This window comes from Faecalispora sporosphaeroides DSM 1294, assembly GCA_000383295.1.
GTDB lineage: Bacteria > Bacillota > Clostridia > Oscillospirales > Acutalibacteraceae > Faecalispora > Faecalispora sporosphaeroides.
Window position 1 is genome coordinate 402,800 of sequence record KB911067.1, and the last position, 113,633, is coordinate 516,432.

The window sequence follows — 113,633 nt, forward strand, 5'->3', positions numbered from 1 at the left end:
GCCTCCTGCAAGGCCATAGCGGCCTGCACCTTTTCCGCCGCCGTTGCCTGTCGAAGCGCCTCGGCTTCCTTTTCACGCCGGTTTGCATCCGACTGCGCTACCTCTATTTTTGCGTCGTTTTCACCCTGAATGGCAGTGGCGTCCGCCGCGGCCACCTGAATACGCTGATCCTTGAGGGCGTTCGCGTGGCCGATCTCACCGTCGCGGTTCTTTTCCGCCACGCTCTTTTTCGCGTCGTTGATGGCCTTGGCCGCCGCTTCCTTGCCCAGCGCGTCAATATAGCCGGATTCATCGTTGATATCCGTCACGTTCACGTTGATGAGCCGCAGCCCGATTTTCTTCAGCTCAATCTCTACGTTATTCGACACCGCAAGTAAAAACTTGTCGCGGTCGGTATTGATTTCTTCTATGTCCATTGTCGCGATGACCAGACGCAGCTGACCGAAAATGATATCCTTTGCCAGCTCCTGAATCTCCGCCAGCTTCAGCCCCAAAAGCCGTTCCGCCGCGTTCTGCATGATCCCCGGCTCTGTGGAAATGCCAACGGTAAAGCGCGAAGGCACATCCACCCGGATATTCTGCTTGGACAGGGCATTTTTCAGATCGACATTGATGGAAATCGGCGTCAAATCCATATACTGATACGCCTGAATGATGGGGATGATGAAAGCCGCGCCGCCGTGAATGCATTTCGCGGACCGCATCTGCCCCGATGTGTCGTTCCCAACCTTTCCGTAAATGACCAGAACCTTGTCGGACGGGCATTTGCGGTAGCGCGAGAGCACGCCGATCAAAGCGGCGAAAAGCACAACCACAATGATCGTAATCGCTACAATAATTTCAATTCCCATGAAAAGACCTCCCGATTTTTATTTTATGATGATGTTCCGTCATTGGGGGGGGCAGAGGATTCTCCCTCCTCCAGCTCCACAACAAGAACATTGTCCGCGCGAATATCCACCACCCGCACAAGCGCTCCGTTCGGCAAACCCACCGGCCCATCTGTAATGGCGGAGGCTTCGATAAACCGCTCCTGCACCGTCAGATTCACCTTGCCCTGCCCGGTTCCCCTCGCCGGAATCATCAGATATACCGTCGCCGTCTGCCCCAGGGCGTTGCGCATTTGCAGCGTTCCGTTCGAGGCCAGGCGCGCCGTCAGCTGAATGATCTTGCCCACACCGTACATGGCCAGCGCACCCAGAGCGGTGCCGATCAGCACGGCGAGCGTTCCCGGGGTGCCGGATTGATATGCGAGAATTGCCGTCCAGCTGAAAACCGCGAGAAACGCCACGATTCCTTCCAGCGTAAACAGGTGCAGCGCGCCCAGGTCGCCGGGGCTTCCCCCGTCTCCCGCGCCGCCGGAGTCCACCCCCGCGTCCGGGGGCACATCCAGATCGAAATCGACCGAATCCCCAAGGCCGTCAAAGCCGGAGAGGTCATCCGGGTTGATTCCCGGGCCGCTCTGGCCGAAGCCGACAGTCGTCATCACAATCTGAATCAGCAAAATCAGGCTCGACGGCACAGCAATGCAGTATAGCACCTGCGAAAACAAATCCAGAGTTCCCCACCACTCCAGCATATCCTTCACCTCAATGTAAATATAATTTACTTCGAGTATACCACTCCTCTGGAGATGTGTCAATCAGTTTTACCTTTATTCACCGGAGAATTCTTCAGATTTTTTGAGCGATTCAGTTGAAAATATTAAAATAAGTTGCTATACTGATGTAAATAAAATTTACGCACGCAGCATAGAGGTGACTGAGATGGATGCACAGAAACTCGGCCGAAAAATACGGGAGGCCCGCCTTGCCAAGCGCTTGACGCAGAGCGAGGTGGTCGGAGACTTTATTACACGCAATATGCTCAGCCAAATCGAAAGCGGCGCGGCAACTCCCTCCATGAAAACGCTGGAGTATTTATCTAACGTTCTGTCTGTTCCGATGAGCCAGCTTGTGCCGGGGGACGACCCCATTGAAACGCTGACCCAGGCGAAAACCGCCCTGATGCAGGGGCAGGCGGAACGCGCCCTTTCCCTTGCGGGGGATCTGATTCACGATCTGCACGACGAAAGCGACGCAATTGCCGCCCGCGCCCACCTGATGCTGGCGCGGCAGTTTGCACAGCACCACGAATATGTGTCCGCCGCTACGCACGCGCGTCTGGCGGCGGAGCGCGCCCAGCGGGGCATTTACGCCTGTGCCGACGTTCGCGCCGGCGCGCTTTCTCTGTTGGATGAAATCGGACAATCCTGAAAAACTGCCCCGCGCTGCCGTGCGCAAGCCGTGCCGTCCGCACCTGCAAAGTGCGGTTCGCGGCAGACGCGGCCCGGCCTCCAAATTTCATTGCCGCCGGTTCCATTTTGCTTTTTTATATGTTATAATAACCTCACGCCGCATGCCGAAGCAGAGCTTCGGGCGGCTGAGTGAGCATTGAAACATCCGCCCCCGGAGAGAATTATTTTCTCTCGCTCTCAATAAAGAAAAAGCAGGCACGGGATGTTATAATCACCTCACGCCGGATCGTTTTCGCCATCACTTGACTGACATTGATCCCCAATACCGTTTTCACGTCAGGTTCGCCATTCACCCCGCCGTGGGGTGTTTTGCATATTAAAAGGAGAGTTAGCATGAATCAACCAGCAACCGGCTTCCCCGCCGATTACGGCCGGTACGCCGCCGGGCAGGAAAAAAAGGCGCTCCGCTGGGAGGCGAACCGCCTTTGCATTGTTTTAATCGTGATTCAGGCCCTTGTGTCGGTTTTATCACTGCTGTCACGAATTTATCTGCGTGAGCTGGGGCTCTTGGGTTACCCGCTCGACGCGTTTCAGGGCGTCCCTCCCATCTTATATTTTTTGTCCTATGCGTCTTTCTATCTCGTCGGCCTCACGCTGCCGGTGCTCCTGTATTGGGGCATCCGCCATATTTCGCCCGCACAGGCTCTGCCGTTTGAGCCGGTTCGCCCCGCGTCCGCCTTTTGGATGATCCTGTTCGGCGTGGGGGTCTGCACCACCGCGAATATCCCCTCCAGCATGGTGGTATCCTTCTTCAAATCCATGGGGTACAGCGGCAACGTACCCGATCTTCCCCTGAACGAGGATCCTTTTGTGCAGGTGCTGTTTTTCCTGACGCTGGCGGTGGTTCCCCCCCTTACGGAGGAGCTGATCTTCCGTGGTGCGATTTTAAACGGGCTGCGTCCGTTCGGCGATACGGCGGCAATTTTCGGGTCCGCATTTCTGTTTGCGCTCTACCACGGCAATTTTGCCCAGATGGTGTTCGCGTTCCCGTGCGGCCTGGTGCTGGCGTTTGCCGTCGTCAAAACCGGCAACCTGTGGGTGGCGGTTTTGATCCATTTCATCAACAACGGAACCTCCGTTCTGTTTCAGCTTTCTCAGTTTTATACCGATCAGGCGACCGCCTCGACCGCCTACATGATTTACTTTATCGGTTCGGCCCTTGCGGGTGTTGGGGCGCTGATTTTTCTCTCGCGCCGCAACAAAAGCCTGTTCCAGCTGAATAACCGCGGCTCCCTGCTGTCCACCTCTCAGAAATTCGTCACCACGCTGTGGAACCCGGGCGCTGTCGCCCTGATTCTGCTTTCGCTGGTCAGCGCGGTCTATGTTCTGGAGACCTATTGACATGACGAATCCGGGACGCGATGAAAAAATGATGCGCCGCGCGCTCGAGCTGGCGCGGCTGGCCGCGCTGGAGGGAGAAGTCCCCGTCGGCGCAGTCGTCGCACGGGGGGACGAAATCATTGCGGAGGGCCGAAACCGCCGCGAAGCCCGCAAAAACGCCCTCTGCCACGCGGAGATTGAGGCGATCGACGCCGCGTGCCGCGCACTTCACGGCTGGCGGCTGTGGGAGTGCGATCTTTATGTCACCTTAGAGCCCTGCCCCATGTGCACGGGCGCGATTCTGAACGCTCGAATCGCACGGGTGGTTTTCGGCGCGGGCGACCCAAAAGCCGGTTCCTGCGGCTCGATTGTGAATCTGTTCGATCTGCCGTATAACCATCATCCCCAACTGGTATCCGGCGTTTTGCGCGAGGAGTGCAGCGAAGTGCTCACCGAATTTTTTCAGCGCCTGCGCGACAAGCGGGCTGTGAAAAAGCCGCAGCAGCCCCCGGCGGAGGGCCGGGCAGAATAATCGCCCGGGCGCCAATGCCGGTGGGCGGCGCTTCACATAAATTCCGCCGGCGGATTATAATAACATCAGGGAGCCCACAGTGAATAAAAGCCGCTAAACAGCAGCCTGCCCTTTGCAGGCTGTGATTTTTATCTGATTGACGAAAGGACGGAAAGCCGATATGTGTACATCGATTACTCTGCTGAACGCGCAGGGAGAAAATTTTTTTGGTCGAACCATGGATTTTTCTTACGATATTGAACCGGAGCTGTATGTGCTGCCGCGCAATTACGTGTGGAACGGCGCCTATGGCAGCCAGAGGATGCACAATCTATATGCCATTCTTGGCGTGGGGCAGGAAGACGGCCCCTTATTCGCCTTTTATGACGGCGTGAACGAAAAGGGCTTCGCCGCAGCGTCTCTGTATTTTGCCGGGTATGCGGCATACGAAGCAAAGCCGATGCCGGGAAAAATACCCGTGGCCTCGATGGACTTTCTTCATTACCTGCTGGCAAACTGCGCGTCTGTCGAAGATCTGGAAAAACTGGTCGCGCAGGTTTCGATCATCGGCGTGCCGGACCCGATAACCAACACGGCAGCGCCCCTGCACTGGATCGCCACAGACCGCAGCGGGAAAAGCGTTGTCGTCGAGCGCACAGAGCAGGGCACACGGGTATACCCAAACCCTATCGGCGTGATGGCAAACAGCCCGGAATTCCCGTGGCACATGACAAATTTAAGAACCTACGCGCAGGTATCGCCCCGGCAGGCGGCGGAGAATCAATGGGGGAACCTTACGTTAAAGCCGTTCGGACAGGGGGCGGGAACCTCGCTTTTACCCGGCGGATACACCTCCCCCGAGCGCTTTGCGCGCGCGGCCTACCTGAAAACACACCTGCCCGTCCCACAGACCAAGGAAGAAACGGTAATGTCCTGCTTCCATGTGATGGAGAGCGTATCCATCCCGAAGGGCGCGGTGATCAGCAACCGCGAGACATTTGATTACACGCGGTACACGGTATTTTTGAACACCAAAACCTGCGAGTATTATTTTAAAACGTATGAGAATTCGCAGATTCACACGGCCAGCATGTGGGAGAATTACCGTGACGGAGAATCCCGAATCCGACTGGGGCGTTTGAGTCGTCCTGTTCAGTTTGGAAAGGTTACTGTGGTTTAAACCGAATGCTCCTGGAGCTCATCCTCTAAATACACAATCCAAACATCTACAATCAGTAAAAAGGGAAGTGTTTTCAACCGCTCGTTAACAAATGGTTGAAAACACTTCCCTTTTCGCAGAATCCTGCTTCCCTTTTGGCAGAGGGCAGTCTTTTAAAATCACTATCGTTCCCTGGCAAACGCCGTTACCAGCCTTTCGAAGGTCCCCATCGCCCGGTGCAGGCCAATCACTATCAGCAACATCGCAACCACGCCCAGTACACAGAAAAGAAAAATTTCCATTCCGGTGAACGGAAAAAGCGTGCTCGACACATACAGCAAATAAACGCAAATCGGGAAAAACGGTATTGATGTCACAATGCCGGGTACATAATGCCGAAAACGCAGGCATAAAACGCCATGCACAAGTAAATGCACAGTAAAGCCGAAAAACAGACCATACCACAGCAGGTACCAGTTCATCAGGACAGACAGCAAAGAAATTGCGCAAATCACGATGGACTCGATTGCAACGGCAATCGAAAACGATGCGGTGCTCCTTAAATCCTCAAAGGGCGGCTTTTTCATTTTTGTCGCTATCCGCTGTGCCTGATAGCGATTTTTCCAGGCCTCTACAACAATAATTTCCTCAAAATCGTGCAGCATAAACAGGACCGGAAACAACCAGACGATCGCATTTATGGTAAACAAGTTATCGTCCCCTTTCTTAACTGTCACACTTGCGACACTTGTTTGTTTTCAGTATAATGATTTTAAGCAACAACGTCAATCATTTCGGCACAAGTGCTACATGTTCCAAAAAGTGTGACAAGGAAAGGGAAGAAAGACATGAAATCACTGAAAAATCCCATTGCTGAGCAATCCCGGCAGTGGCTGATTCAATCTTTATTAGACTTAATGAGCAAAAAGGAATACAGCGAAATCACCGTAACCGAAATCGCCGAACACGCGCAATTATCCAGAAGGACATTTTACCGTATTTTCAATTCAAAGGAAGAATTGCTGGAGCAATACTTTTTGACTATCTCCAACGAATATGTCTCTTGTTTCAACAAGAGCACCTTTTATTCGCTGAAAGAGATCATCGAAATCTTTTTTACCTTTTGCAAGAAGCATATTGATTTTTTAAGACTGCTGCAAAAAAATCATCTTCTTTATTATCTGCTGGAGCAATTCAACCTGATCCTGCCTGTCATTCATGACATGGTGCGCGGTGATCAGGGCATTTATCAAACTCCGCTGGAAAAGAAAATTGCTCTGCTGGCCAGCGCGGGCGCGCTTTGGAATATCCTGTCCGAATGGCTCCAGATGGAAGAGCGGCCTGCCCCGGAAGAAATATCTGAAATCATCCTTACGGCAATCGAACGAAACAAAAAAGGCCGTTCTTCGCCGTGAACAAATCACTTTGAATAACAGCCTTTTTGTTATGCTCTATAAATCGGCTAACTCAGCTCCTCAACCGCAATTCGCGCCAGGGCCAGGGATTCATTATAAATACAGTCGCCGTCAATCCAACCGCTCTCAAAAAAGCAAAATATCATTTGCTGATCCACAGATACCGCCAGATCGGAATAGCCCGCCTGCTGTTCGATCAGCACGCCGCCAGACCAGGTTGCGCCGTCGTCCGCGCTGAATCGGAGGGTCAGATTCTGCCGAGCGTCGCGGCTCCATTGGATGGTATCCCCTGATTTTTCCAGTTCAACGGCCGGAGCATCCCCATAAGCGCAGTTGGAAAACAGCAGTCTGCCATCCTCCAGGCGCGCCAGCGCCCCGGCGCAGACCGGGTCGGGAAGGCCGGGGTTCAGCTGCGCTTTTTGCCAGCAGTGTGCTGTACCGCGTACAAACGCGCGCTGCCGCACACCGAGGGTTCCATGGCGCATTGTCGCCAGCAGGGTCCCGTCAGAACATTCTGTCACACTGGCCTCCGTGGGGTCGGTGATCTCCGGTGAGCCGTCTACTATGTCTCCCCTTTGCCAGATAAGACCGTTATTATCGCTGTACAGGCAGGCAAAGCATGCGGGGCGGTGCGCGTTGACCCCCCGGCTCATCCACAGAGGTACCACAAGCTGCCCGTTTTGGGTACAAATTGCATGGCCAGGCGCCACCGCAAATACATTCCACGGGTACTCCGGCTTCCACTGCTCCACCAGGCAAGTGAGTTCCCGGCAAGATCCAAAGCTTTTTCCATCATCAAAGCTTTCCTGAACAAAAAGACGCTTATAATCCTCCATCCAGAAGAATAAGATTCTTCCATCCGGAGCGGTCAGCATCAGCGGATTATGTACCATTCGGCTATTCTCGCTGTCCTTTAAAATCTGCTGAGGGGCAAACGTTTTTCCGCCATCCTCACTTCTTCTGCACAACAGGGTTCGCCGCTGCAAATCCTCCTGCCGTCCCTCGTAATAGACAAGCAGCGTGCCTCTTTTCGTCACAATCAGCCCGGGAACCCGATACATTGCGTACCCACCCTCCCCATGCTGAACCATTTTTTGAATCTGCGGCATTTTTCCACCTCTTTCTTGAATCATAAAAAAGGAAGACTGTTTCCTCTGCGCGGGGAAACGATCTTCCTTTTATTTTATCTTTTATTTCTCAAACACCGCGCCTCGCGAACCGGAGGTCACGTGCTGCGCATAGCGCTTAATGTACCCGGAAAGCTCCTTCTCGGGCGCCTTCCACTGCCTGCGGCGTCTTTCCAGCTCCGCAGCCTCCACATGCAGGTTCAGCACGCGGTTTGTAATATCCACATCGATAATATCTCCCTCGCGGATCAGCGCGATGGGGCCGCCCACAGCGGCTTCCGGCGAAACATGGCCAACCGCCGCGCCGCGCGTTGCGCCGGAGAAGCGCCCGTCGGTGATGAGCGCCACGCTGGAGCCAAGGCCCATTCCCGTCAGAGCAGAGGTTGGGGTCAGCATCTCGCGCATGCCGGGGCCGCCCTTCGGGCCCTCATAGCGGATCACGACGACGTCACCCGCGTTGATTCTGCCGGAGAGAATCGCTTCCGAGGCATCCTCCTCGCAGTCAAAGCAGCGGGCCGGGCCGGTGTGCTGCATCATTTCGGGGGCAACCGCGCCCTGCTTGACCACCGCGCCGTCGGGGGCGATGTTGCCCTGCAGTACGGCGATGCCGCCGTCTTTGCGGAAGGGGTCTTCCAGCCTGCGGATGATCTCGCCGTCCGCGTCGGGCGCGGCGCCGATCCGGTCGGCCACGGTGCCGAGAACGGTCTTGCAGTCGGTATTGAGCTTACCGCCGCGCGCCAGCTCCTTCATCACAGCGGGAATGCCGCCTACCTGATTCAGGTCGGTGATAAACACCTGGCTGGCCGGGTTCAGCTTGCACAGCTGCGGCGTGTCGCGGCTGATGCGGTCAATATCGGTAATATCGAGCTTTACGCCGCGCTCATAGGCGATGGCGGTCAGGTGCAGCACCGAGTTGGTGGAGCAGCCGAGCGCCATTTCGGAGCGGAGGGCGTTCTCAAAGGATTTTTCCGTCAGAATGTCGCTCGGGCGCAGATCCTCGCGGTACAGCTCCAAAATTCGCTCACCGGCGGTTTTCGCCAGCTGAATGCGGTCGGACATCACGGCCGGGATGCTGCCGTTGCCGGGCAGGGCCAGGCCGATCGCCTCGGTAAGACAGTTCATGGAATTTGCCGTGTACATGCCCGAGCACGAGCCGCAGGTGGGGCAAGCGGATTTTTCCAGCGCGGTCAGCTCAGCCCCGTCGATTTTGCCGGCGGCGAAGCTGCCCACAGCCTCGAACATCTCAGAAAGGCCGAAGCGCACGCCGTTGTGCAGGCCCGGCAGCATGGGGCCGCCGCTGACAAAGATGCTGGGCAGGTTCAGGCGGCAGGCGGCCAGCAGCATACCGGGCACCACCTTGTCGCAATTAGGGATAAACACGACGGCATCCAGCGGATGCGCGGTGAGCATCACTTCAATAGAGTCGGCGATCAGCTCGCGGGAGCACAGGGAATACTTCATGCCCTTGTGGTTCATGGAAAGCCCGTCGCAGACGCCGATGGTATTGAACTCAAACGGAACACCGCCCGCGTTGCGAATTCCAGCCTTGACCGCCTCACTGATGTCCTTGAGATGACGATGGCCCGGAATGTAATCGCTGGCGGAATTGACCACCGCGATAAAGGGGCGTTTCATCTCATTTTCCGTCAGTCCCAGCGCGTACAGCAAAGAGCGGTGCGGGGCACGTGCGGCGCCTTCTTTCATTAAATCGCTTCTCATCGTGTTTTCCCTCCTAAAAGTGCCTGATGATGAATGTTCCGTCAAATCGGCAAATCACCGTCTTTCCGCCCGTGGCGGAGAAACAAAACGGTTCTTTTCCGAAAGAAACTCTGCATTTATGTTCCATACGCCAGCCGGTCGAACAAAGCGCGGCTGGCATTGTAATAGGACTCCTTCTCCGGGTTCTGCTCCAGAGGAGTTCCGCTGAAGACCCGCAGGGAAACGCCCAGCCCGCCGAGCTGCCGCATCACCTTCTGGCGGCCGTCCGCGTCCAGCATACGCAAATCCGCCTCGGTCACAAGGGAGGACAGCGGCTTTGCGTCCTTCCATGGCAGCCGCATGGCGGCCTCGTTCTCTTTCCCGGCCTCCGGCACAGTGCCGTCCAGATTCGAGAACATCTCCCGGGTTTTCTGGTGCGCCCGAAAGCTCGTCTCGTCCGTCAAAAAAATGATGCTGTCGCCCATTTCCAAATCGGACAGAAATTTGGCTACACTCGCCATCTGCAGCGAGGGGTCGCCGACTTCCTTCCCCTCCTCCATGACAATGAAATAGGGGTTCACACGCACAATCACGCGGCCATCCCCGTTCAAATCCTCCCCGTACCGGGCAATCTTCTGCTCCAGCACGGCGGCGGCTTCGTCCGAAAACCTGGTTTCGGTCAGAACACCGATCTGGTAGTCCGGCTCTTCCTTTGTGGTCAGCTCATACACAAAGCCGAAAATCAGAGCGGCGGCGACCAGCCCGATCAGCAGGTGAAATTTATGGTAGTACCAAAAATTCTCCCATTTCCCTTTTGGGGTCTGGGGATGTGCCGTCTCACCGTTTGGGTGGATGGTCTCCTCCCCCGCATTCCACAGATACCGGTCCCTTGCCAAGTGAATCTCACTCCCTCGGTTTCATCGTCGGGAACAAAAGCACGTCGCGGATCGACGCGCTGTCGGTCAGCAGCATCACCAGGCGGTCGATGCCCATGCCCATGCCGCCCGTGGGGGGCATGCCGTATTCCAGTGCGGTGAGGAAATCCTCGTCGATCATATTCGCCTCTTCGTCGCCGGCCTCTCTGAGCTGCATCTGGCGCATAAAGCGCTCGCGCTGATCCACCGGGTCGTTCAGCTCGGAATACGCGTTTGCAAACTCGCGGCGGGTGGCGAACAGCTCAAAGCGCTCCACCAGCTCCGGCACACCCTTCTTGCGCTTGGTCAGCGGAGAAACCTCCACCGGGTAATCGTAAATAAAGGTCGGCTGCACCAGCTCGCCCTCCACCTTCTCCTCAAAGAACAGATTCATAATGTCACCCCAGGAGTCGGTGGCCTTTGTTTCAAAGTGGAACTTTTTCGCCTCTTCCAGCGCGCGGGCTGTATCGCCCTTGAACGACAGAAAATCCACGCCGGTGTACTGCTTGATCGCGTCGTTCATCGTCATGCGGCAAAACGGCAGCTTCAGGCTGACCGCTTCCCCCTGGTAGGTGATCTCCTCCGTGCCGCACACCTCTTTGGCGCAGGCGTTGATGAGCTGCTCCGTCAAATCCATCATGCCGTGGTAATCGGTATACGCCTCATACAGCTCGATGGTGGTAAATTCGGGGTTGTGCTTTACGTCCATTCCTTCGTTGCGGAACAGACGGCCAATCTCGTACACCTTTTCCATGCCGCCAACGATCAGGCGCTTCAAATACAGCTCCGGCGCAATGCGCAGGTACAAATCGAGGTCGAGCGTGTTGTGGTGGGTGACGAACGGGCGGGCCGCCGCGCCGCCGGGGATCAGGTTCAGAACGGGGGTCTCCACCTCCACATAGCCGCGTTCGTCCAGAATGCGGCGGATGGTCGCGATCACACGGCTGCGCTTTTCAAAGGTGCTTTTCACCTCGGGATTCACGATCAAATCCACATAGCGCTGGCGGTACCGCAGGTCGGTATCCTTCAGGCCGTGAAATTTGTCCGGCAGCGGCAAAAGGGATTTCCCCAGGAGCGTAATGCTCTTTGCATGTACAGAAATTTCGCCCCGGCGGGTACGGAATACAAAGCCGGAAATGCTCGCAAGGTCGCCGATGTCCCAGTTCTGCAGGCCGTGGTAGGCCTCCTCGCCAATGTCGTCAATTTTCAGGTAAACCTGAATTCTGCCCGTGCGGTCCTGAAGATCCATAAAGCTGGCCTTGCCCATGTCGCGCCAGCTCATGATGCGGCCGGCGATCACAACGTCCCGGCCCTCCAGCTCCTCAAAGCGGTCGCGAATGTCCTGCGCGAACGCGTTGCGGTCGCAGACCGTAATCTCAAACGGGTCCTTGCCCGCCTGCTGCAATGCCGTCAGCTTGTCCCGGCGAATCTGAAGCAACTCGCTGATGTCCTGCTGCTCCTGCTCCGCAGGCTCCTTTGTCTTATCGCTCATCACTATTCTACTCTCCCTGTTTCTGTATTCCTGTGCCGCACGGCGGCTCTCCGGCATCCGCCGTCATAAAGCGGCAAAGCCGGGCTCGTGTTTCTCCGCCCACGGCGGGAGGACACAGCGGCTTTTCACTTTGTGACCGCAGATTGATTCGTCTTCTTGTGCCAAAACGGGGCAGGGTGAAAATTTTCACTCCCGCCCCGCGCCGTTTCGTTCTTTTCGGAATCTGTTATTTTGAAATCGCAAGAATCTCGTAATGGATGATTCCGGCCGGAACCTCCACCTCGACCTTGTCGCCCACGCGGTGGCCCAAAAGAGCCTTGCCGACCGCGGATTCATCCGAAATTTTGCCCTGTAAGGGATTCGCTTCGTTGGAACCGACAATTTTATATTCCTTGATCGATGAATCTCTTCCCTCGGGAGTGACGCGAACCTCCACCTTGGAGCCAATGTGAATATTTTCGTTGCCCAGCTCGTCTTCATCGATCACGACCACGTTTTTAAGCATTACCTCAATGTCGGCAATGCGCGCCTCCATGATCGCCTGATCATTTTTCGCTTCATCATATTCGCTGTTTTCGGACAAATCGCCAAAAGACAAAGCTACCTTGATCTTTTCGGCAACTTCTTTTCGTTTTACCGATTTTAAATATTCCAACTCCTGCTCGAGGGCTTCAAGTCCCTCCTGGGTTAAAATGACCTGCTTTGCCATCAGCTGTTTACCACCTTTTTCAGAGTGAATGCATCGCCGCACAGCGGGAAAAAGAGATCGATTCTCCCCCCTCCCAAGGCGGAAAAAGAATCGCCGCGCCCTGTTCGGCTACACTTCGCAATACATCTATTATAGTGAACAAGTATGCGTCTGTCAACGCTTATTTGGAGGCCGCCGGGGACGATGCGCCGGGCGCCGCGCCCGAATCGCCATCCTCCAGATTGCCGCTGTCGGTGCCCGGAATCTGCTGCACGTCCGCCCCCTGCGCCACCAGCGAGGTAACGGCCGCCTGAATCTGCGGGTCCTCCAGCGTGGTGAGCGAGCGGCGCAGCAGCAGATCCTTTTGCTCCTGTGTCAGCTCAATCGCCATGTCGACATCCACGCCCACGCCGTTGAAGGTCTTTCCGTCAATTCGGGTGTAATTGCCGACGGAGAGCTGAATCGCCGAGCCGTCCGACAAGGGGATGATCTCCTCCTTGGTGCCGTGGCCCGCAGTTTTTTCACCAATCAGTTTTCCCTTTTTATAGTCCTTGATATCCGCAGCAAAAATTTCCGCCGCGCCATATGTGCTGGAGTCCGCCACCACGCTGATCGGCAGGTTGATCTCGCCGGATTTTGAGCTGTACTCCACCGTGATCTTACCGTTTCTGTCCGCGTAGCTCACCAGACTCACCGCCGGCAGGAACTCGTCGAGCACGGAGGCCATCACCTCTTCGCTGCCGCCGGAGTTATTGCGCAGGTCGATCACAAGGCCCGCCACCTTTTTCTCGGTGAGGGTATTGATCGCCGAAACGAACTGATCCTTTGTGCCGTTCTGGAATTCCGAGATCGAAATGTAGCCGACGTTGCCGTTGATGACGGACGAAAAAACCGTTACGCGCTGGTATTCGGCGCGGGTGACGGTCACATCCAGCTTATTGGTGGCGGTTTTTCCGTCCGCCGTCGTTTTGCGCAGCAGGCCGAGCTTTACCGCAGTGCCCACGGTGCCGTCGAGCTTGTTCACGGCCTCGCCGTAGCTCAGGCGGATTACCTCTTTGCCGTCGAGCGAAAGAATCACGTCGCCCTTCTGCAGGCCGGCCTTGCTGGCCGGCGAGTTGGGCAGCACCTCAATCACTTCCATATTGCCGTCGGCGTCCTGAATGGTGCGAATGCCGACGCCCACCGCTTTTTTAGAGGTGGAGGCAAGGTAGTTCTTGTATTTCTCCGCGGAAAGATACTTCGCACCGGCGTCACCCAGCCCCGCCATATAGCCGGCGGCAATGCCGTCGTTCAGCTCGGTCTCCCCGATTTTCCCAATATAATCCTGCCGCACCTTCTGATCGATTTCACTCAGCTTTGTATACATGGCCTGGCGCTCGTTCACATCGGCCACTTTTTCATTAAAGCGCCCCATCGCAAAGGTATACGTCAGAGAAACCGTAATGGCGGCCGCCACCAAAGACATCGCCGCCGCCGCGCCGAGCGACACTTTTTTGCTCATATGCTTCCCTCTATCTTTTTGTTATCGTCCAACCGCTTTCAAAGCGCCCTTCCTTAAAAAACAACAAGCCCTTCCCCGCCTTTGGGAAGAAATCGACGTTTCCCCCAAAGGCGGGGAAGAAACCGACCGCCTGTTTTCGTTTAGCCGAACCACTTCATCGGGTTCTGTGCAACACCGTTCACGCGGATCTCAAAATGCAGGTGCGGGCCGCTGGAATCGCCGGTGCTGCCCACATAGCCAATCACCTGGCCTTTTTTGACCACGTCGCCGGTGCTGACGATAATTTTGCTTGCATGGCCATAGCGGGTGGAATATCCGCCGCCGTGGTCTATGTAAGCGCAAAGGCCGTAGCCGCCGCCCCAGCCGCTGTGATTTGCAAGAATCACCCTGCCGTTGTCCGCCGCGACGATTGGCTTGCCGTAAATGCCGGAGCCGGCGATGTCGATGCCCTTGTGCCCGCGGCCGTCTCCCCAATAGGAGGTGATCTTCGTATAACCGGGAACCGGCCAGGCAAACTGCCCCTTGCTGACATAGCCGCCGCTGGCCTGATTGTTCTTATTATTGTCCTTGATGCTGGCGTAATACTCCTTGTACCACCGATCAATCTCGGCATCCACCTTTTTGCGTTCGGCAGCCAGGCGATTATTTTCCGAATTGGTGCTGACCACATTGGCCGAAAGCTCCGTCAGAACGCGCGAGCTTTCCGCCAGCAGGCCCGAAAGCTCCGTGTTTTTGGAGTCCAGCTCCTTTTTGGCCTGCGCCACGTTCTGCCGGTTCTGCTCGATCTGCTCCTTCTGTGTTTTAATCGAGGCCATATCGGTTTTCAGCGTCTGAATCACCTGCTGGTCATGCTGCGAAATCGAGCGCACCAGCTCCGTTTTATCGAGAAAATCCACCATATCCTGCGCCCCAAGAATCATTTCAAGCTGAGAGGATTCTCCCAGCAGATAAATGGCGCGCACGCGCTGCTTGAGCTGCTCAATGTTTGCTTCGATGCTCTTCTGCTTTTCCGCAATCTGCGATTCCTTCTCTTTGATGTCCGCATCCAGCGCGGCCACCTGATCGTTCAGCGTGTCGATCTGGCTCTGCACGGTCTGCACCTGCGTATCCAGCGTGTTCTTATACTCCTGCTGCTTGGCTTTGTCCGCCTTCAGCTGCTTGAGCTTGGCCGCGGTGGCCTCCTGCTGCTTTTTCAGCTGGCTCTGCTTTTGCTGCAGCTGATTGATCGTGGAGCTGGCCTGCGCCCCCGGCGGGACCAACGAAAAAGCGACAATCACCGCCAGCGCAAGTGCCAGAATCGAACGCCTGCCTTTACCAGCCAATGGAATTTCCTCCCTTCAGATATTTACCGATGGAAATGCCGCCGCCCAGCGCGCCGAACAGGGCGCCCGCGGCAATAAACAACAATACGATCTGTCCCATCACATTTCCGAGCGGCAGCGGCTGGAAGAAGGGGACAATGCCCGTAATGGTTTTCAGGGTTTTATCGTAGATCAGCGCCAGCAGGCCGCTGGCCAAAAGGCCCGAAAACAGGCCGATCAGAATTCCCTCCACCACAAACGGCACGCGAACGAAGCTGTTCGTCGCACCCACGGATTTCATCACGCTGATCTCCAGCCGGCGCGAGAACATCGTAATCCGAATGGTGTTGGAAAGGATGAACACCGAAACCAGGCTGAGGATCAGCACGATCCAGAAGCCGGCCGTCGTCACCAGGTGGTCGAGACTGGTCAGCTTTGCGGCCACATCGGAATAATCGCGAACCTTGTAGACCCCCTCCAGCGAGCTGATCTTCTTTGCGGTTTCCTTATATTGGGAAAGGTCTTTCATTTTTACCTTGAACACGTCGTTCAGGGGGTTATCGTCGCCCAAAAGGCTGCTGAACACGCTGCCGTCGTCGCCCATGGACTTCATCAGCGCCTCCAGTGCCTCGCCCTTTGGAACAAACTCGCAGCTTTCCACATTGTCCAGCTTTTTGATCTCCTCGCCCACCTGCACCGATTTGAGTGTGGGCAGATCGTTCGCCATATAAACGGTAACGGAGTTGTCGCTTTCCAGCGTGTGCATGGCCATGTTCAGGTTCATCGAAAACAGCGTGGCCGCTCCCGTCATCAGAAGGCACGCCACCAGAACGCCAATGGAGGCAAAGGCCATCATGCGGTTGACCCATACGTTCCTGACGCCCTCCTTGAGCAAATACTTGACACTGCTAATTCTCATCGGGTACCTCCAAAGCAAGATTGCAGCTGTCGGCCACCACCAGCCCGTCGTGAATTTCCACCACGCGGCGGCGAAAATGCTTCACGAGCCGGTGCTCGTGCGTGACCATCAGCACGGTGGTACCCCTGCGGTTGATTTCACTCAAAAGGCCCACGATTTCAAACGAAAGGGCCGGGTCAATGTTGCCGGTAGGCTCGTCCGCAATAATCATGCTGGGGTTGTTCACCAGCGCGCGCGCAAGCCCCACCCGCTGCTGCTCTCCGCCGGAGAGCTCCTTCGGGCGGCAATTGATTTTTTCCTTCAGCCCCACCAAATTCAATATGTACGGCACGCGCTTTTTGATCTCCCGCTGAGAAGCCCCCACCACGTGCATGGCAAACGCCACATTGTCGAACACCGTCATTTTGTCAATCAGACGAAAATCCTGAAACACCATTCCCATTGTGCGCCGCACGTAGGGGATGTCCCTTTTCTTCACGGTAGAAAGCTTTCGGCCGTTGACGATGATCTCGCCGCTGTTCGGTGCTTCCTCACAGGTAATCAGCTTTAAAAAGGTGCTTTTGCCCGCCCCGGAAGAGCCCACGATAAAGACGAATTCGCCCTTTTCCACCTTCAGATTCACGCCCCGGAGCGCTTCTGTGCCATTGCCGTAGGTTTTAAAAACATCTATAAATTCTATCAATGTTATCGCTCCAAAAAATAAATTTCCCCGTGCGAATGCCGCCGGGCGCGCCAAAACGCCCCGCAAAACGGCACCATTCTCCCTAAAAATCAACACCCATTGGTATGTTTACATAATACCAATGGGCGAAAGATTTATTGTTCCGGAAAAGAATAAATTTGTAATTTTTCTGTAATATTTTAATTCTTTTCCGTCAGAATTTTACCGGATTCGAGGAGAGATATTTCTTGACCATCAGAGCTACCTTAAACACAATCGCGTCCTCGAACTCGCGCAGATCCAGCCCGGTGATTTTTTTGATTTTTTCCAAACGGTAAACGAGCGTGTTGCGGTGAACGAACAGCTTACGCGACGTTTCGGAAACGTTCAGGTTGTTTTCAAAAAAGCGCTGAATCGTGAACAGCGTTTCATGGTCGAGCGATTCGATCGAGCCGCGCTTGAATACCTCCTTCAGGAACATTTCGCACAGGGTGGTGGGCAGCTGGTAAATCAAACGGGCAATGCCCAGATTGTCGTAGCTGACAATGGATTTTTCGGTGTCGAACACCTTGCCGACCTCGAGCGCGACCTGCGCTTCCTTAAAGGAGCGCGCCAGATCCTTAATGCCCACAACAATGGTGCCGATGCCCACAACGCAGTGAGTGTAGAATTCGCTCGAGAGCGTGTCTACAATCGAGCTGGCCAGCTTGTCAAGATCCTTCGGCTCAATGCCGGTGCGAATCTCCTTGATCAGCGCGATATCGGTTTCGTTGATATTGATGATGAAATCCTTGTTCTTGTCGGGGAACAGATTCTGAATCACATCGTAGGCCGAAATATCGGATTTGTTTGAAATCTTGATCAGCATACACACGCGGCTCACGTCCGAATTGAAGTGCAGCTCACGGGCCTTCAGGTAAATATCGCCGGGCAGTATGTTGTCGAGAATCACGTTCTTGATGAAATTGCTGCGGTCATATTTCTCGTCGTAATACTGCTTGATGCTGCTCAGAGAAATCGAGAGCAGGTTTACATACTTCATCGCTTCGCTGTCGCTGCCCGAAACGAACACAGCATATTCCGGGCGGGGGCGGCTGCCAAAAGACTTGTAGGTATATCCTCCTACCACAAAGGGATTGGGCGAAGCAATGGTGTCCGGAGTAATGCTTTCGTTCACTTCACCGATACGACCCAGCTCGCTGCAGGCAATAATAACCGAGGTCTCGTCAATGACGCCGATCGTTCTGTCAATCGCGTCGCGCATTTGGTGAATAACTCCCTGAAACAGTCTATTTGACATGATGCTCCCTCACTTTATCAGTTTTCCAGATAATTCTGGATCAATACAAGCATACCGATTTGATATTGTCCAATATATTTTACACAAATTTTGATGAAATTTCAAGCTTGGAGCGGATTATTTGTTAAAAAACTTTCTGAAATCGACAGAGCAGCGTTCTAAATAAAAAAACAGCGCGGCCTTTCAAAAGCCACGCCATGGAATTCGTTTGATTGACTGCCCTCCGCTTTCACAATTCTGCGGTAGACCTCGGGGTCTGTGTCGCCCTCGGTGCTGAACAGCAGAACGGTCGCGTCTTCATCCAGACCCATGCGCTGCCGCTCGGCGCGCATTTCCGGCGCAAGGCATAAATGCACGAGCAAACTGAGCCCCACGGCGCCCGATTCGCCGGAAATCACCTTCCGGTCCCCATCGCGCGCAAACGCCAGCGTGCGCATGCCGAGCTCGGTCACCCAGTCTGGGCAGGCGGCATAGCACGACGCGAAATCGCGCAGTACCGGCCAGGTAAGCGGATTCGGCTCGCCGCAATTCAGGCCGGCCATGATTGTTTCCGGGTTCCAAATGCAAGGTAAGAAGCGGCTATTCCGCCTTGGCCGGCTCCGGCTCTTCAATCAGCCGTCCGCACAATCGGTGGAGCGCGGCGCAGCCGGCCCCGCCGACCACATTGCCGAGCGTGATCACCACCAGACTGAGAAGCGCATCCTCCAGCACGCCGGCCATCCAGAAATAGAACATGTCGGCGACGCAGTGCTCAAAGCCGCTCAGAATAAAGACCATCACGCTGAATACGATCCCCAGGTATTTTCCCACGGGGTGCGGATTGCTGCGGTAGCCCTCCACCGCCACATACATCAAAAGGCCGCAGAAGATTCCCAGAATAAACAGGCTGGGCAGACTGTCCCCCAGCTTGATCTCCGCCAGATGCACCGCCTTTTCGTGCAGCTTTGCCCCCTGACGCGTGGCGGACATGACCGCACTCATCAAAAAGGTTCCCAACAGGTTGCCCAGCCAGATCAAAAGCAGCCAGAGCACCTTCTGCGGGTCGCGGTACGAAATATACGCCATTTTCCCCGTGAACAGATTCCACCGGAATACCAAAATCGTCATCAGTCCAACCGAAAACAGAAAGGCTCCTGTCACGGCATTTTCCTGCGTCATGTAAATCACGCAGCCGATGCCGATGCTGATCCCCGCCAATATGGCCAGCAGGAACGTTCCCGTCCAGGATCTGAATTTATCCATAAAAACTCCCCTTTTTCCCAGCGGGCCGTGCCCGCGACGGATGTTACTAACACCCGCCTATTTTAGCATAGAAGCTTTTTTATTCCAATCTCGGCGCGTCTCATATTCGTCTATCCCTTTATCATCAACAAAAATTGATTATTATTGTATTCTTGATAAATCAGGGGGCTCGCTCCACTTTCTTGCCAAATTTCTTTCGTTTTAGTGTTTTAGAAACATATAATCCGGCTTTTTATTCTTTTATGTGGATTCAGGCACATTCTCAAATCTGACGCTCTTTAATCTATAAACAATTATGATGTATTTTCTGCTAAAAATCCCATCTGCGCAGGACAGACTGCGCCCGGCGATTTGAATCTGCGCCGGCAAAAGCAGGATAAAAAGAACCTGCGCCGAAGAAACACTTCGCCGCAGGTCACCTGAACTATTCTGTTTTAGGGCAGAAGCTTATTTTACATCTCCGCCCTCAACCACCAGGTTCTCGGGGGCGACCGCGTTACCGTAAACGGGCTTCAGCGTCTCTTCAAAGTCCTTGTGGAAGAAGTTCTCTTTGCCCAGCGTCTTAATTTCCTCATTCAGCCAGTCGAGCAGCTCCTTGTTGCCCTTCTGCACCGCGGGAGCAATGGTATCGACGTCGCCCAGGCTTTCAATGCCCACCTTAAAGCCGGGATTCTGCAGCGCCCAGGCCAGAACCTCCGTGTTGTCGGTGGAGAACGCATCGCCGCGCCCGTCGAGCAGAGCGTTATAGGTTTCGGTATACTGGTCAAACTTCACCAGATTGATCTCGGGGTGGTTCGCAGTAAAATAAGTCTCTGCGGTCGTGCCCTTCGCAACGATCAGCTTTTTGCCGGCGAGCTGCTTCACATCGGTAATCAGGTTCTTTTCGGGGCTGACGACGCCCAGAGCGACCTTCATGTAGGGCAGTGCAAAATCGACCGCCTCGGCACGCTCTTTGGTTACGGTAAAGTTGGCGAGCACAATGTCAACCTTGCCTGTTTTCAGGTATTCCACACGGCTGGCGGGCTCCAGAGAAACGTATTCCGGCTCAACGCCCAAATCCTTTGCGATGCGCTCCGCAAAGTAAACGTCGTAGCCCTGATACTTGCCGTTTGCATCCACATAGCCGAAGGGGTTTTTGTCGCTGAATACGCCGATGATGACCTTGCCGCTTTTCTTGATTTCGTCCACGGAGCGGGCGGTGCTGCCACCGGTGCCCTGCGCGGCGGAAGAAGCATCCGTGCCGGCAGCGGAGGAAGCCGCTTTGTTTGACGAGCAGCCCGCGAGCAGGCCAACGGACAGTGTCAGTGCGAGTGCGAGCGATAAGGCTTTGATTCTGTTTTTCATCAATAATCCCTCTTTCCGGTTACTCAAAAGTAAAGATATTCAAAAAGCGCTGAAGCCGTTCTGTTTTCGGCTTTGTAAAGAACTCTTCCGGCTCCCCGGATTCCACGATCTCACCGCCGTCCATAAAGATCACGCGGTCGGCGATCGCTCTGGCAAACTGCATCTCGTGCGTGACGATCACCATGGTCATCCCGCCCTTTGCAAGCTCCAGCATCACGTCGAGCACCTCGCGCACCATTTCGGGGTCGAGAGCCGCCGTCACCTCGTCAAACAGCATGATTTCCGGCTGCATCATCAGAGCGCGCACAATCGCGGCTCTCTGCTTCTGCCCGCCCGAAAGCTGGCGGGGAAAGGAACTCTTCTTTTCCAGAAGGCCCACGCGTTCCAACAGGGTTTCCGCCATTTTTTCGGCTTCTTCTCTCTTACGACCCTGCACCTTGAGCGGGCCGAGCAAAACATTTTCCATCACCGTCATATGGGGAAACAGCTCGTAGCTCTGAAATACCATGCCGATTTTCTGCCGAACCTGGCTCCACTTGGCGGTGCCGTCCGTCAGCACCTGCCCGTCGAGCAAAATTTCACCGGACTGGATGGGCTCCAGCCCGTTAATACATCGCAGCAGGGTGCTTTTGCCGCAGCCGGAGGGCCCGATCACCACAACCACCTCGCCGCGGCTGACCGTCAGCGAAACATCCCGCAGCACATCGGCGGAACCGTAATCCTTTTTGAGATGCCGGATTTCCAGCAAAGCATCTGTTTTCTCCATCTGTTGCACTCCTCTTAGTCCTGCCATCTTTTTTCCAGTTTTCCCGCCAAACGCGAAATGGGGAAGCACACCAGAAAATACAGGAAGAAAATCGCGGCGTAAATCCACAAGGCCGCGCTGGGCGCCGTGTATCGGTTCGCCTCTATGATCTGCTGGCCCACCTTGAGCACCTCCACCACGCCGATCAGCACGATCAGGGAGGTGGTTTTGACCATACGGGTGGCCAGGTTAATTGCAAGCGGCAGCAGGCGCCGGATCGTCTGCGGAATGATGATGTAGCGGTAAATCTGCACGCCGGTCAGGCCGAGCGCCCGGCCGCTCTCGTACTGGTGCTTCGGGATCGAAATCAGCGCGCCGCGCACCAGGTCGCCCATCTCCGCCGTTCCCCAGAACACGAACACAATGATCGCGGAGACCTCGCCCGAAAGATGGACGCCAAACGTTTTCGTCACGCCGAAATACACCAGAAACAGCAGCACCAGCTGCGGCATAATGCGCACCGTTTCAAGGTACACGCGCGAAAGCGCCTTCGTAACCGGATTTTTCAGCGTCATCACCATGCCGAGCAGAACGCCGAGCACCATCGAGACCGCCACGGAAAGCAGCGCAATTCGCACCGTGACCCAAAGGCCCTCGAGCAGCCGGACGAGATTGCGCCCGTCGAGCAGAATGTTAATTCCCAAATCCTGCATAGCGCAGCCTCCTTTCCAAAAGCGAAGAAGCAATCGAAATCGGCAGCAAAATGACGAGATACGAGGTCACAAGCAAAAACAGCGCCTCATCCGTCTTGTAGTACAGGCCAATCAAATCCTTGGCGACATACATCAAATCCGCCAGAGCCACCACGCTGAACACCGATGTCTCCTTGATCAAAAAAATCACGTTCGCGCACAGCGCGGGAACCGAAACGGAAAGCGCCTGCGGCAGCACCACATAGCGAATGATCTGCGAATGCCCCAGCCCAATGCTGAGCCCGGCCTCCAGCTGGCCCTTCTCCACAGATTCGAGCCCGCTGCGGAACGCCTCTGCCATATAGCTGCCGCCCAGAAACGCCAGCCCGATCACGGCGCAGCTTTCGGAGCTGATGACGACGCCCAGCTTCGGCAGGCCGAAATACAGAAAAAACAGCTGCACCAGCAACGGCGTATTGCGGGAAAGCTCAATGTAAACGCCAATGATCCGGCGCAGCACAGGAACCTTATAATATTGAATCAGGCTGCAGAACAGCCCGAGCAAAAACGAAAACAAAACGCCCCACAGCGCGATTCGCAGTGTCAGCAGCGCCGCAGTCTGATACATGGGCACATTTTGTCTGATAAACTCAAAGTCCAAAATCCGATTCCTTCCTCATATATCGTATCAAATTTTACTTTGAAAAATATGTTGAGATACTTTTTCTATGATACGGCGTTCCCGGAAAAGAGTTCCATTTATACCGTAGTAATCATATATGAATTGTTAAGCCCTATATTACTACATCCTTACCGCCGTGTCAACCGCCAGCCGTCATTTTTCTATAGTCATTAAAAAATCGTCTGGTTTCAAGCTGGGATCCTCTCGGCGCCCCTTCCCGGCACTCATTGACGATCGGCGGCGGTTTGCCGTGCGCTTCAGAACGATTCCATCGCTTGTTTCAAAGCAGAATGGCCGCAAAATGCCGCGCGAAAGAGTACCCGAAACAATTCAGGCGGCAGCAAGCGCTCCTCTTTCACGCAGCATCTGGTGTGCTCCGGCTACAGCTTGAACACCATGGGGGTATAGTGTGATTCTGACCTTTCAAACCCAAGGTATTCATATAATTTCTTTCCCTGCACCGTTGCATGAAGATCGACATGGCACAGTTCTTTTCGCCGCGCATCCTCCAGCGCCATGGTGACCAACTTTGCACCCAGACCCAGCTTACGGTACTCAGGGCGAACATAAACGTTCATCAGCGTTCCGGTTTTGCCGTTGATCGCAGACGGCCCCGCGAGCTTTTCCACAACCATCATCAGCACCGTCCCGGCCAAACGTCCGTTTTCCTCGGCCACATAGGCGGTCAGATTTCCTCCCAGATGACGTTCCAGATAGTCCGGCAGTTGATTTCTGATCGCCGTTTCCTGTTCCTCCGTCAGAGCTCCCCAATCCTCTTTCAGGTATTCCACGCGCATTTCGATCAGCTCTGCCTTGTCGGAACGCTCTCCGTTTCGGAATATCATCTTTCCATACCCCTTTCCCGTCCTTGCTGCGGCAAGCGGCGCAGTTCAGGAAGCGCATGATTGCCACTACAGGTTTTTGGTTTTTCTCCATCGATAAAAGCCAGTATATCATAGAACGCGGCGAAATAAAAGAATCGTTTTCTTGTTTTGGCTTTTTAGACAGATTGCGCCGGGGTAGGATTTGATTTTTGTTTTGTGCCATAATAGTAGTCTGGGCGTGTGGCTTTTGAACCGCTGATGGGTTTTGTTAAAAAACAGCATGGCTCAAATATTTTAAAAATATAACAAGATAAATGGACTAAAACCAGTTCAACGTGGAGGGCATAATGATGAGCAATCAAAAGATCAAGCAGGATGAAATTCATATCGGCCGAAACATCAGAGAGATCAGACTGAAAAAGAAGATCGGTCAAACAGAATTGGTTCGCCAGCTTCAGCTTTCCAACGTAGAGATGACGCGGGAAACTCTCGTAAAAATCGAGCGGGGGATACAACATATCTACGCAACACAGCTTCGCGGAATTCGTGATGTGCTTGGAACATCATACGACGAATTACTCAAATAGAAGGCTCACATACACACCGGAAAAACGAAAGAGCGTCGGCAAAAACCGACACCCCTTTCAGTGGAGTAACTTCCTGCTTTGCATATAAACCTGTTACCGGGCACAAAACAAAACGCACCCACAAAACGTGAGTGCGCAACTTGTGTCCAGCTTTTGGCTGGTGGCTGGGCTGGATGGATTCGAACCATCGCGATGACGGAGTCAAAGTCCGTTGCCTTACCGCTTGGCTACAGCCCATTACAGATTAAAAATGGTAATAAGAACGAGGCAAAAATTTTCATCTTTGCCTCGCCTCATCAAGTGGGGTGGAAGATGGGATTCGAACCCACGATCTCCAGTGCCACAAACTGGCGCTTTAACCAGCTAAGCTACATCCACCATATATGGCGCGCCAAAAGGGATTCGAACCCCTGGCCTACTGCTTAGAAGGCAGTTGCTCTATCCTGCTGAGCTATTGGCGCGAATGTCTTGGAGCGGGTGATGGGAATCGAACCCACACGACCAGCTTGGAAGGCTGGAGTTCTACCACTGAACTACACCCGCAATCAAAGCGACGTCATAGATTATAACACGCTCCAAGACAAATTGTCAAGATAAGCATCAAATTATTTGCAACTTTATTTCGTCGTTTTCTTCTGTTACGGCAATTCCCGACAAAGACGAATCGCTATGCTCCACGATCTCGGCCGTGATGCGGTCCTCCACCTTGCGGCGGATCAGATTGCGCAGATCACGCGCACCGCTCTTGCCGCCAACGGCGTGCTCCGCCAGCCATTTCACGGCCTTTTCGTCGTAAGCAAAGCGAATCCCGCGCTCGGTGAGGGCCGCGGTGCATTCGTCGAGCATCAGCGCGGCGATCTTTTTGTAATCCTCCGCGTTCAGCGCGCGGAATACGATCACCTCATCCACACGGCTTAAAAACTCGGGCCGCAGGAATTCGGAAAGCGCCTTCATCGTTTTTTCACGGCTCACGTCGGCGTCCGTCTTGGCAAAACCGAGCGCGCCCTCGCGTTTTTCGCTGCCCGCATTCGAGGTCATCACAATGATCGTGTTCTCAAAATTCACGGTGCGTCCCTGCGCGTCGGTGATCCGGCCTTCGTCCAGAATCTGGAGCAGAATATTCATTACGTCGGGATGCGCCTTTTCAATCTCGTCGAACAGCAGCACGGAATACGGCCGGCGGCGCACCTTTTCGGTCACCTGACCCGCCTCGTCGTAGCCCACATAGCCGGGCGGCGAACCGATGATGCGCGAGACGGAGTGCTTCTCCATAAACTCAGACATATCGAGCCGGATCAGCGTTTCGGGCGTATCGAACAGCTCCTTCGAGATCACCTTTGCCAGCTCGGTCTTTCCCACGCCGGTTGGGCCGACGAAGATGAACGAGGCCGGGCGGCGGCGGGGACTGATCTGCACCCTGCTGCGGCGGATGGCCGCGGCAACGGCGGAGACGGCTTCCTCCTGCCCGATCACCTTTTTATTGAGGAGCTCCTCGAGCCCGGCAAGCTTTTTCAGTTCGCTTTCCTGCACGCGGCTGGCGGGAATTCCCGTCCACAGCTCGATCACGCGGGCCAAATCCTCAAGCCCGACATCCGCGCCGAGCGCCTCGGGCATCAGCTGGCGGGTTTTTTCCTCCAGGCTGGCGATTTCGTAGCGCACCTGCGCCAGCTTCTCGTAGTCCGGGTCCACCCCGTCGGCGGTCAGGTCGGTTTCCTTCTGGCGCAGGGAATCCAAACGGAACACGGCGGCGTCGTAGTCCGCCATCTTCTGGTTGCGCAGCGCGGCGCTCGCGCACGCCTCATCCAGCAGGTCGATCGCCTTGTCGGGCAGAAAGCGGTCGTTGATATACCGCTCAGAGAGCACCACCGCACGGCGGATGACATCATCCGGCACATGCACGCGGTGAAAATCCTCGTAATAGCTCTTAATGCCCAACAGCACCTGCGTCGTCTGCTCTACGGACGGCTCGCCGATCTTCACGGGCTGAAACCGCCTTTCGAGCGCGCTGTCTTTTTCAATGTACTTGCGGTACTCGGTAAAGGTGGTCGCGCCGATCACCTGAATTTCGCCGCGGGAAAGAGCGGGCTTCAAAATATTGGCGGCGTTCATGGAGCCCTCGGCGTCGCCGGTACCAACCAGATTATGCACCTCGTCCACGAACAGAATCACGTCGCCGTCGGCCTTGACCTCGTCCACCAGCCCCTTGATGCGGCTTTCAAACTGGCCGCGGAACTGCGTGCCGGCCACCAGCGCGGTGAGGTCGAGCAGGTGGATTTCTTTTTTGCGCAGGCGGGCGGGCACATTGCCCTGCGCAATGCGAATGGCAAGACCCTCCGCAATCGCGGTTTTGCCCACGCCGGGCTCACCGATCAGACAGGGATTGTTCTTTGTTCTGCGGCACAGAATCTGAATCACGCGGGCAATCTCCTGGTCGCGGCCAACAATGCGGTCGATCTCGTGGTTTCTGGCCCGCTTTGTCAGATCAGTGCAGTACGTGTCAATATTGCGGCGCTTTTTTTTGTTTTCGGGTTTTTTGTGCTCCGCGGTCTGGGTCGTTTCCCCGGCGGATTCCGGGGCGGGCTTATTGCCGCCGAACATGCTCTGAATGAGCGGGAACGTAGCCGCGCCGCCGGGCACAAAGCCGTCGCCTTCGCTGTCGCTGGAGGTCTCCGACAGTCCGCCCATCATCTCGTCGAGCTGATCCTCCATTGTCTCCAGCTGATCCTCCGTAATGCCCATCTGGTTCATCATGTCCTTTACGGGCTGAATCCCCATCTCTCTGGCACACTTGAGGCAGTATCCTCTGGCGTCCTTTGCGTCTGCACTGGAGGCAACAAACACAACGGCCGGGCGTTTTTTGCATCTTGAACAAATCATCTTGTGAATTCTTTCCTCCGCTGCCGCTACGGGTGATTTTGGAGGTGCTGCCCTGCGGCGAAATTGGGGCAAACCCACACCATCATCCCTGCTTGCGGGAAATGGTGCGTCTGGCCTTCAGCTCCAGGTCAACGGTATCCCTGGGGTCCTTTGAGTGAAGCGTCGTCCAGAAAATCTTTAAATATCGAAGAAAGGCATAAACCATCATTCCGACGGTAGCCGATAACAGCGTAATGGTAAGGTAAAAGTTTTCGTATTCAAAAAAGCCCTTCAGCACGTAAATAACCGCAAACGAAACGTAAAACATCGTTGTGGCCACTTTGCCGTACCACTTTGCGGCCGTGGGACGCTTTTTTCGCTTGAGCAGCACGCAGGCCGCTATGATCATCAGCGTCTCCTTGATGACGAACACCGCCAGAAACGGCACCAGAACCGGCTCCACAACGGCCATGCAAATCGCCACGGCAGCCTGCGTCAGCTTATCCGCCAGTGGGTCGAGCAGCTTGCCCAGCTCAGTGATCTGATGAAATCGGCGAGCAATATAGCCGTCCACCAAATCCGTCAGACCGGATACCACCAGCACAACGCCGGCGGCGCGCCACTGCTGCGCCAAAAAATACAGTACAAACGGCGGAATCAGCAAAATCCGAAAAACCGAAAGCGCATTCGGAACCGTGATATTCTTATTGATGTCCCTCATTTCTCCACTCCCATCTGCCTCTGGGCTATCTCCCATTATTCCTCAGGGAACAGGAAATTAACCGGACTTTTTTCATAAAGTGTCTGGTAAACCCAAGAGGACTTGAGCCCTTCCTGCGTAACGCCGAACAATCCGTCCTTCATCATGGGCAGGGCGAGCTGCAGCAGCATGCAGAGCAGCAGCGCAATTGCGCAGCCGCTGAGAAAGCCGACCACGCCGCCGGCCATCATGTCAATCTGGCGAAGAATCGGCAGGCGGAACGCCGAACCGATCACGCGCATCAGAATACGCACGACAAAATAGAGGGCGGAAAACAAAACCACCGTAATCACCAGCCGCGTAAAGCCGATAACCGAGGGGGACAGCAAATTGGCGATCTGCGGCGCGGCCTTTTCGATCGAGCTGTCAAGCGCCGACAAAAAGCCGTCGCCGGAAAGGCCGGTGCGAAGAAAAGCCGGCAGCGAATCCTGAAGAGCCTGTACCTTTTGCTCGGCTCCCTGGCCCGCCGTGCTCTGCAGGGTCTCCGTAATTTTCCCCACCAGATTGTCGTAAATAAAATTTTGGTACAAAGCGCCCGCCGCCATGCGGCCGATCACAGCCGCCGCAACAGAGGCGGCCAAATAGCCGACAAACCCGGCAAGAGAACGGATCAGCCCTTTTTCACAGCCCACAATCGTAAACCAGGTGAGGATCGCAATCAGTATTAAATCAATGAAGCTCACAGGCAACCTCCCAAATTTGAAAACCCGCCGAGCAGGCCTTCTTTTCAACGATCCCGCTTTCCAAAAAGCGGCTTTGTTCTTCCTGCGCACCCGGGGGAAGATTTTTCATTTATTGACGCAGAACCCCTTTTGGAGTGAGATTACTCTCTAATAATATATCACAAAGCAAATAGTACGGCAAGGTGAGAAAAAAAACAAAGTGTAAATATTCCTCCTGCCGATAAAGGCAAAAAACAGCGTTTTCCCCCTGCCAAAGGCCAAGGGAAAGCGCCGTTCGTTTACGAACCGGAGGCTGCGCCGCCGGCGGCGTTTTGTGCCGTATTCTGCCCCTCCTGCGAGGTAAAATGCTCCAGGCGTATTTCGCTGAAGCCGAGTATATACACAGAGCTTTCGTCCCGCAGCGTGAGCGCGCGGGCATCCTTCCCCGCGCCGCAGGTACCCTTCAGCGCGCCGCCGGACGCGGTGTAGGCGCGAATTGTTTCATCGGCAAGCAGCACCGCGGCGGTATCGCCGTACAGCGACACTCCCCCCGCGTTCTGCCCCAGCGGCACCGAAGACACCTGCCTGCCCTTCGCATCGAGCAGCACCAGACTGGCGGAATCCGCATTGGCGTAGGGAGAAAGCAGAAGCGCCGTGCGGCCGTTGTCGACCGCACCGGCAAGATAGCTTTGCGAGCCGTAGCTGTAATCCGTTTTTTCACCGCTTTCCGAAATAACGCTCGTGAGCCGGTCGCCCACCGCAACAATGACTCCGTTTTGTCCGTAGTCGAGTGAAAGCATCAGATTATCCTGATACACAAGCTGCGACACCGGCTTGGGGCTGCCGAAATCGAACAGATACACCACGGAGACCATCGCGCCGTTTTTCGCGGCCACCCCGGCCACGGCGGCGCGGGTGCCGCTTCGGTTCAAGGCGATATGGGTAATGTAATATTCCGAAAAATCGTAAGTATAAAACGCCTTGCCGTTTTCCCCGTACACCGTCATGCGGGAGTAGTACCCCTGGCTTTCGGTCGCCAGGGCCACGCGCCCGTTGCCGGCAATCGCGCCGGCGAGAATCTCCGCGTCGGCAATGCGGCGCTCTCCCGCCCTGGAGATGCTCTCCACCTGATAGCCCGTGCCGCCCAGATTATACACCAGCACGCGCTGGCCCCAGACCTTTGCCACGGGGTTGGAAAAGCTGTGCTGGCGGCGCACCAGCTCCTTGGCGGTGGAATTGAGCAAGGTAACCGAGGTATCGCTGACCACTGCCACATTTTTGTCCGCGGCAAAAAAATTGCCGGGCGCCACGTTGCGGCCGTTGTCGAGCACGGCGGGGTAACCGTCGCCCATGCCCATGCCCACCACCTTCGACTGAATCCACCCGCCGATGTTCTGCGGCGACAGGTTGTCGCGGTTGAACCACACGAGCAGGCCCGCCACCGAAATCAGCAGAATCAGAATCACGCGGTACAGCCAGCGGGGCATCTGCGGAAACACGACCCTCTCCCGGCGTTCCCGGGCATTCGGATTCCCCTCGCGGCCCAGCTCCTCCAAATCGCTCTCGTCGTCCGCAAAGCGCTTTCCTCTGGTTTTTGGGGTCATCCCATCACTTCCTCATCGTAAAAAACGCGGTTCAGGTACAGCCCGCAGGGCGGAGCCGTTGGCCCCGCTATGTGGCGGTTGCGCTGCTCCAGAATCCGCGGAATCCGCTCCGGCTCAAATTTTCCCTGGGCCACGCGCAGCAGCGTGCCCGCCATAATGCGCACCATGTGGTACAAAAAGCCGTTCGCCGCCACGGTAAAGCGCACCATGTTCCCCTCGCGGCTCACCTCGGCCTTGGTAACGGTGCGAACCATATTGCCGGCGTCGCGCGCGTCGATCGTGCAGAACGAGGTAAAATCGTGCGTGCCAATATAATGCGCGGCCGCGCGGTTGAGCTTCTCCAAATCCATGGGGTACCAGTAGTGCAGGGCGTAACCATACAAAAACGGGTCGCGTACCGGGGCATTCCAGATCTGGTAGACATATTCCTTGCCCCGGCAGGAATAGCGGGCGTGAAAATCCATCGGCACCTCCCGGCAGGAAAGCACCGCCACATCCGGCGGCAGAAAATGATTCATCGCGGGCGTAAGCCGCTCGCACGGAATGTCGCGTTCGATCTTCGCGCTGATGCAGAACTGCCGGGCATGCACGCCCGTATCGGTTCGGCTGCAGGCCTTTATGTCCGGCACACAGCCCACCACCTGGAGCATCGCCTGCTGAAAGACCTCCTGCACCGAAACGGCGTTGTTCTGCACCTGCCACCCGTGGTAGGCAGACCCGTCGTAGCTGATGTTAAAAAGAATGTTCCGCATACCGCTCCCTCCCGTTAAAACAGGCTGGGCAGCAGCGCAACGCACAGTGCCACACCGACGCACGCAGCGGAAGAAATCGCAACCGCCCATCCGTCCAGAGCCGTCATATGCAGGCTCTTCATTTTCGTGCGGCCCTCGCCGCCGCGGTAGCAGCGGCACTCCATCGCCATCGCCAGCTCATAAGCCCGGCGGAACGACGACACAAACAGCGGAATCAGAATCGGGATCAGCGCCTTGGCCCGCTGAATGGCCCCGCCGCTCTCCATATCGGCCCCGCGCGCCTTCTGCGCGCTCATAATTTTATCGGTTTCCTCCAGCAGCGTCGGCACAAAGCGAAGCGCGATCGTCATCATCATCGCAATCTCGTGCACCTTCACGTGAAAGACCTTCAGCGGCTTCATAATGCGCTCGAGCGCGTCGGTCAAATCGGTCGGGGACGTGGTGAACGTCAGCACCGAGCTGAACAGAATCAAACTGATAATGCGCACCGCGATAAATATGCAGTTGATCACACCGCCGGTACGAATGGTTAAAAAGCCCCACTGCACCAGAATATCGCCGCTGCCATAAAAGAGGTTCAGCACCGACGTAAGCGCCACCACAATGATGACGGCCTTGAGGCTTTTGAGATACTGGCGCACCGAAATGCCCGAAAGCAGCATAGCGCACAGCACCATTCCCACCATCAGCAGCATGGCGGGCAGATTATTCGCAATAAAAATGAAAATGATAAAGACAAAGGTCAGTACGATTTTGACGCGGGCATCCATGCGGTGAACAAGGGATTTCCCCGGAAAATACTGGCCGAGCGTAATGTCCCGGATCATCGCACGCACCCCCTTTTCCGCAGCAGCGGCAGCAAGTCGCGCAGCGCCTCGTCCACCGTGAGTGCGCCCTCGCTCACAGGGTAGCCCTTGGCGCGCAGCAGACTCATGATTTTTGTGATCTGCGGCACGCGCAGGCCCATGTGTTCAAGCTCGCTGCGGCGCGAAAACACCTGCTGCACGGTGTCGAGCATCGCGGCCTTTCCGCGATTCATCACCAGCGCGCGGTCCGCCACGCGGGCAATGTCCTCCATGCTGTGCGATACCAAAAGCACCGTGTTGCCGCGCTTTTGGTGATAGCTGCGGATCTGGTCGAGCAGTTGGTCTCGTCCCTGCGGATCCAGCCCCGCGGCGGGCTCATCCAGAATCAGCACCTCGGGGTCCATGGCGACCACACCGGCAATCGCCGCGCGGCGCTTCTCGCCGCCCGAAAGCTCAAACGGCGATTTTTCCAGCAGCTCCGGTCTCAGGCCGACGAACTCCGCCGCGCCGAGCGCGCGCTCCTTGATCTCTTCCTCCGAAAGCCCCATGTTGCGCGGGCCAAAGCAAATGTCGCGAAACACGGTTTCTTCAAACAGCTGGTATTCGGGGTACTGGAACACCAGCCCCACCTGAAAACGCACCGCGCGGATTTTCTTGGGCTCTGCCCAGATGTCGTTCCCGTTTAACAACACCTGTCCCGAGGTCGGCCGCATCAGACCGTTGAGCTGCTGAATCAGCGTGGATTTTCCCGAGCCGGTGTGGCCGATCACGCCCAAAAATTCGCCCCGACGGATCGAAATGCTCACGTTGTCCACCGCAACCTGCTCCAGTGGGGTGCCCACACCGTACCGGTATGTTAACTCTTTTGTCTCCAATATGACCATGAAATATTGTTCCTCCGTTTCGCGGATCAACGAATCTTCTGCATCACTCTGCGGGTGCAGAAAGTTTATTCGTTCAGCAGCAGCTCCAGAGCGGCCACACATTCCTCTTCGTTCAAAACGCCCTCGGGCACGGTACAGCCGGCCTTGCCCAGCCGGTACAGCAATTCCGTGGCCTGCGGTACATCCAGGCTGTGCTGCCGCAGCAGCTCCACATGAGAGAACACCTCGCGGGGCGCGCCCTCCAGCAGAATTTCGCCGCTGTCCATCACGATCACCCGGTCGGCCTGAACGGCCTCGTCCATATAGTGGGTAATAAGCACTACCGTGATGCCGTGTTCGCGGTTTAACCGGCGGATGGTCTCCATGACCTCCGTGCGGCCGCGGGGGTCGAGCATGGCGGTCGGCTCATCGAGCACGATGCAGTCCGGCTCCATGGCGATGATGCCCGCGATGGCGACGCGCTGCTTCTGCCCGCCGGAAAGCTTGTGCGCGGAGTGCGAAGCATATTCCGACATTCCCACAGTCTCAAGCGCCGCATCCACCCGCCGGCGGATTTCCGCCGGCGGAACGCCCAGATTTTCCGGTCCAAACGCCACATCCTCCTCCACAATGCTGGCCACCAGCTGATTGTCGGGATTTTGCAGCACCAGCCCCACGCGCCGGCGGATTTCGTATTTCAGGTTTTCGTCCATCGTGTCCATTTTATCCACATACACCCGTCCGCCGCTGGGCAGCAGCATGGCGTTAAAGTGCTTGGCCATGGTGGATTTTCCCGAACCGTTATGCCCCAAAAGAGCGACGAACTCGCCCTTCCCGATTTCCATCGAAACGTCGCGCAGCACCTGCTGCGCCTGTTCCCCTTCTTCCGCCGCATCGTAAAAAAACGATACATGTTCCGCCTTGAGATATTCCATAGTCGCTCCATTTTCAAGAAGGATATGCCTTCTTTTCTTGCATCTCGCAATAGATTTCTTAGCTTGCCCCCCGTAACAGGGAAGATAGCTTCTTGTTCTGCCATGTGCAAAAGGTTTTTTTGCGGCCAACCGCAGGATTTCCGCTTGCGCGGGCTTGCCCCTCAGGCCGGGGCCGGCCCTTCCTTTCTTGCGAAAAGAAAGGAAGCAAAGATTCGCCAAAGGACACCTTTGGAATCCGCTTGTCTAACAGCCACTAACATTGCAAACGACAGCCTCCGGAAAGGCGCTCCATTGAAAATGCCCACTCGTCCAATCAGTGCAGAAAAGCAACTCTCCGCTTCCGTGCGGCAGCGATCATTTTCAGAGCGCTCTCGTTGGTTCGCAGAGGTGCGTTCGGCAGCTTGTCACAAGGTTGTTTCCGCGTGAGAACAGATAGTTTTCTCTGCTTGCCGTTCCGCGACGCATATGCAGGTTTAACCTGCCCAGATTGCGGTATTGCCGCAGGGCAGCACCAGACCGCTCTGCGTAACCGGAAGGCCGATTTCATCCGCCGAAACGGAGCCGCCGAGCCTCGTCTGGAGCAGGGTTCCCAGCAAATAGGCCATCACCGAAGGGGACAGCCCCGTAGTGTACGAATTCAGTACGAAAAACAACGCGCCTTTTGAAAGCAGCGGCACACAGAGCTGCACCAGCGGATACAGCTGCTCCTCGAGCTTCCACACCTCGCCGCCCGGCCCGCGCCCGTAGGAGGGCGGATCCATAATAATGCCGTCGTAGGTGTTGCCTCGGCGCTGCTCGCGCTGCACAAATTTAACGCAGTCGTCCACCAGCCAGCGGACGGGCCTGTCCGAAAGGCCCGAAGCCGCCGCGTTCTCCCTGGCCCACGCCACCATGCCCTTAGAGGCGTCCACGTGGCACACCTCCGCCCCGGCCGAGGCGCATGCCAGCGTGGCCGCGCCCGTGTAGCCGAACAGATTCAGCACCTTCACCGGCCGGTTGGCCTCCCGGATTTTCTTCATGACAAAATCCCAGTTGACCGCCTGCTCGGGAAAAATGCCGGTGTGCTTAAAGCCCATGGTCTTGAGCTGAAACGTCAGCTCGCGGTATTTGATTTTCCACATGCCCGGCACCGTGCGGTATTCCTCCCAACGCCCGCCGCCCGTGTTCGAGCGCACGTAGCGCGCGTGGGCACGCTTCCACATCGGGTGCTCGCGCGGGGTCTTCCAAATGATCTGGGGGTCGGGGCGAATCAGAATCACCTCGCCCCAGCGCTCGAGCCGCTCCCCATCGGAAGCGTCGAGCAGTTCGTAATCGTTCCAGTCTGCAGCTCTCAAATGAATCCTCCGTTATGCCAGGCGCTTGCGCACCACATCGGCTACCTCGTGCGCCAGCGCGCTGATTTCGTCGTGATCCTCGCCCTCGATCATCACGCGCAGCAGCGGCTCCGTCCCGGAGGGACGCACCACCACGCGGCCTTTGGTGCCCAATCGCGCCTTGGCGCGCTCAATCGCCTCGTTGACCTCGGCATCTGTGTAAAAGCGCAGCTTACCCTCTCGGCTGACGGTCACGTTGACCATCACCTGCGGGTAGCGGGCCATCAGCGTGGCCAAACTCGACAGATGCGCCCTGCGGCGATTGAGGATCGTCAGCAGCTGCACGCCGGTCATCTGACCGTCGCCCGTGGTGGCATGGTCGAGGAAAATGATATGCCCACTCTGCTCGCCGCCGAAGTTATAGCCCTCCTGCAGCATTTCTTCCAGCACGTAGCGGTCGCCCACCTTTGTGGCCGCAAACTTGATGCCGTTTTCTTCGCAGAAGCGGATAAAGCCCATGTTCGTCATGATCGTGCCAACCGCGGCGCTCTTCGCCAGGCGGCCCTGCGATTTCAGGTCGAGCGCGCAGATCGCCATGAGGAAGTCGCCGTCCACCAGCTGGCCCCGCTCATCCACGGCAAGGCAGCGGTCGGCGTCGCCGTCGAACGCCAGGCCGGCGTCCATATGATTCGCTTTTACATATTCCATCAGCGTCTCCATATGGGTGGAGCCGCAGTTGTCGTTAATATTCACGCCGTTCGGCGTGTCCGAGAGCATGTGGCACTCTGCGCCCAGCTCGGTGAACAGCGTCTGCGCGGTCATTGCGGAGGAGCCGTTCGCGCAGTCCAGCGCAACGCGCAGACCTTTGAGCGCGCCCTCCGGCACCGTGCTCTTCACATGGTCGATATAATCCCGCAGCGCCTGGGGCGCGGCGGAAATCGAGCCGATCTCGCCGCCGGTGGGGAACTGGGGCTTCTCCTCGTGGTCGAGCACGATCGCCTCAATCTGCTCCTCAAGCGCGTCGGGCAGCTTATAGCCGGTGCCGCTGAAAATCTTGATGCCGTTGAATTCGCAGGGATTGTGCGAAGCGGAGATCATCACGCCCGCGTCGGCCCCGTACCTCTTCACCAGATAGGCCACTGCGGGGGTAGGCACCACGCCCAGGTGCACCACGTTCGCGCCGATGCTGCAAAGGCCCGCGGCCAGCGCGCTTTCGAGCATGTCGGAGGAAATGCGCGTATCCTTTCCGATCAGGATTTTCGGGTGGCGCTTGCCGCCCTTGCCCAATACCATCGCCGCGGCGCGGCCGATATTCATCGCCAGTTCGCACGTTAAATCTGCGTTCGCGACGCCTCTGGCGCCGTCGGTTCCAAACAATCTTCCCATATTTCGTCTCCCATCGATCCTTCAATCGTTTTTTAAAGTAATGCCAGATTCAAAAGGCAGATCAAAGTCGTAGTCATTGCCACGCATTAAAACAGCTTTTGCTGCGCGCCCGCCACATCCTCGGGCGGGGTAAGGCCCAAATGCAAATACGCCGACCGCGTCACACAGCGCCCGCGCGGCGTGCGGCTCAAAAAGCCGATCTGAATGAGATAGGGCTCATAAACATCCTCGAGCGTAACGGATTCCTCCCCGATGGCGGCGGCAAGCGTGTCGAGTCCCACCGGGCCGCCCCGGTAATACTCGATCATCGTGCGCAGCATGCGGCGGTCGTTCGCGTCAAGGCCGATTTCGTCCACCTCGAGCCTCTCGAGCGCGCGCCGCGCCGCCCCCACCGTAATGACCCCGTCGCTGATCACCTGCGCGAAATCGCGCACGCGGCGCAGCAGGCGGTTCGCGATACGCGGCGTGCCGCGGGAACGCGACGCCAGCTCCAGAGCACCCTCCGGCTCAATGGGGATGCCGAGGATTCCGGCGCTGCGGGTGACGATCTGCGCAAGCTCCTCCGCCGAATACAGCTCCAGCCGCAGCACCACGCCAAAGCGGTCGCGCAGCGGCGCCGAAAGCTGCCCGGCGCGCGTTGTCGCGCCCACGAGCGTAAACGGCGGCAGCGGCAGGTGGTAAGAAGCCGCCATCTGCCCCTTGCCGGTGATGATGTCGAGCGCGAAATCCTCCATCGCCGGGTACAAAATTTCTTCCACGCTGCGCGACAGGCGGTGAATCTCATCGATAAACAGCACGTCGCCGGGGGAAAGGTTCGTTAGAATCGCCGCCAGATCGCCCGGCTTCTCAATCGCCGGGCCGGAGGTGATGCGCACCCCCACGCCCATCTCGTTCGCGATGATGCCCGCGAGCGTCGTCTTGCCAAGGCCCGGCGGGCCGTACAGCAAAACATGGTCGAGCGTTTCTTTTCTCTGCTTGGCCGCTTCCATGAACACCGCAAGATTTTCCTTGACCTTTTGCTGGCCGATGTATTCCGAAAGCACGCGCGGGCGCAGGGGGTTCTCCACCTCTGCGTCCTCGGGATTATAGTCGGGGGCGACGACACGGTTTTCCAGATCAAGCTCGTTTTCAGCGGAAAATTCCATGTCCTATCGTCCCCCTCCCATCGATTTGAGCGACAGCCGGATCAGCTCCTCCACGGGGAGGGCGCTGTCGAACCGGCCGACGATCTGCGCGGCCTCGGTGGGCGACCAGCCCAGCACCGCCAGCGCGCTGACCGCACCGGCCGCGTTGCCCGCCGCGGGGTTCACCAGCGCCTCCCCGGCGGAGGCCGTCGCCACGCCCATTTTTTTCACTTTGTCCTTGAGCTCCAGCGCGATGCGCTGCGCGAGCTTCGGGCCTACCCCGCTGGCGCGGGAAAGCGACTTGCTGTCGCCCGAGGCCACCGCGAGCGCGACCTGCTCCGGCGTCAGCTCCGACAAAATTGAAACGCCCACCTTCGCGCCCACGCCGCTGACAGAGGTGAGCATTTTAAAGCAGTTGAGCTCCGTCATCGTATAAAACCCGAACAAATCGAGCGCGTCCTCGCGCACGCTCAGATGCGTGAACAGACGAACCTTCTCGCCAATCTGCGGCAAAGAGCGCTGCGTGTTCATGGAGGTAAAACACTTAAAGCCCACGCCGCCGCACTCCACCACGGCAAGGTTTGGTTCCGCATGAATTAAGATGCCCGATACACTGTAAAACATTTATCTGACTCCTCCCGACAGCATGGCGCGGCGCAAGGGCGAGCCCGCCGCCTGCCCATGGCAGATCGCCATTGCGAGCGCATCTGCGGTGTCGTCCGGCTTTGGCAGCTTTGTCAGGCACAAAAGCTTTCGCGTCATTTCCATCACCTGCGGCTTTTTCGCCTGCCCATAGCCCGTGACCGCCTGCTTTACCTGAAGCGGCGTGTATTCAAACACCGGCACTCCAGCCTTGCGCACTGCCAGCAGAATCACTCCGCGCGCCTCCGCAACGCCGATTGCGGTTGTTTTATTGTTCGTAAAATACAGCTTTTCTATCGAGACCGCGTCCGGCCGGTTGTGAGCCAGAACCGCGCACACCGAGTCGTAAATCGACACCAGGCGGTCTTCAAACACCTCGCCCGCCTGCGTTGTAATCGCGCCGTATTCCATCGGGCGGTATTTGCCCGAAAGCGCGCTCACCACGCCGTACCCCACAATTGCATATCCCGGGTCAATGCCCATGATTACCATTTCACCGCTCCGCTCTGTTTTGTTCTATCCCCTGCTTCGGCAGGATATCATGAACCGCCGACCAGGCCCGCAAAAATCTCATCCCGATCCGCAAACGCACAGCGAAAGCCCCCGCTTCCGCGAACGCCGTGAGGGGATGCTCTCACAAATTCTGAAGCCGGCCCTCAAAAGCACCTGCCAATAAAAGCAGGCATTCGGCGCACGGCCCCATGCCTTCCCTGCCGCACAAAGCGCTGCTTCGGCCTTGCTGCGCGGGAGTATGACGCCACAGGCGCTAGGCGCCGTCGGGATATTGGTCCATCTTATGGTATAATAGCCGTTTGCGGCTATTATACCATAAAACCCGGGCTGTGAAAAGCACAAAACAAGGTCGGGCGCCGAGCAAAAAAGCGCCGGCCCGACGGCGAACCGGGAGAAATCCGCCGCCGGTACCGGCACAAAAAGCGGGGTAGCCGCAATGAAGTCCCTTCACTTGAAAACCGTCGGGATTTTAAGCCGCGATCCCCGCGGCGCGCCTTTCCGTCTCTTATTGACGAGAAACGGCAGAAAAGCGGCGGCCATGCCGGCTGCAGCCTTCCGTGCGCTTCAAATCCGACCCGTTCTGAAGCTTTTTGAGGATACTATGTCGTCCATTGCCGCCGCACAGCGCTCCACCGCGCAGTCGATCTGCTCTTCGGTGATGATCAGCGGCGGATTAAAATACAGCACATTTCCAAGTGGGCGCAGCAACAGCCCTCTCTTCAGGGCTTTCTGATATATCTGGTACCCCACGCGAAGCCCGGGGTCAAAGCCGGCTTTTGTGTTTTTATCCCGCACCAGCTCCACCGCGTGAATCAGGCCGATGTGACGAATTTCTCCCACATTCGGATGGTCCTTCAGCGCTTTGTTCAGCTTGCGGGTTAAGTATTCCGCCCGTCCGGCGGCGTTTTCCAAAATCGGCTCGGAGCGAAAAATCTCCTGCACCGCCAAAGCGGCGGCGCACCCCAGCGGATTGCCGCTGTAGGTATGGCTGTGCATAAAGGCTTTTCCTTCACTGTAATCCGCATAAAAAGCACGGTAGATTTCGTCTGTGGTCACGGTGATCGCCATGGGCAGGTACCCGCCGGTCAGGCCCTTCGACATACACAGAATGTCTGGAGAAATCCCCGCGTGGTCACAGGCAAACATTTTGCCTGTGCGGCCAAAGCCGGTGGCAATTTCATCGGCGATCAGAAGAACGCCGTACCGGTCACAGAGCCCGCGCAGCTTTTTCAGGTAGAGGGGCGGGTAAATCCGCATGCCCGCACTCCCCTGCAGCAAGGGCTCCACAATGATGGCGCAGGTCTCTGCAGCATACCGCTCAAACGCCCGCTCCGCATGCGAAAAGCACTCGCAGGCACAGGTGTCCCGGCATTTGCCGCAGGGGCACCGAAAGCAGTCCGGCGCCTGAATACGGACGGTATCCATCAGCATCGGGCGGTAGAGCCTGGCATAAAGGTCGAGCGTGCCTACGGAAAGGGCGCCCAAGGTTTCGCCGTGGTATCCTTCCGAAAGGCACATAAAACGGGTTTTCTCCGGGTGCCCGGTCTGGTTCTGATACTGAAACGCCATTTTGAGGGAGCACTCCACCGCCGCGGAGCCATTGTCTGAAAAATTGAATTTTGTCAGCCCTGCGGGCAGAATCTCCGCCAGCTGTTCGCATAGGCGGATCGCTCCTTCGTGCGTGAAGTTGGCGAAGATCACATGCTCCAGCCGGCCGAGCTGGGCCTTGATCCCCTCGTTGATGCGGGGATTACAGTGGCCCAGCAGATTGCACCACCAGGAGCTGACAATGTCGATATACTCCTTTCCGTCCTCCCCGTACAGGTACACGCCCTCGCCGCGGTCAATCACAATCGGCGGCAGCGTTTCGTAATCCTTCATCTGCGAACAGGGATGCCAAATATATTGTAAATCCTTTTGCACCAAACTCATTTTCTTTCTCCTTTATTCATACAGCGCTTTGAGCGTCTCCCCCGGGCAATTCAGCTCCCGGTCTCCGTCCGCCACCAGCGCAATCACCGGCACGCCCGAAAGCGCCTCGATCATGCGAAGATTGTCCTCCTGCATCTCCCCGCCGGAATACCGGTTCAAAATGACGCCACGCACCGGAATGCGCCGGCTTCGCAAATATTCCACCGTCAGCACCGCAGCGTTGATGGTGCCGAGCCCGGCATCCGCAACCACCACCGCTCCCAGACCCATCGCTTTTACAATCTCCTCCAGCAGCAGATGCTTTTCTTCGTCCCAGCGAATGGGGCAAACGATTCCGCCGCTGCCCTCCACCGTCACATACTCGTACCGGGAGCAGACCGCCCGGTAATCCCGCAGGATTTTCTCCAGCCGGGCGGGGTTCTCTTCCCACCGCGCCGCCAAATGGGGAGAAACCGCGTTTTTGTACCAATAAGACAGCAAAAGCTCCTTTTCCTGACCAATCCCCGCAATTCGGTCGACATACCCGGCGTCGCTTTGCTCAACGGACTGCGCCCCGCTGAGAGCGGCCTTATAATACCCGGCGCTGTACCCGGCCTGCCGCAGCGCACGCACCAGCAGCGCGGTTACATAGGTCTTGCCCATATCGGTTCCGGTGGCCGTCACAAACAGGCCCTTTGCCTCGTGTTTTTTGGGGAGCACCTGCGCCTCCTTTGGGCTCAACAGCTCGATTTTCACCCGACGCTCCCCTCTCTTTGCATTGTTGGGCGAACCCGTTTGGCAACCACGGCCGCCAGCAGGCACAGGGCAATATCTCCCGGTACAGCCAGAAGAAAGCAATACAAAAAGAGCGGCCAAAGCCCGATGGGCGCCCCAAGGTAAAAGGCGCTGATGAGCGCGTAATAGATCATCCCGCAGGAATAGACAATCGCAAGCCCGACAAAATTGGCAAACAAAAGCCTGCCGTACCCCGGCGATCCCTCCCGCCCCGCGAGCCGACCCGTTGCGTAAGCGGCGATTGCAAAGCCCACGATATAGCCAAAGCTGGGCTTCAGAACATACCCGATCCCTCCGCCCTGTGCAAAAACGGGCAGGCCGATCAGCCCCATGGCAATATAAAGGCCCACGCTGGCCGCGCCCAAACGCCCGCCCAGCAGCAGGCCTGCCAGCATGGTAAATAAAAATTGCAGCGTAAAGGGAACCACGGGAATCGGAATCCGGATGAAGGTACCCACCACAATCAGCGCCGCAAACAGCGTACACATCGTCATATCGCGAATTTTGTTTTCTTTCACCAATCAAACCCCCTTTTGTTTTCCGGCACCGCGCGGTCATGAGCCGCGGGCGCCGCATTGGCTAACCGGTTAACAAAATTCAGTATAACAAATCAGAAGCAATTGTCAACCTTTTTTATATATTTTAGTTTACAATTGCAGATTTCCCTTTGTCTGCATATTTGCGGCCGCTCCGCTCAAAATAAATACCGAAACGGAGGGAACGCAAATGACCCGCAGAAGAAAAATTCAAATCGGCAGCATGGCCGCCGCGCTGGTACTGCTGCTGACCGGCACCGCCATCGGCGGCTGGTGGACCGCAAACCGGTACCGCACGGACCTGGAATACGGCTACCGCCGCTCGCTCAGCGATTTGGGCGACTATGTGTCGAGCCTGGAAACGACGCTCACCAAGGCGGTTTACGCCAATACTTCCACGCAGCAGAACGGCGTGGCCGCGCGTTTGATGCGCGATTCCAGCGGCGCGAAGGCCGCTCTTTCGGTTCTGCCCTTAAAGGGCGACGAATTTGACAACATGAGCAAATTTCTGGCGCAGGTAGGGGATTTCTCCACCTCTCTTTCCGCCAAAATCAGCGCCGGGCAGAAAATCAGCGCCGATGAATACAAGCAGATTCAAAGCCTTGGCGGCTATGCGACCAAGCTGCGGCAAGGGCTTTCGCAGGTAGAGGATGAGCTTTCTGCCGGCGACCTGAGAATCGGCGAAACGGAATCGCTTGTAAAGGGCCTGCGGGCATCGCAGCCGGTGTTCAGCGACAAGCTGGAATCCGTTGCCAAGGATTTCGAGGATTACCCCCAGCTGATTTACGACGGCCCGTTCTCCGACCATATCGGGCAGCAGAAGCCCAAGCTGATCGAGGGGAAGGCCGAGGTGCCGCAGGGCAACGCGCAGCTGCTGGCGGCCAAATTTCTGAATGTGGATCAGTCGAAGCTGACCCACACCACAGACAACGAGGGCGGCCTGCCCGCGTACAACTTTTTGTACGGCGACATCCGCGTATCCATCACCAAGGCGGGCGGCGTACCCGTGCGGCTGATGAATCCGCGCGACATCGGCACCGACAATCTGAATTACGAGGCGGCGCTGAAAAAAGCGAAAGAATTTCTGGATTCCCGCGGCTTTACCGGTATGAAAGAAAGCTATTACTTCATGCACGACGGCAAATGCACCATCAACTTTGCGTACGCCATAAAGGGTACCGTCTATTATCCCGACCTGATCAAGGTATCCGTCGCGATGGACAATGGCGAAATCGTTGAGGTGGACGCGACCGGCTACGTGATGAATCACACCAACCGCGCGGTGCCCAAGGTGGCGCTGACCATGGCCGAGGCGCAGAAGAGCGTCAGCCCATACCTCGCGGTAAAAGAGGGCAGGCTGGCCATTATCCCGACCCCCGGGTACAACGAAGTGACCACCTATGAATTTTTATGTGAAAGCAAGGATAAAAAGAAGGAGCAGGTGCTGGTCTATATCGACGCCAACGAGGGATTTGAACGCGATATTCTGATCCTGCTGTTCTCGGACAACGGCGTGCTGACGCAGTAGCCGCCAAACCGCGCGCATAAAAAAACGGGGCCTTCCGCTCCCATCCGTTTTGGATGGAGGCGAAAGACCCCGTTCCGGTTTCTGTTATTCCTGCGGCGGAAGCTGCGGAGGATTGCCGGGCTCATCCCCGCCGTTCGCCGGAGCGGATTTTGCGCGGCGCCTTTTCCGGCGCGCGATCAGCCAGACGATGCCGCCTGCGGCGGCAAGCAGCAGCAGAATCGGCAGCCCGCCGATCACCACAACGAGCACGCCCTGACCCGCGTCACCCAGCCAGCGCAGAGACTGCCGGAACTGGTACGAGATCTTTTCGCCGAGCGTTACGGGCGTTTTGTCAATGATCGTCGCCTTGCTCACTTCAAACAGGTCGACCGTAACCGTGCTGTAATTCACCAGCGAATCATACTGGCGCAGAGTGCCGGTCAGCTGTTCGATCTGGTAGGTCACATCGGCCAAAGCCTTTTCCAGCTCCACAATATCGGCCATTTTATCAGCCTTCTTCATCAGCTCCAGAAGGCGGTCTCTCTGTGTGCGCAGCGCGCTCAGGTGCGCCTCGGTGTCGTAGTAGCTTTCCGTAATGTTTTCGCTGCTGCTGGAAACGTTCAGCACCGAACCGATCGTACCGGATTTTTCTTTCCACACCTTCAGCTTTTCCTGTGGAATCCGCAGTACATAATGCGCCGTGCGGCTGTCATTTTTCTGCAGCGCGCCGTCGCCGTCCACACCGGATTCCTGAATGTAGCCGCCAAGCTGCTCGGTGAGCGTCTGCAGCGTTTGAATTGATTGGTCAAATTCCAGCGTTTCAATGCGGTAACTCAGCCGCTCTATGATCTTCTGGTTGGAAAGTGCCCTCTGCGCGGCGCCGGTATCGGCTCCGCTGCCGGCCACGCCGGCGTTCTCCTGCGACTTTGCGTCGGTTGTGACCGACGAGACCACCGAGTCCATGTTCTGAGCGGCGGCAGTCTTTGGGCTGGCGCTGCCGGCAGAGCAGGCGGTAAACAGCAGGGAAGCTGCCGCTGCCAGCATAACGGCTGAAACAGCTACCGGATGGTTTCTTCTGGTTCTCACGGGGATCGGCTCCTTTCTGTTCCTAAAAGGGTTCCATTCTTCCGCGGGTTCCACCCGCCCGTTTTGTTTAGATTATAGCAGTCTCTTCCATTTCCTGTAAAGAAACAATCCCGTAACCTGAGGAGGCGTACTATTCCTTTTTTGTCTTTCATAGAAGTACAAATTTTCAGCAGGCGCCCCGCATGGGGATTCCGTCTGCGCCGGCTGAAACCTGCGCTGGAACTGTGCAGAAAAAACGCCCCAAAATGGCAATCCGCCAAATTGGAGCGCTGCTTGCTTCATATAATCATGCGGCGACAAATCCGCAATTAACCTAAAAGCTTCACTAAGACCGCCTTCTGTGCGTGCAGACGGTTCTCGGCTTCCTCAAAGATTTCATCCGCGTGCGCTTCGAACACCTCTTCGGTGATCTCCTCGCCGCGGTGGGCGGGCAGGCAGTGCAGAACCATTGCCTCCGGCGCAGCCAGCTTCAGATTTTGCGAATTGATCTGGTACCCGGCGAAATCACGCTGACGCTTCTCGCGCTCCGCTTCCATACCCATCGAAGACCAGACGTCGGTAATTACAACATCCGCTCCCGCAATCGCCTCTTCGGGCTTATCGGTTAGGAAGAAATTCGGGTTGCCCTTTGCGAATTCCAGCACCCGCGCGTCCGGCTCGTAGCCCTTGGGGCACGCCGCGGAAACTTTCATCCCCATCTTGAGGCCGCCGACTGCCAGCGAATTGAGCATGTTGTTGCCGTCGCCGATAAAGCACATCTTCAGGCCGTCGAGCTGGCCGCGCGCCTCGCGGATTGTCATCAGGTCTGCCAGCACCTGGCAGGGGTGGGCAAAATCCGTCAGGCCGTTAATGACCGGGATCGAGCCGTACTCCGCCAGAGCCTCCACCTCAGACTGTTCATAGGTGCGGATCATAATGCCGTCGAGATACCGCGACAGCACGCGGGCGGTATCCTGCACCGGCTCGCCGCGGCCGATCTGTAAATCGCTGGACGAAAGGAACAGCGGGTACCCGCCCAGCTGATACATGCCGGTTTCAAACGACACACGCGTTCTGGTAGACGCCTTCTGGAAGATCATCCCCAGCGTTTTGCCCGCAAGACGCGGGTGCGGAATATTGTGTTTCTTTTCATATTTCAGTTGATCCGCCGTGTTGAGGATGTCTGTAATCTCCTCCGTGGACAGATCAAGCATTTTCAGCAAGTGTCTCATGAAAGCTCCTCCTCGAGAGTCTTTTGCAGGATTTGCATGCCCTTGTCGATTTCTTCGTAAGAAATCGTGAGCGGAGGCAGCAGCCGCAGTACGTCGTGCGCCGTCAGAATCAGCAGCCCGTTCTTCACACACGCTTTTGCAATAACGCCTGCCTCACCCTGTTTGAGCGATGCGCCCAGCATCATGCCCATGCCGCGCACCCCTTCGATTTGGGGCATCACCAGCAGTTTTTCGCGCAAATAAGCGCCCTTTTTCTGAACCTCCTCCAGAAAACCGGGAGCGGTCACGCGCTCGAGCACGGCCAGACCACCCGCCGCGCAAACCGGATTTCCGCCGAAGGTCGTCCCGTGGTGGCCGGGGCCGAGTACGTCCTTCAGCTCCTCGGTGCAGAGCACCGCGCCGATCGGCAGCCCACCGCCAAGGCCCTTGGCACACGAAACCACATCGGGCTGAATATCGTACTGCTCAAAGCTGAAGAAGCTGCCGGAGCGGGCAACGCCCGTCTGTACCTCGTCCACAATTAAAAGAATATCGTTCTCTTTGCAGAAGGCAGCTACGCCCTGTACAAATTCCTTGTCAAGCGGCAGCACGCCGCCCTCGCCCTGAATCATCTCCAGCATCACGGCGCACACGGTTTTGTCCGCCAGCGCCTTAACGCTTTCGAGATCATTTGCTTTCGCATACGCGAAGCCTGGGGTAAAGGGAGTGAAATACTGGTGGTGCTTCTCTTGTCCGGTCGCAGTCAGTGTAGTGATTGTGCGGCCGTGGAACGACTGAATCAGCGTGATGACCGTACCGCGCCCCTCGCCGTATTTGTCGCTGCTGTATTTTCTCGCCAGCTTGATCGCGCCCTCGTTCGCTTCCGCGCCGGAGTTTGCAAAAAACACCTTAGAGAATCCGCTGGCCTTGCACAGCTGCTCGCCGAGCTTGACGCTGACGGGGCTGTAATATAAGTTTGAGATGTGCTGCAGCGTCGCGGCCTGCTCCGAAACCGCCTTCACCCACTGCGGGTCGCAGTAGCCGAGCGAATTCACGCCGATGCCGCTGCCGAAATCGATGTACTCCTTGCCCTCGGTATCCACAGCCTTTGCGCCAGAGCCGCTGGCCAGCGCCACCGGGAAGCGGTTGTAGGTAGACATCAGGTATTCCTTTTCCTGACTCTGCACCTCTTGAAACAGCATTTCGTTTCCCTCCTGTCTGTTAATAAAACATGGTGCCGATCCCCTCGTCGGAGAACAGCTCGATCAATATGGAATGGGGCGTGCGCCCGTCGATGATATGCGCTCTGGGAACACCGCGCCGCACCGCCTCCACGCAGCAGTCGATCTTCGGGATCATGCCGCCGCTGATAATTCCTTCTTTTTTCAGGCGCGGCACGTCGCTGACGTTCACCTGCGGAATCAGAGTGTCCTCGTCGTTCTTATCCCGAAGAAGACCGCGAATGTCGGTCATCAGAATCAGCTTTTCCGCGCCCAGCGCTGCGGCAACACGCGAAGCCGCCACGTCTGCGTTGATGTTATATACCGTCCCGGTTTCATCCGCGCCCAGCGTGGCGATCACCGGAACATAGCCCGCCTCAGTCACGTCGGTGATCACAGAGGTATTCACATGGGTAATATCGCCCACCAGACCCAGATCCTCCTCGGCCTGAAGCTTCTGCACCTTAATCATGCCGCCGTCCAGTCCGCACAGGCCAACCGCGCGGCCGTTGTTGCGCTCCAGATGCTGCACCAGCTCTTTGTTGACCTTTCCGGCCAGAACCATCTGCACAATCTCTACCGTTTCCTCGTCGGTATAACGCATCCCGTTGATAAAGCGGCTCTCTTTGCCGGTCTTTTTCAGCATGGCGCTGATTTCAGGGCCGCCGCCGTGCACCAGCACCACATGAATGCCAACCAGCTGCATCAGAACAATGTCGCTCATCACGGCTGCTTTCAGTTCTTCGTTCACCATGGCGTTCCCGCCGTATTTGACGACAACGGTCTTCCCCTTGTGCGTTTGAATATAGGGCAGCGCCCGAACCAGCACCTGCGCTCTGTCACTGTTTGAAATTTTCATCTGCACCCATCCTTATTCCGCCCAATCAGGAGCGGTAATCTCCGTTGATCTTGACGTAATCGTAGGTTAAGTCGCAGCCGTAAGCCGTGGCCTTGGCGGTACCGTCGTGCAGCGCCACGTTGATGTTGATTTCATCCTCAATCAGGATCTTCTTTGCCGCATCCTCATCAAACTCGATGCCCGCGCCGTTGCTGCACACCTCGATGGTTCCCGCCTTGGATTCAAAAGCGACATCCACCTTTGTAATCTCTACCGGAACACCGGCGTAACCGATTGCGCACAGCACGCGTCCCCAGTTCGCGTCCGCGCCGAACATGGCAGCCTTGACCAGGCTGGAGCAGATCACGCTCTTCGCGACTGTCTTCGCGGTCGCTTCGTCTTTGCCGCCCTCGACATGGCACACCAAAAGCTTTGTCGCGCCTTCGCCGTCCTTCGCAATCATGCGGGCCAGCGCGGTGCAGATTTCTTTCAGCCCCTGCGCAAACAGTGCAAAGGTCTCTCCGTCCGCTTCGATCTTTGCGTTTTCCGCTTTTCCCGAGGCCAGAATCGACACCATGTCGTTCGTGGAGGTATCGCCGTCCACACTCACCATGTTGAAGGTATCGTTCACCGCAAGGCTCAGAGCTTTTGCGAGCACCTCCGGCGCGATCTGTGCGTCGGTTGTCAGAAAACCGAGCATCGTCGCCATGTTGGGGTGAATCATGCCGGAACCCTTCGCAATGCCGCCGATTACATATTCCATTCCCGCACCGGTCACTTTCAGCGCGACCTGCTTCTTTGCGAGATCGGTCGTCATAATCGCCTCCGCCGCCGCGTCAGAACCGGCGGGAGAAAGCGCTTTGACCAGCTCCGGCACGCCGGATACGATCGGCTCAATCGGCAAAACCTGCCCGATTACGCCCGTAGAGGCGACAATCACGTTTTCTGCCGGAATGCCGAGCGCCTGACCGGCAATTTGACACATCTGCATCGCTTTTTCTTCGCCGTCCGCATTGCAGGTGTTGGCATTGCCGCTGTTGCAGATCACCGCCTGTGCCACGCCGTTTTGCAGGTTGCGCTTTGTGACGGCCACCGGCGCGCCTTTTACCAGATTCTGCGTGTATGCTCCCGCTGCCGAGCAGGGGGTTGCGCTGTAAATCATCGCGAGGTCGCTCTTGGTTTTATTTTTGCGAATGCCGCAATAGATGCCGCCTGCTGAAAAGCCTTTGGCCGCCGTTACGCCGCCCTCAATCCATTGAAAACCCATCTTTGTTTTCCCCTTTCCCGCTCTGCCGTGTTAAAATGCCGGGGGCATCATCAAGAGCCCAACGGTTTCTTCTAAACCAAAAATCAAATTCATGTTCTGCACCGCCTGCCCGGCCGCACCCTTTACCATATTGTCAATGGCCGAAATGGCAACCAGCTGCCCGCAGCGCGGGTCTGTAAACAACGATACATCACAGAAGTTCGAGTATCTTACATTCTTGATATCCGCGCTCATGCCCCTCGGCAGCAGGCGGACAAACGCTTCGTCCGCGTAGGCTGCTTCATACGCTTCCCTCAACTGAGCCTCTGTGACACCCGGTTTCAGGGAGGCGTAGCAGGTAGCCAGAATACCGCGGTTAATCGGCAGCAGATGCGGTACAAAGGTCAGGTGGATTTTTTCTCCCGCTACATGCGAAAGTGTTTGCTCCATTTCGGGGGTGTGGCGATGATTTGCCACCTTGTAGGCAGAAAAGCCCTCGTTGAGCTCGGGGTAGTGCGTGCTTTGGGAGGGCTTGCGGCCCGCGCCCGTCACACCGGACTTACAGTCCGCGATGATGCCGGAAAGCTCTACCAGCCCGTTTTTCACCGCCGGGGCCAGTGCCAGCGGCACTGCTGTGGTGTAGCAGCCGGGGTTCGCGATCAGCTTCTTGCCCTTGATGCTGTCGCGGAACAGCTCCGGTAATCCATAAGCAGCCTCGCTGTGCAGTTCCTTGCTTAAAAAGCTGCCGCCGTACCACTCGGTATATTCCGCCTCATCCTCCAGTCGAAAATCCGCGCCCAGATCAACAAACGCACGCCCCTTATCGTGGCACTGCTGCGCCAGCTCCTGAGAAAGCCCATGAGGGAGCGCGGCAAAAATCACATCGCTTTTTTCAATGACCTCTTCCTGATCGGTACAGGTCATGTCACATCGGCCAAGGTACGCCGGGTACACCTCGCTGAGCGCCTGCCCGGTAAAGCTGACGGAACTGATAGCCGCAAGCTCCGCCTGTGGGTGAGAAAGCAGCAGACGAACGAGTTCAGCCCCCGCATAACCTGTGGCGCCGATGACTCCCGCTTTGATCATGTTTCATTCCTCCTCATGGGTATTTCTTTTTCATATTTTCTGTTGCAGAAAGCAAAAGTTTTTCCATTTCTGAGCTGATTCACAACGTATCAGCGGGTTTTACCCGCCCGCGACGTGCGTACAGGCTCAGCCAGTTTGTTCCAGGAGCTTTAGCACTCGCTCTGCCTGCGCCCGCACATTTTCGGGAGCGGGCGCGCCGGTTACCTTTCTCCCGGCCACGCAGGCTTCGAGCGAAATCGCCTGATATACTCCGTCGTCAAACTCAGGGCAAGCCTTCTGGTACTCCGAAAGGGGCAGGCTTTCCAGCGTCTCGCCCCCGGCGATGCACTGGGCCACCAGAGCGCCCGTGATTTTATACGCATCGCGGAACGGCAAGCCCTTGCCCACCAGATAATCCGCGCAGTCTGTCGCATTGATAAAGCCTTTGGCCGCCGCCGCGCGCATATTCTGCGGCAGCACCTTCATCGTCTCGATCATCGGGATGAACGGCGTCAGGCATAGCTTCAGGGTATCCACGGCGTCGAAGACGGCTTCCTTATCCTCCTGCATATCCTTGTTGTACGCAAGGGGCAGGCCCTTGAGCATGGTCAGCAGGGTCATTAAATCGCCGAATACGCGGCCCGATTTGCCGCGCACCAGCTCCGCAATATCCGGGTTTTTCTTTTGCGGCATAATGCTCGAGCCGGTAGAAAATGCATCGTCCAGCTCTACAAATTTAAATTCCCACGAGCACCAGAGGATGATTTCCTCCGAAAAGCGGGAAAGGTGCACCATCGCAAGTGACACAGCCGCTGCCAGCTCCACGCAGAAATCGCGGTCGGCAACGCCGTCAAGGCTGTTCTGGCTCACGCCCGAAAAGCCGAGCAGGCGGGCGGTCAGCTCACGGTTTAAGGGGTAGGTCGTCCCCGCCAGCGCGCCGGAGCCGAGCGGCAGCACATCCATACGTTTGTACGCGTCGCCAATGCGCTCCACGTCGCGCAGGAACATCTCCGCATACGCCATCAGGTGGTGCCCGAAGGTGATCGGCTGCGCCCTTTGCATGTGGGTGTAGCCCGGCATGACGTCCTCGCTGTGCTCCATCGCCTTGCGGCACAGCACCCCGATCAGCTGCCGAAGCTGCGCCTGCAAAATACCGCATTCCTTTTTCAGGTAGCAGCGCAGGTCGAGCGCCACCTGATCGTTGCGGCTGCGGGCGGTGTGCAGGCGCTTGCCCGCGTCGCCCACGCGGGCGGTCAGCTCGCCCTCCACAAAGGTGTGAATATCCTCTGCGTTAGGGTCAATCGAGAGCTTTCCGCTCTCAATGTCCTGCCAAATGCCCGTAAGGCCGTCGCAGATCACATCCGCCTCGTGCTGTTCGATCACGCCGCACGCGCCCAGCATGGTTGCGTGGGCGATGCTGCCCTCAATGTCTTCTTTCGCCATCCGGCTGTCGAAGGAAATGGAAGAGTTAAAATCATTTGTTTTCGGGTCGACTTCTTTTTGGAACCGTCCTGTCCAAAGCTTCATGTGCTTGCCTCCGTCATTTTGTTCTGAAAAGCAGACGGGGGCGAACAAACTGATGTCCGCCTCCCGCCAAATCCCACGCCGAAGCCGGCAGGATTATGATTTTCTCTTCTGCGCCATCACCTTCAGCGGCAGGCCGAACAGGTTGATAAAGCCCGTGGCGTCCGCCTGGTTGTAAACCTGATCCTCGCTGAATGTGGCGACTTCTTCGTCATACAGGGAGTAGGGAGAGGTTACGCCGGCGTCGATGATGTTGCCCTTATACAGCTTGAGCTTCACCTCTCCGGTCACATACTGCTGGGTGCTGTCCACAAAGGCGGAAAGCGCCTGACGCAGCGGGGTGAACCACTGGCCGTTGTATACAATATCGGCAAACTTCAGGCTGATTCCCTGCTTGTAGTGATACGTTTCCTTGTCGAGCGTAATCTCCTCCAGCTTGTTGTGCGCGTGGTACAGGATCGCGCCGCCGGGGGTTTCGTACACGCCGCGGGATTTCATGCCGACCAGCCGGTTTTCCACCAGATCCACAATGCCAATGCCGTTTTTGCCGCCCAGCTCGTTCAGCTTGCCGATCAGCGCAACGCCGTCGAGCGCCTCGCCATTGAGCTTTGTGGGCACGCCCTTTTCAAACGACAGTGTGATGTAGGTGGGCTCGTCGGGGGCCTGCTCGGGCGAAACGCCCAGCTCCAAAAAGCCTTCTTTATTGTACTGCGGCTCGTTCCCCGGATTTTCAAGATCCAAACCCTCATGCGACAGGTGCCACAGGTTTTTATCCTTGGAATAGCTGGTTTCTTTCGTAAAGCTCAACGGAATGTTGTGGGATTCCGCGTACTCGATCTCTTCTTCTCTGGATTTGATGTCCCATACTCTCCACGGAGCGATGACGGTCATTTCAGGAGCCAGCGCCTTGATGGTCAGCTCAAACCGAACCTGATCGTTGCCCTTGCCGGTGCAGCCGTGGCAGATGGCATCCGCGCCCTCGGCCTTGGCGATCTCAACGAGCCGCTTTGCAATAATGGGTCTTGCAAAAGAAGTGCCCAGCAGGTATTTGCTCTCGTAAACCGCGTTCGCCTTCAGAGTGGGCCAAATGTAATCCTCGACAAAGGTCTTTTTCAGGTCTGCAATATACAGCTTGGAAGCGCCGGTTTTTCTCGCCTTTTCTTCCAGACCGGCCAGCTCGCCGTCGCCTTGGCCAACATCCGCGGCCACCGCGATCACTTCGCAGTCCTCATAGTTTTCCTTCAGCCAGGGGATGATGACCGATGTATCTAAGCCGCCGGAATACGCCAGCACAATTTTCTTGATTTGCTTTGCCATAAATAGCACTCCTTTTTCATCAATCTTTTTTCCACGCTCAAGTCTTGTGTTTAATTATACGCTAAAAATTCAAAAAATCAACCCCAGTTTGCATAATTATTCAATTTATCCATTCGCGACAAAGATTGACCCCAAAGCTTCCCCCGTTTGGATAGAATGAATAATTCCCGGCCTGAGCGCGCGTACCGCAAAATCCGCTTGCATTTTTTCCATATGGTGGGTATGATAAAACTAAAATGAATCAAAAATGGAGGTTGCGATAATGTTGGAGAAAATCAAGCTGGAAGACCTGTCCATCAACCCCTTCACCCTGATCGGCAAGGAATGGATGCTGATTTCCGCAGGAACCGAGCAAAAATATAACATGATGACCGCCAGCTGGGGAGCCCTGGGGGTATTCTGGGGCAAAAACGTAGCCAGTGTCTATATTCGCCCGCAGCGGTACACTTTGGAATTTGTGAATGAGCAGGAATATTATGCCCTGAATTTTTTTGAAGACTCCCACAAAAAAGCGCTGGCCTACTGTGGCGCCCATTCGGGCCGCGACGTAGACAAGACAAAGGAGAGCAGGCTGACCCCCGCCTTTGACGCGAAGGCGCCGTATTTTCAGGAGGCAAAGCTGGTGCTGATCTGCCGCAAGCTGCACCGCCAGCTGCTTGACCCCGCCGGGTTTATCGATCCCACTCTCGACGGCCAGTGGTACCCCGAGAAAGATTACCACAACATTTTCCAGGGCGAAATTGTAGAGGTACTTCAGAAGAAATAATTATCTTGCCAGAAGCCGCTTCCGTTGTGGGAGCGGCTTCTTTAATTTATAACCGGGTATGAAATTGAGAAAACCGGCGATCTGTTCCAAGCTGCTTTATTGAGGAGGTTCTGCCGGCGAAGGGCATGAACCTTTTGACGGGCACATCTTTTCTTTTTTTCAATCTGATTAGGAAGGAGTGATTTTCAGCGGGTGCCCCTGCGGGGGGATTCCGCTTGCGCGGGCTTCCCCCTCGTGCCGGGGCTGGCACTACCTCTCGCTGCGAGGAGAAAAGTAGCAAAGGCTCGCCAAAAGCAGGCACACCGCCAGTATGAATTACAAGCCTCGCACCAGCAGAATTTCCCTGTAAGGAATTTACAGAAAAGATTCGCTTTTTAAAATTGGGTTGATAAACAGAAAAAAGCCTGCCGCGGCGTACGCGCAGATTTCTCCCGCCCAAATATGACTCTTCTTTGCATGAAAATTAAACTTTCTGTTAAAATTAGCACTCTCGTGTTGACAGTGCTAATTTTACATATTATAGTATAGACGTACCAAGAAAGAAGCTCCCGATCAGGAGCTTCTGAGTGGGCATAAAAGATCAGAATTTGATAGGAGGAATGATTTATGTTGCCCAGCATTTTTGGTGAAAATCTGTTTGATAATTTCTTTGATGACCCGTTTGAGAATAGCCTTTTTAGCGGCCGTAACCCGCTGTATGGCAGGCGCGGGCAAAACCTGATGAAAACCGATGTGAAGGAGCTGCCTCAGGGGTATGAGCTGTCGGTAGACCTGCCCGGTTTTCAAAAGGATGAAATCCATGTGGAACTCAGCAACAATTACCTGACCATCAGCGCCTCCAAGGGAATGAGCAAAGAAGAAAAAGATAAGGACGGCCGGTATATCCGTCAGGAGCGTTACAGCGGTGCCTGTTCGCGCAGCTTCTATGTCGGGGATGTAAGGCCTGAAGAAGTCAGCGCAAAATACGAAAGCGGTATTTTAACCCTCTCCCTGCCGAAGAAGAACGCAAAGGCTCTGCCTAGCTCTTCTGAAATCACGATTCAATAAGCCGAGCGCGGCAGTCCATGATTCGCCATGAGAAACGATAAACAAAAATCCCTTTCCGGCATTCAGCCGGAAAGGGATTTTTGTGCAATTGGCCTTTTCGGGCACTTCAGCCAGAACCGAGGGAAACAGAAAAAAACTCCGGGCAATCGTTCTGTCATTGCACTTGCCTCTCTCTCATACAAGTCCATGAGTTGGAAAACCAGACCGGTTTCAAGCCGCAGAGCAGTCCCCGTAGCGCACCTCTCGGGCGCTCACTGACGATCGGCAGCAGACCGCCGGCTGTGCAGATAAGGTACGGTTCCCCGCGCATTTCAAAACAGTCTGTATTGAAGTTTGTTCTGTATGTTCCCCATCCTACAAAAAAGGCCTGCACAGCAGGCCTTTTTGAAATACAAGCGGAAAGATCGGTCAGGAAAGCAACATGCGGTCGTTCACCAGCGCATCACCCTGCGCGGACTGGAACCGTTTGAGCAGCTCCTCTACCGTGAGATTTTTCTTTTCCTCTCCTTCAATATCGAACAGGATCCGGCCCTCGTTCATCATGATGATGCGGTTGCCGTAGGCCAGCGCGTCCTTCATGTTGTGTGTGACCATCAGCGCCGTCAAGTTGTCGCGCTTGATGAACTCATCGGTCAGGCGCAGCACCGTAGCCGCCGTTTTGGGGTCCAGAGCGGCGGTGTGCTCGTCGAGCAGCAGCAGCTTCGGCTTTTGCAGCGTCGCCATCAAAAGCGTCAGTGCCTGACGCTGCCCGCCGGAAAGCAGGCCAACCTTGCTGTTCAGGCGATCCTCCAGGCCAAGCTCCAGCACCTTGAGCTGCTCGCGGTAAGCGGCCCTCTCCTCTTTCTCAATGCCCCAGCGCAGCGTGCGGCTTTGGCCGCGGCGGTTGGCCAGCGCAAGGTTCTCTTCAATCCACATGCTGCCCGCCGTTCCGCGCATCGGGTCCTGAAACACGCGGCCCAGCAGCTTTGCGCGTTTAAATTCCGGAAGAAAGGTGATGTCCTGCCCATCCAGCACAATTTTACCGCCGTCGCAGGGGAACACCCCGGCAATCAGATTCAGCAGGGTGCTTTTTCCCGCGCCGTTTCCGCCAATGATCGTGGCGAAATCGCCCGGCTTCAGGTGAAGGTTCAGATCGACCAGCGCCCTTTTTTCATTGACCGTGCCTTTGTTGAAGGTACGGCACACATTTGTCAGTTTCAGCATTGCCATTCCCCCTTAACCCTGTTGGTTCGGCTCGTCAGGATCCTTGTCCGAATCGTCGATCGCGTCCTCAAAAGCCTTGTCGGGCACCATTTTGCCCGGGCCGTTCGCCGCGCGGCGGGCCATAGAATCCTGGAACATTCTGCTCATGGTGGGCGTGAACAGCGCCAGCGCCACCACAATGGAGGACAGCAGCTTCATATCCTGCGATTTCAAGCCGTAGAACAGAACCACGGCAATGATGATGCGGTAAACCACCGAACCCGCGATCATGGCGATCAGGCGCGGCAAAAATCCCATGATACGCCCCAAAAGCACTTCGCCGATAATCACGGAAGCAAGGCCGATCACGATGGTGCCGATGCCCATGCTGACATCGCCAAAGCCCTGTACCTGTGCCACCAAAGCGCCGGAGAGCCCGACAAGACCGTTTGAAAGCACCAGGGCCAGAATGACCATGGTATCCGTATTCACACCGAGAGAACGCACCATATGGGGGTTGTTTCCGGTCGCCCGGATGGCACTGCCCAGCTCGGTTCCAAAAAACCAATACAAAAAGAAGATCATCGCGACCGCAATCACACCGCCCAGTACCAGCTGAGCATTGTAGCGAGAAAGCATCGGGAACCAATTGCCCACCTGCAAGTCCACCGTGTCCACGCCGAGCAGGGGAACGTTGGCCCTGTCCTGCATGACGCGCAGATTGATCGAATACAGCGCCGTCATGGTCAGAATTCCCGCGAGAATTCCCGGTATTTTCATCTTCGTATTCAAAAAGCCGGTAATAAACCCGCAGAACATGCCGCCCAGCAGCGAAAAAATCAGCGTTAAAAACGGATTCATCCCGCTCTCGGTCAAAATGGCGGAAATCGCGCCGCCGGTAGCGAATGAACCGTCTACCGTCAGATCAGGAAAATCCAGAATCCGAAAGGTAATGTAAACGCCAAGCGTCATTATTCCCCACAAAACACCCTGGGCCACCGCGCCGTGAACAGCCCCCAGCAAATTCATTAGCTCCATATCGTTCCTCTATTCCAGTTGTATTGATAACAGTTTCAGGCGGTGAGCCGCCCCACCGCCTGAACTCCGCATTTTGCCAAGGCAAAGCACGGGAACATTCAATTAATTATTGTAAACGAATTTAAGGGAGATTGCAACCCTTTATTTTTGGGAAGAAGCCGCGGAAGCCAGAGCGTCCTGACCGTTTTTGGTGATGGATTCCGGGAGCACCAGGCCCATTTTGGCAGCCGCTTCACTGTTGTAGAACACATCCAGCTGATCCTGATACTCGATGGGCATATCGCCAACCTTTGCCTCACCCTTGAGCACCTTAACCGCCATTTGGCCGGTCTGGTACCCGAGCTTATCGTAGTTGAGCCCCACCGTGCAGGTTCCGCCGTCGGTTACCATGCCGATCGCGCCCGGCACCACCGGCAGCTTGTTTGCAGAGGTGACTGCAGTCACGTTCTTCATGTTGGTAGCCATCAGGTTATCGGTGGGAATATACACGCCCTGCACCTTGCCAACCATAGACTGCGTAACCTGCTGCACCTCGTTGGAGTTCGAGGCGGTAAACTCCTTATACTTCAGGCCGAGCTCGTCGCAGGCCGCCTTGGCCCACTCGATCTGCAGCTTGCTGTTTGTTTCGCTGGAGCTGTACAAAAAGCCCACCGTCTCCAAATTGGGGGCGAGTGTTTTGAGCATTTCGAGCTGCTCCTTCACCGGCGTTTTGTCGCTGGTGCCGGAGACATTTCCGCCGGGCTTTTCATTGCTGGCCACCAGCTTTGCGTCCGCCGGGTCTGTGATGGCGGTGATCAGAATCGGGGTGTCGGTGATCACCTTCGCCACGGCCTGCGCGGCGGGAGTGCCGATCGCCAGAATCAGATCCGGCTTTTTGTTCGCCAGCGTATTTGCGATCGTCACACAGTTAGCCTGTTCGCCCTGCGCGTTCTGCACATCGTAAACAACGTTTTGGCCTTCCAGGTAGCCCGCATCCGTCAATGCCTGCTGAAAGCCCTTCAGCGAAGCATCCAGAGAAGGATGGGTCACCAACTGCGCCACACCGACGGTGATCGTCTTACCCGCGGCAGAATTTTCTGCACCCACGGACGAAGCGCCGCCCGCACTCCCGCAGGCCGTGGCAGACATCGCCATCGCAGCAGCCAATACAGCCGCCGCGATTTTCTGTTTCATTTTCATATTCGTCCTCCTCAAAGACGCTTTATCCAAGTGAAGCGTTCATTGTTTTAAAGCATAAAATCAATAGCTGTATTTTACTCTGCCCCGAAAAAAATGTCAAGTGCCGATTTCCCGCTTTCTGCCGCAAAGGAGCCGAATTCTCTCATTTCCTTTGCTTTTCATAATATAAAACAGACAAAAAAAGGCAGGCGGAACGCGTTCCGCCTGCCTCAACCCGGCAACGTGCACCGGATTATCTTTGTTATTTTGCCGCCGACACATCTTCCCCCTTGAGGATTCTCTCGGGGAGAGTGATCCCCAGCTGCTTTGCAACCGCGCTGTTGTAAGAAACGGTGTATTCGGTCTGGTATTCGATCGGCATGTCGGCGGGCTTCGCCTCGCCTTTAAGCACCTTCGCGGCCATCAGGCCGGTTTGGTAGCCGAGCTTTTCATAGTTGATGCCCACAGTGCAAAGGCCGCCGTTCTGTACCGGACCAACCTCCGCCACAATCAGGGGCAGCTTCGCGGAATTGGTGACCGCGGCCACGTTCTTCATGCCGGAAGCCAGAATGTTGTCGGTGGGGATGTAAACCGCCTGCACCTTACCCACCATCGACTGCGCCACCTGCTGAATCTCGTTTGTGTTCGAGATGGTAAATTCCTGGTACTTCAGGCCCAGCTCCTCGCAGGCGGCCTTGGCCCATTTGGCCTGCAGCTGGCTGTTCGTTTCGCTGGAGGTATACATGATGCCGACCGTCTTTACGTCGGGCACAATCTCCTTGAGCATTTCGATCTGCTCCTTCACCGGCGTTTTGTCGCTGGTGCCGGAAACATTTCCGCCGGGCTTTTCATTGCTGGCCACGAGCTTCGCGTCCGCCGGATCTGTCACCGCCGTAATCATCACCGGGATATCCGTAATCACCTTCGCCACAGCCTGCGCCGCCGGAGTCGCGATTGCGAGGATCAGGTCGGGCTTTTTATTTGCGAAGGTATTCGCGATGGTGATGCAGTTCGCCTGTTCGCCCTGCGCGTTCTGAATGTCATAAGTAACGTTTTTGCCTTCCTCAAAGCCCTGAGAGGCGAGGCCTTCCTGAAAACCCTTCAAAGAAGCATCCATTGCCGGGTGGGTCAGCAGCTGAGCCACACCGATATTGATCATCTTTCCGCTCTCGGCGGAATTGGCCGCGGAAGCCGCAGCGGATGAAGCAGCCGCGCCGCCGTTCCTGCACGCGCCCAAAGAAGCCGCCATCGCAACCGCCAGAACCGCTGCGATTATTTTTTTGAACTGTTTCATATTCTCCTCCTTTTGCGGCACGCTGACCGGCCACAAACGATTTATTGGTTTAAAGCATCAATAGCTAAAAGTAATTGTACTCGTCATGGGGCGAAAAGTCAACCCCTGAATTTTTTCTTTTGCGCGAAAATGCTGTTTGCCCCTTTCCGCGCGCGAACGGCAAAGCCGCCCCGGTTCCCGACCGATAATTTCCCGTGGAATTCCTGTTTGTAATATAGTCACAGACGGCGCCGGGGGATGCTGCTATACTGTAAAAAAACGACAAGGGGGCAATTCAAATGGCAGTGATCCGTTTGACCAAACATAATTATCAAAAAGAGGTTCTGGAGTCCGAGCAGCCCGTGCTCATCGATTTTTGGGCGCCCTGGTGCGGGCCCTGCCGAATGCTCGGCCCAACCGTGGAGGAGCTCGACCGCGATTTGGAGGGCAAGGTGAAGATCGCAAAGATCAACGTGGACGAGGAGCAGGAGCTCGCGCAGGCATTCCGCGTGATGAGCATCCCGATGCTGGCGGTGATGCGCGGCGGCAAGCTGATTTCTTCTTCCGTCGGCCTGCAGCCCAAGGCAAAAATTATGAAAATGCTCGAGAAATAATGTTCGGGTACAAAAGCCGGAGCGGGCTTTTGTGAAACGCCTTCCGGCCACCGAAAACACAAGGGAGGACAACACACATGAAAGTCATCATCATCGGCGGAGTGGCGGGCGGCGCGTCTGCGGCTGCCCGCCTGCGCCGTCTGGATGAAACGGCACAAATCATTCTGCTGGAACGCGGTCCATATATATCTTACGCCAACTGTGGTCTGCCTTATTATGTCGGCGGAGAGATCAACCAAAAAGAGGCCCTTACCCTGCAAACACCGCAGAGCTTCCGCCAGAGGTTCGGGATTGATGTGCGCACCGGACACGAGGCCGCGGCGATCCGCCCGGAGAAAAAGACGGTTCTCATCCGCGATCTCGCCGCCGGAGAAGAGTATGAGGAATCCTACGACAAGCTGATCCTCTCACCCGGCGGCGAGCCCGCCCGCCCGCCGGTTCCGGGTACGGATGACCGGCGCGTCTTCACGCTGCGCACCGTGCCGGATTCCCTGCGTATCCGGGAATACCTCCAGCAGAACCGGCCCCGCCGCGCGGTGGTGATGGGCGGCGGCTTCATCGGCCTTGAAATGGCCGAAAACCTGATGCGCGCCGGTGTTTCCGTCACCGTGGTGGAGGCGATGGATCACGTGATGGCCGCGCTGGATTACGACATGGCCTGCGAGGTACAGCAATACCTGCGCCGCCAGGGGGTTGGTCTGGTGCTCTCGCAGAAGGTTACCGCAATCGACCCGCAGGAAAACGGCCTGCTCGTCCACCTGGAAAACGGCGAAACGCTGGATGCCGACCTCCTCCTTCTTTCGGCAGGCATCCGGCCCGAAAGCACGCTGGCCCGCGAGGCCGGCCTTGCAGTCAATGAGCGCGGCGCCATCCTCACAGACAGCCACATGCGCACCTCTGACAAAAACATCTACGCCGTGGGGGACGTGGTCGAGATCACGAACCTTGTCACCGGGCTGCCCGGCTATGTGCCGCTTGCAGGCCCGGCCAACAAGCAGGGGCGCATTGCGGCAGATCACATCTGCGGGCTGCCCGGCGAATACCGCGGCACGCAGGGCTCCTCCGTGATGAAGCTGTTCGACATGACGGTGGCCTCCACCGGCCTGAACGAGGCCGCAGCCAAGGCCGCCGGACTGAACTGCGATAAAATCCACATCTTCTCCCCCTCGCACGCCACCTACTACCCGGGCGCTGTGAACCTGACGATCAAGGCCCTGTTCGAGCTGCCCACCGGGCGCATTCTCGGCGCACAGGTGATCGGGTTCGACGGCGTCGACAAGCGCTGCGACGTGCTGGCCACGGCAATCCGCGCGGGCATGACCGCCTATGATCTCGCGGAGCTGGAGCTGTGCTACGCTCCCCCGTATTCCTCCGCCAAAGACCCGGTGAACATGGTCGGATTTGCGATCGAAAACATTCTCACCGGCAAGGTACGGCAGTTCCATTGGGAGGATCTTCCCCGCGTGGCGGATGACCCGAACGCCGTGCTGCTGGATGTGAGAACCGATTCGGAGTGGCAGAGCGGCTCCATTCCCGGTGCGGTGCACATTCCGCTCGATTCCCTGCGGGAAAGGCTCGCGGAGCTCGATCCCGAAAAAGAAATCTATGTCCACTGCCAGAGCGGCCTGCGCAGCTATTTGGCCTGCCGCATTCTCTCGCAGCACGGCTTTTCCTGCTATAACCTGTCCGGCGGTTACCGCCTGTACAGCCTGATTTGCGGCAATCAGTGCTATGACGACGCACCCGCCCACCCGTGCGGTCTTCGGATCTAACCTGCGAAATTTGTTACACGAAAAAATTCCTCTCTCTTGAATAAATCAAGAACAGACCTTATACTGATGATATAGCAATACCCTTTCAAAATGATGTGGATTGTTCCTCTGTCCGAAAGAGAAAATCAATCATTTTTCAGCTTGGATTGCGATACAGATAAGGTCTGTTTTTGTTGGGGGGTGTTTTCATGGAACAAATTCCGATTGCGTTGGAAGAGATTTTTCCTCAGTGGGAGAAGCTGACTCCCCGGCAGCAGCAGCTGGTGCGCGCACAGACCCACTCCCGGCGCTTCGCGCGGGGCCAGATTCTGCACCAGGGGCACAACGACTGCTCGGGCCTGCTGCTGGTGCGCGACGGCCAGCTCCGCGTTTTCATTGAATCCTCCGGCGGCAAGGAGGTTACCCTGTACCGCCTGTTCTCGTGGGATATCTGCCTGTTTTCGGCATCGTGCATCATGAAAAACATCAGCTTTGAGCTGCACGTGCAGGCGGAGCGGGATTCCGACGTTTTCATCGTCCCACCGGCCCTGTACGAAAGCCTGATGAAGGAATCGCTGCCGGTTGCGGACTACACCAGCCAGCTGATGGCCTCGCGCTTTTCCGACGTGATGTGGACGATGGAGCAGATTCTGTTCACCAGCTTCGACAGCCGCCTTTCGGCCTTTTTGCTGGAGCAGAGCGAAATCGAGGGCTCCGACTCGCTTACCATGACCCATGAGGAAATCGCGCGGCACCTTGGCAGCGCCCGCGAGGTTGTCAGCCGCATGCTCAAATATTTTTCCGACGACGGTCTGGTGCAGCTTTCGCGCGGCCGGGTCACCCTGCTCGACTCCAAACGCCTGCGCGCGCTGGTTCAGTAGGCGCGCGGCGCTTTGCAGCAAATTCGCCAAACCGGATTTGCTGCCGCAGTCTCCCTTTCCGGATCAAAAACTGCCGTTCCCAATTTGGGAGCGGCAGTTTTTTATCCCACACTTCTGTCTCTTTCAAACCCCAGATACCGCGTTCCCTGAAAGGTCAGGCGGCCCCGGTCGCCCTCCGCCAGCATACCGTATTCCGTGCCCTTTACAGGGAACTCGATCCGGTCGCCGCTTTCCACCTCAAAGGTGGCGAAATAGGTAGTGGAGGTATCGTTGGTTACCGTGTCCGGCCCGGCACCGTTGGTATACTGATGCACGGCGGTGCGCTTGGTTACAATACGCGCCGGCACGGTTAAAACCGGAGACTCATTGTTTTTATGCCACTGCGAGATTCCCTTCACGGAGCGAACGAGAATCGTGCCCAACACAATCACAAATCCCACCGCAATAAAAATCGGCACGAAACGAAACATAAACTCTCCGTCTCCGTAAGCAAAGCCCATCGCTCATTCTCCTTCCATCGGCCGGCGTTATAGCTGCTGCGCGTCACAGGCAAATGGATCGTTATCGCGGTCGCGGTTCCACAGGTACTCCGCACCAAGCGCGGCTTCCTCCGCCGCCTCCCGGCCAAGCCGGTCGGCGAGAAACCCCAGCGCCATATCCATGCCCGCCGAAACGCCCGAGGACGTATAAAATTTGCCGTCGACCACCCATCTTGCACGGTGTACCCAGTTGACCGCCGGATTCACCGAAACCACCCAGTCGATCGCCCGCTTGTTCGAGGTAGCCCTGCGGCCGTCCAGCAGGCCGGTTTTCGCCAGCAGTGCCGAGCCGGTGCAAACGGTAAGGCAGTATTCCGCATTGCGCGCGGCCTCCCCCAGCCGCGCAAGAAAGTCGGAATCACAAACGAGCGGCCGGGTGCCGATTCCGCCGGGCACCAGCAGAATTCCTGTTTTGCTCACAGCTTCCAGCGCGCGGGTGGCGATTTCCGCTCCCTGCCTGCTGCGCACCATGCCGCCGTCCACCGATACATAGTTCAAAAGGTATTCGCCGCTCCGACCCAGAATTTCCACCGGACCGAACGCGTCGAGCGTTTCAAAATCCGGGAACAACAGTACATTGACTTCCATTCCGCTCCCCTTTCCGCCGGGCTTCCCCGGTCTAAGCATTTTACGCCCGGTCACTGCCTCGCGCCGGGCCATTGCATCACACATTCCATTTCGCCGGTTCCCTCATCCCGCTGCCGGCAGACTTTTGAAAAGCCCTCCCGCAGGTAAAAGGCGAGAGCGCTTTTATTTTTTTCGTAGACGCAGAGCGTCAAGCCCGGGAACCGTCGCTTCCACTCGTTCAGCAGAGCCTTCCCGATCCCGCGCGAACGCATCGGCGCGTCGACAAAAATCCCCTCGATATGCCTGTCGTTGATTCCGGAAAAGCCAACGATCTTCCCTTGCGCCTCACAGACCAGCACCTGAGCCCGCGGCAGCATCCGCCGCACCAACGGCAGATTTCCCCTCCAGTATTTCTCCGGAATAAACCCGTGCACCTGCAAATTGGCGGAAAGCCAAATTTCCAGCACCGCGGGCAAATCCTGCTCGCGCAGAGCGCGGATTACGAAAGGCCCCTGCTCGGTTTGCGCACTCATTGCGGTTTTTTCCTCAGCTTGACAATCTGCGTGCCGAACACGCCGCCAATCAAAGCGGCCAGCGCATAAATGATCGCGTAAACCCACGCCCCGGCATAAAAGATAAACGCGGACGGCAGAAAAATCAGCCCGGCCAGCAGCGCAAACACAAAGCTGCCAAAAGGGCGCAGGATTCCGTAAATCAGCGCGCAGAAAAAGCACACCGCCAGCAGAATCCCCAAAAACGGCAGCAGGACGATGCCCATGCTGACCATAACCAGAGGCGGCAGATAAAACAGTACCGCCAGCACCAATAAAAACGGAAGCATTCCCGTAAATCGTTTCATATTTGTCACCCGCACCATTCTCAAATATCATATTCATAAGCAGCTTTTCGCTGTTTGATTACAGAATACCATAAAAATGGCAGAAAGGCAAAATCCAATGTATCGTGATATCATTCAAAACACTTGGGTTTCTTTCCCGCTTACATAACGGGGAAAGGAATCTTAATGTTGGGCATAAAGCCATTTTATTTAAAGTGCATCGACTTACAAAACTTTAAATTCAGCAGACAAAATAAAGGTGGCGGCAGAATTACAGTGCAATTCTGCTGCCACCCCAGTCTTACCGATTTCCTTTACGAAAACTGGCTCAGAAAACGCATGAGATTCTCCATGGTAAGAGCCATGTCCTGGCGGCTGCGCAGCTGTGCCTGCGAAAAATCCACAGCCACACGGTTGATGCTGAACACCGCGCAGACGCCCTCCTCGTACACGGCGTCGATGCCGTCGCCGATATCACCCACCACGGCGATCACCGGTACGCCGATTGCCTTGGCGCGGCGGGCCACCCCCACCACAACCTTGCCGCGCAGGCTCTGCGTATCGAGCTTGCCCTCGCCTGTAAAGACAACATCCGCATCTCTGGCCTTCCGCTCAAACGAAAGCGCGTCCAGAACCGTTGTGATTCCCATTTGCAGGCGCGCTCCAAAAAACGCCAGCATGCCGCCGCCCATACCGCCCGCGGCCCCCGCGCCGGGAACCCCGTCCAGCGAAACGGAAAGCTGTTCCTTTACCGCCTGCGCCGCACGGCGCAGATTTTGATCCAGCATCCGCACCATTTCGGCATCCGCTCCCTTCTGGGGCGCAAAAACGCACGCGGCGCCGGATTCACCGTACAGCGGGTTATCAATGTCGCACATCGCGATGATTTCGCACCCCCGCAGCAGCGGGTGGAGCCCCTCCCGGCTGATCGAGCCGATTTGCCCCAGCGTCGCGCCTGTGGGAACAAATTCTTCCCCCTCCCGATTGCGGAACACGACCCCGGCCGCAGCCGCCGCGCCCGCGCCCATATCATTGGTGCAGCTGCCTCCAAGGCAAATGATCAGCTTTTTGCAGCCCTGCTCCGCCGCGTGAACCATCAGCTGGCCCACGCCGTAAGTAGAGGCCAGGTCGGGCCGCATGACTCCCTCCGAAAGTGGCAGACCCGCGCAGGCCGCCATTTCAATCACCGCCGTGTGGTCGGGGGTGATCCCGTAAAAAGAATCGATTTCTTCCCCGTACGGGCCCTTTACGCGCAGCGGTACCTTTTTGCCGCCCGCAGCCGTTAAAAAGGCGTCCACACTGCCCTCGCCGCCGTCGGCCACCGGGAGAGAGAGCACCTCTGCCTGCGGGAAATGCCGCCGGATGCTCTCCTCCATGATACGGCACACCTCAAGACTGCTCATGGTGCCCTTAAAGGAATCCGGAATCAGAACAAATTTCTTCACACCTGTTTCACTCCTTATTCAGGGATTCACCACATTGACCGGGCTTCCGCTTAAAAACGCCCGCAGGTTTTCCACCGCAATATCCATCAAGCGCTGGCGGCTCTCTTTCGGCGCCCATGCGATATGCGGGGTCAGAATCACGTTCTTCGCCGTCAGCAGGGGGTTATCCGCCTGAATCGGCTCGGTGGAAACCACGTCGCACGCGGCGCCCGCCACCCTGCCGGAATTCAGCGCGTCCGCCAAATCCTGCTCCACAATCAGCGGGCCGCGGGAATTGTTGATGATTAGAACGCCCAGCTTCATCTTCGCGATTGTATTCTTATTGATGATCCCCTGTGTGGACGGGAACAGGGGGCAGTGCAGCACCACCACATCCGATTCCGCCAGCAGCTCGTCCAGCTCCGCGTACCGCAGGGTATCGCTTTCCAGCTCCGGGATGCGATACGTGTCGTTTGCCAGCACCTTCATGCCGAGGGCCTGGGCGATCTGCGCCGTGCTCTGCCCGATTTTGCCGAAGCCGATGATCCCCATGGTTTTGCCGTCCAGCTCGATCAGCGGGTGATTCCAGAAGCACCAGTCGATGCTGTTCGTCCAGTCCCCGCGCTTGACCGCGTCGGAATGCTCCCCAATGTGGTGGCACAGCTCCAGCAGCAGCGCAATGGCAAACTGCGCAACCGCCTTTGTGCCGTACGTGGGAATATTCGTCACTGGAATGCCGCGCTTCCGGGCCGCCTGTACATCCACCACATTATAGCCTGTAGCCAGCACTCCAATATAGCGGATGCTCTCGCATTTCCGCAGGGTATCCGCCGTCAGGGGCGTTTTGTTTGTGATGACAATCTCCGCGTCGCCGATCCGCTCGATGATCTGATCCTCCGGGGTGCGGTCGTAAACCGTCAGCTCGCCGAGGGCCTGAAAGCCGCTCCAGCTCAAATCACCGGGGTTTTCCGTGTAGCCGTCTAAAATTACGATTTTCATATCATGCGATCCTCCTGTTTTCACTCGTTTTTCCATGTGCCGTTCTTTCATTTCTTTGCCGCTCCCGAAAACAAAGCGCCGGGTATGCAAAGCACAAAGCCGCACGGCCCGCGCTTCCCGAATGGAAGGATGTATCAAAGGCCGAGCCGAAAAATCCGGTTCGCGTTTCTCCACATTACATTTTCCAGATCGTCTTCATTTCGGATGATCTGCCGGTATTTGGCCAGCTCCACCGGAATCTGATCCAGATTATCGGAGGAAAACAGGATCTTGCCGCAGCCAACCTCTCGAATCATATGCTTTACGGCGTTGGTGCCGCACCAGCTCGGCTCCAAAAACACGTTCTCCAGCTTCTTTGCCAGCAGGCGCGCCTGCTGATGGAAGGATTCGGAGCCCGCGTGCGCCAGAATCACCGTCACGTCCGGGTGGTCCTTCGCGCCCTGGTACACGCTCGTGGGGTCGGCAAACGGAATCCCGTTGCCGGTGTGGATCATCAGCGGCACCTTCAGCTCATGGCACACCTCGTACACATGGTACGCATCCTGGGAGGAGGGGTGGCACGCGTGCGCGATCGGCGTGATCTTGATTGCGACAAACCCCAGCTCCTTCACGCAGCGGAACGCCTCTTTGTCGTAATCCTGCGGGAAAAAGTGGGGGTTGATGGAGGCCATGCCGAAAAAGTGCTTGCGGGGCGCCATGCTTTTGCAGAACGCCGCAATTCTGTCGTGAATTTTAACATGCTCCAAAAGGTAGGGTCTGGGGATAAACGGCTGGATGATCCCGCCGTCAATCTGAAATTCATTGTAGTATCGAACCAGCTCCTCCTCGCGGTTTTCTTCGTCAAATACGACGTCTTCCCCTAAATGAACATGCGCATCTATAATCATAACCGCTCTGGCTCCTTTCTTTCAAGAGGCGTTGCCCTCGCAAGCCGTGCTTTTTCACACTTTTTGCCCGGATTTTTTCCGGTGCTTTCCGCCGCGCCGATCAGCAGAACCGCAATAATCAGCGCGCCCTTCACCATGCTCTGCATACCGGCGTTCGCGCCCATCAGCTGCATGCACGAAATAATCAGATACAAAAACAGCGAGCCCACCAGAGTGCCGGCCGCGTTGGCGCGCCCGCCGGACATCAGCGTGCCGCCCACCACAATGCAGGCGATGCTGTCCATCTGGTAGCTGTTGCCCATGCCGAGGTAAGCGCCAGTCACGCGGGCTGAAATCAAAGCGCCGCACAGCCCGGCCAGAACCGCCGCGAACACATAGGTGAGCATCTGGGTCTTTGCCACATCCACCCCCGCAAGACGGGCCGCTTCGAGGTTCTGCCCCGTAGCCAGCAGGCCCTTGCCGTAGGCGGTGGCAGTCAGCAGAAAATGAATCGCCAGCGCAAGCAGCACCACCAGCAGAATCATCACCGGCACCCCCGCCAAGCGGAAGGTTGCGATGTTTTTCAGGATGGAGGGCACTGTGAACACATTGAAATTGTGACCAATCAGCATTGTTACCGTCACAATCAGGTAATTCATGGCCATTGTGGCGATAATGGCGGGAATCTTCAGGTGAATGACCATCATGCTGTTCAGAAAGCCCACCAGCGCGCCGCACGCGATTACGGCGAGCAGCGCCGGGAGGATCATGCTGTTCCGGCCGTTGCACAGCCCCATGCTCACATAGGCGCCCAGCGTGATCATGCCGGGAATGGAAAGGTCGATCGCGCCGCGCCCGGTGGTAACCACCAGCATTTGAGCCAGACCGGCAATCGCCAAAAAGGAGGCGGTGTAAGCATTGTCGATCAGCGACTTCAGGCTCAGGCCGTTGCCGCCGCACGTGCCCATCAAAACCCAGAGCACGACGCAGCCCGCCGCCGCAAACAGCCAGCTGCCGTTGCGCCGTGTGAACTCTTCCAAACGCGCGTTTTTCTGTTTCATGCCTTTTTCCCCCTTCCCTTCAGCAGACGCAGAGACAGAATCAAAATCAGCACCAGGCCCTGAATCAGTGCGGTGTAATCGGTGCTGACGCTCCAAAGGCCGAGCAGAACGCTGATCATCGTTAGAATCACCGCGCCGCATACCGCGCCAAAGTGAGTGACCACACCGCCGGAGAAATACCCGCCGCCAATGATCACGGAGGCCACCGCGAGCATGGTGTAGGTGCCGGAGGCAGAGGAATCGGACGCGTTGTTGATGGCGGAGGTGATCACGCCCGCCATCAAGGCGAGAACGCCCGCCAGCGCATACACCGCCATAAACGCCTTTGCCTTGCTCCAACCGGAGTTGATCATGGCATGCTCGTTGTTGCCGAAACCCCGCAGCACGGTGCCGTAGCGTGAGCGGTAGAACAGAATCGCGGCGGCCATGAGCCCAGCCAGCCAATAGCACAGGGTGTTGACCAGCGGCGTTTCGGAATAAAACACGGCGCGAATCCATTCGGGGCAGGTGCCGCCCGGCATCGCCTGCAGCGAGAGCGCCGCTCCCGTCCACAGGAAGGACATGCCCAGCGTTACGATAATCGCCGGAACCTTCCGCTTGTAGACCACATAACCCATCAGCGGGTACAGCGCCAGCGTGACCAGCAGGGCCAAAGCGCCCAGGGCCGGGCTGCTGAACAGCAGCGTACAGCACAGAACATTGATCAGGCCGCAGTAATTGCCGATGCCCAGGTCGATATGCCCCAGCCCGATGATGAAGGTCTGTCCCAGCGCGCACAGCATCAAAGCCGCAAAGCCCACCACCATCAGCTGCAGACCGTACCCGCTCAGCAGCATTGGCGACTGAAAAGCGCAAACCGCGTAAATCGCAGCCATAGCGATCAGCGCAAACGTATACAGCGGCGCGGTGCGGCGCTTTTTTTCTTCCGCCGGGCCGCGCGCTTCCACTTCGTTCTGAAAGGAAAGCCCCATGATCGTTTCGTGGTCGACACCCGCGCCCTCAAACGACCCCACAATATGCCCGCCGCTCAGTACCAGCAGACGCGTGCAGAACTCCAGCTCCGCGTCGTCGGAGGTTCGCCAGATCACCAGCTTGCCGTCGGCGGCAGCCTCCCGGAACACCTCGTACAAGGCGTTTTTCGTCGGCTGATCTACCCCCCGGGTGGGGTCGTCGAGCAGGATGATGTCGGCGTCCGCCGCGAGGGCGCGGGCAATCAGAACCTTCTGCTGATTCCCGCCGGAGAGACAGGTGATCAGTTCCTGTGTCCCGTCGCTTTTGATATGTAGCTTCTCATACCAGTAGCGGACAGATTCCTCCAGCCATTCCCGGCTCAGGTGCCGAAACATCCCGCTGCCCGCCGCTTTGGTGATCACCTGATTGTCGGCTATGGACCAGAGCGGAAAAATTCCCTCTTTTTTTCTGTCGCCGGCCACAAACGCAACCTTTCCCGTCACCTTGAGCCCGTTTCGTTTCGATTGTGCCTTTAAAAAGATATCTCGCAGCAGATCGAGCTGGCCGTTCCCCTCCAGCCCGGTCAGGCCCAGAATCTGGACGCCGAAGCTCTCAAAGCTGAGGTCTTTGAGTTTTTTGCTGGTGTAATGGTCGCACACCACGCTGATGCTTCGATTGACCTCGGGAGCCTCAAAGGCAGAAAGCTCTGCCGAACAGCCGCCGCTGCCAATGCCCTCCCCCATCAGCTTTACCATGTGCTCCTCGCTGGTTTCGTGAATGGCGCCCTTCCATTTTTCATTGCCGTTCTGCATGATATACACGCAGTTGGCGATCGTCATAATCTCTTTCAGGCGATGAGAAATATAAATATATGTCATGCCTTCCCCGGCTGTTTTACACAAATAGTCCTGAAGCTGCTCCGTCCGCTCCATAGGCAGGGACGAGGTTGGCTCGTCCAGAATCATCAGCTTCATTTTTTTGTCGCTCGTGGCCCGCGCAATCTCCACCATCTGCTGCTGGGCAATGCTGAGCGAATCCAGCCCCGCCGCAACGTCGATTCCATGGCCCGGAAAAACGCGGTCCAATGCAGCCTGCGCCAGCTCCTGCGCCAGCTTTCGCCAGCCGAATGCGTTTTTGATGCTCTGAGACTGCTCCACATAAAAGTTTTCGTATACCGTCAGGTTCTTGCACAGGGAAAGCTCCTGATGTACGACCCGGATTCCCAGATTTCTGGCTGCCGCCGGGTGGTACTCCCTCAAATTCACCGGGCTGCCGTCAAAAATCAGCTCCCCAGTGTCGCACCCGACCACACCCGAAAGCGTTTTGATCAACGTGCTTTTCCCGGCGCCGTTCGCGCCAACCAGAGCCAGAATATCCCCCCTGTGCAGGGAAAGCGTAATGTCGTTCACCGCGACGGTGGGATAATAAACCTTCCGAAAATGTCTTGCCTCCAAAAGAAGCGACGTCTCCTGCCGCCGGGCAGGCTCCGCCGTTTTTGTCATTGCGTCCAAATGCGTTCACCTCAATTCGCAGTTCTGTTGCCGTTTGCCGCTGAAAGCCCGTAATCCTCCCCCTGTGCGAAAGCCTGTCCATTCACCGGCTTTTGAGATCGGGCGGACCGTCCGAAACATTTTTCCGGATGGTCCGCCTCTTTTCATATACTCAGGGGAGAAACTTATTTTTTCAGAATGTTTTCCACGACATAATCGTAAGACATATAGGGGCTTGCGATGGTACCGGCCTGCAGATCGGCATACTGCCCGATTTTATCCTGATTGATGTAGATGAAGGGCAGGTACATTTTCTGCGGCACCTTCCCGCCGTTAAGCGCGGCGACGGCCGTCCACAGCGCACCGGCGCCGCAGGAGGGCGTGGAGTTGACGGACATGGTCTCATAGCCCTTCTGCGCCTGCTGGTTCCACCAGGTCATAAATTCGGCGGTGTTGTCGCCGATCGTCAGCGGAACCTCCTGCCCCATGGACTGGAACGCATTGACCACGCCCATGGAGTCTGCGCCGCAGTGGGTGATCACCGCGTCGATTTTCGGCAAAGACGAGAGCACATTCAGAATTCCCTGCTGGGTAACGGTGGCGTCGGCCTGCCCCTGAATCTCCGTCGCAATCTTCACGTCGGGGTATTTCTTCAGAACGTTGGTAATGCCCTCATAAATTCCCACGTCGGGCGCCGCGCCGGAGGGGCCGCGCACAACAATCACGTTGCCCTTGCCGCCGATTTTGTCCATCACATACTGTGTTTTCTTTTCGCCCATACTCACCCAGTCATAGTCCATGGTGTAGGCGCCGTCCAGATCGATGATGGAATCGAACGCAATGATTTTGATGCCCTGATCCATTGCTTTCTTCAAAACGTCGTTCAGCGCGGTGGAGGAGGCGGCGTTGATGCAGATCGCGTCCACCTTTTTCAGAATAAAGGAGTTGATCTGCGCAATCTGAGTGTTGACGGTGTTGTCTCCGTTCTGAATCTCATAGCCGGAGATATAGCCTTTCTTTTTGGCTTCCTCGGCCGCCTGGGTAAACGAGCTTACCATCTGCTTGCGCCAGGTGTTGCCGTAGAACGAGTTGGAAAGGCCGATCACATACTTGCCGGATTTCAGCGCATAGTCGCCGGAGGCCGCGAGGGTGTCTTCCGCAGTGCTGCTTTCCGGGCTTTGAGCAGACTGCTCAGAAGGGGTGGCGGAGGGTGCGTTGTTGCCGGATTGGCTCGGGCCGCAGGCAGTCAGACTGAGGCCCATGGCAGCCGCCAGCAGCAGTGCCGTGAAACGGTGTGTCAATTTCATGTTGTTTCTCCTTTTTCAATACAATATTGTCAGGCGATAAATGTGTTACCTGTTAACACAAAGAACATGAATGAAACGCCACGGAACCAATTGCATAAGAACAGAATGATTTCATTTGAAAACCGGCTGTTGATTTCTTCCCTCACTTTTCACGGCGGAAGAAACCGCCGGTTTTCTGTAAGTAAACTGGATGGGAATGGACTGCGGTCCGTTTAAATTTGGGGATTTTCGGGATGAAGCATGGTGGCAATTACCCGATCGAGCACCTCGTCATCCCAGATTTTTTTCCAATCGTCGCGCAGAACAAGGCGGTTGCCAAGGCCGATGGCCACCTTGCATGCGTCCGACACGGGCGGCCTGCCGGGCAGCAGACCCAGAAAGTTCGCCGTCAGGTTATAGATGTGGCCCGTCAGAAAAGAGATCGCCGCGTCGCGCCCAATTCCCTTTTCCTCGGCCTTATCCACAGTTTCCGCCATGGCATACAGGCAGGTTGCGCCGAGCAGCTCCACCAAAGTCGGCTCCAAAAAGGCAATCTGCTCCGAGGTCATCACGTAAGCGTGCAGAACGGGAGCATACATATTTTTTGCCACCTCTACCAGCTGGGCAAAGCGGGCGTCATCTCCCTGAATCTTGCTCATCACGATATCCTGCTTGCCGCCGCAGCCGCCAAAGCGGTCCTGGCGCGCCTCGTAGGTGTCCTGATCCAGAAAATACGAGGGGTGGCAGGGGTGGGCCACGCCGAAGGTGCAGTCGTCCCGCAGACTCAGCTTCCGCGCCACCGCGGCGGCAGGGTCCAAAATCAGCAGGCCCGCTCCCGGCCGCATCATCGGGACATAAATTTCCGATAGCTTTTGGATCAGCGTATCCGGCACGGCAAACACGATCACCTCCGCCTCGGCAAAGGCTTCCTCCACCGGGGTCACGTCCAGGCCGCGGGCACGGATGCTCTCTACCCCGGCCGGGGAATTCTCTACCAGCTTCAGGTCAAACAGCTCCGGTCTTTTGGCCAGATTATTGCTTGTGCGCGTTCCCATTTTTCCGCCTGCGCCAATGACTGCCACTTTTATTCTTTCCATTTGAATTCGCTCTCCTTTTTCCAATGTAGATTGGTTGTTTCATCCGAACCCGGTTTTCCCCCGCCCACGGCAAAAAAACAGAAGCTTTTGCAGACAGATGGTTCAGAGTGAATGAGTTTATCCTGTCCTCCGATTCCGAACCGAAAAACATTACCGGTTCAGCGTGGAGCGAACGGTCTGTGCAATGGCCTGCGGGGAAAATCCGTAAGCATCCGCCAGGGGCTCCGCAGGCCCGGATTCCCCATAGCCGGTGAGCGCGATCCGGTGAACCCTCGCCGGCTTGTTTTCGCACACCAAACGGCTGATGTAGGAACCCAGCCCGCCATTGATGTTGTGATCCTCCACAGTAAACAGCTGATCACTTTTGGAAATCACCTCTAAAATCCGATTCTGCCGCTTGCCGTACAGAATGTTGACGTCCGCCACCGTAACCGGAATTCCCGCCTCTTTCAACAGCTCGGCCGCAGCGAGCACGCGGTCGAGCACAAAGCCGTTTGACAGCAAAACCGCGTCGGTTCCGTATTCCTTCCACACCGTAATCCCGTCGGTGGAAAATGGCGCGTCTTTGCTGTATACATTTTTTTCACGGCCGCTCCCGGCCCGCACATAAACCGGCCCGTCAATTTCCGCTGCCAGCCGAACCGCATGGTAGCACTGAGCCGGATCCGCAGGCGTTAAAATCGTAAAATTCGGGATGCTCGCCAGTATGCCGATATCCTCGTAGAACTGATGCGTCACACCCTCCCGCTCGCCGCCGAGCAGTCCGGCATTCACCCCGACGAACTTTGCGTTCAGCTCGGTGTAGCCCACAAAGGTGCGCATCTGCTCACAGGCGCGCATGGTAAGAAACCCGCAGTAGGTTCCCACGAAGGGGATCAGCCCGCAGCTGGCCAAACCGGCCGCCACATCCACGGCGCACTGCTCCGCGATTCCGCATTCCACATAGCGGTCGGGGTATTTTTCGCCGAACGGCACGGCCCGCATCGCCTTCAACGAATCCGGAGAGACCACCACAATTCTTTCCTCCGTTTCGGCCATATCCATCACGGCGGCGGCAAAGGCCTCCCGCGTTCCCTTAAATTCCGTCATTCGTCGGCACCCCCAGTTCTTTTACGGCAAGCTCGTATTCCTCATCCGTCGGCACACCCTTGTGCCACGCGTTGTTGTTTTCCATGTAGCTGACACCCTCGCCCTTCACGCAGTCGCAAACAATACAGCTCGGGCGCCCTTTTGTGCTTTTGGCTACGGCGATCGCCGCCTGAATGGCCCCTATGTCGTGCCCGCAGATTTCCTGCACATGCCACCCGAACGCGCGAAAGCGGTCTGCCGGGTTGTTGAGTCCAACGGTCTGCTCTATCTTGCGGAAGCTCTGCCAGCCGTTTCTGTCCACAAACACAATCAGGTTATCAAGGCCCCGGCCGGTGGCGACATTGGCCCCCTCCCAGCAAACGCCCTCCTGCAGCTCGCCGTCACCGCAGATCACATAGGTGTAATAGGGTCTGTTCGCAATCTTTGCCGCAAGCGCCATTCCCGCGCCGATGGCGATCCCGTTGCCCAAGGAGCCGGAGGTCATGTCGATGCCGGGCGTATTCTTCATCGAGGGGTGCCCCTGAAACATGCTGTGCAGCTCGCGCAGATGGAAATGCTCCACCTTTGGCTGAAAGTAGCCGCGCTCATTGAGGGCGGCATACCAGATGGGGCAGGCATGCCCCTTAGATAAAATAAAGCGGTCTCTGTCCGGCCAATGGGGATCGCCCGGGTCTACCCGCATGGCGTCGAAGTATAGGGTGGTAACAATATCCGCCACAGACAGCGCCGGCCCCGGGTGGCCGTCCTTTCCCTCGTAAACCATTCGCACTGCTTCCAGCCGCAGTTTGCTGGCAATCTTCCGCAGTTCCTTTGTTTCCAATTTCTTTTCCTCCTATTCACAGGTATTGTATCGTTGATTCGCTCGCCGGGAATATACCCGGCCAGCCGCGTGCGCTTTTTCGGCCGCCCGGCCATTCGCCCTTTTTCGAGCTTTTTCCCAAGTGTTTCCACAATCTTAATAGTTAATTTCTAAACAAACATTTTATAATGTTAAAAACAACAACCAACGTCGGATGTTTTATGTAATTCAATATAACATTGTTCAAAAGTTTTTCTTTCAAAATATGTGCCGCCGCTGCTTTGTAAGCAACCGGCTAAGCTGTCGGCTGGTTGTTTCTCTATTTTTGATTTTGCAGCGCAATCCCCCAGTACTTGTAGCAATAGCTGAGTACTTCATTCAAATCGGCGGTGCGCCGCTGTACAATAATTTCGGTCAGCTTGCGGTGAGAATCCACCATGTGAAATCGATCATTGCAGGCGATGGCCTCTTCAATGGATTTTTCGCGGGAATGGAGGCTGGCGAAAGCGATCATATCGTTCAGGCGCGCCGTCAGGTGATTATGCGACGCTTCGCAGATTCTTTCGCGATAGCGGATATCCGCGTCCAGAATCTCGGAAGAGGTGGCCTGCACATCCTGCGCCAAAACGATAAAACGCTCCGAGGCGTCATAAATGGCGCGCATGTCCTCCTCCGTGCCCTTTTGAATGGCAAGGGAAAAAATTCCCCGTTCAATCACCATGCGCAGCTCCAGCAGAGCAAGAGAATCATCGTCCTCCAGCAGCAGGCTGCAGGCCCACGGGGTCATCATTTTTTCTGAAAAACGATTCACCACATAGGTGCCGTCCGCACGGCGAATTTCCAGCAAACCCAAAGCCACCAGCACCTTAATGGCCTCCCGCACGGAATTGCGGCTTACCTTCAGCGTTTCTACCAGCTCAAATTCTGTGGGGATCTTAGTGCCCGGCTTCCATTCCTTTCTGCTGATTTTGCCCATCACGTATTCTACTGTAATATCGACCACAGACTTTTTGTCCTCTGCTGTCAACTCGATATCTGGGGAACCCATATATACCATAATTTAAACATCCTACATTTATTTGATGCGCTTATTATAGTCGATAAAATTGGTAAAGTCAACATTTTTATTTTAAAATACTATTGTTTTTTATTTTGAATGCTGACTTATTTTATCAAAGGGAACCGCCTGTATCCCATCTCCCGGGGATTCTCGTCTTTGCCGGTCTTTTACACGAAAATGCGCAGTCTGCTTTTGGTAAAAAACTTACAGAATCCTTCGATCAAAATTTTTTAAATTTCATCTGAAAAAGATTGACAAACAATTAACAATTCGGATATAATAGAGGTAAGCGATACGTTAAAAAAATAACAATCTCATTGACATCGTCTATCCACCCACACATTCACTTACATTTTGAATCGGAGGAATTAAAATGGCTACCAAAAAAGCTCCCGAGATCGGCGTACAGGAACCTGTCGTAGTCGTGTATGAGAGCGCGGCGGAGACGCTTGCTCCTAAAATGGCGGCGCTGCGCAAGGCCCAGAAGCTTTTTTCCACCTATTCGCAGGAACAGGTGGATCGGATTTTCCTGGCCGTAGCCATGGCTGCAAACCACCAGCGGATTCCCCTGGCAAAGCTGGCAGTTGCAGAAACCGGCATGGGGGTCGTGGAAGACAAGGTCATTAAGAACCACTATGCTTCCGAATATATTTACAATGCGTATAAAAACACCAAAACCTGCGGCGTGCTGGAGCAGGATTCCTCGTTCGGCGTTCAAACCATCGCGGAGCCGGTCGGCGTGATCGCCGCCGTGATTCCCACAACCAACCCGACCTCTACCGCCATTTTCAAAACGCTTCTCTGCCTGAAAACCCGGAACGCCATTCTCATCTGCCCGCACCCCCGCGCAAAAGAGAGCACGATTGCCGCGGCGCGGGTCGTTCTGAACGCGGCCGTGGCCGCGGGCGCGCCCAAGGACATCATCGGCTGGATCGACGCCCCCTCCGTGGAGCTGACGAATCAGGCCATGAAAGAAGCGAATCTGATTCTCGCCACCGGCGGCCCCGGCATGGTGCAGGCCGCTTACTCCTCCGGCAAGCCGGCCATCGGCGTGGGCGCCGGCAACACCCCCGCCATCATCGACGATTCCGCAGACCTGATTCTGGCCGTCAACTCGATCATCCACTCCAAAACCTTCGACAACGGCATGATCTGTGCTTCGGAGCAGTCCGTGATCGTGCTGGACGGCGTCTACGAGCGGGTCAAAGCAGAGTTTGCGGCGCGCGGCTGCCACCTGCTCAGCCCGGAGGAAACGGAGAAGGTTCGCCGCACGATTCTGATCAACGGCGCGCTCAACTCCAAAATCGTCGGCCAGTCGGCCCACACCATCGCAAAGCTCTCGGGCTTTGACGTTCCGGAGAACGCCAAGATCCTGATCGGAGAGGTGGAAAGCGTGGAGCCGCAGGAAGCCTTTGCCCACGAGAAGCTCAGCCCCGTTCTGGCCATGTACCGCGCCAAGGACTTTGCCGACGCGATTCGGAAGGCGGAGCGTCTGGTAGTGGACGGAGGGTACGGCCACACCTCCTCCCTGTATATCAACACCGTAACCGAACCGGAGCGCCTGCGGCAGTTCACCGGCGCGATGAAAACCTGCCGCGTGCTCGTCAATACGCCCGCCGCGCAGGGCGGCATCGGCGACCTGTACAACTTTAAGCTCGCCCCCTCGCTCACGCTCGGCTGCGGCTCCTGGGGCGGAAACTCCGTATCGGAAAACGTGGGCGTCAAGCACCTGCTGAACCTCAAAACCGTTGCGGAGAGGAGAGAAAACATGCTTTGGTTCCGCGCCCCGGAAAAGGTTTATTTTAAACGCGGCTGCCTGCCGGTGGCTCTGGGCGAGCTGAAAGACGCGCTCAACAAAAAGAGAGTGTTCCTCGTCACCGACGAGTTCCTGTTCCGCAACGGATATACAAAGAGTATTACCGACCGCCTCGACGAGCTGGGAATTGTGCACACAACCTTTTTCGATGTTCAGCCCGACCCCACCCTGCACTGCGCCAAGGAAGGCGCCGCGGCCATGAAAGCCTTCGCGCCGGACTGCATCATCGCGCTCGGCGGAGGCTCCGCAATGGACGCCGCCAAGATCATGTGGACGATGTATGAGCATCCCGAGGTGGATTTTATGGATCTCGCCATGCGCTTTATGGATATCCGCAAGCGGGTGTACACGTTCCCAAAAATGGGCGAAAAGGCCCATTTCATCGCCATCCCCACCTCTGCCGGCACCGGCTCGGAGGTGACGCCGTTCGCCGTGATCACCGACGAAGCCACCGGCATCAAATACCCGCTGGCCGATTACGAGCTGATGCCGAAAATGGCGATTGTGGACGCGGATTTGATGATGCACATGCCCAAGGGGCTGACCGCCGCTTCCGGTATCGATGCCATGACCCACGCGCTGGAGGCCTACGCCGCCATGCTCGCGACGGATTACACCGACGGCCTTGCGCTGAAAGCTCTGAAAAACATCTTTACCTATCTGCCCCGGGCATACGAGCACGGCGCAGCCGACCCCATCGCGCGCGAAAAAATGGCGGATGCCTCCACCATGGCGGGCATGGCATTTGCCAACGCGTTCCTCGGCGTATGCCATTCCATGGCGCATAAGCTGGGGGCCTTTCACCACCTGCCGCACGGCGTGGCCAACGCGCTGCTGATCACCTATGTCGTGCGCTATAACGCCGATCCCCGCCCGGCCAAAATGGGTACCTTCCCGCAGTACCAGTACCCGCACACGCTGGAGCGCTACTGCGAATGTGCCGATTTTCTCGGCATTCCCGGCAAGGATGAGGAAGAAAAATTCAACGGCCTGCTCGCCGCGATCGAAGAGCTCAAAGCAAAAATCGGCATTCCAAAGTCGATTCAGGCCTGGGGCGTCGACGAAGCCGCGTTTCTGGCTACGCTGGATGAAATGACCGAGCACGCCTTCGACGACCAGTGCACCGGCGCGAATCCCCGGTACCCGCTGATGAGTGAAATCCGGCAGATGTACCTCGACGCCTACTACGGGAGATAAATGCAACAGGAGTATCCTGAACCGTAAATTCCGCAAACCAATATCAAAAATAAGAACAGGGCGAAAATCCCTGTTCTTATTTTTTTTAAGGAAAATCAGGCGGCGGATACCGCAGTTTGCGGCACAGCCGTTTCAAGCAAAAAATGCAGCGCAGCCGCAGGGGCTGAACTGCATTTTGATGTTTCATAGAATCAAAATTCATACGGAAGAACGCACATGCGGCCTTTTATTCCGCCGCGCCGCGCGATTACAGCTCCAGAAGCTTGATGGCGTCCACATACGAGGCGATTCCCTCGGCCACCTTTTTTGCCTCCTTCATTGCAAGAACTACGGTTGCAGGCTGGTGAACGACATCTCCCCCCGCAAAAACACCCTTTCTCATGGTCATCCCATAGGGCTTCTCTTTGGTGACCACATAGCCGTTTTCATTTACCTCGATGCCTGTGGTCGTGGAAACGATCCGGCTGGCGGGCTTTGAGCCGATTGCAAGCATGATGACATCCGCATCCACATCGACGGATTGATCGCCCTGCTTTAAGGTGATGCCGCTCACTCTTTCGCCGCCGTTAAACCGGGTGGGCTCGGCATGCCAAATGAATTGCACCCCTTCTTCCACAGCGCTGTTATACTCCGCTTTCAGGGCCGGCATGTCCTCTTCTCCCTTGCGGTATACAATCGCGACCGACCCCGCTCCGGCTCTTAAAGCGGTGCGGGCGGCGTCCATCGCAACATTGCCCGCGCCGATGATGACCACTTTGTCCCCCTGCCTGACCGGTATTTCATCCCTGCCCACATCTCCGCTGTTGTACAGGGCAACCATTCGGAGAAAATAAATGGCCTGAAGGATGCCGATTTTATCTCTGCCGGGCAGATCAATATTTCTTGCCAAAGCGGTGCCTGTGCCGATAAAGATCGCATCGTAATTCCGTGCAAACATGTCGTCTACAGTGAGGTCGGGGCCTATCATAACATTCGTTAAAAAGGTTACTCCCAGGGCCTCTATTTTCTTTATTTCTTTTCTCACAACCTCTTTCGGGAGTCGGAATTCGGGGATTCCGTACACGAGCACGCCGCCGGGCTCGTTTTCTTTTTCATAAATCACAACGTTAAAGCCCTGCCTGGCAAGGTCGCCCGCTACGGTGAGTCCGGCCGGGCCGGAACCGATCACAGCGATTTTTCCCCTTGTTTTATGAACCAGATTTTCTTTGATCAGCCCCATTTCGGCATCAAAATCGGCGATAAATTCCTCCAGCTTCCCCACCTGTATCGGTGTGCCCTTCGCATTGAGCACACAGTGGCCCACACACTGCTTTTCATGCGGGCAAATGCGGCCGCATACGGCGGGCAAATTCGTTTTTCTCGCAAGGATTTCTCTCGCTTCCCCCAAATTGCCCTTTGATAACTGATAGATGAAATCGGGGATATCGTTACTGATTGGGCACCCCTTCTGACACGAGGGAACTTTGCACCTCAAACAGCGTTTTGCCTCATCTATCGCTTCACGCATCGTGTAGCTTTCATAATCCACAGACTTGTCCAAGAATGACATAGAAACCTCCAGACGAAAAGTGATAAATTCATCTTATCATAAAACTTCTCAAATAGAAGCATCATTATTTTTTTAACGAAATAAATGCACTGAAAACACACCACATGCTCATCATCGGCCGCTGCTAACAACTTCATCCAAGTTGTCTACATATTGTTTTGCTTCAACCAATTCCATTTGAGTTTGTTCTCGAACCTTTTTAATGGCTTCTACCCTTTTACCGTCTTGTTTCAACTGAATTACCTGCTCTTTCAATTCATCAGAAACCCAGTAGGAAGACAAATTTTCATGACCCGTCAGCTTTGCCAATTGATTGATTCGCTTTTCCTGATTTTGAATCACTTTCTTTAAAGCTGAAATTTCGTTATATACCAGCAGCCCCACAACACACACCAATGCGATGGCCGAATACTCCATTTCTCATTCTCCTTTAAAATAAAATTTAAAATTAAACCATATCTCGATCTCGCGTTCAACAGATTCAGTATAACATAAAATCAAGCTGAGCAGACACAATTTCGTATCTCCTTCAGCCTGACCATTTCCTGTTGTGAATGCACGCGATGAAAGCTTTCATCGCGTGCGCAAACCCATTCGATTCTTTTCTGGGATACGCGGTTTTAACATCGCTGGCCCCACTCAGATAATCCATACTGACATCGTAATATTTCGCAAGCACCAACATGCTGTCGAAGGGAATCCTTGTTTTCCCATTAAAGCCCCGGCAGATTCACGCCCTGCTCATACCATTCCGCTTCGCAGCTCTTTACAACAGCGCAAAATGGGGGCTCTCAAAAACATGCTTCATCCGGCATAGGCAAAAAGGGTGCCCGGCGGGGTCAAACAGAACGGTCCAACTGTCAGAAAATTGCTGCCGTGCGACTGTCGCCCCGCATTGGGTCGCATATTCAACCGCTTTTTCCAAATCGTTCACCGCAAAATCGATATGCGCCATTTGCTGCTGAGCTTCCGGCTCCTCCGGCCACACGGGCGGCTGATACTCCGGGTTGCGCTGAAACGTTATACCGGGGTATGCTCCCTGCTTCGTCCCCGGAGCACCCACAACTGCGTATTGTTCATCATAAAACGGTATCTCCCATTTGAGCAGCACCGCATAAAATTCCGCCAATTCATGCGGGTCTTTGCAGTCCAGCGTAAATGCGCTCATTTTGATTTCCAGCTTATCCTCCATAACGTTACCCCTTCTGTTTTGACAAATAGTGCAAATCTTATTGATCATTTTACCCTATAAAATGAAAGAAGTCTATTTTTTTCAGATTCGACTCCTTTTTAGCCCGCCCAAAGGGATCTCTTGCTCTTTATGCCTGATAGCCCGCAGAACAAACGCACCCATGGCGGCAACCGCAACGATCCTGCCGCATCAGTGGCATATGCTCTTTTTCTGAAAAAATCCTGCTATTTCCACTTGAAAGTTCTTTGCTGTTGTAGTAATATGAAGCTAGCTTCCTGTGAAGCAAGCTTCATATTTGAGGAGGTAAGAGGTAAGTTGTGAAAACAAGAGTAAAAGAATTTAGGAATCAGGCTAATTTGACACAACAACAGTTAGCTGATTTAGTTTACGTTTCTTCTCGGACAATTATTTCTATTGAAAAAGAACAGTACAGCCCTTCCCTTATGCTGGCATATCGAATGGCCGAGGTGTTTGGAACAACAGTTGAAGATTTATGCTGTCTGAAAGAAAACAGAGAATTGGAGGATCAACAACGTGAAGATTTATAATAAAAAGGGACTGATCCTTGGAATTATATTGGCAGCTCTTGGGGTCTTTATTTTAATCTCCAAGATTGTTTTACCGGAAAAGTTTTTACCGGAACAAATCAAAGAGATTGCCATTGCTGTTTTGGCTATTCTGATGGGGATTAGCGGTTTTATTCGCGCGTTTTCAAAACAGTTGACAAAAGAAGATCAGATTGAGGATAGCGATGAGCGAAACAGACTTTTAACCCTTAAAACCAAGTCGTTGACACTCAAAATTCTTTATGGCTGTCTTGCAGTATCCGCAATAGGAAGCGGGGCAGCATACAAACTGACTGCCAACACCACATGGATTCCTGTTCTTACAGTGTCTGCAATTTTGATCGGTTTTTTATTGCTGGTTGAATTGTTTGTAAGTATTTATTATGAGAGACGGACGTGAGAAAAGGGCAAAGCAATGATGTCCCTTTCATTTTTGTTCCAGAATATGGGATTTCATGTGCATGACTGCTATATAACTGATGTGACATGAAGTAAGCACTCTTTCACTTTTGAGCTGAAGCATAGCATGCATATTTTCTTTAGCGCATTTGATATTTTATGAGGAAGAAGGGTTACCGAAGATGAATAAGAACAACTCAATAAAACGTCCGCTCAAAGACGAACGTGACGAACAAATAGACACACGCTCCAAAAGCCATGCACTGGAATTTATGATAGCCGCAACACAGGTATTGACCGCAATGTGCTTGATAAAAGGCAACCCCGCATGGAAAGGCAGCTTGGCGCTATTGTTTCTTGGCGGTGCGGCAGACTTATTCTACAAATATGACCAATACAGCGAAAAGCCGTATATTCAGATTGGTATTGTCATTGGGTTAATCGGAATTGCCCTGCTTGTATGGTTTGGTTTTAGTGGATAACCGTTTATCCGCGGACGTATCAAGTTCAATCGTTTTATAGAGATCGTGCGGCTCTTGCGTTTGTGTGATTCGGTCAAAATTGATGCGCCCTCTGGCGCGGGCATAAAACAAAACACACCCCACAACGTGAGGTGCGCGATTTGCTTGCAGGCTCAGCCTGCTGGCCCGCCCGGAGGGATTCGAACCCCCGGCCTTCAGAATCGGAATCTGCTGCGATATCCAGCTTCGCCACGGGCGGAAATATTACCATAGTAGTATAGCACAACCGTTCCAGTTATGCAATCCTTGTCCTTCGATTTTTTTCATAACGAAAATTCCTTTCCGACGCACACGCACAGCCGGGCAAACCTTGGCATTGCGGCGCATACAATGAAACAAGCTATGGAAAGGAGAAGCCGCTATGCAATTTCCAAAATCCCCCTATTTTGCCCGGCGCGGAGGCACCCTGTATCAGGTGATCACTGGCCCTCCCGAAGAAAACGGGCCCCTGTGCCGTCATCGGGAGCTGCGCGAAAAAGCCGGCCTGTTGGAGCAGGCGATGGACGACACCCTTTTGGTGATGGCCCGCATGGTGGAGCAAAAGGACCCTTACACCGCGGGGCACCAGCTTCGGGTAAGCTGCCTTGCCACCGACATCGCGCTGGAAATGGGCTGGCCGCCCGAGCGGTGCGATCTGCTGCGCCGCGCCGCGCTGATTCACGATATCGGCAAAATCGGCATCCCCGGCGATCTGCTCACAAAGCCCACCGTCCTCACCTCGCTGGAAATGGCGCTGATCCGCACCCACGCGGAAACCGGCTACCAAATGGTGAAGGACATTTCTTTTTTTACACCGCTGGCAGAGATCATCCGGCAGCACCACGAGCGCATGGATGGCTCTGGCTATCCGCATGGGCTGGCGGGGGACGAGATTCTGCCGGAGGCCCGTGTTCTGGCGGTGGCAGATGTGTTTGAGGCGATGACCTCGCACCGGCCTTACCGGCCCGCTCCGGGCGTAGAGGCGGCTCTGGCAGAGCTATCCCGCCGATCCATCTACGATGCCGCACCGGCAGATGCCTTGGCGATCCTGATCTGGGAAAAGGATTACCGGATTCCCACAGGGCGCATGGGCGGCTGAACTGCCCAATATGGCGCAATATCACAGCGAAAACCGGCTTCTCCGCGCCTGAGAAGCCATCGACGGTTGATGGATTCCAGAAATGGATCAATTTCTCATCATCCTTCCGGATGATTTATGATATAATTGGAGCGGGAGCAACGTCATTTCCCGCTGCTTATAGAATACACCATAGAATAGAAAACTGTTTTTCCGAAAGGATTTCCTATGACAGACACGCCGCTCTATACCGCGCTTTTGGAGCACCGGCAGAAAAACCGGGCCTCCTTTCATACGCCGGGGCATAAAAATGCGCCGGACGCTATACCGCCGGACCTTCTTTCGCTCGATTTCACCGAGCTGCCGGATACCGACAGCCTCTTTGAGGCCGAGGGGGCCATCCTTGCGGCGGAACAGCAGGCGGCACGGCTGTTTGGGGCGAAGCGCACGCTGTTTTCCGCGGGCGGCTGCACGCTTTGCCTGCAGGCGATGCTGTATCTGGCCGCGCCGCGCGGCGGCACGATTCTCTTTGACCGCGTGTTGCACCGCAGTGTGGTTCATACCATGGCCCTGCTCGACATCACGCCGGTCTGGATTCTTCCCCGGCCAACCGCCGGGCGCGGCCTGCCCGGCCGGGTAGAAAGCCGCGACGTCCTCTCCGCTTTGCGGGAGCACCCCGACGCGAAGGCCGTGTTTCTCACCAGTCCCGACTATTACGGCGTTCTGGCGGACATCCCCGCCATTTCCGCCGTTTGCCGGGAAGCGGAAGTTCCCCTTTTGGTGGACAACGCCCACGGCACCCATCTGGCATTTTTAAAGAAGAATCTTCATCCGCTCTTTCTGGGCGCCTCCGCCACGGCCTGCTCCGCGCACAAAACGCTGCCGGTGCTGACCGGTGGGGCGTGGCTCCATCTTGCGGAGCCGTCCTTTGTGCCGGACGCCAAAAGAGCCATGGCGCTGTTTGGCTCCACAAGCCCGTCGTACCCCGTGATGGCGTCGCTCGATCTGGCGCGCGCCTGGCTCGAAGAAAGCGGCCGCGCCGCGTTCGCCGCTCTGGAAGATCGGGCCTCGGCGGTACGGGAGCTGGCCGCCCGGCAGGGCATTCCCTCGCCAGAGGGCGGCTGCGACCCGGTTCGGCTCACGCTGCGTACCGCCGAGGCGGGAATTCCTGGCAAAGACGCTGCCGGGCTTTTGCGCAAACATGGCGTGGAGCCCGAATACGCTGACGTGGCTCAGGTGGTATTGATCGCCACACCGTTCAACAGCGAAAGCGATTTTCAGCGCCTCGAAACGGCGATCCGCGCCCTGCGGCCCGGCAAAGCAATTGCAGAAGCCGCACCCGCGCTGCCCGCGCTGCCCGCGCTGCCGCCCATGCTGCTCACCCCCCGGCAGGCGCTGCTTTCCCCGGCGGAAGAGCTCCCTCTCACGGCCGCCGCCGGCAGAATCGCGGCGGAAACCGCCTGCCCGTGCCCGCCCGGTGTGCCGGTGGTGATGCCCGGTGAAAAAATTACGGACGAAATTGCCGACTTTTTACATGGGTATGGCATTTTTTCATTGAAAGTGGTAAAATAAATCAAATACCCTATCTTCGCTTTTTAAAACGTTCCGCAACCTGTATAGGAGGGATATATTATGAAACTGATCCTTGCCATTGTCAGCAGTGACGACAGTGCCACGGTACAGGCCGCATTGACGAAAAAGCACTTCCCCATCACGAAGCTGGCGACGACCGGCGGTTTTTTAAAAGCCGGCAACACTACATTCATCGTCGGTGTAGAGGACGATAAAGTGGAAGAGGTCATTTCCGAGATTGCCGCTCACAGCAGCCGCCGAACCCAGATCGTGCCAAGCGCTTCCGCCATGGATATGGGGCTTTACGCCTCCTTCCCCGTGGAGGTCACGGTCGGTGGATCGACGATTTTTGTGATGAATGTTGAGCGGTATGAAAAAGTATGATCTTTGAAGGATTTTTCGGTAACGATTCCCTGCGTCAGCAGCTTTCGCTTGCTCTGCAACAGGATCGCCTGCCCCACGCGGTGATTCTGGAGGGGCCGCCCGGCAGCGGCAAGCGCACTCTGGCGCAGATTTTGGCCAGAGCCTGCGTCTGCACCGCCCAGGGTGAGCGCCCCTGCGGAGTGTGCCCGGCCTGCGTCAAGGCCAAAGCGGGGTCGCACCCCGACATTATTGTGGAAAGCGGCGGCACCGCCGCGCGTTCGTTCCATGTGGACGCCGTGCGCCGCGTTCGTTCCGATGCGTATATCAAGCCGAACGAGGCCGCCCGAAAAGTATACTGCCTGTTTGAGGCCCAAACCATGTCCGAACAGGCGCAGAACGCCCTTCTGAAAATTCTGGAAGAGCCCCCCGAGGGGATCCTGTTTATTCTCACGTGCCCGTCTGCCTCCGCGCTGCTGCCCACCATCCGCTCCCGTTCGCTGATTTTAACGCTCGAGCCCCGGGAGCAGTCCGGAGATCACCCCGAGGCCCAGGCGCTGGCCGCGCAGATTCTGCGCGAGCTCCCTCTGCCGGACGAATCCGCGGTGCTGAAAACCTGCGCGCCGCTGATCCAGAACCGCGAGCTGCTGCGTCAGGTGCTCGACCGCCTGACCATGCTGTTCCGCGACGCCGCCGTGCTGCGCGCCGGCGGAACCTCGCTCACCCGCGATCCCTCTGCGCAGGAGCTGGCCCGCCAGTTGACCCGCGACCGCCTTTTGGCGCTGACGGAACTCAGCATCCAAACTCGGCGCCGCATGGATCAAAACGCGAACAACACCCTCCTGGTCACGGTTTTTTGCGCGCAGCTGCGCGCTGTGGCAGGATATTAAACAATAAAGGAGAGAGCTATGGCCGAAGTAATTGGCGTACGATTTAAAAACGTGGGCAAAGTATATTACTTTGACCCCGATGGGAATCATTTAAAAAAAGGCGATATGGTCATCGTTGAAACCTCCCGCGGAATAGAATGCGGAGAGGTCGCCATGGAAAACCGCCAGGTAAACGATGAAAGCATTGTGCAGCCGCTCAAAAAGCTGATCCGCATCGCGAATCGGGAGGATCTCAAGAAGCTGGCGGAAAATCAGATCCGCGAAAAGAGCGCCTTCGAGATCTGCAACAAAAAAATTGCCGTCCACAAGCTTGAAATGAAGCTGGTGGACGTGGAATATACCTTCGACAACAGTAAGATCCTGTTCTACTTTACCGCCGACGGCCGTGTGGACTTCCGCGAGCTGGTCAAGGACTTGGCCTCCGTGTTCCGCACACGCATCGAGCTGCGCCAGATCGGCGTACGCGACGAGGCAAAAATGCTCGGCGGCCTCGGCATTTGCGGGCGGCCGTTCTGCTGCTCCACCTTTTTGGGCAGCTTTCAGCCGGTCTCCATCAAAATGGCCAAGGAGCAGAACCTTTCCCTCAACCCGGTGAAAATTTCCGGCACGTGCGGCCGTCTGATGTGCTGCCTGAAATACGAGCAGGAGGCTTACCTCGATTTGCTGCGCACAACCCCGAAGCTGAACGCGATCGTGATGACTCCCGAGGGGCGCGGCACCGTGGTGGATCAGAATCTTTTGACCGGCGTGCTGCAGATTCGGCTCGACAAAGCGCCGGACGCCGCGCCCTCCACCTACAAGGCGAAGGACGTAAAGCTCATCAAAGACGCGCAGCTCCGCGTCAACAAAGCGGAGCTCGATCAGCTGAAGGAGCTGGAAAAGGATTGAGATTTCATTCTCAAATTCGGAAAAACCAGTTGCATTTCTGCCATTGTGTGTTAGAATAAGGGAGTAATACTTATTCTGGAGGTGCTTAATAATGGCATATGTTATTAACAGTGATTGCATTTCCTGCGGTGCTTGCGCAGGTGAGTGTCCTGTGAGCGCTATCTCTGATGGTGCTGACAAGTACGTGATTAATCCCGAGCTTTGCACAGAGTGCGGTGCTTGCGCTTCCGTGTGTCCCGTAGGAGCCCCGAATCCCGAGGCTTAAGGCTCAATGACTGAAGTGGTTTAAGGCGGAGCGATCGTTGCTCCGCCTTAAATTTTGGACAGGAATGCCGGCGCGGTTCTCCGCCGCCCGCCGCTTGTTTTCACATAAAAGTTTTTTCTCCTCAAAATGATCCGCCGGAGGTAACCCCCATGCAGCCAGAGCTGGAGCCGCTCTCCCCCAATATCTCCGTGTTCGTCTCGCAGACGCACCGATTTAATACCGATACGATTCTTCTGGCGCATTTCGCGGCCCCCAAGCGGGGCGAGAGATGCGCCGATTTCGGCACCGGCTGCGGCGCCATTCCGCTGATCTGGCTGGCACGGTACGAACCAGCCCAAATCTGCGGGGTAGAAATTCAGCCCGACGCCTGCGAGCTGGTACGGCAGTCCGCCGAGCACTGCGGCGTAGCAGACCGCCTGCGGGTTCTGAACCTCGATCTGCGGCAGCTTCCCCAAAGCAGGCCGCGCGACCCGTGGCTGGAAAACTGCGACCTGATTTCGTGCAACCCGCCGTACAAGGCGCAGGGAACGGGCATCGAAAACCCCGAACAGGGCAAGCGCATGGCCCGGCATGAGGAAACCTGCACCATGGAGGACGTGGCGCACGCCGCCGCATCCTGCCTGCGCTACGGGGGCCGCCTGTGCCTGTGTCAGCGGCCGGAGCGCCTGACGGATATCTTCACGGCCCTGTGCGCGAACGGCCTGGAGCCGAAGCGCCTGCGGTTCGTACAGGCCCGCGTGGGGAAAGCGCCGAAGCTCTTTCTGCTTCAGGCCCGCAAAAACGGGCAGCCCGGCGGCCTTTTGGTGGAGCCGCCGCTGATTCTGCACAACGAGGATGGAACCTTTACCCAGGAAATGCTGGAGATCTACGGGTCCTACAAGGAGGGGCACTGATGGCCGGAAAGCTGTATGTGGTGGGCACGCCCATCGGGAATTTATCGGATTTTTCGCCCCGCGCGGCGCAAACGCTGGCTGAGGCGGATTTTATCGCCGCGGAGGATACGCGCGTAACCGTAAAGCTATTAAATCATCTGGGCATTAAAAAGCCCATGGTGAGCTATTTTGAGCACAATAAGCTCGAGCGCGGCGGGGTTATCACCCGCAGAATACTGGCGGGCGAAACGTGCGCTCTGGTTTCGGATGCGGGAATGCCCGCGATTTCAGACCCCGGCGAGCTGCTGGTGGCGCAGTGTGCCGAGCTGGGGATTCAGACGCTCGTGGTGCCCGGCCCCAGCGCGGTGATCTCGGCGCTGGCGATTTCGGGCCTGCCCACGGGCCGCTTTACGTTCGAGGGCTTTTTGAGCGTCAACAAGCGCGCCCGGCGCGAACACCTGCAGCAGGTGGCTGGCGAAACCCGCACCATGGTGTTCTACGAAGCGCCGCACAAGCTCTGCGCCACCCTTGTCGACATGCTGGCCGCCTGGGGCGACCGCCGCATCGCGCTCGTGCGCGAGCTGACGAAAATTCACGAGGAGGTCATCCGCACCACCCTCTCCGAAGCGGCGCGCCGGTATTCCGAAGAGAGCCCCAAAGGGGAATTTGTGCTGGTGATCGAGGGGGCTCCCGTGCCTGTGGAGGAACCGCTCACGCTGGAGGAGGCCATTGAGCTTGCGCGCACCTTTTTGGAGGAGGGCGCCTCTGTTTCAGAGGCCGCCAAACGCGCCGCAAAAGAAAGCGGGCACTCCAAAGCGGAGATCTATAAAAAAATTTGCGAATAATTCTTGATTTTTTGCCTTATCCTCTTGTAATTTTGACATTATTTAGTATAATAAAAGAAAGCGATCACATCCTATCTCCAAATGCCGCTTTGCGCGGCGTTTCGTTCCGCCGTGCAGAGCGGCCGGGGCAGGGTGGCATCCCTTACAGATTTTTTACAAGGAGGACGAACCGTATGGAACTGAAAGGAAGCAAAACCGAAGCAAATCTGCTGACCGCATTTGCAGGGGAATCTCAGGCCAGAAACAAGTATACGTTCTACGCTTCTCAGGCGAAAAAAGAAGGCTACGAGCAGATCGCGGCTATTTTTGAGGAAACCGCCGGCAACGAGAAGGAACACGCCAAGCTGTGGTTTAAGTATCTGCATGGCGGCGAGATCGGCAGCACAAAAGATAACCTGCTGGATGCCGCGCAGGGCGAAAACTACGAATGGACAGAGATGTACAAAGAGTTCGCCGAGACCGCTGAGCAGGAAGGCTTTAAAGAGATTGCCTCTGCGATGAAGATGGTAGGCAGTGTGGAGAAAACCCACGAAGAGCGCTACCGCAAGCTGCTGAAGAACATTCAGGAGGATCTTGTCTTCCAGAGCGGCGAGCAGACCGTTTGGGTATGCCGCAACTGCGGATACATTCATATTGGCGATAAGGCCCCCAAGATCTGTCCTGCCTGCAAACATCCCCAGGCTTTCTTCGAGCGCAAAGCAGAAAACTATTAAGCCGTTCCCTTTTCCAAGGAGCAGCATTACGGCAGGGCCGCACCCGGCCCATAAAAAGCAGAGAACCGCAAAAGCCCGGTTCTCTGCAAAAATGCTTCAGACTCGCCGCGGAACACCATTGTTCCGCGGTTTTTCTGTATTTCGTTCCCCCGGGCGGCCAGCTTTGGCACGCGGCAGGCAGAAGCACCCAAATACAAAAAGCGCCGGATTCCCAAAAATCCGGCGTTTTCTTTTATCCTGAGATCATTTTTCTCACATCGACAATTCATCTTGCAATCAATCCCATAAAATGGTATAATTCACTGGTAAGGCACAATAAAGTGCAAAGCGGGGACGAGGTGCACGAACACCTCATCCCCTGCATACGGAGCCACAGCCTCCATACACAACGGATATACCGCGCGTTGCTTACACATTATAACCCATTTCCGCTTTCTTGTACAGAGGGAAGGCGGATCCCGAAGATGGGCCCCGTTCTGCGGGTTGTGTACCGCACTTGTGATATTAGGCGCTGTGTTATGGATGCGTCCCCTGCCGGGGAATCCGTAACAGGCGCTTTTTTGCTGCCTTACAGACAGGGCAAAGCGGGGCTGGTTTCTTTTAAAATTGAAATCTCGATCATATTCCCAATGATTGATTCGCATACTTTTTTTAAACCGCGGGCCTCCCCCGGCGCCGTGGTTCCGGCTCCGCCGCGCCGTTGTCTGTAAGAATAACACCTCCGCACGAATCGCCCCTGTGCGGCTGGCCAGCCTTTGGCCGAAAGCGCTCTCCCTCCCCAAGGGACGGCGCTTTCTTTTTATTTTCAGCATCAAGTGCAGGTTTTCTGCTTGCACAGGCTCGCTCCCTGTGCCGGGTAGGGTAATCCACATGACTGCTTCTACGAAATAAAAATTTTATCAGCGTGGCTCAATCGCGGGGATTCCGCAAAACTAATCTGCTCTCTCAAAACAAACCAAAAAAATAAATCTCTCACACCGGCAAAAAATGCTTTAGAACCTCGCAAAGAACCCCCACTCTTGCGGATCAACACGGATAAAAAAAGAAAAGCCCCGCTCCAAGAGCAGGGCCGAAAAAATCACTCACACATTAAAGCGGAACAGCACCACATCGCCGTCCTTCATCACATACTCCTTGCCCTCGGAACGGACAAGGCCCCTTTCTTTCGCGGCCGCCATGGTGCCGCAGGCCATCAGATCCTCAAAGGCCACCACCTCCGCGCGGATAAAGCCGCGCTCGAAATCGGTGTGAATTTTACCGGCAGCCTGAGGCGCCTTCGTTCCTTCCTTAATCGTCCAGGCGCGCACCTCCTGCGGGCCTGCGGTCAGGTACGAGATCAGGCCGAGCAGCGTGTAGCACTCGCGAATCAAGCGGTCAAGGCCGGACTCCGAAAGGCCCATGTCCTCCAGAAACATCTGCTTTTCCTCCGGCTCCATGCCGGAAATTTCGGCCTCCACCTCCGCACAAATCGGCAGAACGCCCGCGTTTTCCTGCCGGGCCAGCTTCTCGACCACGGCAAAATACGGATTGTTCTCCACCCCGCCCTTAAAATCGGCGTCGCTCATGTTGGCAGCGTAGATCACGGGCTTGTTCGTCAGCAGAGACACTGTGGCCAAAAGCTCCGCCTCTTCCTCGGTGCATTCCACGCTGCGCGCGGTGCGGCCCGCGTCCAGCTCGGCGCGCACGCGCTCAAAAAACTCGCACTCCGACTGGTACTTTTTGTCCGCCTTGAGCATTTTGCGGGTTTTGTCCAACCGGCGGTCGAGCACCTCCATGTCGGAGAGGATCAGCTCCAGATTGATCGTTTCCACGTCGCGGGCGGGGTCTACGCTGCCGTCCACATGAATGATATCGTCGTCCTCAAAACAGCGTACAACGTGAACAATCGCGTCCACCTCGCGGATATTCGCCAAAAACTGGTTGCCCAGGCCCTCCCCCTTGGAGGCGCCGCGCACCAAACCCGCAATATCCACAAACTCGATCGTGGCGGGGGTGTATTTTTCGGGGTGGTACATCTCGGCCAGCTTGTCCAGACGCTTGTCCGGCACGGCCACCACACCCACGTTCGGCTCTATAGTGCAAAAAGGATAGTTGGCGGACTGCGCCCCGGCGTTGGTAATGGCGTTGAACAGCGTGCTTTTTCCAACATTGGGCAGACCGACGATTCCCAGCTTCATTTCACTCATCAACCTCTTTCTCTCGCAAAAACATTCAGCTTCTATTATATTCTTTTTCAGTGATGCGCGCAAGGCTCTTTCAGCCAATCAGCCCCAGCCGCTCCAGCACCCAGGCAAGGGCATAGATCACCGGCTGATGCGCAATGTAAATCGCCAGCGCCCAGCGGCCCATCTGCGAAAAGAACGGAACGCGGCTGCGGTACATCCATTTCGGGGCCAGCCCCGCGGCCACCGGCCTGCCCACCATGGTTCCCGCGAGGAACACAAATCCCCAGGGCAAAAGAGGGAAATAATCCGACGACGAAAACGAGGAATCATAAAACCCCAGCGGGAACAGCCACTTCACATGGTAGACCGCCTCCGGCAGGGGAATCACCGAAACCGGGCCGAACCCCAAATAACCCGACGGGATGGGCCGTGTAAAGAAATACAAAACCAGGCACAGCAGAACCAGCGTCCACGAAAAGGGGATCTTTTTCTGATATTGCCCCAAAAGGCCGTACAGGATCATGCACACCGCCAGAAAATGAAGAATGCCGAACCAGATGGCATACTGGGGCGTGACGAGAACTGTGACGAGCGACACCGCAAGCGCAGCCGCAAACAGCCGCAGGCCCCGCCGCAGATTCGAGCGCGAAAGCAGCGAGGAAATCCCCGAAATAAAAATGAACAGCGCCGCAAAAAACGGCTCCGCCGGGGTAAAAAAACGAAACAGCGCCATCATCCAGGGAATCTCATACAAAAAGGCAAAGGTGTAAAACGCGTGGTAAAACACCATGCAGAACACGGCAAAGCCGCGCAGCTCGTCCATTAAATGAAGCCGGGGGCGCGTGGCTGCCGCCGGGGACTGTGTGCTTTCGTTCAAGTTGATTCCTCCCGCCGAATCCGAAAAGTGGTTGTCAGTATACAAAATCTGCCGGATTTTTGCGGGAACATAAGCAAAATTACCGCTTCAAACCAGAGCCGTACCGTGCTATACTAGTCTTAGGCAGATTTGCCCTGAATTGTCCGGTGCAGCGATTTGCGCCGGTACCTGAAAATATCCTTTATTTTATTATATCGAAGGAAAGGAAGAATTACAATGAATGAACTGAAAATTGGACAGACGATTTCCGAGGATTATACCGTTACCTCCGCCGATCTTGCCTCCAAACTCGGCAGCGGCAGCGTAGACGTGCTTGCCACGCCCCGGCTGGTTGCGCTGATGGAAGGCGTTTGCGCCCGGATGCTGAACACCTACCTGCCGGAGGGCATCACCTCGGTAGGCTCCGAAGTGCATATCAAGCATTTGGCGCCCACGGTTGAGGGCGTTACCATCCACCTGACGGCAAAGCTGACGGAAAGCGACGGCCGCAAATTCACCTTTGAGGTGGAGGCGTTTGACAATGTGGGCCTGATTTCCACCTGCACGCATGAGCGCGCCAGCATCAAGCGCGAGAGTTACCTGAAAAGAGTGGCGGAGCGCGCCAAACAATAAATCCCCGACGAAAGGAATACCCGATGAAACCTGTTTACCCCATCGTTTTATTTGATCTGGACGGCACCCTGACCGAATCCGGCCCGGGGATCCTGAGCTGCGTCAAAGAGACCATGCGGCGTCTGGGAGTGCCGGAGCCGCCGCCGGAGATTCTGCGCACCTTTATCGGCCCGCCGCTGTTTCAAAGCTTTTCGCAGACCTGCGGCCTGCCGGACGATGTGAGCGACCGAGCGGTAAATCTGTACCGCGACCTGTACGAAACCGAGGGCCTTTATAAAAATTCGCTGTACCCGCACACGCTGGAGCTGCTTTCCACCCTGCGAAAAGCGGGAGCAAAGCTCTGCATCGCCACCTCAAAGCCCCTGCCGCAGGCCAACCGGGTCACAGCAATTTTCGGGCTGACCCCGCTGGTGGATTTTCTCGCCGGCCCCCCCGACAGCGACGAGCGCGCCAGTTCCAAGGCGGAGCTGATCACCTCCTGCCTAAAGCGGTTCTCAGCAGGGCCGCAGGATGCGGTGATGATCGGCGACACCAGGTTCGACGCCGAGGGTGCGCGCCTGGCGGGCACGGATTTTATCGGGATGCTGCACGGCTACGGCACCCGCGAAGAGATGCGGGAGCAATTCCCCGGCGCGCGGTTCGCCGTAGATTTTACAGCGCTGGAACACTTGCTCTTGACAAACTGAGCGGATGCGGATATAGTGTTATTGGAACTGAATACGGGGCGCTGCGTATGCGCGGCTGAGATGAGGCGGATCGACGCCTATGTCCCTTTGACCTGATCTGGATAATGCCAGCGTAGGAAACTTTTGCAGCACAGCAAGACGCATTGTGGTATTACCCGCAATGCGTCTTTTTGCGTGCGGCACATTTTTCAGGAAGATCGCAGTTCACACTTCGGTTATCCGTTACCGAAACAGCGGACGCGCCCGATCCCATTCTCTTTCACCGCAATCAGGGAAAACCCTACTGACTGCCCGCAGCATAAGGGCGGAACCACGGTCGGTTCTGATTTTGGATTGCGGACTTTCACCAATCGGCGCGAGGAGGATCTTTTATGAAAAAAAACAGCACTGTCGTTCTGGTGGAATGCGCCCTGATGATTGCGCTTTCCACTGTTCTGAGCATGATCAAGGTGTTCGAGCTGCCGCAGGGCGGTTCCATCACTCTGGCCAGCATGGTGCCTCTGGTGCTGGTTTCGTACCGCCACGGGGTAAAGTGGGGGCTTGGGACGGCATTTGTTCACAGCCTGCTGCAAATGCTGCTCAACCCCGTTGCGCCGCCCGCAAAAACACTTGCTGCGTTTGTCTTGGTTGTGCTGCTTGATTACGTTCTGGCCTATACCGTACTGGGCAGCGCGGCGTTCTGGGGCAAGCCGATCCGCAGCCGCTCGGCCAGCATTGCGTTCGGCGCGGCAGTCGCCGTGTTCCTGCGCTTTTTGTGCAGCTTTGCCTCCGGCATACTCATCTGGGGCGGGTACGCGCCCGAGGGAACGCCCGTGTGGCTGTATTCTCTGGTTTACAACGGGAGCTATATGCTGCCCGAACTCGTGATCACCTCCATCGTCACCGTAGCACTGGTCAAGGTGCTCGACCGCACCGGCAACCGCTCCGCTCACGCGGCGTAAGCGCTCTTACCAAAGGCCGGAGGGCTTGTTTGGAGAAGCCGCCAAAGTAAGGACATACCTGTCAACAAATGCGGGGGCTTGTCATACTATACAGTAGGTGAGCCGAACGCCTTCTTCCAATTCATGTTCCTCCTATTTCAAATAGAGTTCACCGTACAGAGGCAAAAAGGGGAAAACCGCGCTGCGGTTTTCCCCTCGTTTTTTCTTTATCCTGCCGGGCAGGGCGCGCATCGCTCCGCCCGAATTACAGACTCAGCTCCTCGGGCTGCACCATGCCGGTCTGAATCGCGCGGTCGCGCAGAAAAATATACAGCTCCGCAAGCGTCGCGTAATAATAAGGCATGATCAGTGCAAGCCCCAATGTGACGACGAGATTCAGTACGAATTCGGGAGCGCCGATCATCCCGAGAACCACAGAAAGCACAATCGGAAGCAGGAACCACCCGATAAAAGAGAGGACCAGCACAAGGATCGCGCCCTTTTCCCCATCGGTCATCAGGCGGCTGATCTGCCGAACCCGCTGGCCCGAAAGCTGGGGATTGTCGGACAGCAGAAACGGAACCATGATGTACTGCAGCGCCTTGTAAATACCGGGGATGATCAGCAGCAGCGTCCACAGACCGATGAACAGGTTGGTCACAAAGTTGGTGAGCACCACGCTGCCGTACCCGTTCCGAAAGCCCAGAAACACATCGGAAAACCGCCCCGCGTCAAACCGATTGCGCACAAAGAAGCCATACACTCCCACCGTCAGCGGAAAAAGAATAAAAATATTCAGCAGCACAAAAACCAGATTATACCCCATGAACACGCTGGACTCAACCTGAATCACACCGCTTCCCATGCTGGCCGCCCACTTATCATTTACTTCCTGATAACCGGTAATCCATTCTATCAGCGAAGGTACGATCGAAACCATGGCGGAAACCAAAAACGCCATCCAATACTTTCCGCCCCGAATCGCCGCCTTCGCGTTGCTCTTCACAATCTCTCTGCTCCACATTTTCTGCTAAGACCCCTTTCACTCTTTTCTCTATCATACGATACTGCCCCTGGCCGCTATACCTAAACGCGGCCGCAGCGCACAATAAATTTCTGATGAAACGGCAGAGCCGGCCCGCCGGCCTTATGCTCCCCGCACTCCGCCACGCGGAAACCCGTTCCCATATGGTTCATGGGAGTCCGGCACCGCCGGAATTTTCTTCCCTTTCGACGCAATCTTCTTCTCCCTTCGCGGCCAAGCGCCGCGCTTTAAGGTAGGATTCTTCTGATCAAATGAAAATAATAAGGGATCAGGCCATCGGTTTTGTCCGACTCTGCCTGATCCCTCGTTACCGATGCAATGCTGCGTTATACGATTGATCTGCCCGAATTATTCGGCGTACTTGTCCTCTTCGCTCCAGGAGTACATCTTGCGCAGCTCCTTGCCGACAGCCTCCAGCTCATGCTCCGCTTCAATGCGGCGGCAGGCGCTGAAATGTGCGCGGCCGTTCTTGTTCTCGGCGATCCATTTGGAGGCAAAAGTGCCGTCCTGAATCTCGCTGAGAACCTTCTTCATTTCCTTCTTGGTCTCGTCGGTGATCAGACGCTTGCCGGTCTCGTAATCGCCGAATTCCGCAGTGTCGGAAATGGAGTATCTCATCAAAGAGAAGCCGCCCTTGTAGATCAGGTCAACAATCAGCTTCATCTCATGAATGCACTCAAAGTATGCGTTTTCGGGAGCATAGCCCGCTTCCACCAGCGTTTCAAAGCCGGCCTTCATCAAAGCGGTTACGCCGCCGCACAGAACGGCCTGCTCGCCGAACAGGTCTGTTTCGGTCTCCACACGGAAGGTGGTCTCCATCACGGCCGCACGCGCGCCGCCGATGCCCGCGCCGTAAGCCAGCGCCACATCCAGCGCATGGCCGGTGTAATCCTGCTCAACCGCCACAAGGCAGGGAACGCCCTTGCCCTCCTGGAATTCGCTGCGAACGGTGTGTCCGGGACCCTTCGGGGCAATCATGAACACGTCCACAAACTTGGGGGGCTTGATTTGGCCAAAATGAATGTTGAAGCCATGGGCAAACGCAATCGCCTTGCCTTCGGTCAGGTTCGGCTCAATGTCCTTCCTGTACATGTCTGCCTGACGCTCATCGGGGATCAGAATCATGATAATGTCCGCAGCCTTGGTGGCCTCCGGCACGGTTAGAACCTTCAGGCCGGCCTTCTTTGCGCGCTCCGCGCTCTTGCTGCCCTCATAAAGGCCTACTACAACATCGACTCCACTGTCATGCAGGTTCAAAGCATGGGCATGGCCCTGGCTGCCATAGCCAATAATCGCCACAGTTTTCCCCTTGAGTACGTTGATATCGCAATCGGCTTCATAATAAATCTTTGGCATAACATGTTCCTCCTTCAGCAGGTATAAAAATTTATAAGACAGAGTTCAAGTTTCGTTTGCCAAGTCCGCTCAAACGCTCTGTTTTCTGGTTACCTGGGGCCCTTGCTCCAGTGCGACGGTGCCCGTGCGGGCAATTTCCTTTACGCCGTAGGGCTTCAGCAGCGTCAGCATGGTCTCTATTTTTTCAGCGGTATCCGCGAACTGAATGGTCAGCGAGGTCAGGGACACATCCACCACGCGCGCGTGGAACAGCTCCGCAATCTGAATGATTTCGGGGCGGTACTGCGGGGTGCAGCTCACCTTGATCAGCGCCAGCTCGCAGCTGATGAACGGGCCGGTGTCGTCAAGCCGCTTGACCTTGATGACGGGAATCAACTTATTGAGCTGCTTCTCCACCTGCTCCATCACATATTCGTCGCCGTTGACGACGATCGTCATACGGGAAATAGCGGGGTCTTCCGTCACGCCCACGGCAAGGCTGTCTATGTTGAACGCGCGGCGGGAAAACAGACCCGACACCTTGGACAGCACGCCGGGCTGGTTCTCCACCAGAACCGAGAGAGTATATTTCATTTCGGCTCCCTCCCCTTTCAAATCGACGGCAAGGTCGGGTCGACCCTGCAGACAAGCAGATACGGCTGATTGGACGCCAGCATTTTCCCGGCCAGTTCTTCCGCCTCGGGGTTGTTCTCTGCCTGGGCGGATTCGATTCCATAGGCTCTGGCCAGCGCCACAAAATCGGGGTTGCCGTGCAGCTCGGTGGCCATGTGCCTCCCCCCGTACTGCTTATCCTGAATCTCGCGCACCATGCCGAGGTGCTCGTTCACCATAACGATAATCTTGACGCCGACGCCGCTCTGCACAATCGTGCCGAGCTCGCACATCGACATCTGGAACGAGCCGTCGCCGCAAACCGCCACCACCTGGCGGCGGGGCTTCGCCAGCTTTGCGCCGATGGCCGCCGGGATCGAATACCCCATGGTGCCAAGACCGCCGGACGTTAAGAAGCGCCCTTCCTTTACATTGAAGTTGTTGACCGACCAGATTTGGTTCTGGCCCACGTCCGCAACGAGAATCGCGTCATCCTTCATCATGGAGGAGAGTGCGCGCATGAACGAGCGCGGCTCCACAGAATCCTGAGAGGGCTCGCCGTGCGGCACATCCGCCTGCCGCAGCTCCTGAACGCGGTTCAGCCACTCCTGCGGCGCCGCGCCGCTCACCTTCTCCGCCAGGCTGCTCAGCACAAGGCGAATGTCGCCCACAATCGGGATATGCGCGGTAATGTTCTTGCCGATTTCGGCGGGGTCCACATCGATGTGGATGATCTGCGCCTTGCTGCCCAGCATTTCGGGGGCGATGATCGCGCGGTCGCCCACTCTGGCGCCGCAGAGAATGACCACATCGGCGGAGAGCAGCGCCTGATTGGCGCTCTTTTTGCCGTGCGAGCCGACCATCCCCAGGTACGAATCGCTGTCCAGCGGAACCACGCCAATGCCCATCATGGTAGAAACCACGGGGATTTCCGTTTTCTCCACCAGAGCCATCAACTCTTTTCTGGCGCCCGCCAACACCACGCCGCCGCCGCAGCAGATCAAAGGCCTCTGCGCCCCGGCAAGCGCCTCTACGGCGCGCTTGATCTGCAGGGCATGTCCCTGCGTGCGGGGCTTGTATCCGATGATATCCGCGCGCTGCGGGTATTTAAACTCCTTGATCGCATTCTGCTGCACGTCCACCGGCACATCGATCAGCACCGGGCCCGGGCGGCCTGTGGAAGCAATGTGGAACGCCTCCTTGAACACGCGCGGCAAATCGGCGGTGTCCTTTACCAGGTAGCTGTGCTTGGTGAACGGCTCGCACGCGCCGGTGATGTCGGCCTCCTGAAACACGTCGCGGCCGAGCAGCTCGGACCGAACCTGCCCGGTAATGGCGATCAGGGGCACCGAATCCATATAGGCGGTCGCGATGCCCGTAATCAGGTTCGTCGCGCCGGGGCCGGAGGTGGCAATGCACACGCCCGGCTTGCCGCTCGAGCGCGCGTAGCCGCTCGCCGCATGAGCGGCGTTTTGTTCCTGCCGAACCAGAACGTGCTGGATGGAGGACTTCGACAGCTGATCATAAAAAGGACAGATCGCCGCGCCCGGGTAGCCGAACGTTAGGACGACCCCTTCCTGCTCCAGGCATTTCACCATGATTTCCGCTCCGCTGATCATCGTTCTCCACCTTCCCACTAAATCATATTGATTTGATCCCGATTTTGGACAAAGCCAAAAACCGGGATGCTTCCGCAGCCATCGCTTTCAGAAAATAAAATAACCCGACTCCTTTCCATCCGCCTTCGGAGCGAAAAGAAGCCGCTGCCTTGAAAGGATATTCACTTTCAGCCAGCCGCCTTAAAGCTGTCGACCCTCTCTCCGCCGGGGGCAGGAAAGAGATCGCCGGTTCTAAAAAAGCCGCTTTGCAAAGCAAACTTAAATTACTCTTTATTATAGTATGATACTTTAAATCAGTCAACTGGAAAAGCGGCATGCCTCCTCCCAAAGGAATACGGCGCACCGCCTTACTTTTGTGCAATTTAGTCTAAATTCGCCTCTCCTGCCGCAGGTCTTCTCCCCCGCGCAGGGCGAACGCCCCGTTTGGCCCCGTGAATGAAGCTGTTTTTCTCCGGGCGGCACCCGCCGCAAGGCTTGCCGTACAACGCCTACCAGCCCGCAAAAAAGCGCCGTTCCCTGTGAGAAACGGCGCTTTGATCCCGGTTGTTACCTCGTGAGGCAGGCAGCTTCTTCCGCATGCTTTTCCGCGGTGCGGCTCAGGCTCGGCCTGTTATTTCACCAGGGATTTCAGTGTTTCGATTTGGGCGGGAGTCAGGTCGAGAATATCGCTGTTCTCCATGCCGGTGGAAACGTCCTCGATGAGGATCATCTTGGTGTCCTTCTGGGTTACGGTGTTGTGCCACAGAGACTGAGGGATATTGTAAACCTTGAACGGCTCCATCTCCAGCGCTTCCATTTTCAGCTCACCGCCAACTTCTTCCGCACTGATCAGGGTGCAGCGGCCGCTGAGCAGCACAAACAGCTCGTCGGTCTTGTTGTGGCGCTCCAGGCAATTAAGGCCGGTAATGTCGTTTGCGGGCTTCCAGTTCTTAATGCCGACCGTCCACTTTTCATTCTCGTAGACTCTCTGCATTCCTTCGCCGTTCATCTCAAAGCTTTGAATTTTCATGGTTGTATCTCCCTCTTATTTCAGCAATGCCTTGGCTTTTGCCACAATATTCTCCGGGGTGAGGCCGTAAATGCGGAACAAATCCGCCGGCTTGCCGGACTTGCCGAACTTATCCATTACGCCCACGCGGTCAAACTTCGCGCCGGACTTGCCCGCCAGGGCCTCTGCAACGGCGGAGCCGAGGCCGCCGATGACGGAATGCTCTTCCACAGAAACCACGGCACCGCATTTCTCAGCCATCTTGAGAATCGTCTCGTCGTCAAAGGGCTTGATGGTGTGAACGTTTACAACCGCGGCGCTGATTCCGTCAGCCGCCAGCAGCTCGGCTGCCTTGAGCGCTTCGGGAACCATCAGGCCGGTGGCGACCAGGCATACGTCGGTGCCGTCCTTCATGATATTCGCCTTGCCGGGGATGAAGGGAGTGCTTTCTTCGGTGATCACGTCGCACACGGGGCGCGCCACGCGGATATAAACAGGGCCGTTGATCTCCGCCGCGGCAAAGACGGCCTTCTTGGTCTCAATCGGGTCGCAGGGAACAAAAATGGTCATGTTCGGCACAACGCGCATCAGCGCCAAATCCTCAATGGACTGGTGGCTGCCGCCGTCCTCGCCGACGCACAGGCCGGAATGCGAGAAGCCGAACTTTACGTTGGCGTTCACATACGCAACTGAGTTGCGGATCTGCTCGTACGCGCGGCCTGTGCCGAACAGCGCAAAGGTGCTGGCAAAGGGGATCAGGCCGGAATGCGCAAAGCCCGCCGCCGCACAGACGAGGTTGGCCTCCGCAATGCCGAAGTTGAAAAAGCGGTCCGGGTATGCATCCAGGAACATGCTGCTCATGGTGGCGTGGGCCAGGTCGGCGTCCATCGCAACTACCTTATCGTTCTTTGCGCCGAGCTCAACGAGAGCCTCGCCGTACGCTACTCTTAAAGATTTTTTCTCAGCCATCGATCTCTACCCCCAGTTCCTTCATTGCCGCCGCAAAATCATCCTTAGACATCGGCTTGCCGTGCCATCCGTGGTTGTCCTCCATGAAAGAAACACCATGGCCCTTGTGGGTATGGCAGCAAATAAACTTGGGCTTGCCGACAACCGGCTTCTTGATCGCTTCTGTAATGGCGTCAATATCGTGTCCGTCCACCTCCAGACATTCAAAGCCGAACGCGCGGTATTTTTCCATCGGGTCGCCAACGCTCATCACCTGATCGTTGCTGCCGTCAATCTGAAGATGGTTAAAGTCGAGAAGTACAGTCAGATTATCCAGCTTGTAATGGGCCGCGGACATCGCCGCCTCCCATACCAGGCCCTCCTGCATTTCGCCGTCGCCGATCAGGGCGTAAACCTTGTAATCCGCCTTCTTGTATTTTGCCGCAAGCGCCATGCCGCCGGCGATTGCAACGCCCTGGCCCAACGAGCCGGTGTTGCAGTCAACGCCCGGGGTTTTGGTCATGTCGGGATGACCCTGCAGGTGAGAATCTGCCTGACGCAGATGCTGAAGATCCTCCTTGGGGAAGAAGCCCTTGTCCGCCAGCACTGCGTACAGCGTGGGGCAGGCATGTCCCTTGCTCAGTACAAAACGGTCGCGGTCTTCCATTTGCGGGTTTTTGGAGTCGTACTTCATTACATTGTTGTACAACGCCAACAGGATCTCTACACATGACAGGGATCCGCCGGGATGGCCCGACTGGCAGGCATAGAGCGATTTTAGAATATCTGCTCTAATCTGCTTGGCTTTTGCGTTCTGTTCGCTGTTCATTTCGATTACTCCTTTACAATTAACCCTTCACGGCCCCCGCGGTCAGGCCTTCCACCAAACGCTTTTGCGCGAAGAAGAACATGATGCAGACGGGGATGATCGTTATGATTCCGCCGGCCGTCAGAAGATCCCACTGAACCCCCAGCTGGCCGATCAGATTTTTCAGAGCCACAGGAATTGTGCGGTTCCGCTCGTTGGTGAACATCACGGCGAAAGTGTACTCATTCCAGGAGGTCATGAAGATGTACACGCCCGTAGCGACAAGACAGGGCACCAGCACGGGAAAAATGATGCGTGTAAATGCCTGCGCCCGGTTGCAGCCGTCTACCATGGCGGCTTCCTCCAAAGACAAGGGCAGGTCGTTGATAAAGCCGTTCAAAAGCCATACCGAAAACGGGATGGTGAACGTGGCATAAGAAAGCACCAGAGAAGCGGGAGTGTACAGAAGGCCCATACTACGCATAATAGCATAAAGGGGGATCAACAGCAAGACCGTGGGGAACATGTTATTGGTTAAAAACAGAACCATAAATGCTTTTCGGCCGGCAAAACGGAAACGCGAGAAAGAATACGACGCCAGCATCGAAACGGTCAGGGTGATCAGTGTGGTAATGATCGCCACCACAAAGCTGTTGCCCATGGGCTTTAAAAAGTTAAAATCCACAAAAAGCTTTCTGTAGGATTCAAATGTCAGGTTATGGGGCCAGTAGGTGACTACACTGCCGTACAGCTCTGCTTCCGGTTTGATGGAGGTGACAAAGGTCCAGTAAAACGGGAAGAGCAGAAACAGCAGCATCACAAACAGAGGCAGGTACAGCAACAGAAAGTTTTGCATTGGTGTTCTTTTATGCTGCATAACGTTACGCCTCCTGATTCGCAAACATATTTTTTAAATACGGAATCGCTACCAGCAGCAGCAGGAATGTGAGCAGGAGCGACATGGTCGACGAATAGCCCAGGTTCAGGGCGTTCGCCTTGTTGAATACATAAACGCTCAGCGTCTGCGAAGCGTAGGCGGGCCCGCCGCCCGTCATGTTGAAGATCACGTCCACCGAGTTTGCCACCCAGATGATGCGCAGCAGCGTGGTGACGAAGATCGTGTTTTTAATGGCGGGAATCGTAATGCGGAACAGCTTCTGGAATCCCGTGGCGCCGTCGATGTCGGCCGCCTCGTACAGCTCACCGGGCACGCCCTGCAAGCCCGCCAGAAGCATCAGGGCAAAGAATGGGATCCCCTGCCAGATGATCGTCAGAATCACCGACGGCATTACTGTGGATTCCTGCGCAAGAAATGCAATCGGCTCATGAATCAACCCAACCTTCATTAAAAGGTCATTCAGCACGCCGTAGCTGCCGTCATAAATCCAGCGCCACATCAAACCGATGAGAACGCCGGGGGTAACCCAGGGAATGAGACTGACCGCGCGTACCACACCGCGGCCGCGGAAGCTTTTGTTTAAAAAATTCGCCAGAATAAAGCCAAAAACAAACTGGAAACCTACGCCGAAAACAACCCACAGGATTGTCCTCCAAAGGGATGCCCAGAACAGCTTATCCTGCAAAACATCAATATAGTTGCTCAAACCAACAAAACCGATGCTGCTTGGTCTTCTTAAATCATAGCTTTGAAAGCTCATTAAAATCGCGTTGAGCGCAGGGACTAAAACGACCGCGATAATAATCAGCACCGCAGGCGTGATGAGCAAATACGGCCAAATATTCGTCTTTTTACGCTGCACTGTATTTTCACCTCTTTGAAAGAATGGGGCTGCGGCCATGCTTGCGCCCGGCCGCAGCCCGCGTAGCCCATGTGTCTTCAGATTTTATTTTTTGCCGTACAGGCCTTCCTGCAGGGTCTTCATGGCGTCAGCGGCGCTCTCTTTGCCGGACAGGGCCGAAGCAACCGTGTTGGGCCAAATGGTGCTGATCCACTCGGTGGTGGTGTCTTTGATCGGGATAATGCCCGCATACGACTGGCCCTCGATGGAAGCCTTCATAAATTTGTCGTCCTTAAACTCAGGCAGTTCCTGTACCGTTTTGCTCACGGGCACGTTGCCGGTGATCTTGCACCATTTCTCCTGGCCTTCGCCGGCTGCCAGATAAGAGACCCACTCAAAAGCGGCGTCCTTGTTCTTGCTGGCCTCGAAGATCACGTTCTCGGTGTCGCCCATGGAGGTCCACTGGCCCTTGCCCTTGGGGAACGGGAATGCGGCAACGTCGTCGCCGAAGGTCTCTACCATGCCCTTGGAAGATCCGGTGTGGTGAATGGTCATAGCGGTTTTGCCGGACTTAAAGTTTGCGATGATCTCGTTAAAGCCATCCTGTGTTGCCGTGGGCGGTACATAGCCGTTCTTGTACAGATCGATGAAATCCTGCATGCCCTGAACAGACTCGGGGCTGGTCAGATTTTCAAAGCTGCCGCCGCGGCCGTAGATGAAGCTGCCCCAGGGCTCCTGACCACCCTTCGCGCCGCGCATGCCGAAGCCGTAAACATCGGTTTTGCCGTCGCCGTTGGTGTCCATAGTGGTCTTTTTAATTGCCTCGAGGAATTCCTCATAGGTCTTCGGAACCTCTACGCCTGCCTTCTTGAAGATGGACGGACGATAGTACACATACAGCACCTGAATGTTCCAGGGCATGACATACAACTTGTCCGAGCCGCCGGCCTGCTTCATAATGTTGTAAATGTTCTGGTCGATGTCGTCCTTTTTCTCCCACTTGGCAACGTAGTCGTCCAGGTTGGCCAGCAGGTTGTTCGCGGTGAACAGCGGGGTTGCCGTCAGCTTCCACGCCGCGGTGTCGGGCCCGCCGCCGCCCATAACGGCATTGAACAGGTTCTCGCTGTACGCGCCGCCGTCCCAGGGGTATTCTTCTGCCTTCACTGTAATGTTGCTCTTGTTGGATTTGTTGAAGTCCTCAACAATTTCCTTCATTTTGGCGGAGTAGTCGGAGCTGTCTGCCCAGTACCAATGGGTAATAGTAACCGGTTCGCCGCCGGCCGCCTGAGACCCCGCCGCGCTGGATGAGGCCGCGGGCTGTTTGGCGCAGCCGGCAAACGATGTGACTGCCATTGCGAGCGCCAGGGTAAGTGCCAGTACTTTTTTCCTTTTCACTTTCATTCCTCCTAATATTTGAGCTGAGAATCGTCCATGGCCTGCAAAATGTGCCGCCGTGCCTCTTCCGCCGCGGCGTCCGGATTCTTATCCCGAATTGCCTCGAAAATGCGGATGTGAGCCTCGATGGCCCGCTGATGCGTGCCGGGGACATTCATCGTTTCGAGATAACCCTCCCGAATCGATTCACAGATTAAAGGCAGAATACGCTTTAACACGTCATTCTGCGTGCACTCCGCCACAGCCGTATGAAAATCCACGTCGCGGGAAGGGTACTCCAGCCCGTTGATGCGCTCCGCAGTCTCCATCTCTTCAATTGCCTGGCCGAGCCTGTACAGATTCTCGCCGGTGGCCCTTTGCGCCGCCAGCCTCGCGATTTGCGGTTCTATCAAAAGTCTGCTTTCGAGCAGGTTTTGAAGCAGTTTATTCGGGTTTGCAAAATGCAGCCCCAAAGGGTCGTCTTTGAGTCCGGGGCTTTCTGTAATGAAAGTGCCTCTCCCCCTGTGAATTTCGACAATATTATCGGCAATCAGCAGCTTGACCGCCTCGCGCACAGTGGAGCGCCCTACGCCGAACATGGTCGCCAGCTCACCCTCGCTCGGAAGGCGGTCGCCGGGCTTCAGATTTTTTTCCACAATCATTTCCTTCAGCTTTTTGGAAATCAAGAGGGGAAGTTCTCTGGTGCCAAACAAAATTTGACTCATGTTCACACTCCTCGGTTTTCGCTGCGCCGCGCGTTCCGTCCTCCGGACAAAAGCTGCGTATTCTCAGGATTTTTGTGCAATTACACAAATTTGACGATTTGATTATACCAAACCCAAAATCAGATTTCAAGACTTTTTATAATTATATTTATTTTTATGATGTTAAATTATCAAACAGTACCAAAAATTCATATAACGTCATGTGACGTCTGACGACTGACATCCGATTAGAATTTGGCACTACCACCCGATCCGCCCGCGAAATTCACATGCTTCAAGTGCCGTAATTCTACTGCTTTCGCTGTTTTTCATCCGCGCTCGCGCTTTCTTCTCACCTCCGTTCTTATTGTCTGCAAGCAGTTCAAAAACATACGGGCGGTATATCCTAAACATGCCGATCCGATAAAAAACACCGCGCGGAAACAGGCGGCAGAAACGCGGGTACAAAACCGTCTCTTCCTTTTTCAGAAAATGATTCGCGGCCGCGTCGGAATTTTGTGCGTAACGGGCGAGTGGGCGCTCTTTCGCTTGACTTTGCAGGCTCCCGCGAGATAGAATAGGAACAGAAATTGCGCGAAACGAAAACTGGAACGTGAAAACAGAAAGGGTGTTCATTTTGGAAAGCTTCGTATATCATGTACCTACCAAAGTTATATTCGGAAGAGACGCAGAGCTTCAAATCGCACCGGAGGCCGCGGCCCGCGGTGTGAAACGAATTCTTTTGGTATACGGCGGCGGCAGCGTAGTCAAAAGCGGATTGCTGGCCCGGATGGAAGACTCCCTGGCGAAAGCCGGGATCGAGGTGCAAACCTTGGGAGGCGTGCAGCCGAACCCGAGGCTTCAGCTGGCGCGAAAGGGCGTGCAGCAGGCGCTGGAATTCGGCGCGGAGCTGATTCTGGCCGTGGGCGGCGGCAGCGTCATCGATACCGCGAAGGCCATCGCGATCGGCACGGCGAATCCCCAAACGGATATCTGGGAATTCTGGCTGCGCCGCCAAACCGTGACAAAGGCCCTGCCGGTCGCCGTGGTGCTCACCATCTCCGCGGCGGGCAGCGAAACGAGCGATTCCGCCGTTCTCACCGATACCGAAACCAACAGTAAGCGCGGGCTGAACTGCCCGTTCAACCGCCCGGCGTTTGCGGCGCTGAACCCCGAGCTGACGATGACCCTGCCCAAATTCCAGATCACCTGCGGCACGGTGGACATCATGATGCACACGATGGACCGCTACTTCAATCCGGTCGTAACCAATCAGGTAACAGATGAGCTGGCCGAAGCCCTGCTGCGGGTGGTCATTCGCAACGGCCCCGTCGCGCTCGCGAACCCACACGACTACAACGCCATGAGCGAGCTGATGTGGGCGGGCAGCCTCTCTCACAACGAACTGACCGGGCTCGGCGGGCAGAAGGACTTTGCGCCCCACCAGCTGGGCCATGAGCTGAGCGGCAAATTCGACGTGGCGCACGGCGCGTCGCTCTCCGCCATCTGGAGCTCGTGGGCGACGTACACCCGTACCGCAAACCCGGAGCGCTTTGCCCGTTTCGGCAAAAACGTGTGGGGGCTGACCGGCAACGATACGGAGGAGCTCTCGAAAGCCGCAATCGAAGCAACCAACCGTTACTTCCGTTCCCTCGGCATGCCCACAAACTTTACCGAGCTGGGCATCGGCGTACAGCCGGAAGAGGTCATTGAAGACCTCGCGTGGCGCTGCTCCTTCCAGAATACCCGCACCATCGGCACCTTCCAGAAGCTGAACCGCCAGGACATGGCGGAAATTTACCGGCTTGCAAATAAATAGCTCTTTCTTTCCATTTTACGAGAGGAAAAACACAGAGTTGTTGCCTGTTCTAAAAAATATTGACAAACCGTCTTTTTACGAATAAACTGTTATATATTAATTGGCAAAATTTACCTTTTTTGTCTTTAAACAGGAGATTATTATGTTTCATTTTTTAAAGAAAGAAATTGAATTAATTTCTACTTTTCAACCGGAAATATACGCAAAAATCATCAGCGGTTTGAAAGAAAAAAACATCTGGTATCGTATAAAGACTACTTATACCGGTTATGGCAACCGTGGCACGGGAAAAATTGGATCGATCGGTGAGAGAGTAGAATTAGAAACACAATATCAAATTTTTGTAAAAAAAGAAGATTATGAACTGGCAAAGCATCTGCTCCATTTATGAAAAAACGTGCTATTGGTCATTTCCAATAGCACGTTCGCTCCTTTTCACTTGTTCAGACTATCTGTTTTCAAACTCAGGAACACCAGAATCAACTAAAGTGTTTTGAATTTCTACGTCCCAAGTAGAACTCCCTCTCTGTAATGTAATGTAATAATTTGCGCCCACTATTGTTGAAGTATTCTCTATATTGACTGGCAGCCAACTACTGGGCGGAGTATATGTCCAAGTTCGTTTAGAAGGGGAATATGCCACATTCATATTTCTTTGTGATTTATACCCACCATTATAAACTTTCCCTACCTGTCCTACATCAATAAATTGTTCTATCACATAAACCCCACTTCCAACATAGTCCCCTGCCCCAGAATTTGAGCTAAATCCTCCAGTTACGGATGTAATTTCTATATAATCGTCTCCTCCTAGAGTTGATATTTCATAATTAGCTGTCAGATAGCCATACATTTGTTGTGAATCATCCCATTTATATTTGTAATTGCTGCCTCCAGAAGAAAATGGAGAAATATGTGATGCCTGATTTTTCAAAATTTTCAGATCTTTCCTTATCTCTTCTGTATCTTTCTGATCAGTAGAGATAAGGACTAAATAATCTTTTTCTCCCGTGTTATTACTTAACCTTCTTGTTGAAGAAAATATAAAATTACCATTTTGCTCAATATAATCGTTTTTTTGTAAAAAGTCTGTGATATAACTTTTTGATAATTGACCATTGGAAGAAATGTTGTTTTTTATTCCACTTTCTTGTTGGGCAGCGGAAACATTGAACGTAGGAAATACCAAAAGAACACAAGCTAAAGTAAGACTAATAAAGGCTTTAAATTTTTTGTTCATTTCTTTTCCTTCCTTTCATTGTCTAATCTCAAAAGCATCTAAACTTTTAACCATATTATTTTACTATCACCTCCAACCCAAATGTAAATATTTGTCAATTTTATTATAAATCACCTTTTTACTATGTCAACTAAATTATTTGTTTTTATGATATAATTGCTAATTTTTATATTTATTATGTAATCTAAAATGATTTAATCTGTTGTTCATCAAAAGGAGAACCCTTATGAAATCCACTTTTCTGCATTTCAATTTCAACGTGTTCGATCTGGAAAAAAGCCTGGCCTTTTACAGCAAGGCGCTGGGCCTGACGGAAAAGCACCGCAAAACCGCGGCGGACGGCTCGTTCATTCTTGTGTACCTCACGGACGGCTCCACCGATTTCGAGCTGGAGCTGACCTGGATGCGCGACCGCAAAGAACCGTATAATCTGGGCGACAACGAGATTCACCTGGCGGTGCGCGTGCCCGACAAGCAGGAGGCCTACGAGCTGCACAAGAGCATGGGCTGCATCTGCTACGAGAACCACGAAATGGATCTCTACTTCATCAACGATCCCGACGGATACTGGATCGAAATTCTCGACCGCTGATTCCGCTCCCGCAAAACAGAAAACCCCCGCCGGCCCAGCCGGCGGGGGTTTTCGCTCTACTGTATGATCCCGTACTTTTTCATCCGGTACTGCAGGCTCTGGCGGCGCAGGCCAAGGGAGTCGGCGGCGCGCGTGATATTGCCGCCGTAATATTCCAGAACCGCTCTGAGCACCTGGCTCTCATAGGCGTCTATCGTATACTGCAAATCCTGGTGCAGCCAGCTTTCCTCCTGGTGCTCCCCGGCGGAAAGCATCTGCGGCTTTTGAGTATCCTGCAGGTAGCGCGGCAGATGAGCGACCCCGATCACCGGGCCGTCCACCACGTTCAGGGCAAAATCCAGAACGTTATGGAGCTCGCGCACATTGCCCGGCCAGCTATACCGCGAAAACAGCGCGATCACATCGGAGCCGATGCTCTCAATGGATTTCGCGTATTTATAGGCCTTCGCCGAAATATAATCCTCCGCCAGCAGCGGAATATCTTCCGGATGCTCCCGCAGCGGCGGCAGATCTATCGTCACGGTAGAAAGGCGGTAATATAAGTCCTTGCGCAGAACATTGTTCTTCAGCAGCTGCGCGGGAGGCTCGTTGCAGGACGAGATAAAGCGGATATCCGTCTTTTTGTCCTGGCTGCCGCCGATCCGGCGGAAGGTTCCCTCCTGAATCACGCGCAGCAGCTTCGACTGCATGGAAAGGCTCATGGAATTCAGCTCGTCCAAAAACAGCGTGCCGCCGTCGGCCTCCTCCAGCAGGCCGATGGAGTTGGTGCTTCCCGTGAAGGCGCCCTTCTGGGTGCCGAAAAAGACTCCCTCAATCAGCGTGTCGGGGATGGCGGCGCAGTTGATGGCCACGAATTTTTTATCCTTTCTCAGACTGAATCTGTGGATGCTTTGGGCAAAAACTTCCTTTCCGGTTCCGGTTTCGCCCACCAGCAGCACGCTGCTGTTCTGAGCCGCAACCCGTTTGGCAAGGTTTATCGCATCCGCAATCTTCTGCGAGGTGCCGATAATGTTATTGAAGGTGTACCCCGAAAACCTTGCGGGCGGCAGCTTTTCTTCCTGGTCCGTCAGAGCGGCGCGTATCTTTTCCAGCCAGGCGATCTGGGCCTGAATTACCTCCAGGTTCTGCTCAAAAACCACTACCCCCGCCAGTTCCTTGTTCTGAAAAATCGGGTATGCCGTATTGACGGAGGCCACACCGCTGCCGGTTGTGGTCTTGAATGTATCAAAGCGGTTCAAAACGGGCGCGGCCGTTCTCAGGCACGTCAGCACAGTGCTGATGGACTCGTCCAGATCGTACATATCGAGCAGATGCTTTCCCCGCACGGACAGGCCGTCGGGAATATCGGAAATCTTTCTGCTGTTTTCGTTCAGATACACCAGGCAGGCGTCCTTGTCATAAATCTGTACTCCGTCCGTCACTCTCTCGAGCGCAGACTGGTAGAGAAAATTGACGTCCGTATGCTTTTTCAGGTAGTAGACCATACCGTTGCCCGAATCCCAGCGAAGAAAGTCATAGAGCTCGCCGTTCCGGCTCAGCTCTCCCTGGTTCCGGCTGAAATCTGCCTGAGGGAATAAAACGGAGAACGGCTGGTGCAAAAACGACGACCATATATGCGCACAGCTGCTCTTCGCCGCCATATCCATCCATTCAAACGATTGAATCCTCTTTTCGCGATCCAGAGCAATGGCGACATCGGCCATATTCATAACTGGCACCTCCCCGGTTTTCATATGATGGAAAATCACTTTCTTCAAATCATAGCACAAGGCTTTCCGCTGGTCAATAAGTGCAAAATGACTTGCCTAGGTGCCAAATAATTTGGCGCTAAGGCAGAAAACGGCCCAACAGTCGCTTTTTTACTTTACCGCAAAAGTGGCTTAAACAGCGGATTTTTTCTGTAGGATTCTGTTTTTTTTTGTATTTTTTACTTGGCACGGAATATGCTACTATATTCTTATTGCTAGCAAAAAAGGCCCGGTACCAAAGGAATAAAAAAATTGCGGATACGAACCGATGGTACCCAGGCCATGATAAAAAGGAGGAAAACAGAATGAAAGAAACCGATACCACACAGAAAAAGCCTCTGAAAATGGGCGTTTTCATCCCCTCGTTCGTCATCACCGGCGGCGCAGCCATTCTCGGGCTCGTAAACAACGAGTGGCTAACCTCTGCGACCTATACCGTTTTTGAATGGTCGCTG

115 protein-coding genes, 5 tRNA genes and 1 riboswitch (2 of these 121 running past the window's edge) are annotated in these 113,633 nt (G+C 55.7%); of the genes, 32 read left to right on the forward strand and 88 right to left on the reverse strand.

The genetic code is table 11. The features are described from left to right. Together G340_RS0105535 and G340_RS0105540 are read right to left on the reverse strand one after the other, a co-directional pair. Positions 1 to 851: the 5' portion of a flotillin family protein gene (locus G340_RS0105535; protein ID WP_020072665.1), read on the reverse strand. Its footprint begins 577 nt before the window's first position; 851 of the gene's 1,428 nt are visible here — the first part of the coding sequence; it begins with the start codon at positions 849 to 851; the stop codon falls past the left edge of the window. Positions 852 to 874: 23 nt separating this feature from the next. After that, positions 875 to 1,579: a hypothetical protein gene (locus tag G340_RS0105540; RefSeq protein ID WP_033402162.1), complete on the reverse strand. Its 705-nt coding sequence runs from the start codon at positions 1,577 to 1,579 to the stop codon at positions 875 to 877. Positions 1,580 to 1,766: 187 nt separating this feature from the next. Between G340_RS0105540 and G340_RS0105545 the strand changes: the two genes are divergently transcribed. The 4 genes from G340_RS0105545 (at position 1,767) to G340_RS0105565 (ending at position 5,307) form a co-directional block, all read left to right on the forward strand. After that, positions 1,767 to 2,255, forward strand: a complete 489-nt coding sequence (locus G340_RS0105545) for a helix-turn-helix domain-containing protein (protein ID WP_020072667.1) — start codon at positions 1,767 to 1,769, stop codon at positions 2,253 to 2,255. A gap of 374 nt (positions 2,256 to 2,629) precedes the next feature. Continuing rightward, positions 2,630 to 3,637, forward strand: a complete 1,008-nt coding sequence (locus G340_RS0105555) for a CPBP family intramembrane glutamic endopeptidase (RefSeq protein ID WP_020072669.1) — start codon at positions 2,630 to 2,632, stop codon at positions 3,635 to 3,637. A gap of 1 nt (position 3,638) precedes the next feature. Continuing rightward, complete coding sequence (gene tadA / locus G340_RS0105560; RefSeq protein ID WP_020072670.1) at positions 3,639 to 4,148, forward strand: tRNA adenosine(34) deaminase TadA; 510 nt, start codon at positions 3,639 to 3,641, stop codon at positions 4,146 to 4,148. A gap of 160 nt (positions 4,149 to 4,308) precedes the next feature. Further along, positions 4,309 to 5,307, forward strand: coding sequence for a linear amide C-N hydrolase (locus G340_RS0105565; RefSeq protein ID WP_020072671.1), 999 nt, complete (start codon positions 4,309 to 4,311; stop codon positions 5,305 to 5,307). Between the two features lie 161 nt (positions 5,308 to 5,468). Here the strand turns inward: G340_RS0105565 and G340_RS0105570 are convergent, their stop codons facing one another. After that, entirely contained in the window at positions 5,469 to 6,023 is a 555-nt protein-coding gene (locus G340_RS0105570) for an HXXEE domain-containing protein (protein WP_326522328.1), read from the reverse strand. Between the two features lie 111 nt (positions 6,024 to 6,134). On the opposite strand from G340_RS0105570, the gene G340_RS16445 reads away from it, so the two are divergent. Continuing rightward, a complete protein-coding gene (locus G340_RS16445; protein ID WP_020072673.1) occupies positions 6,135 to 6,701 on the forward strand; it encodes a TetR/AcrR family transcriptional regulator in 567 nt (188 codons plus the stop codon). A 47-nt stretch (positions 6,702 to 6,748) separates the two neighbouring features. Here G340_RS16445 and G340_RS0105580 read toward each other — a convergent pair whose 3' ends face one another. The 17 genes from G340_RS0105580 to G340_RS0105660 form a co-directional block, all read right to left on the reverse strand. Then, complete coding sequence (locus G340_RS0105580) at positions 6,749 to 7,834, reverse strand: sialidase family protein (RefSeq protein WP_326522329.1); 1,086 nt, start codon at positions 7,832 to 7,834, stop codon at positions 6,749 to 6,751. A 57-nt stretch (positions 7,835 to 7,891) separates the two neighbouring features. Next, a complete protein-coding gene (gene ilvD, locus G340_RS0105585; RefSeq protein ID WP_020072675.1) occupies positions 7,892 to 9,547 on the reverse strand; it encodes a dihydroxy-acid dehydratase in 1,656 nt (551 codons plus the stop codon). Positions 9,548 to 9,663: 116 nt separating this feature from the next. Further along, positions 9,664 to 10,422: a hypothetical protein gene (locus G340_RS0105590; RefSeq protein WP_020072676.1), complete on the reverse strand. Its 759-nt coding sequence runs from the start codon at positions 10,420 to 10,422 to the stop codon at positions 9,664 to 9,666. Positions 10,423 to 10,429: 7 nt separating this feature from the next. Next, positions 10,430 to 11,932 (reverse strand): lysine--tRNA ligase, encoded by a 1,503-nt coding sequence (lysS, locus tag G340_RS0105595; RefSeq protein WP_020072677.1) that lies wholly within the window; start codon positions 11,930 to 11,932, stop codon positions 10,430 to 10,432. A 226-nt stretch (positions 11,933 to 12,158) separates the two neighbouring features. Further along, positions 12,159 to 12,641 carry a transcription elongation factor GreA gene (gene greA, locus G340_RS0105600; RefSeq protein ID WP_020072678.1) on the reverse strand — a complete coding sequence of 161 codons (483 nt, stop codon included), beginning with the start codon at positions 12,639 to 12,641 and terminating at the stop codon, positions 12,159 to 12,161. Between the two features lie 160 nt (positions 12,642 to 12,801). Continuing rightward, a complete protein-coding gene (locus G340_RS0105605; RefSeq protein ID WP_020072679.1) occupies positions 12,802 to 14,121 on the reverse strand; it encodes a S41 family peptidase in 1,320 nt (439 codons plus the stop codon). A gap of 140 nt (positions 14,122 to 14,261) precedes the next feature. Further along, the gene (locus G340_RS0105610; protein WP_020072680.1) at positions 14,262 to 15,443 is read right to left on the reverse strand and encodes a murein hydrolase activator EnvC family protein; all 1,182 of its coding nucleotides are present in this window, start codon (positions 15,441 to 15,443) and stop codon (positions 14,262 to 14,264) included. Beyond that, positions 15,433 to 16,341 carry a permease-like cell division protein FtsX gene (gene ftsX, locus G340_RS0105615; protein ID WP_020072681.1) on the reverse strand — a complete coding sequence of 303 codons (909 nt, stop codon included), beginning with the start codon at positions 16,339 to 16,341 and terminating at the stop codon, positions 15,433 to 15,435. The genes G340_RS0105610 and ftsX overlap by 11 nt, the downstream gene beginning before the upstream one ends. Further along, on the reverse strand, positions 16,331 to 17,023 hold the full coding sequence (ftsE, locus tag G340_RS16450) for a cell division ATP-binding protein FtsE (protein WP_033402198.1): 693 nt from the start codon (positions 17,021 to 17,023) through the stop codon (positions 16,331 to 16,333). The genes ftsX and ftsE overlap by 11 nt, the downstream gene beginning before the upstream one ends. Positions 17,024 to 17,216: 193 nt before the next feature. Beyond that, positions 17,217 to 18,302 (reverse strand): PucR family transcriptional regulator, encoded by a 1,086-nt coding sequence (locus G340_RS0105625; RefSeq protein ID WP_027103879.1) that lies wholly within the window; start codon positions 18,300 to 18,302, stop codon positions 17,217 to 17,219. Positions 18,303 to 18,460: 158 nt separating this feature from the next. Beyond that, positions 18,461 to 18,844, reverse strand: a complete 384-nt coding sequence (locus G340_RS0105630) for a PALP domain-containing protein (RefSeq protein WP_020072683.1) — start codon at positions 18,842 to 18,844, stop codon at positions 18,461 to 18,463. Between the two features lie 37 nt (positions 18,845 to 18,881). Then, entirely contained in the window at positions 18,882 to 19,544 is a 663-nt protein-coding gene (locus G340_RS0105635; protein WP_020072684.1) for a formate/nitrite transporter family protein, read from the reverse strand. Positions 19,545 to 19,991: 447 nt separating this feature from the next. Then, the gene (locus G340_RS0105640; protein WP_020072685.1) at positions 19,992 to 20,888 is read right to left on the reverse strand and encodes a cysteine ABC transporter substrate-binding protein; all 897 of its coding nucleotides are present in this window, start codon (positions 20,886 to 20,888) and stop codon (positions 19,992 to 19,994) included. A gap of 19 nt (positions 20,889 to 20,907) precedes the next feature. Further along, positions 20,908 to 21,654: an amino acid ABC transporter ATP-binding protein gene (locus G340_RS0105645; protein ID WP_020072686.1), complete on the reverse strand. Its 747-nt coding sequence runs from the start codon at positions 21,652 to 21,654 to the stop codon at positions 20,908 to 20,910. A gap of 14 nt (positions 21,655 to 21,668) precedes the next feature. Continuing rightward, complete coding sequence (locus tag G340_RS0105650) at positions 21,669 to 22,346, reverse strand: amino acid ABC transporter permease (protein ID WP_020072687.1); 678 nt, start codon at positions 22,344 to 22,346, stop codon at positions 21,669 to 21,671. Next, the gene (locus tag G340_RS0105655) at positions 22,327 to 22,986 is read right to left on the reverse strand and encodes an amino acid ABC transporter permease (RefSeq protein ID WP_020072688.1); all 660 of its coding nucleotides are present in this window, start codon (positions 22,984 to 22,986) and stop codon (positions 22,327 to 22,329) included. The genes G340_RS0105650 and G340_RS0105655 overlap by 20 nt, the downstream gene beginning before the upstream one ends. Before the next feature lie 401 nt (positions 22,987 to 23,387). Next, on the reverse strand, positions 23,388 to 23,852 hold the full coding sequence (locus tag G340_RS0105660; RefSeq protein WP_020072689.1) for a GNAT family N-acetyltransferase: 465 nt from the start codon (positions 23,850 to 23,852) through the stop codon (positions 23,388 to 23,390). Positions 23,853 to 24,181: 329 nt separating this feature from the next. On the opposite strand from G340_RS0105660, the gene G340_RS0105665 reads away from it, so the two are divergent. Then, complete coding sequence (locus tag G340_RS0105665; RefSeq protein ID WP_020072690.1) at positions 24,182 to 24,418, forward strand: helix-turn-helix domain-containing protein; 237 nt, start codon at positions 24,182 to 24,184, stop codon at positions 24,416 to 24,418. 161 nt (positions 24,419 to 24,579) lie between these two features. Here the strand turns inward: G340_RS0105665 and G340_RS0105670 are convergent. The 20 genes from G340_RS0105670 to G340_RS0105770 form a co-directional block, all read right to left on the reverse strand. Next, a tRNA-Gln gene (locus tag G340_RS0105670) sits at positions 24,580 to 24,655 on the reverse strand. A gap of 64 nt (positions 24,656 to 24,719) precedes the next feature. Continuing rightward, a tRNA-His gene (locus tag G340_RS0105675) sits at positions 24,720 to 24,796 on the reverse strand. 6 nt (positions 24,797 to 24,802) lie between these two features. Continuing rightward, a tRNA-Arg gene (locus tag G340_RS0105680) sits at positions 24,803 to 24,879 on the reverse strand. 8 nt (positions 24,880 to 24,887) lie between these two features. Then, positions 24,888 to 24,961 (reverse strand) — tRNA-Gly (locus G340_RS0105685). Positions 24,962 to 25,018: 57 nt separating this feature from the next. Then, entirely contained in the window at positions 25,019 to 27,295 is a 2,277-nt protein-coding gene (locus G340_RS0105690) for an ATP-dependent Clp protease ATP-binding subunit (RefSeq protein WP_020072691.1), read from the reverse strand. Positions 27,296 to 27,377: 82 nt separating this feature from the next. Then, positions 27,378 to 27,995, reverse strand: a complete 618-nt coding sequence (locus tag G340_RS0105695; protein WP_020072692.1) for a CDP-alcohol phosphatidyltransferase family protein — start codon at positions 27,993 to 27,995, stop codon at positions 27,378 to 27,380. A 35-nt stretch (positions 27,996 to 28,030) separates the two neighbouring features. After that, the gene (locus G340_RS0105700) at positions 28,031 to 28,717 is read right to left on the reverse strand and encodes a CvpA family protein (protein WP_020072693.1); all 687 of its coding nucleotides are present in this window, start codon (positions 28,715 to 28,717) and stop codon (positions 28,031 to 28,033) included. A gap of 278 nt (positions 28,718 to 28,995) precedes the next feature. Continuing rightward, complete coding sequence (locus G340_RS0105710) at positions 28,996 to 30,300, reverse strand: DUF5711 family protein (RefSeq protein ID WP_020072695.1); 1,305 nt, start codon at positions 30,298 to 30,300, stop codon at positions 28,996 to 28,998. Beyond that, a complete protein-coding gene (gene truA / locus G340_RS0105715) occupies positions 30,297 to 31,052 on the reverse strand; it encodes a tRNA pseudouridine(38-40) synthase TruA (protein WP_020072696.1) in 756 nt (251 codons plus the stop codon). The genes G340_RS0105710 and truA overlap by 4 nt, the downstream gene beginning before the upstream one ends. A 14-nt stretch (positions 31,053 to 31,066) precedes the next feature. After that, the gene (locus G340_RS0105720; RefSeq protein ID WP_020072697.1) at positions 31,067 to 31,879 is read right to left on the reverse strand and encodes an energy-coupling factor transporter transmembrane component T family protein; all 813 of its coding nucleotides are present in this window, start codon (positions 31,877 to 31,879) and stop codon (positions 31,067 to 31,069) included. Continuing rightward, the gene (locus G340_RS0105725) at positions 31,876 to 32,742 is read right to left on the reverse strand and encodes an energy-coupling factor transporter ATPase (protein WP_027103880.1); all 867 of its coding nucleotides are present in this window, start codon (positions 32,740 to 32,742) and stop codon (positions 31,876 to 31,878) included. Before G340_RS0105725 ends, G340_RS0105720 begins: the two co-directional genes overlap by 4 nt. A gap of 65 nt (positions 32,743 to 32,807) precedes the next feature. Beyond that, the gene (locus G340_RS0105730; protein ID WP_020072699.1) at positions 32,808 to 33,656 is read right to left on the reverse strand and encodes an energy-coupling factor transporter ATPase; all 849 of its coding nucleotides are present in this window, start codon (positions 33,654 to 33,656) and stop codon (positions 32,808 to 32,810) included. Positions 33,657 to 34,129: 473 nt separating this feature from the next. Next, positions 34,130 to 34,990, reverse strand: coding sequence for a class I SAM-dependent methyltransferase (locus G340_RS0105735; protein ID WP_020072700.1), 861 nt, complete (start codon positions 34,988 to 34,990; stop codon positions 34,130 to 34,132). A gap of 12 nt (positions 34,991 to 35,002) precedes the next feature. Then, positions 35,003 to 36,355, reverse strand: coding sequence for a phosphoglucosamine mutase (gene glmM / locus G340_RS0105740; RefSeq protein ID WP_020072701.1), 1,353 nt, complete (start codon positions 36,353 to 36,355; stop codon positions 35,003 to 35,005). 86 nt (positions 36,356 to 36,441) lie between these two features. Further along, positions 36,442 to 37,500 carry a Holliday junction branch migration DNA helicase RuvB gene (ruvB, locus tag G340_RS0105745; protein WP_020072702.1) on the reverse strand — a complete coding sequence of 353 codons (1,059 nt, stop codon included), beginning with the start codon at positions 37,498 to 37,500 and terminating at the stop codon, positions 36,442 to 36,444. A 3-nt stretch (positions 37,501 to 37,503) separates the two neighbouring features. Next, positions 37,504 to 38,103, reverse strand: coding sequence for a Holliday junction branch migration protein RuvA (gene ruvA / locus G340_RS0105750; RefSeq protein WP_020072703.1), 600 nt, complete (start codon positions 38,101 to 38,103; stop codon positions 37,504 to 37,506). Then, entirely contained in the window at positions 38,104 to 38,613 is a 510-nt protein-coding gene (gene ruvC / locus G340_RS0105755; protein ID WP_020072704.1) for a crossover junction endodeoxyribonuclease RuvC, read from the reverse strand. A 585-nt stretch (positions 38,614 to 39,198) separates the two neighbouring features. Then, positions 39,199 to 40,566, reverse strand: a complete 1,368-nt coding sequence (gene bioA, locus G340_RS0105760) for an adenosylmethionine--8-amino-7-oxononanoate transaminase (RefSeq protein WP_020072705.1) — start codon at positions 40,564 to 40,566, stop codon at positions 39,199 to 39,201. Positions 40,567 to 40,578: 12 nt separating this feature from the next. Continuing rightward, positions 40,579 to 41,301, reverse strand: a complete 723-nt coding sequence (gene bioD / locus G340_RS0105765; protein WP_020072706.1) for a dethiobiotin synthase — start codon at positions 41,299 to 41,301, stop codon at positions 40,579 to 40,581. Next, positions 41,298 to 41,834, reverse strand: coding sequence for a biotin transporter BioY (locus G340_RS0105770; protein ID WP_051092142.1), 537 nt, complete (start codon positions 41,832 to 41,834; stop codon positions 41,298 to 41,300). Before G340_RS0105770 ends, bioD begins: the two co-directional genes overlap by 4 nt. A gap of 232 nt (positions 41,835 to 42,066) precedes the next feature. Here G340_RS0105770 and ypeB point away from each other — a divergent pair, with 232 nt between their 5' ends. Beyond that, positions 42,067 to 43,404, forward strand: coding sequence for a germination protein YpeB (ypeB, locus tag G340_RS0105775; RefSeq protein ID WP_020072708.1), 1,338 nt, complete (start codon positions 42,067 to 42,069; stop codon positions 43,402 to 43,404). A gap of 84 nt (positions 43,405 to 43,488) precedes the next feature. On the opposite strand, the gene G340_RS0105780 is transcribed toward ypeB, so the two are convergent. The 8 genes from G340_RS0105780 to G340_RS0105815 all read right to left on the reverse strand — a co-directional run bounded on the left by G340_RS0105780 (position 43,489) and on the right by G340_RS0105815 (position 52,869). Then, the gene (locus G340_RS0105780; protein WP_020072709.1) at positions 43,489 to 44,469 is read right to left on the reverse strand and encodes a DUF4349 domain-containing protein; all 981 of its coding nucleotides are present in this window, start codon (positions 44,467 to 44,469) and stop codon (positions 43,489 to 43,491) included. A 308-nt stretch (positions 44,470 to 44,777) separates the two neighbouring features. After that, on the reverse strand, positions 44,778 to 45,680 hold the full coding sequence (gene argF / locus G340_RS0105785) for an ornithine carbamoyltransferase (protein ID WP_020072710.1): 903 nt from the start codon (positions 45,678 to 45,680) through the stop codon (positions 44,778 to 44,780). After that, entirely contained in the window at positions 45,677 to 46,861 is a 1,185-nt protein-coding gene (locus G340_RS0105790) for an aspartate aminotransferase family protein (protein WP_020072711.1), read from the reverse strand. The genes argF and G340_RS0105790 overlap by 4 nt, the downstream gene beginning before the upstream one ends. Before the next feature lie 19 nt (positions 46,862 to 46,880). Continuing rightward, the gene (gene argB / locus G340_RS0105795) at positions 46,881 to 47,738 is read right to left on the reverse strand and encodes an acetylglutamate kinase (RefSeq protein WP_020072712.1); all 858 of its coding nucleotides are present in this window, start codon (positions 47,736 to 47,738) and stop codon (positions 46,881 to 46,883) included. Positions 47,739 to 47,763: 25 nt separating this feature from the next. After that, on the reverse strand, positions 47,764 to 48,984 hold the full coding sequence (gene argJ, locus G340_RS0105800) for a bifunctional glutamate N-acetyltransferase/amino-acid acetyltransferase ArgJ (protein WP_020072713.1): 1,221 nt from the start codon (positions 48,982 to 48,984) through the stop codon (positions 47,764 to 47,766). 30 nt (positions 48,985 to 49,014) lie between these two features. Then, positions 49,015 to 50,049: an N-acetyl-gamma-glutamyl-phosphate reductase gene (gene argC, locus G340_RS0105805; protein WP_020072714.1), complete on the reverse strand. Its 1,035-nt coding sequence runs from the start codon at positions 50,047 to 50,049 to the stop codon at positions 49,015 to 49,017. 126 nt (positions 50,050 to 50,175) lie between these two features. After that, the gene (gene argH, locus G340_RS0105810) at positions 50,176 to 51,555 is read right to left on the reverse strand and encodes an argininosuccinate lyase (RefSeq protein ID WP_020072715.1); all 1,380 of its coding nucleotides are present in this window, start codon (positions 51,553 to 51,555) and stop codon (positions 50,176 to 50,178) included. 93 nt (positions 51,556 to 51,648) lie between these two features. Beyond that, positions 51,649 to 52,869: an argininosuccinate synthase gene (locus tag G340_RS0105815; RefSeq protein WP_020072716.1), complete on the reverse strand. Its 1,221-nt coding sequence runs from the start codon at positions 52,867 to 52,869 to the stop codon at positions 51,649 to 51,651. Positions 52,870 to 53,131: 262 nt separating this feature from the next. Between G340_RS0105815 and G340_RS0105820 the strand changes: the two genes are divergently transcribed. Both G340_RS0105820 and G340_RS0105825 read left to right on the forward strand, forming a co-directional pair. After that, a complete protein-coding gene (locus G340_RS0105820; protein ID WP_020072717.1) occupies positions 53,132 to 53,635 on the forward strand; it encodes a flavin reductase family protein in 504 nt (167 codons plus the stop codon). 606 nt (positions 53,636 to 54,241) lie between these two features. Continuing rightward, positions 54,242 to 54,682 (forward strand): Hsp20/alpha crystallin family protein, encoded by a 441-nt coding sequence (locus tag G340_RS0105825; RefSeq protein WP_020072718.1) that lies wholly within the window; start codon positions 54,242 to 54,244, stop codon positions 54,680 to 54,682. 408 nt (positions 54,683 to 55,090) lie between these two features. Here the strand turns inward: G340_RS0105825 and G340_RS0105830 are convergent, their stop codons facing one another. The 4 genes from G340_RS0105830 to G340_RS0105850 form a co-directional block, all read right to left on the reverse strand. Next, a complete protein-coding gene (locus G340_RS0105830) occupies positions 55,091 to 55,885 on the reverse strand; it encodes an ABC transporter ATP-binding protein (RefSeq protein ID WP_020072719.1) in 795 nt (264 codons plus the stop codon). A 12-nt stretch (positions 55,886 to 55,897) separates the two neighbouring features. Continuing rightward, entirely contained in the window at positions 55,898 to 56,902 is a 1,005-nt protein-coding gene (locus tag G340_RS0105835; RefSeq protein WP_027103883.1) for an ABC transporter permease, read from the reverse strand. A 141-nt stretch (positions 56,903 to 57,043) separates the two neighbouring features. Beyond that, positions 57,044 to 58,081: an ABC transporter substrate-binding protein gene (locus tag G340_RS0105840; RefSeq protein WP_020072721.1), complete on the reverse strand. Its 1,038-nt coding sequence runs from the start codon at positions 58,079 to 58,081 to the stop codon at positions 57,044 to 57,046. 241 nt (positions 58,082 to 58,322) lie between these two features. Further along, positions 58,323 to 59,354, reverse strand: coding sequence for an ABC transporter substrate binding protein (locus G340_RS0105850; RefSeq protein WP_020072723.1), 1,032 nt, complete (start codon positions 59,352 to 59,354; stop codon positions 58,323 to 58,325). 278 nt (positions 59,355 to 59,632) lie between these two features. On the opposite strand from G340_RS0105850, the gene trxA reads away from it, so the two are divergent. From trxA to G340_RS0105865, 3 genes are all read left to right on the forward strand, one after another. Next, positions 59,633 to 59,947, forward strand: coding sequence for a thioredoxin (trxA, locus tag G340_RS0105855; protein WP_020072724.1), 315 nt, complete (start codon positions 59,633 to 59,635; stop codon positions 59,945 to 59,947). Positions 59,948 to 60,024: 77 nt separating this feature from the next. Beyond that, entirely contained in the window at positions 60,025 to 61,719 is a 1,695-nt protein-coding gene (locus G340_RS0105860; RefSeq protein WP_020072725.1) for an FAD-dependent oxidoreductase, read from the forward strand. 188 nt (positions 61,720 to 61,907) lie between these two features. Then, positions 61,908 to 62,579, forward strand: a complete 672-nt coding sequence (locus G340_RS0105865; protein ID WP_020072726.1) for a Crp/Fnr family transcriptional regulator — start codon at positions 61,908 to 61,910, stop codon at positions 62,577 to 62,579. 101 nt (positions 62,580 to 62,680) lie between these two features. On the opposite strand, the gene G340_RS0105870 is transcribed toward G340_RS0105865, so the two are convergent. The 14 genes from G340_RS0105870 to G340_RS0105935 all read right to left on the reverse strand — a co-directional run bounded on the left by G340_RS0105870 (position 62,681) and on the right by G340_RS0105935 (position 76,642). Continuing rightward, positions 62,681 to 63,079 carry a DUF2500 domain-containing protein gene (locus tag G340_RS0105870; protein ID WP_020072727.1) on the reverse strand — a complete coding sequence of 133 codons (399 nt, stop codon included), beginning with the start codon at positions 63,077 to 63,079 and terminating at the stop codon, positions 62,681 to 62,683. A 27-nt stretch (positions 63,080 to 63,106) separates the two neighbouring features. Then, complete coding sequence (locus tag G340_RS0105875; RefSeq protein ID WP_020072728.1) at positions 63,107 to 63,706, reverse strand: DJ-1/PfpI family protein; 600 nt, start codon at positions 63,704 to 63,706, stop codon at positions 63,107 to 63,109. A gap of 50 nt (positions 63,707 to 63,756) precedes the next feature. Further along, complete coding sequence (locus tag G340_RS0105880) at positions 63,757 to 64,218, reverse strand: GNAT family N-acetyltransferase (RefSeq protein WP_020072729.1); 462 nt, start codon at positions 64,216 to 64,218, stop codon at positions 63,757 to 63,759. After that, positions 64,215 to 64,544, reverse strand: coding sequence for a hypothetical protein (locus G340_RS0105885; protein WP_326522330.1), 330 nt, complete (start codon positions 64,542 to 64,544; stop codon positions 64,215 to 64,217). The genes G340_RS0105880 and G340_RS0105885 overlap by 4 nt, the downstream gene beginning before the upstream one ends. Before the next feature lie 293 nt (positions 64,545 to 64,837). After that, on the reverse strand, positions 64,838 to 65,968 hold the full coding sequence (locus G340_RS0105890; RefSeq protein WP_020072731.1) for a glycerate kinase family protein: 1,131 nt from the start codon (positions 65,966 to 65,968) through the stop codon (positions 64,838 to 64,840). Positions 65,969 to 65,986: 18 nt separating this feature from the next. Next, positions 65,987 to 66,946 (reverse strand): D-2-hydroxyacid dehydrogenase, encoded by a 960-nt coding sequence (locus tag G340_RS0105895; RefSeq protein ID WP_020072732.1) that lies wholly within the window; start codon positions 66,944 to 66,946, stop codon positions 65,987 to 65,989. 134 nt (positions 66,947 to 67,080) lie between these two features. Further along, on the reverse strand, positions 67,081 to 67,833 hold the full coding sequence (locus tag G340_RS0105900) for an amidohydrolase family protein (protein WP_020072733.1): 753 nt from the start codon (positions 67,831 to 67,833) through the stop codon (positions 67,081 to 67,083). Beyond that, positions 67,830 to 68,873, reverse strand: coding sequence for an ABC transporter permease (locus G340_RS0105905; RefSeq protein ID WP_020072734.1), 1,044 nt, complete (start codon positions 68,871 to 68,873; stop codon positions 67,830 to 67,832). The genes G340_RS0105900 and G340_RS0105905 overlap by 4 nt, the downstream gene beginning before the upstream one ends. After that, positions 68,870 to 71,326: an ATP-binding cassette domain-containing protein gene (locus tag G340_RS0105910; RefSeq protein ID WP_326522336.1), complete on the reverse strand. Its 2,457-nt coding sequence runs from the start codon at positions 71,324 to 71,326 to the stop codon at positions 68,870 to 68,872. Before G340_RS0105910 ends, G340_RS0105905 begins: the two co-directional genes overlap by 4 nt. A 173-nt stretch (positions 71,327 to 71,499) precedes the next feature. Continuing rightward, positions 71,500 to 72,621 (reverse strand): ABC transporter substrate-binding protein, encoded by a 1,122-nt coding sequence (locus tag G340_RS0105915; protein WP_020072736.1) that lies wholly within the window; start codon positions 72,619 to 72,621, stop codon positions 71,500 to 71,502. A gap of 212 nt (positions 72,622 to 72,833) precedes the next feature. After that, positions 72,834 to 73,697 carry a phosphogluconate dehydrogenase C-terminal domain-containing protein gene (locus tag G340_RS0105920; RefSeq protein ID WP_020072737.1) on the reverse strand — a complete coding sequence of 288 codons (864 nt, stop codon included), beginning with the start codon at positions 73,695 to 73,697 and terminating at the stop codon, positions 72,834 to 72,836. Between the two features lie 150 nt (positions 73,698 to 73,847). Beyond that, positions 73,848 to 74,786, reverse strand: a complete 939-nt coding sequence (locus tag G340_RS0105925; protein WP_020072738.1) for a transketolase family protein — start codon at positions 74,784 to 74,786, stop codon at positions 73,848 to 73,850. Continuing rightward, positions 74,773 to 75,606 carry a transketolase gene (locus G340_RS0105930; RefSeq protein WP_020072739.1) on the reverse strand — a complete coding sequence of 278 codons (834 nt, stop codon included), beginning with the start codon at positions 75,604 to 75,606 and terminating at the stop codon, positions 74,773 to 74,775. Before G340_RS0105930 ends, G340_RS0105925 begins: the two co-directional genes overlap by 14 nt. A gap of 298 nt (positions 75,607 to 75,904) precedes the next feature. After that, the gene (locus G340_RS0105935; protein WP_020072740.1) at positions 75,905 to 76,642 is read right to left on the reverse strand and encodes a FadR/GntR family transcriptional regulator; all 738 of its coding nucleotides are present in this window, start codon (positions 76,640 to 76,642) and stop codon (positions 75,905 to 75,907) included. A 376-nt stretch (positions 76,643 to 77,018) separates the two neighbouring features. Here G340_RS0105935 and adhE point away from each other — a divergent pair, with 376 nt between their 5' ends. After that, positions 77,019 to 79,658, forward strand: coding sequence for a bifunctional acetaldehyde-CoA/alcohol dehydrogenase (adhE, locus tag G340_RS0105940; RefSeq protein WP_020072741.1), 2,640 nt, complete (start codon positions 77,019 to 77,021; stop codon positions 79,656 to 79,658). A gap of 247 nt (positions 79,659 to 79,905) precedes the next feature. Here adhE and G340_RS0105945 read toward each other — a convergent pair whose 3' ends face one another. The 3 genes from G340_RS0105945 to G340_RS0105960 form a co-directional block, all read right to left on the reverse strand. Further along, on the reverse strand, positions 79,906 to 81,207 hold the full coding sequence (locus G340_RS0105945; protein ID WP_020072742.1) for an NAD(P)-dependent oxidoreductase: 1,302 nt from the start codon (positions 81,205 to 81,207) through the stop codon (positions 79,906 to 79,908). A gap of 111 nt (positions 81,208 to 81,318) precedes the next feature. Then, a complete protein-coding gene (locus G340_RS0105950; protein WP_020072743.1) occupies positions 81,319 to 81,624 on the reverse strand; it encodes a ribosomal protein L7/L12 in 306 nt (101 codons plus the stop codon). A gap of 349 nt (positions 81,625 to 81,973) precedes the next feature. Continuing rightward, positions 81,974 to 82,399, reverse strand: a complete 426-nt coding sequence (locus G340_RS0105960) for a VOC family protein (protein ID WP_020072745.1) — start codon at positions 82,397 to 82,399, stop codon at positions 81,974 to 81,976. 317 nt (positions 82,400 to 82,716) lie between these two features. On the opposite strand from G340_RS0105960, the gene G340_RS17440 reads away from it, so the two are divergent. From G340_RS17440 to G340_RS0105970, 3 genes are all read left to right on the forward strand, one after another. Further along, positions 82,717 to 82,947, forward strand: a complete 231-nt coding sequence (locus tag G340_RS17440) for a helix-turn-helix transcriptional regulator (RefSeq protein ID WP_020072746.1) — start codon at positions 82,717 to 82,719, stop codon at positions 82,945 to 82,947. Beyond that, a complete protein-coding gene (locus G340_RS0105965) occupies positions 82,934 to 83,365 on the forward strand; it encodes a hypothetical protein (RefSeq protein ID WP_020072747.1) in 432 nt (143 codons plus the stop codon). The genes G340_RS17440 and G340_RS0105965 overlap by 14 nt, the downstream gene beginning before the upstream one ends. Positions 83,366 to 83,513: 148 nt before the next feature. Further along, positions 83,514 to 83,846 (forward strand): DUF6442 family protein, encoded by a 333-nt coding sequence (locus G340_RS0105970; RefSeq protein ID WP_326522331.1) that lies wholly within the window; start codon positions 83,514 to 83,516, stop codon positions 83,844 to 83,846. Between the two features lie 161 nt (positions 83,847 to 84,007). Here G340_RS0105970 and G340_RS0105975 read toward each other — a convergent pair. Beyond that, a tRNA-Arg gene (locus tag G340_RS0105975) sits at positions 84,008 to 84,084 on the reverse strand. 162 nt (positions 84,085 to 84,246) lie between these two features. Between G340_RS0105975 and G340_RS0105980 the strand changes: the two genes are divergently transcribed. The 9 genes from G340_RS0105980 to rbr all read left to right on the forward strand — a co-directional run bounded on the left by G340_RS0105980 (position 84,247) and on the right by rbr (position 91,347). After that, positions 84,247 to 84,963 carry an HD-GYP domain-containing protein gene (locus G340_RS0105980; protein ID WP_020072749.1) on the forward strand — a complete coding sequence of 239 codons (717 nt, stop codon included), beginning with the start codon at positions 84,247 to 84,249 and terminating at the stop codon, positions 84,961 to 84,963. Positions 84,964 to 85,170: 207 nt separating this feature from the next. Further along, complete coding sequence (locus G340_RS0105985; RefSeq protein ID WP_020072750.1) at positions 85,171 to 86,514, forward strand: aminotransferase class I/II-fold pyridoxal phosphate-dependent enzyme; 1,344 nt, start codon at positions 85,171 to 85,173, stop codon at positions 86,512 to 86,514. Between the two features lie 60 nt (positions 86,515 to 86,574). Continuing rightward, on the forward strand, positions 86,575 to 86,898 hold the full coding sequence (locus G340_RS0105990; protein ID WP_009059687.1) for a cyclic-di-AMP receptor: 324 nt from the start codon (positions 86,575 to 86,577) through the stop codon (positions 86,896 to 86,898). Continuing rightward, complete coding sequence (locus G340_RS0105995) at positions 86,895 to 87,764, forward strand: DNA polymerase III subunit (RefSeq protein WP_020072751.1); 870 nt, start codon at positions 86,895 to 86,897, stop codon at positions 87,762 to 87,764. The genes G340_RS0105990 and G340_RS0105995 overlap by 4 nt, the downstream gene beginning before the upstream one ends. Positions 87,765 to 87,782: 18 nt before the next feature. Next, positions 87,783 to 88,652 carry a PSP1 domain-containing protein gene (locus tag G340_RS0106000; protein WP_020072752.1) on the forward strand — a complete coding sequence of 290 codons (870 nt, stop codon included), beginning with the start codon at positions 87,783 to 87,785 and terminating at the stop codon, positions 88,650 to 88,652. A gap of 91 nt (positions 88,653 to 88,743) precedes the next feature. Next, positions 88,744 to 88,917 (forward strand): 4Fe-4S binding protein, encoded by a 174-nt coding sequence (locus tag G340_RS17445; RefSeq protein ID WP_081626935.1) that lies wholly within the window; start codon positions 88,744 to 88,746, stop codon positions 88,915 to 88,917. A gap of 149 nt (positions 88,918 to 89,066) precedes the next feature. Beyond that, positions 89,067 to 89,810 carry a tRNA1(Val) (adenine(37)-N6)-methyltransferase gene (locus G340_RS0106005; protein WP_020072753.1) on the forward strand — a complete coding sequence of 248 codons (744 nt, stop codon included), beginning with the start codon at positions 89,067 to 89,069 and terminating at the stop codon, positions 89,808 to 89,810. Beyond that, positions 89,810 to 90,634 (forward strand): 16S rRNA (cytidine(1402)-2'-O)-methyltransferase, encoded by an 825-nt coding sequence (rsmI, locus tag G340_RS0106010; protein WP_020072754.1) that lies wholly within the window; start codon positions 89,810 to 89,812, stop codon positions 90,632 to 90,634. The genes G340_RS0106005 and rsmI overlap by 1 nt, the downstream gene beginning before the upstream one ends. 173 nt (positions 90,635 to 90,807) lie before the next feature. Then, on the forward strand, positions 90,808 to 91,347 hold the full coding sequence (rbr, locus tag G340_RS0106015) for a rubrerythrin (protein WP_020072755.1): 540 nt from the start codon (positions 90,808 to 90,810) through the stop codon (positions 91,345 to 91,347). A gap of 26 nt (positions 91,348 to 91,373) precedes the next feature. On the opposite strand, the gene G340_RS0106020 is transcribed toward rbr, so the two are convergent. The 3 genes from G340_RS0106020 to G340_RS0106035 form a co-directional block, all read right to left on the reverse strand. Then, entirely contained in the window at positions 91,374 to 91,544 is a 171-nt protein-coding gene (locus tag G340_RS0106020) for a hypothetical protein (protein ID WP_154653107.1), read from the reverse strand. A gap of 885 nt (positions 91,545 to 92,429) precedes the next feature. Further along, positions 92,430 to 93,524: a redox-regulated ATPase YchF gene (ychF, locus tag G340_RS0106030; RefSeq protein WP_027103885.1), complete on the reverse strand. Its 1,095-nt coding sequence runs from the start codon at positions 93,522 to 93,524 to the stop codon at positions 92,430 to 92,432. Between the two features lie 79 nt (positions 93,525 to 93,603). Beyond that, positions 93,604 to 94,389, reverse strand: coding sequence for a heparan-alpha-glucosaminide N-acetyltransferase domain-containing protein (locus tag G340_RS0106035; RefSeq protein WP_020072759.1), 786 nt, complete (start codon positions 94,387 to 94,389; stop codon positions 93,604 to 93,606). Between the two features lie 216 nt (positions 94,390 to 94,605). Here G340_RS0106035 and G340_RS0106040 point away from each other — a divergent pair, with 216 nt between their 5' ends. The 3 genes from G340_RS0106040 (at position 94,606) to thiT (ending at position 96,628) form a co-directional block, all read left to right on the forward strand. After that, the gene (locus G340_RS0106040) at positions 94,606 to 95,001 is read left to right on the forward strand and encodes a thioesterase family protein (RefSeq protein ID WP_020072760.1); all 396 of its coding nucleotides are present in this window, start codon (positions 94,606 to 94,608) and stop codon (positions 94,999 to 95,001) included. A gap of 23 nt (positions 95,002 to 95,024) precedes the next feature. Beyond that, positions 95,025 to 95,687, forward strand: a complete 663-nt coding sequence (locus G340_RS0106045; protein ID WP_020072761.1) for an HAD hydrolase-like protein — start codon at positions 95,025 to 95,027, stop codon at positions 95,685 to 95,687. Positions 95,688 to 95,711: 24 nt separating this feature from the next. Beyond that, positions 95,712 to 95,823, forward strand: a riboswitch (TPP riboswitch). Between the two features lie 235 nt (positions 95,824 to 96,058). Beyond that, positions 96,059 to 96,628, forward strand: a complete 570-nt coding sequence (thiT, locus tag G340_RS0106050; protein ID WP_020072762.1) for an energy-coupled thiamine transporter ThiT — start codon at positions 96,059 to 96,061, stop codon at positions 96,626 to 96,628. A 244-nt stretch (positions 96,629 to 96,872) separates the two neighbouring features. On the opposite strand, the gene G340_RS0106060 is transcribed toward thiT, so the two are convergent. The 13 genes from G340_RS0106060 to G340_RS0106125 all read right to left on the reverse strand — a co-directional run bounded on the left by G340_RS0106060 (position 96,873) and on the right by G340_RS0106125 (position 108,415). Continuing rightward, complete coding sequence (locus G340_RS0106060; RefSeq protein ID WP_020072764.1) at positions 96,873 to 97,631, reverse strand: DUF975 family protein; 759 nt, start codon at positions 97,629 to 97,631, stop codon at positions 96,873 to 96,875. A gap of 369 nt (positions 97,632 to 98,000) precedes the next feature. After that, a complete protein-coding gene (gene ilvC, locus G340_RS0106070; RefSeq protein ID WP_020072766.1) occupies positions 98,001 to 99,008 on the reverse strand; it encodes a ketol-acid reductoisomerase in 1,008 nt (335 codons plus the stop codon). Positions 99,009 to 99,077: 69 nt separating this feature from the next. Further along, entirely contained in the window at positions 99,078 to 99,581 is a 504-nt protein-coding gene (gene ilvN / locus G340_RS0106075; RefSeq protein ID WP_020072767.1) for an acetolactate synthase small subunit, read from the reverse strand. Between the two features lie 17 nt (positions 99,582 to 99,598). Next, complete coding sequence (gene ilvB, locus G340_RS0106080) at positions 99,599 to 101,218, reverse strand: biosynthetic-type acetolactate synthase large subunit (protein WP_020072768.1); 1,620 nt, start codon at positions 101,216 to 101,218, stop codon at positions 99,599 to 99,601. 22 nt (positions 101,219 to 101,240) lie between these two features. Beyond that, positions 101,241 to 101,579, reverse strand: coding sequence for a hypothetical protein (locus G340_RS0106085; RefSeq protein ID WP_154653108.1), 339 nt, complete (start codon positions 101,577 to 101,579; stop codon positions 101,241 to 101,243). A gap of 249 nt (positions 101,580 to 101,828) precedes the next feature. Next, positions 101,829 to 102,227: a cupin domain-containing protein gene (locus G340_RS0106090; RefSeq protein WP_020072770.1), complete on the reverse strand. Its 399-nt coding sequence runs from the start codon at positions 102,225 to 102,227 to the stop codon at positions 101,829 to 101,831. A 15-nt stretch (positions 102,228 to 102,242) separates the two neighbouring features. Continuing rightward, positions 102,243 to 103,175, reverse strand: coding sequence for a transketolase family protein (locus tag G340_RS0106095; RefSeq protein WP_020072771.1), 933 nt, complete (start codon positions 103,173 to 103,175; stop codon positions 102,243 to 102,245). Continuing rightward, on the reverse strand, positions 103,168 to 103,983 hold the full coding sequence (locus G340_RS0106100) for a transketolase (RefSeq protein ID WP_020072772.1): 816 nt from the start codon (positions 103,981 to 103,983) through the stop codon (positions 103,168 to 103,170). Before G340_RS0106100 ends, G340_RS0106095 begins: the two co-directional genes overlap by 8 nt. 19 nt (positions 103,984 to 104,002) lie before the next feature. After that, entirely contained in the window at positions 104,003 to 104,818 is an 816-nt protein-coding gene (locus tag G340_RS0106105; protein ID WP_407635354.1) for a carbohydrate ABC transporter permease, read from the reverse strand. Positions 104,819 to 104,843: 25 nt separating this feature from the next. Further along, on the reverse strand, positions 104,844 to 105,722 hold the full coding sequence (locus G340_RS0106110; RefSeq protein WP_020072774.1) for a carbohydrate ABC transporter permease: 879 nt from the start codon (positions 105,720 to 105,722) through the stop codon (positions 104,844 to 104,846). An 84-nt stretch (positions 105,723 to 105,806) separates the two neighbouring features. Beyond that, positions 105,807 to 107,096 (reverse strand): ABC transporter substrate-binding protein, encoded by a 1,290-nt coding sequence (locus G340_RS0106115; RefSeq protein ID WP_020072775.1) that lies wholly within the window; start codon positions 107,094 to 107,096, stop codon positions 105,807 to 105,809. An 11-nt stretch (positions 107,097 to 107,107) separates the two neighbouring features. Then, positions 107,108 to 107,800 carry a FadR/GntR family transcriptional regulator gene (locus G340_RS0106120; RefSeq protein ID WP_020072776.1) on the reverse strand — a complete coding sequence of 231 codons (693 nt, stop codon included), beginning with the start codon at positions 107,798 to 107,800 and terminating at the stop codon, positions 107,108 to 107,110. 240 nt (positions 107,801 to 108,040) lie between these two features. Next, complete coding sequence (locus tag G340_RS0106125; protein WP_020072777.1) at positions 108,041 to 108,415, reverse strand: hypothetical protein; 375 nt, start codon at positions 108,413 to 108,415, stop codon at positions 108,041 to 108,043. Here G340_RS0106125 and G340_RS0106130 point away from each other — a divergent pair. Both G340_RS0106130 and G340_RS16460 read left to right on the forward strand, forming a co-directional pair. Further along, positions 108,408 to 109,598 (forward strand): iron-containing alcohol dehydrogenase, encoded by a 1,191-nt coding sequence (locus G340_RS0106130; protein ID WP_456151859.1) that lies wholly within the window; start codon positions 108,408 to 108,410, stop codon positions 109,596 to 109,598. The two genes, G340_RS0106125 and G340_RS0106130, sit on opposite strands and share 8 nt — an antisense overlap. A 142-nt stretch (positions 109,599 to 109,740) precedes the next feature. After that, positions 109,741 to 109,989 (forward strand): hypothetical protein, encoded by a 249-nt coding sequence (locus G340_RS16460; protein ID WP_020072779.1) that lies wholly within the window; start codon positions 109,741 to 109,743, stop codon positions 109,987 to 109,989. Between the two features lie 57 nt (positions 109,990 to 110,046). Here the strand turns inward: G340_RS16460 and G340_RS0106140 are convergent, their stop codons facing one another. Beyond that, positions 110,047 to 110,838: a hypothetical protein gene (locus G340_RS0106140; protein WP_020072780.1), complete on the reverse strand. Its 792-nt coding sequence runs from the start codon at positions 110,836 to 110,838 to the stop codon at positions 110,047 to 110,049. Positions 110,839 to 111,064: 226 nt separating this feature from the next. Here G340_RS0106140 and G340_RS0106145 point away from each other — a divergent pair, with 226 nt between their 5' ends. After that, positions 111,065 to 111,430 carry a VOC family protein gene (locus G340_RS0106145; RefSeq protein WP_020072781.1) on the forward strand — a complete coding sequence of 122 codons (366 nt, stop codon included), beginning with the start codon at positions 111,065 to 111,067 and terminating at the stop codon, positions 111,428 to 111,430. Positions 111,431 to 111,486: 56 nt separating this feature from the next. Here G340_RS0106145 and G340_RS0106150 read toward each other — a convergent pair whose 3' ends face one another. Beyond that, complete coding sequence (locus G340_RS0106150) at positions 111,487 to 113,139, reverse strand: sigma-54 interaction domain-containing protein (protein WP_020072782.1); 1,653 nt, start codon at positions 113,137 to 113,139, stop codon at positions 111,487 to 111,489. A gap of 344 nt (positions 113,140 to 113,483) precedes the next feature. Between G340_RS0106150 and G340_RS0106155 the strand changes: the two genes are divergently transcribed. Then, positions 113,484 to 113,633 carry the 5' end (the start) of a BCCT family transporter gene (locus G340_RS0106155; protein ID WP_020072783.1) on the forward strand. The gene runs 1,497 nt beyond the window's last position, so the window shows 150 of its 1,647 coding nt (coding positions 1-150); the start codon lies at positions 113,484 to 113,486; its stop codon lies beyond the right edge, outside the window.

Bases quoted from the DNA above. Each gene is read 5' to 3' on its own strand.
- G340_RS0105540 (WP_033402162.1), bottom strand. From the start codon at position 1,579: ATGCTGGAGTGGTGGGGAACTCTGGATTTGTTTTCGCAGGTGCTATAC.
- G340_RS0105545 (WP_020072667.1), top strand. From the start codon at position 1,767: ATGGATGCACAGAAACTCGGCCGAAAAATACGGGAGGCCCGCCTTGCC.
- G340_RS0105555 (WP_020072669.1), top strand. From the start codon at position 2,630: ATGAATCAACCAGCAACCGGCTTCCCCGCCGATTACGGCCGGTACGCC.
- tadA (WP_020072670.1), top strand. From the start codon at position 3,639: ATGACGAATCCGGGACGCGATGAAAAAATGATGCGCCGCGCGCTCGAG.
- G340_RS0105565 (WP_020072671.1), top strand. From the start codon at position 4,309: ATGTGTACATCGATTACTCTGCTGAACGCGCAGGGAGAAAATTTTTTT.
- G340_RS16445 (WP_020072673.1), top strand. From the start codon at position 6,135: ATGAAATCACTGAAAAATCCCATTGCTGAGCAATCCCGGCAGTGGCTG.
- G340_RS0105580 (WP_326522329.1), bottom strand. From the start codon at position 7,834: ATGATTCAAGAAAGAGGTGGAAAAATGCCGCAGATTCAAAAAATGGTT.
- ilvD (WP_020072675.1), bottom strand. From the start codon at position 9,547: ATGAGAAGCGATTTAATGAAAGAAGGCGCCGCACGTGCCCCGCACCGC.
- lysS (WP_020072677.1), bottom strand. From the start codon at position 11,932: ATGAGCGATAAGACAAAGGAGCCTGCGGAGCAGGAGCAGCAGGACATC.
- greA (WP_020072678.1), bottom strand. From the start codon at position 12,641: ATGGCAAAGCAGGTCATTTTAACCCAGGAGGGACTTGAAGCCCTCGAG.
- G340_RS0105605 (WP_020072679.1), bottom strand. From the start codon at position 14,121: ATGAGCAAAAAAGTGTCGCTCGGCGCGGCGGCGGCGATGTCTTTGGTG.
- ftsX (WP_020072681.1), bottom strand. From the start codon at position 16,341: ATGAGAATTAGCAGTGTCAAGTATTTGCTCAAGGAGGGCGTCAGGAAC.
- G340_RS0105625 (WP_027103879.1), bottom strand. From the start codon at position 18,302: ATGTCAAATAGACTGTTTCAGGGAGTTATTCACCAAATGCGCGACGCG.
- G340_RS0105630 (WP_020072683.1), bottom strand. From the start codon at position 18,844: ATGGCCGGCCTGAATTGCGGCGAGCCGAATCCGCTTACCTGGCCGGTA.
- G340_RS0105635 (WP_020072684.1), bottom strand. From the start codon at position 19,544: ATGGATAAATTCAGATCCTGGACGGGAACGTTCCTGCTGGCCATATTG.
- G340_RS0105640 (WP_020072685.1), bottom strand. From the start codon at position 20,888: ATGAAAAACAGAATCAAAGCCTTATCGCTCGCACTCGCACTGACACTG.
- G340_RS0105645 (WP_020072686.1), bottom strand. From the start codon at position 21,654: ATGGAGAAAACAGATGCTTTGCTGGAAATCCGGCATCTCAAAAAGGAT.
- G340_RS0105650 (WP_020072687.1), bottom strand. From the start codon at position 22,346: ATGCAGGATTTGGGAATTAACATTCTGCTCGACGGGCGCAATCTCGTC.
- G340_RS0105660 (WP_020072689.1), bottom strand. From the start codon at position 23,852: ATGATATTCCGAAACGGAGAGCGTTCCGACAAGGCAGAGCTGATCGAA.
- G340_RS0105665 (WP_020072690.1), top strand. From the start codon at position 24,182: ATGAGCAATCAAAAGATCAAGCAGGATGAAATTCATATCGGCCGAAAC.
- G340_RS0105690 (WP_020072691.1), bottom strand. From the start codon at position 27,295: ATGATTTGTTCAAGATGCAAAAAACGCCCGGCCGTTGTGTTTGTTGCC.
- G340_RS0105695 (WP_020072692.1), bottom strand. From the start codon at position 27,995: ATGAGGGACATCAATAAGAATATCACGGTTCCGAATGCGCTTTCGGTT.
- G340_RS0105710 (WP_020072695.1), bottom strand. From the start codon at position 30,300: ATGACCCCAAAAACCAGAGGAAAGCGCTTTGCGGACGACGAGAGCGAT.
- truA (WP_020072696.1), bottom strand. From the start codon at position 31,052: ATGCGGAACATTCTTTTTAACATCAGCTACGACGGGTCTGCCTACCAC.
- G340_RS0105720 (WP_020072697.1), bottom strand. From the start codon at position 31,879: ATGATCCGGGACATTACGCTCGGCCAGTATTTTCCGGGGAAATCCCTT.
- G340_RS0105725 (WP_027103880.1), bottom strand. From the start codon at position 32,742: ATGGTCATATTGGAGACAAAAGAGTTAACATACCGGTACGGTGTGGGC.
- G340_RS0105730 (WP_020072699.1), bottom strand. From the start codon at position 33,656: ATGGAATATCTCAAGGCGGAACATGTATCGTTTTTTTACGATGCGGCG.
- glmM (WP_020072701.1), bottom strand. From the start codon at position 36,355: ATGGGAAGATTGTTTGGAACCGACGGCGCCAGAGGCGTCGCGAACGCA.
- ruvB (WP_020072702.1), bottom strand. From the start codon at position 37,500: ATGGAATTTTCCGCTGAAAACGAGCTTGATCTGGAAAACCGTGTCGTC.
- ruvA (WP_020072703.1), bottom strand. From the start codon at position 38,103: ATGTTTTACAGTGTATCGGGCATCTTAATTCATGCGGAACCAAACCTT.
- ruvC (WP_020072704.1), bottom strand. From the start codon at position 38,613: ATGGTAATCATGGGCATTGACCCGGGATATGCAATTGTGGGGTACGGC.
- bioA (WP_020072705.1), bottom strand. From the start codon at position 40,566: ATGAGTTTGGTGCAAAAGGATTTACAATATATTTGGCATCCCTGTTCG.
- G340_RS0105770 (WP_051092142.1), bottom strand. From the start codon at position 41,834: ATGACGATGTGTACGCTGTTTGCGGCGCTGATTGTGGTGGGTACCTTC.
- ypeB (WP_020072708.1), top strand. From the start codon at position 42,067: ATGACCCGCAGAAGAAAAATTCAAATCGGCAGCATGGCCGCCGCGCTG.
- argF (WP_020072710.1), bottom strand. From the start codon at position 45,680: ATGAGACACTTGCTGAAAATGCTTGATCTGTCCACGGAGGAGATTACA.
- G340_RS0105790 (WP_020072711.1), bottom strand. From the start codon at position 46,861: ATGCTGTTTCAAGAGGTGCAGAGTCAGGAAAAGGAATACCTGATGTCT.
- argB (WP_020072712.1), bottom strand. From the start codon at position 47,738: ATGAAAATTTCAAACAGTGACAGAGCGCAGGTGCTGGTTCGGGCGCTG.
- argJ (WP_020072713.1), bottom strand. From the start codon at position 48,984: ATGGGTTTTCAATGGATTGAGGGCGGCGTAACGGCGGCCAAAGGCTTT.
- argC (WP_020072714.1), bottom strand. From the start codon at position 50,049: ATGATCAAAGCGGGAGTCATCGGCGCCACAGGTTATGCGGGGGCTGAA.
- argH (WP_020072715.1), bottom strand. From the start codon at position 51,555: ATGAAGCTTTGGACAGGACGGTTCCAAAAAGAAGTCGACCCGAAAACA.
- G340_RS0105815 (WP_020072716.1), bottom strand. From the start codon at position 52,869: ATGGCAAAGCAAATCAAGAAAATTGTGCTGGCGTATTCCGGCGGCTTA.
- G340_RS0105820 (WP_020072717.1), top strand. From the start codon at position 53,132: ATGTTGGAGAAAATCAAGCTGGAAGACCTGTCCATCAACCCCTTCACC.
- G340_RS0105825 (WP_020072718.1), top strand. From the start codon at position 54,242: ATGTTGCCCAGCATTTTTGGTGAAAATCTGTTTGATAATTTCTTTGAT.
- G340_RS0105830 (WP_020072719.1), bottom strand. From the start codon at position 55,885: ATGCTGAAACTGACAAATGTGTGCCGTACCTTCAACAAAGGCACGGTC.
- G340_RS0105835 (WP_027103883.1), bottom strand. From the start codon at position 56,902: ATGGAGCTAATGAATTTGCTGGGGGCTGTTCACGGCGCGGTGGCCCAG.
- G340_RS0105840 (WP_020072721.1), bottom strand. From the start codon at position 58,081: ATGAAAATGAAACAGAAAATCGCGGCGGCTGTATTGGCTGCTGCGATG.
- G340_RS0105850 (WP_020072723.1), bottom strand. From the start codon at position 59,354: ATGAAACAGTTCAAAAAAATAATCGCAGCGGTTCTGGCGGTTGCGATG.
- trxA (WP_020072724.1), top strand. From the start codon at position 59,633: ATGGCAGTGATCCGTTTGACCAAACATAATTATCAAAAAGAGGTTCTG.
- G340_RS0105860 (WP_020072725.1), top strand. From the start codon at position 60,025: ATGAAAGTCATCATCATCGGCGGAGTGGCGGGCGGCGCGTCTGCGGCT.
- G340_RS0105865 (WP_020072726.1), top strand. From the start codon at position 61,908: ATGGAACAAATTCCGATTGCGTTGGAAGAGATTTTTCCTCAGTGGGAG.
- G340_RS0105870 (WP_020072727.1), bottom strand. From the start codon at position 63,079: ATGGGCTTTGCTTACGGAGACGGAGAGTTTATGTTTCGTTTCGTGCCG.
- G340_RS0105875 (WP_020072728.1), bottom strand. From the start codon at position 63,706: ATGGAAGTCAATGTACTGTTGTTCCCGGATTTTGAAACGCTCGACGCG.
- G340_RS0105880 (WP_020072729.1), bottom strand. From the start codon at position 64,218: ATGAGTGCGCAAACCGAGCAGGGGCCTTTCGTAATCCGCGCTCTGCGC.
- G340_RS0105885 (WP_326522330.1), bottom strand. From the start codon at position 64,544: ATGAAACGATTTACGGGAATGCTTCCGTTTTTATTGGTGCTGGCGGTA.
- G340_RS0105895 (WP_020072732.1), bottom strand. From the start codon at position 66,946: ATGAAAATCGTAATTTTAGACGGCTACACGGAAAACCCCGGTGATTTG.
- G340_RS0105900 (WP_020072733.1), bottom strand. From the start codon at position 67,833: ATGATTATAGATGCGCATGTTCATTTAGGGGAAGACGTCGTATTTGAC.
- G340_RS0105905 (WP_020072734.1), bottom strand. From the start codon at position 68,873: ATGAAACAGAAAAACGCGCGTTTGGAAGAGTTCACACGGCGCAACGGC.
- G340_RS0105910 (WP_326522336.1), bottom strand. From the start codon at position 71,326: ATGACAAAAACGGCGGAGCCTGCCCGGCGGCAGGAGACGTCGCTTCTT.
- G340_RS0105915 (WP_020072736.1), bottom strand. From the start codon at position 72,621: ATGAAATTGACACACCGTTTCACGGCACTGCTGCTGGCGGCTGCCATG.
- G340_RS0105920 (WP_020072737.1), bottom strand. From the start codon at position 73,697: ATGGAAAGAATAAAAGTGGCAGTCATTGGCGCAGGCGGAAAAATGGGA.
- G340_RS0105925 (WP_020072738.1), bottom strand. From the start codon at position 74,786: ATGACGGAATTTAAGGGAACGCGGGAGGCCTTTGCCGCCGCCGTGATG.
- G340_RS0105935 (WP_020072740.1), bottom strand. From the start codon at position 76,642: ATGGTATATATGGGTTCCCCAGATATCGAGTTGACAGCAGAGGACAAA.
- adhE (WP_020072741.1), top strand. From the start codon at position 77,019: ATGGCTACCAAAAAAGCTCCCGAGATCGGCGTACAGGAACCTGTCGTA.
- G340_RS0105945 (WP_020072742.1), bottom strand. From the start codon at position 81,207: ATGTCATTCTTGGACAAGTCTGTGGATTATGAAAGCTACACGATGCGT.
- G340_RS0105950 (WP_020072743.1), bottom strand. From the start codon at position 81,624: ATGGAGTATTCGGCCATCGCATTGGTGTGTGTTGTGGGGCTGCTGGTA.
- G340_RS0105960 (WP_020072745.1), bottom strand. From the start codon at position 82,399: ATGGAGGATAAGCTGGAAATCAAAATGAGCGCATTTACGCTGGACTGC.
- G340_RS0105980 (WP_020072749.1), top strand. From the start codon at position 84,247: ATGCAATTTCCAAAATCCCCCTATTTTGCCCGGCGCGGAGGCACCCTG.
- G340_RS0105985 (WP_020072750.1), top strand. From the start codon at position 85,171: ATGACAGACACGCCGCTCTATACCGCGCTTTTGGAGCACCGGCAGAAA.
- G340_RS0105990 (WP_009059687.1), top strand. From the start codon at position 86,575: ATGAAACTGATCCTTGCCATTGTCAGCAGTGACGACAGTGCCACGGTA.
- G340_RS0105995 (WP_020072751.1), top strand. From the start codon at position 86,895: ATGATCTTTGAAGGATTTTTCGGTAACGATTCCCTGCGTCAGCAGCTT.
- G340_RS0106000 (WP_020072752.1), top strand. From the start codon at position 87,783: ATGGCCGAAGTAATTGGCGTACGATTTAAAAACGTGGGCAAAGTATAT.
- G340_RS17445 (WP_081626935.1), top strand. From the start codon at position 88,744: ATGGCATATGTTATTAACAGTGATTGCATTTCCTGCGGTGCTTGCGCA.
- G340_RS0106005 (WP_020072753.1), top strand. From the start codon at position 89,067: ATGCAGCCAGAGCTGGAGCCGCTCTCCCCCAATATCTCCGTGTTCGTC.
- rsmI (WP_020072754.1), top strand. From the start codon at position 89,810: ATGGCCGGAAAGCTGTATGTGGTGGGCACGCCCATCGGGAATTTATCG.
- rbr (WP_020072755.1), top strand. From the start codon at position 90,808: ATGGAACTGAAAGGAAGCAAAACCGAAGCAAATCTGCTGACCGCATTT.
- ychF (WP_027103885.1), bottom strand. From the start codon at position 93,524: ATGAAGCTGGGAATCGTCGGTCTGCCCAATGTTGGAAAAAGCACGCTG.
- G340_RS0106040 (WP_020072760.1), top strand. From the start codon at position 94,606: ATGAATGAACTGAAAATTGGACAGACGATTTCCGAGGATTATACCGTT.
- G340_RS0106045 (WP_020072761.1), top strand. From the start codon at position 95,025: ATGAAACCTGTTTACCCCATCGTTTTATTTGATCTGGACGGCACCCTG.
- thiT (WP_020072762.1), top strand. From the start codon at position 96,059: ATGAAAAAAAACAGCACTGTCGTTCTGGTGGAATGCGCCCTGATGATT.
- G340_RS0106060 (WP_020072764.1), bottom strand. From the start codon at position 97,631: ATGTGGAGCAGAGAGATTGTGAAGAGCAACGCGAAGGCGGCGATTCGG.
- ilvC (WP_020072766.1), bottom strand. From the start codon at position 99,008: ATGCCAAAGATTTATTATGAAGCCGATTGCGATATCAACGTACTCAAG.
- ilvN (WP_020072767.1), bottom strand. From the start codon at position 99,581: ATGAAATATACTCTCTCGGTTCTGGTGGAGAACCAGCCCGGCGTGCTG.
- ilvB (WP_020072768.1), bottom strand. From the start codon at position 101,218: ATGATCAGCGGAGCGGAAATCATGGTGAAATGCCTGGAGCAGGAAGGG.
- G340_RS0106090 (WP_020072770.1), bottom strand. From the start codon at position 102,227: ATGAAAATTCAAAGCTTTGAGATGAACGGCGAAGGAATGCAGAGAGTC.
- G340_RS0106095 (WP_020072771.1), bottom strand. From the start codon at position 103,175: ATGGCTGAGAAAAAATCTTTAAGAGTAGCGTACGGCGAGGCTCTCGTT.
- G340_RS0106100 (WP_020072772.1), bottom strand. From the start codon at position 103,983: ATGAACAGCGAACAGAACGCAAAAGCCAAGCAGATTAGAGCAGATATT.
- G340_RS0106105 (WP_407635354.1), bottom strand. From the start codon at position 104,818: ATGCAAAACTTTCTGTTGCTGTACCTGCCTCTGTTTGTGATGCTGCTG.
- G340_RS0106120 (WP_020072776.1), bottom strand. From the start codon at position 107,800: ATGAGTCAAATTTTGTTTGGCACCAGAGAACTTCCCCTCTTGATTTCC.
- G340_RS0106125 (WP_020072777.1), bottom strand. From the start codon at position 108,415: ATGAACACCCTTTCTGTTTTCACGTTCCAGTTTTCGTTTCGCGCAATT.
- G340_RS16460 (WP_020072779.1), top strand. From the start codon at position 109,741: ATGTTTCATTTTTTAAAGAAAGAAATTGAATTAATTTCTACTTTTCAA.
- G340_RS0106140 (WP_020072780.1), bottom strand. From the start codon at position 110,838: ATGAACAAAAAATTTAAAGCCTTTATTAGTCTTACTTTAGCTTGTGTT.
- G340_RS0106145 (WP_020072781.1), top strand. From the start codon at position 111,065: ATGAAATCCACTTTTCTGCATTTCAATTTCAACGTGTTCGATCTGGAA.
- G340_RS0106150 (WP_020072782.1), bottom strand. From the start codon at position 113,139: ATGAATATGGCCGATGTCGCCATTGCTCTGGATCGCGAAAAGAGGATT.